Genomic DNA, 111,971 nt, shown 5'->3' on the forward strand with positions numbered 1-111,971 from the left:
AGAAGGTCACCGGCCTCCAGGCCTTCGGCGCCTGGCGGGCCATCCTCACCCGTCACGGCGAGCGCGCACCCGGGCCGACGCCGAAGCCGATGTTCGCGCCGCCGGCGGACTGGCAGCGCATCCCGAGCTGGTCCTGGCACCGCGCCGGTCTCGAGCCTCCGCAGGCGCGGACGGTCACCGCGGTCGCCGCGCGACGGGCCTCCATCGAGCGCGCGGCCGATGCCGCCCTCGACGGCGACACCCGCGACCGCGTCTTCACGAGCCTGCGCGGCGTGGGGCTGTGGACGAGTGCCGAGACGCGCATCCGTGCATACGGCGATCCGGATGCCGTGAGCGTCGGCGACTATCACGTCGCCCACGAGGTCGGCTACGCGCTCACCGGCCACCGCGTCGACGACGACGGCATGCTCGAACTCCTCGAGCCGTGGCGCGGGCAGCGCCAGCGCGTGATCCGTCTCATCGGGCTGAGCGGGGTCCACGAGCCGCGTCGCGGGCCGCGGCTGAGCCCCGAGGACCACCGGGGCCGCTGACGGCCATCCGGTGCCGACCCGTCCGGCCTGCGCCTAGGCTGGCGGCATGAGTGCGCGCGGATGGCCGAAGGGCCGGCTCGGCTGGATCGCCGGCACGGTGGCGCTGCTCGTGCTCGGCGTGGTCGTCGGTCTCGTCCTGGGCAGCGTCTGGCTCGGTCTTGCCCTCGCCGCGATCATCTCGATCGGGTGGCTGATGGCCTACGAGTCCTGGCGCGGCCGCACTCCCGACCTCGACGACCCGTGGGACGACGGCGCGAAGCTCTGACCGCCGCTCGCACGACGAGCAGGTGGCACTCGTTGTCGCCACGTCCGTTCCGAAGTGGCAGCTTGCGTCACCTTCTCGTCGTGTGGAGCGGGTCGCCGGCGGGTCAGGCCGGGGCGCCCTCGTCCTCTTCGGGCTCGAACGTCGAGACCTCGCCGGTGTGGCCGGCGGCGACGCCGTCGGGGTCGGGCGGGATCGTGCCGTCCTCGCCCAGCCCGCCGGGCTTCTCGGTCACCTCGGTGTCGTCGCTGTCGGTGGCATCGGCGGCATCGTGCGCGTGCGCGTCACTGGTCATGATCGCTCCTCTCCGCAGCCGACGTGGCCGCGTGCGGTCACGCTAACCCGGCGCACCTCGGGCGCCATGCCCCTTGACCGCCGGAGGGCCAGCGGGTACCGCGCGGAGGGGCGGAGCTCACATCTCCTCGTGAGTGTCGGGGTCGCCGTCCCACAGCCGCCCGCGCTCGAGCCCGCCGATCGCGGAGACCTCGGCGTCGGTCAGCGTGAAGCCGAACACGTCCGCATTCTCGATCTGGCGCGCCGGGTCGGCCGACTTGGGGATGGGCGTCGCGCCCAGCTGGGTGTGCCACCGGAGCACCGCCTGGGTGGGCGTGACTCCGTGGGCGGCGGCGACCTCGGCGACGACCTGCTCCGAGAGGAGCTCGCTGCGACGGGCGAGCGGGCTCCAGCTCTCGGTGCGGATGCCGTGCTCGGCATGGAACGCGCGCAGGGCCTCCTGCGGGAAGTACGGGTGGAGCTCGACCTGGTTGACGGCCGGCACGACACCGGTCTCGTCGATGAGCCGCGTCAGCATCTCCTCGGTGAAGTTCGAGACCCCCACCGATCCCACGCGACCCTCGTCGCGCAGCGCGATCATCGCGCGGAACGTGTCGACCCACTTCCCGACGCTCGGGTTCGGCCAGTGGATCAGATACAGGTCGATGCGGTCGAGGCCGAGCCGCTCCAGGGAGCCCTGCGCGCTGCGCACCGTCTCGTCGAAGCCGTGGTCGCGCCCGGGCACCTTCGTGGTGACCAGGAGCTCGTCGCGGATGCCGGAGCGGCGCACGGCCTCCCCCACCTCCGACTCGTTCTCGTAGTTGACCGCCGAGTCGAGGAGGCGGTAGCCGCTCTCGATGGCCGCCACCATCGCCTCGACCCCCTCCGCGCCGCGCAGGTTGTACGTGCCGAGGCCGAGCTCGGGGAAAGCGGTGCCGTCGTTCAGGGTGACCGTGGGAATCGTGACCATGCCCCCACGCTACGCCCGGCGCGGGACGCAGGCCCGCGCTTGACCCCGGCCGGCGCCTCCGCTAGCGTGGCGAGGCTGTGCCGACCGGCACGGCATCCCATCGGAGGACGACGTGAACGCTCATCTGCGTGAACTCCCGCAGCGGAACCTGGCCCAGCCCAGCTTCCGCTACGAGTCGTACCCTCCGGCGCGCGCCGTCTGACACCGTTACCGTCACACGCCCCGCACCGCACAGGTCCGGGGCGTTTTCCGTGTGTCCTCTCCGCACGGGGCATCCCCGGACCTCTCCACGAAGGAAAGGAACCATGGAGAAGCTCACGAACAGGCTGCTGTCGTGGGCGAGCCTCATCGACGAGAAGACCGTCGAGCAGGCCCGCACCTCGTCGCGCATGCCGTTCATCCATCCGCATCTGGCGCTCATGCCCGACGCGCACCTCGGCAAGGGGGCGACCGTGGGGTCGGTGATCCCGACCCTCGGCGCCATCATGCCGGCGGCCGTCGGCGTGGACATCGGCTGCGGCATGATCGCCGTCCGCACGCAGTTCACGAAGGCGCAGCTGCTCGCCCGCGACCTCACGGCGCTGCGGGAGCAGATCGAGCGCGCCATCCCGCTGTCGGCAGGGCGCGACAATCGCAAGATCGTCGCAACGGCCGAGCCGCGGATCGCCGAGCTGGAGGGGCTCGCCGAGAAGAACGAGTTCGATCCCGCCCGCTACGCCGGGCACTGGCGCAACCAGCTCGGTTCGCTCGGATCGGGCAACCACTTCATCGAGGTGTCCGTCGACGAGACGGACGCCGTGTGGATGTTCCTCCACTCCGGTTCGCGGGGTGTCGGCAACAAGATCGCCACGCACCACATCGCCGTCGCGCAGCGGCTCGCGAAGCAGTGGTGGATCGAGCTGCCCGAACCCGACCTCGCGTACCTCGTCGAGGGCACCGAGGAGTTCCGCCGGTACATCCGGGAGCTGCGGTGGGCCCAGCACTTCGCCCTCCTCAACCGGGAGGAGATGATGGACCGGGTCGCCCGCCAGCTGTCGGAGACGATGGGCGAGGACGTGCAGGAGCTCGAGCGGATCAACTGCCACCACAACTTCACCGAGAGCGAGAAGCACTTCGGCAAGCAGGTGTGGGTGTCCCGGAAGGGTGCGATCCAGGCCGACCTCGGCCGGCCCGGACTCATCCCGGGGTCGATGGGCACGGCGTCGTACGTCGTGTCGGGGCTCGGCAACCCGCTGTCGCTGAACTCGTCGCCGCACGGCGCCGGGCGGGAGTACTCGCGGTCGGCGGCGCGGCGGACGTTCACGCACGACCAGCTGCGGGAGGCGATGGCCGGCATCGAGTTCCGCGACACCGACGCGTTCATCGACGAGATCCCGGCGGCGTACAAGCCGATCGACCGGGTGATGGCCGATGCGGCCGACCTCGTGGAGGTGCGGCACACGCTCCGTCAGCTGGTGAACGTGAAGGGCGACTGAGGCTCCGGCCGGTCAGCCCAGCAGCCGCTCGATGACGGTGAGGACGCCCGCCTCGGCGTGGGACGGGGCCCGGTGACGGGCCACCGCCACCACGTCGGGGTGGGCGCCCTCCATCGCGTACGAGTGCTCGGCGGCCTGCAGCATCTGGACGTCGTTGAGGTAGTCGCCGAACGCCGCCGTCTGCGCCGGGGTCACCCCGAGTGCGGCCTGGAGCGCGCGCAGGGCCACGCCCTTGTCGACGCCCTGGTTCATGACGTCGACCCAGTGCATGCCCGACACGACCACCTGATGGGTGTCCCGGAGGTCTGCCAGGCGCGGGGCGCTGTGGGTCTCCCCGCCGCCGAAGTCGTACACGGCGATCTTGACGATGCGGTCGTCGACGGCGAGGAGGTCGCCGACCACCTCGAGCGCGCGATAGTACTTCGCGGCCTCCGCGACGAAGACGGGGTCGGTGTCCTCGATGTAGGCCGACCGCGTGCCGCAGAGCACGACGCCCAGCCGCATCCCTTCCGCGTCCAGCGCCCGCAGGCGCGCGACGACGGACGCCGTGAACTCCGGGTCGAGCCGGTCGGAGCTCACCTCGCCCTCGCCGCGGACGACGTGCGCGCCGTTCTCGGCGATGTAGTCGAGCTCCACCTCGGCGTCGGCGAACATCTCCCGCAGCGTCGCGTACTGCCGTCCGCTCGCAGGCGCGAACACGATGCCGCGGGCGTGCAGGCGGCGCAGGAGCGGCCACAGCCCCGCGGGGATCGTCCCGTCGGGGAGCAGGAGCGTCCCGTCCATGTCGACGGCGATGAGACGGATGTCCGGTGAGGTCACACCCCATCCTCCCCCCACCCGCGCCCACCCCGCCGCGTTCAACCCGCCGCGTTCACCCCGCCGCGCGAAGGTGGCGCATCCGGTCGGAATCCGCGCCGCAGACTGACCGGATGCGCCACATTCGCGCGCGCGCCGGGAAGGCTAGTCCACGGCGACGATCTCGTTCGGGGTGACGGGGAGGTCGGCGGCGGCGGTCACGGCGCCCGTGGCGGCGTCGAGGGCGACGATCCGCCGCTGCGCCGCGTCGGTGACGTACACCGTGCCGCCCGCGACGGCGATCGCGGGGTGCGCGTCCTGCCACTCGGCGGGGCTCTCCCACGCCTCGATCGCCTCGTGCGAGGCGGTGACCTCGCCGGAGGCGGGATCGACGACGTGCACCCGGCCGTCCGATCCGAGCAGCAGCGCGTCGCCGTCCTCACCGCGCACGACGCCCCGCCACGTGTACGAGACGCCGGCGGGGAGGTCGACGACGTCGAGGGTCAGCGCCTCGGTGTCCACCAGCGCGAGCCGGTGCAGCAGGTATCCCTCGGCGTCCGGGTCGTCCTTGTAGTCCATCACCACGAGCGGGCTGTCCTCGGAGACGTAGGCGTTGCCGATGCGGCCGAACGCGTCGGGCGACGTCAGCTTGGTGATGGTGCCGTCGCGGTAGACGAGGGCGCCGTCCTCGCAGCCGACGACGACGGCCTCTCCGGCCGCGGTGCCCTCGCCGTGGACGCCGGGGCAGTCCGCGCTGGCGGCGATCTCCGCGCCGTCGGCGCCGGTGACGCGGATGCCGCTGCGGGAGTCCGCATCGCCCACCGTGGTCAGCAGCGCGCCGTCCGACAGCACGACCGACACGCCGTGGTGCGCCTCGACGCCCTCGATGACCTCGGCCTCGGGGAGCTCGTCGCCGGCATCGGCGAGGGCAGCGGTCTCGAAGACGGTGGTGTCGCTCGTCGCGTCGTCGTACAGCACCGTCTTGCCGGCGTGACGGACGACGTGACCGGCAGCGCCCGCCGGGACCACGAGGTCGGTGAGCTTCGCCTCCCGCAGGTCGAGGAGCTCGAAGCCGCGCGACGTCGTCACGAACGCGTGACGGTCATCGCCCGCCAGGTTGAGGCGGACGAAGTCCTCGGACGGCTCATCGGCGATCACGCCGAGGGTCTCGCCGTCGAGCACGAGCACACCGCCCTCGTACGCGACGGCGACGCGGGGGCCGTCGACGGCGGCGGCGGGATCGGGCGCCGGGTCGGACGCGGGTCCCGATGGGGAGGGAGCGGCGCAGCCCGCGAGGGCGAGCGCGGCGATCGCGGCTCCTGCGGTCAGCAGCAGGGGTCGTTTCATGGTTTTCCTTTCTGGATGGCGGCCCGGGAGGGACGCCGGTGGTCGGTCGGCGGCCGGTCAGCGGCCGGTCAGCACGGTGAGGCCGTCGGGAAGCGCGAAGCGGGCGAGGACTGCGCCGCTGCCGTGATCGACGACGAGGGCTGCGCCCGCGGGGTCGACGACGTAGGTCTGCCGCTGCTCCGGGAACAGCGCCGGGACGTGCGCCGGCGCACCGGAGGCGGCGACGGTGGAGAGCAGACGCCCCGTCGTGCCGTGGTGGACGCGCACCTCGCCGCTGCGGGAGACCGCGACCACATGGTCCGCGTCGTCGCCGACTGCGGCCACGGCCGTCACCGCTGACGCGGCGCGCCACGCGTGCCACGCGCGCGCCCGGGTGTCGAGCACCCACACCGCGCCCCCGTCCGTGAGGGCGGCGACCGACGGTCTCCCCTCGCGGCCCGAGAACGCCCGCACACGATCGTCCGCCGCCGGGTAGTCCAGGCGCTCGGTCTGCGCCGGGCGCCCGTCGGCGGCGAGGACCACCCCGTCGGCGCAGGCGACCACGACCCCGACCGCCGTGGCGATCGATCCGGCGGCGTCGGCGCACCGGACCGCCTCACCGGCGACGCCTTCCTCGTCGACGTGGCGCAGCCGGGCGACGCGCCCGTCGGCGACCTCGGTCACCCACGCGCCGTAGGCGAGCGGGACGACCATGCCCGCGGCCCCCGCGGCCGCTGCGGCGTCGCGCCGGAAGAGCTCCTCGATCTCGCCGTCGGCGAGCGGGGCGACCTTGACGAGGACCGCCTCCCCGGGCCCGCCGCCGCCGTCGAAGCTGATGCCGACGCTGCGCTCGCCCGCGACGACCGTCGGGGTCCCCGGTCCCTCGACGTCGCCGACGACACGCGCCGGTCCGGAGTAGTAGTGGACGTGGTCGCCGTGGTTCCACGTCCACGCCCCGCTGTCGACGATCGTGACCGAGCCCTCGCGCAGGGCGAACAGATAGCGGCCGTCGCCAGCGACGGCGTCGGCGGGCGCGATGCGCGCGATCGTGGACGACCGGCCCGAGGCGAGGTCGAGGTGGCTGACCGCGCCGTCGGGGGCGAGCGTCGTCAGATGCAGCGCCGGCGCGGCCAGCTCGGTCACTCCGTCCGCCGGCACGGCATCCGATCCCGGGGCGGGCGCCGGCTCGGCTCCGCTCGGGGCGGGGGCGCATCCGGAGAGCATCAGCACGGCGGCGAGGGCGACGGGTGTCAGACGGCGGGGCACGGGACGACGCTATCAGAACTGAGAATCATTCTCATTAACACGTAGGGATAACCCGAGGTGATTCGTCCGGACACCACTGCGGCGCGCCCGCGACGCCGGTCCTACCGTGGAGACATGACCACCGCAGCACTCCCGCACCGGCGGCCGGGCGCCCTCACCCATCTGGGGGCGATCGCGCAGCTCGCGGCCCTCGGCATCGCCGGCGCCGTCGCATTCACGATCCTCCTGACATTCCTGAGCGTGGGCGTCGGGCTCCTCCCCGTGCTCGGCATCGGGCTCCTCTTCCTCGTCGCCTTCGTCTACGTGCTGTGGGCCACCGCATGGGTCGAGTACGAGCGCGTCGACGGCCTGTACGGCTACGGCCTGCCCGCCCTGCGCCTCCGCCCGAGCGCCGGCCCGGGCTTCGGCGGCTGGCTGCGCACCCTGTGGCGCCAGTTCACCGACGGAGCGATGTGGCGCGGAACCTCCAGCGCCGCCATCGGGACGGTCCTCGGCCTGTTCGTGCTGCCCCTCGTGGCCTGGCTCGTCTCCGGGGTCGGACTGCTGTTCGCCCCGCTGGGCGGCCGCGCGCGACTGCCCTGGACCGACCTGTCCGTCCACCCCGGCTGGGCCGTGCTCATCGGCGTGCTCAGCATCCTCGCGAGCCTCGCGCTGCTGTTCGGCATCGCCGTGCTGCATGCCACCCTCACCCGCGCCATCCTCGTCCCCTCCCGCGAGGCGGCGCTGGCCGAGCAGGCCCGCACGGCGGGGGCGCAGCGGGCGGGGGCGGTGCGCGCCAGCGAGGTCGAGCGCACCCGGCTGGAGCGCGATCTGCACGACGGCGTCCAGCCGCGGCTGGTCTCGGTCGGGATGACGCTCGGACTCGCGCAGCAGAAGATCGACACCGATCCGGCCGCCGCCAAGGCTCTGATCGACGAGGCGCACACCTCGACGAAGGCCGCGATCACCGAGCTGCGCCAGCTCGCGCGCGGCATCCACGCCTCGGTCCTCGACGACCGCGGCCTCGACGCCGCCCTCTCCGCCCTCGCCGGTCGCTCGCCCGTGCCCGTCGTGCTCGACGTGCGCCTGGACGGCCGCTGCAGCCGCACGGCCGAGGCGGCGCTCTACTTCTCGATCGCCGAGTCGATCACCAACGCCGCCAAGCACTCCCGCGCGAGCGAATGCCGCGTGATCGTGCGCCGTCGCACCGACGAGGCCACGGGCGCCGTGACCCTCTGGGCGCGCGTGGAGGACAACGGCGTCGGAGGCGCCCGCGTCATCCCCGGCGGGGGCCTCGACGGCATCGTCAACCGCATCGTCGCCGCCGGAGGCACATCGCGCCTCGACAGCCCGCAGGGCGGCCCGACCAGCCTGGAGGTGAGCGTCCCGTGCGCATCCTGATCTGCGAGGACTCGGCGCTGCTGCGCGAGGGACTGGTCCGCGTCCTCGAGGACGCCGGTCACGAGATCGTGGCCGCGCTGCCCGACGCCGGCGACCTCGCCGCCGTGGTCGCCGACACCGCCCCTGAGCTCTGCATCCTCGACGTCCGGCTTCCGCCGACCTTCACCGACGAGGGCATCCGCGCCGCGCTCGCCCTGCGCGCGGCGAACCCCGACCTCCCCGTGCTCGTGCTCAGCCAGTACGTCGAGGAGCGCTACGCGAGCGACCTCATCACCTCGCACGGGGCGGCGCTCGGCTACCTCTTGAAGGACCGCGTCGCCGACGTCCGCGACTTCCTCGAGTCGATCGAGCGGATCGGCGCCGGTGCGACGGTGCTCGACCCCGAGGTCGTCGCGCAGCTGCTGACGCGCCGCGCCCGCGACGACCGGATGGCGCGGCTGACCGATCGCGAGCGGACCGTGCTCGCCCTGATCGCCGAGGGCAAGAGCAATCAGGCGATCGCGCAGACCCTCTTCGTCAGCGAGGCGAGTGTCGAGAAGCACATCACCTCGCTCTTCCAGAAGCTCGACCTCGAACCCGACGAGCACGGCAACCGCCGCGTCCTCGCCGCCCTCGTCCACCTCGGTCACGGCGGCGACACCCCTCCCCGGAACGGAGCAGTCCGATGACCCTCGTCCCCGATGCCCCCCTGGCATCCGATGCCCCTGCCGCGTCCGGCAGCGCCGCGCCGGGCACCCCGCTGACCCCGCCGCCGACCTCCGGCGCCGCCGATCAGGGCGCTCCCCGCCCGCCCCGGCGCACCTCGTCGAAGGTCGTCGCGACCATCGCGATCTGCGCCGGCGCGGTGCTCATCGCGGGCACCGTGTTCACGGGAGTCCTCTCGGCGATGCGCTCCGCGACGATCCGCGACGGAGAGGCGACGGTGTCGGCGTCCGGGCTGCGCAGCCTCGACCTCGACACCAGCGCCGCCGACGTGACCGTCTCGTACGGCGCGGTCTCGGAGGCCACGCTTCGCGTGACCGGTGCGTCGGGCATCGACGACTGGACCTTCGAGCGCGAGGGCGACCGCCTCGTCGTCTCGTCCGATCGGAACGTCTGGGGACGCTGGGGGTGGTTCCGCGAGCCCGACACCGTCGAGCTGACCCTGCCGGCCTCCGCCGCGGGCGTCGACGCCGACATCGACGTCGACAGCGGATCGCTGCGCGCCGACGGCGACTTCGGCGCGCTCGACCTGCACCTCGACGCCGGGTCGCTCCGCGTCTCGGGGACGGCGGACGCGCTCACCTCCGAGGTGAGCGCAGGATCGGCCCGCTACGAGCTGTCCGGCGTCTCGGACGCCCGGCTCTCGGTGAGCGCCGGATCCGTGGAGGGCGAGCTCGACGGCCGTGCCCCCGACGCGCTCACGCTCGACGTCAGCGCCGGACGCCTGGACCTCACCGTCCCGGACGGCGAGTACGCCCTGACCAGCGACGTGTCGGCGGGGAGGTTCACCCACGACCTCCGCACCGATCCCGCGTCGCCGAACCGCGTCGACGTCACCGTCTCGGCCGGCGCCGTCACCCTCCGCACGGCCGACTGACGGCCCGGCCGCACGAACCGGTGGCACTCGTTGCCGCTTCCCGCCCCGGGAGGCGGCAACGACTGTCACCACCGGGCGCGGAGACCGCGGTCCGGGCTGACGAGGCGGGTCGGCGCGGCCGTTTTGTCCGCCGTACGGCCCTGTGGCGGAGCAGGTTCAGCGCTAGCGTTGTCCCCGTGACCACTCCGATCGACGCCACCGCCACTGCCGCCTGGGGAGAGCTCTCCGCAGCCCGCGACTCGTTCACCCCGGATCTGCGCGGTGCGTTCGCCGCCGACCCCGGCCGCGTCGAGCGGCTGACCTTCGACCTCGCCGACCTGCGCGTCGACCTGTCGAAGAACCTCGTCGACGACGACATCCTCGCCGCGCTGGTGCGCCTGGCCGAGCAGACCGGCGTCGCCGAGCGGTTCGCGGCGATGCTCGCCGGCGAGCACATCAACACGACCGAGGACCGCGCTGTGCTCCACACGGCACTGCGCCGGCCGGCCGGGACGACGCCCGCGCTCATCGTCGACGGTCAGGACATCGACCACGACGTGCAGGAGGTCCTGGCGGCGATGTCGGCATTCGCCGACCGCGTGCGCTCGGGCGAGTGGGTGGGCGTGACGGGCAAGACCGTCACGCACGTCGTCAACATCGGCATCGGCGGATCGGACCTGGGTCCGGTGATGATCTCCGAGGCGCTCGAGCCGTATGCCGACGCCGGCATCCAGGCGCGCTTCGTCTCGAACATCGACCCTTTCGACCTGGCGCACAAGACCGCGGACCTCGACCCCGAGACGACGCTGTTCATCGTCGCGTCGAAGACGTTCACGACCCTCGAGACCCTCACCAACGCGCGCCTCGCGCGGGACTGGCTCTGGGCGGGGCTCGAGGCGGCGGGCGCCGTCGACGGCTCGGAGGAGCAGCGGACGGATGCGGTCGCGCATCACTTCGTCGCGGTCTCCACCGCGCTCGACAAGGTGGCCGCGTTCGGGATCGACACCGCGAACGCCTTCGGGTTCTGGGACTGGGTCGGCGGGCGCTACTCCGTGGACTCCGCCATCGGCCTGTCGCTCGTGATCACCCTCGGCCCGCCGGCCTTCCGCGAGCTGCTCGCCGGCTTCCACGCCGTCGACGAGCACATGGCGTCCACGCCGCTGGAGCGGAACGTCCCCGTGCTGATGGGGCTGCTGAACGTCTGGTACACGAACTTCCTCGGGGCCCAGTCGCATGCCGTGCTCCCCTACGCCCAGCAGCTCAGCCGCTTCGCCGCGTACCTGCAGCAGCTCACCATGGAGTCCAACGGCAAGTCCGTGCGGTGGGACGGGTCGCCGGTCACCAGCGACACCGGGGAGATCTTCTGGGGCGAGCCGGGGACCAACGGCCAGCACGCGTTCTACCAGCTGATCCACCAGGGCACCCGGCTCATCCCCGCCGACTTCATCGCGTTCGTGAACCCCGCCTATCCGCTCAAGGACGGCGGCCGCGACGTGCACGGCCTCTTCCTCGCGAACTTCCTCGCGCAGACCAAGGCCCTCGCCTTCGGCAAGACCGCGGCCGAGGTCGAGGCCGAGGGCACGACCGGACCGCTCGTGGCGGCCCGCACCTTCGCGGGGAACCGCCCGACGACCTCGATCTTCGCGCCCGCCCTCACCCCGCGCGTGCTCGGCGAGCTCGTCGCCCTGTACGAGCACATCACGTTCACGCAGGGCGTCGTGTGGGGCATCAACTCCTTCGACCAGTGGGGAGTCGAGCTCGGCAAGCAGCTCGCTCTGCAGATCGCACCCGCGATCGAGGGCGACGAGGACGCGCTCGACGCGCAGGACGCGTCGACCCGGGCGCTGCTGGCCTACTACCGGGAGCACCGCACGTCCTGACCCGGCGGTGCCGGGCTTCCCGACGCGGGGTGCCGGCCGCGGCGCGTTCGCAACTCCGGAAATCCGGGCCCGCCGGGGCGAGAACGGGCGTCCGGCCCGGCCGAGCCGCGGCTTCTTCCGGAGTCGTGAACGCGCAGCCGTCCTGACCCGAGGGCGCGACGGCCCGGGAGGGCGGCCTAGGAGTCGGTGACGCGGGTGTGGATGCGCTCGCCGGCCGCGCTGAAGATGCTGATCACCTCGGCCGGGCCGTCGGCGGAGGCGCGGATGCTGTGCGGCAGCCGCGTGTCGAACTCGGCCGCCTCGCCGCGGGCGATCTCGTGCTCGGTGCTGTCGAGCACCAGGAGCACGCGCCCGCTCAGCACGTACAGCCACTCGTAGCCCTCGTGCACGCGCGGCGCGGGCACGACGGTCGTGGGCGCGTAGGTGATCTTGTAGGTCTTCACCGGGGCGTGCTCGAGCGTCAGCGGAGCGATCACCATGCCGTCGCGGCGCTCCACGGCCCGCCGCACCCGAGGATCGGCGGTCTCGGCGGGCAGCAGGTCGTCGATGCGGATGCCGAGGATCCGGGTGAGCGGGACGAGGAGCTCCAGCGAGGCCTGCCGCTTGCCGGACTCCAGTCGCGAGAGCGTGCTGGCGGACAGCCCGGCGCGCGCGGCGACGTCGTCGAGGGTCCAGCCGCGGGACTGCCGCGCGGCGCGGAGCCGCGGTCCCACTTGGTCGAGTTCGGTGCGCATGGTCCCATCTTGCCATTCCCGCAAGCGAGCTTGCACTCTCGCGGACGGCCGCGTCACGCTGGATCCATGGACATCAGGGAATGGGATGCCGTCGTCATCGGCGGCGCAGTGGCAGGGCTGAGCGCCGCGCAGATGCTGGGGCGGGCACGCCGGCGCACGCTCGTGATCGACGGCGGCGCGCCGCGCAACCGGTTCGCCGCGCACATGCACGGCGTACTCGGACACGACGGCGCGGAGCCGGCGGAGCTGCTCGCGCGCGGCCGCCGGGAGGCCGAGGCGTACGGCGTGGTCGTCGAGTCGGCGACGGTGACCGAGGTCACCGGCACCGCCGACGGTCTGCGGATCGTCCGGGCCGACGGCGGCGTCGAGCACGCGCGCGCCGTCGTCGTGGCGACCGGGATCCGCGACGCCCTTCCCGACATCGACGGCCTGGCGGCGCACTGGGGCACATCGGTGCTCCACTGCCCGTACTGCCACGGCTGGGAGGTCGGCGGCCGGCGGCTGGGCGTGATCGCGACGTCGCCGGCGAGCGTGCATCAGATCGACCTCGTGCGGCAGTGGAGCGAGGACGTGACCGCGTTCACCGCCCTCGCGGGGCCGCTCGCGCCCGAGGTGCGCGAGCGGTGGGACGCCCGCGGCATCCGGATCGTCGAGCGGCCGGTGCGGTCGGTGGGGTCCGGCGACGGCCGGCTCACCGGACTCGTCGACGACGCCGGGACGACGCACCCGGTGGACGCCGTCTTCGTCGCTCCCGCGCCGGAGGTCGCACTGGAGTTCCTCTCGGGCCTGCGCCTCGCCCGCGCCGACCAGCCGGGCGCTCCCCTGGCCGTCGATGCGACCGGCGCGACGAGTCACCCGCGCGTCTGGGCCGCCGGCAACGTCACCGCCCCGTTCGGCAACGTGCCGCTGTCGATGGGAGCGGGATCGATGGCCGGCGCCGCGGTGAACGCCGCGCTCGTCGCCGAGGACGCGGCCCACGCCGTCGCCGCGCGGCGCGACGCGCGCGCGGCCGCGCGCAACGCCCACTGGGAGGAGCGCTACGCCGAGGGCACGCGCTTCTGGTCGGGTCGGGTGAACGAGACCACGGCTGCGGTGGCGCGCACGCTCCCCCGCGGAACCGCCCTGGAGATCGGCTGCGGAGAAGGCGCCGACGCGATCTGGCTGGCGGAGCAGGGCTGGACGGTGACCGCGGTGGACGTCTCCCCGACGGCGATCTCCCGTGCGCGGGTCGCGGCGGCCGAGCGGGGCCTGACCGACACGCAGGTGCGTTTCGAGACGGCGGACGCCGCCGGCGGCCTGCCCCCAGGCCCCTTCGACCTCGTGGCGTCGAGCTTCCTGCACTCGTGGGAGCACGACTTCCCGCGCATCGACATCCTGCGCCGCGCCGCCGCCCGCGTCGCCCCGGGCGGGCGGCTGCTCGCCGTCTCGCACGCGGCGGTGCCGCCGTGGTCGGCCCACGACGATGCGGAGGACCATCCCGTCCTCCTCACCCCCGCTCAGGAGCTGGCACTGCTGGGGCTCGATCCGGCGGTCTGGACCGTCGAGCTCGCGGAAGTGCGCGCACGCGAGACCGCCGCGCCCGACGGCCGGCCGGCGCATCTCGACGACGGGGTGCTGCTCCTGCGCCGCGCATGACTCCTCGGCATCGGAGCGGGCGGCGCCACGACCCCGCGCAGGGACGGCGCGCACGCGCGAGGAGGCCGAGGCGCAGGATTCACACCTCGGTCGCGGCGGCCGCCGCAGCCGCCGCGCGGGTGAGCCACGCCGGCGGCTCGCCGTACCGCTGCGGCGGCACCAGGCGTCCGGCGGCGCAGTCGGCGACCAGTGTCGCGAGGCGGTCGGCGCGGGTCGTCTCGCGCTTGGCGGACTGCACCCAGGTCGTGGCGACGCGGCGGTACGACGGCGTCGCGGCGTCCCAGAACGCCTGCGCCGCCGGGTCGGCGGCCAGTGCCGACAGCTGCTCGGCCGACGGCTCGGGAGCCGTCTCGTACGAGTAGCCGCTGCCGGCGGGCCTGCGCTCGTAGGCGGCCAGCCCCGCCGGACGCATGAGCCCCTCGGCGATCAGGCGCTCGACGTGCGCGATGTTGACCGCGCTCCACACCGACCGGGGCTTGCGCGGCGTCCACCGCTGACGGCGGCGGCGGTCGTCGACGCGCTGCGAGACCGAGTCGATCCAGCCGTAGCAGAGGGCGACCGGCACCGCGTCGTCCCAGGTGATGCCGACGTCGGGATCGCCCTTGCGGTACAGCCCCATCCACAGCTCGGTGGCGGTCTCGTGGTGCTCGTCGAGCCAGGCGCGGAACTCCTCGGCATCCGCGAAATAGACCGCCGGCCGCTCGGGGGCCGCGTCGTCCGATCCGCTCATGCGCCGACAGTACCGCCGCGCACCGACACGCGGGGACCGCCGGCGCTCAGCGCAGTTCCACCCGGTTCCAGGCGCCGGGCTCGTCGAACTCGCCGTAGACCACGTCGACGCCGTCGGCGGAGACCGACGCGGCGGTCACGAGGAGCGAGAGCGTCGGATAGCCGTACGGGCGGTTGTCGCGCACGATGGCGCGCTCGTCGGTCGGATCGAGCTCGGCCGTGCGCTCGAGCGCGTCGAGCCACGGCGTCCACCACTGCGGCCCGTCCGCCGGCGGCGAGAAGACGTCGCGCCACGCGACGATGCGCGCCGTCGCCGGGTCGTCGACGTCGTCGTGCGCGATCATGTGGATGCCCGGTGCCAGCGGCTGCACCCGCAGCGCCTGGCCGTCCCACATGGTCACGCGCGCACCCTCGGCATCCACCTCGACGAGGTTGAAGCCGTGGACCCGCGGACGCTGCGCCGGCGAGGTGCCCGCGACCGCGTCGAGGACGACGTGGCCACGCGATCCCAGCTCGGCGGGATCGATGTCGCTCACCTCGGCGCGGTTCAGCACGACGGCGAGCCGCCCCGCATCCGGGTCTGCGGCGAGCCAGGCCCCGCCCGCGCGGCTGTCGCGCACCCCCACGACCCCCGGGTGCGCCTCGGGCCACCACGCACCGAGCGGGTCCCAGGCGCGCGCGGGGTCCTCGTCCCGCACCGCGAGCAGCCGCGTGGCGGCGGCGGGGTCGTCGGGGACGTGGACGATCACGGTGCACATGGGTCTGTCTTTCCTGAATCTGGCGTCAGCGGCGCGTGGGAGGATCGGTGCATGTTCGTTGTCGTGGGTGTCAGCGGCGGCATCGCCGCGTACAAGACGGTCCAGCTCGTGCGCGCTCTCGTCACCAACGGTCACGAGGTGCACGTTGTTCCCACCGACGACGCGCTGCGGTTCGTGGGGACCGCGACGTGGGAGGCGGTCAGCCGCCATCCTGTCACGACCTCCGTGCACGACGACGTCGCGGAGGTCCGGCACGTGTCGCTCGGCACGCGCGCCGACCTCGTCGTCGTCGCGCCGGCGACCGCCAACACCCTCGCGCGGATGGCGACCGGCATCGCCGACAACCTCCTGGGTGTCACGCTGCTGGCCACCACGGCGCCGGTGCTCGTGGCGCCCGCGATGCACACCGCCATGTGGGAGCACGCCGCCACGCGTCAGAACATCGACACACTCCGCGCGCGGGGCGTCCACGTCGTGGGACCGGCCGACGGCCCCCTGACCGGCGGGGACAGCGGCCCCGGGCGCATGTCCGAGCCCGACGAGATCCTGGCGGCGGCGCTCGCGCTGCTCCCGGCACCGGCGGGCGATCTGACCGGCCGGACCGTCGCCGTCTCCACCGGCGGCACGCGCGAGCCGATCGATCCGGTGCGCTTCCTCGGCAACCGCTCCTCGGGACGTCAGGGCGTCGAGGTGGCGCTCGCCGCCGCGGCCCGCGGAGCCCGCGTGCGCCTGGTCGCGGCTCACGTCGACGAGGGCGTGCTGTCCGAGGTCGCGCGGCACCCGCGCATCGAGATCGCCCGCGCCGGCACCGCGGACGAGCTCGGCACGGCCATGCAGGCCGCTGCCGCCGATGCCGACGTCGTGGTGATGGTCGCCGCTGTGGCCGACTACCGCGTGGCCGAGGTGTCGCACGAGAAGCTGCGCAAGGAGGACGGCGACGGCACCGCCACCCTCTCCCTCGTGCAGAACGCCGACATCCTGGCCGGGCTGGTGGCGGCCCGCCGCCCCGGACAGCGGATCGTCGGGTTCGCCGCCGAGACGGCGTCGAGCGAGGACGAGCTCGTCGAGCGCGGGATCCGCAAGCGCGAGCGGAAGGGCGTCGACCTGCTCGCCGTCAACCGCGTCGACTGGGACCGCGGCTTCGAGACGACCGACAACGCGCTGCTGATCGTCGCTGCCGACGGCGTGGCCGCGCACGCCGCCGGCAGCAAGCGCGCGGTCGCCGACGCCCTGTGGGACGCCGTGGTCGCGCTCGACTCCTGAGTCAGCCCTTCTTCTTCTGCAGGTCGAGCAGGGGCGCGCCGGCCGTCACCGGTCCGAGCGCGACCGGGTCGACCGTGTCGAACGCGTCGGCGTTGAGGACGATGACGGGCGTGATGAGCGGGTAGCCCGCCTTCTCGATGACGGCCCGGTCGAACACGACCAGGACGTCGCCGACGTCGACCCGGTCGCCGTTCTTCACCCTCACGTCGAAGCCGTCGCCCTTGAGGTTGACGGTGTCGATGCCGACGTGGATGAGGATCTCGGCGCCGTTGTCCAGCTGGAGGCCGAAGGCGTGGCCCGTGGGCTGGGCGGCGACGACCACGCCCGCGCCGGGCGCGGAGACGGTGTCGCCGCTCGGCTCGATCGCGACGCCCGGTCCCATCACACCGCCAGCGAAGACAGGATCGGGGACCTCGGAGATCGCGACGGCCGTGCCGTCGAGGGGCGACATCACCTGGGTGAGCGCGAGGTCCTCGGCGTCCGGGAGGGTGGCCGTCGCGGTGGCGCTGCCGGCGAGGGCCGCTCCCCCGGCGACGTCGGCGACCGAAGCCGCCGTCGGCGCGCCCGATCCCACGACCGACGAGCCCGCGGTCGCCGCGGTGTCGGCGACGTCCGCCGAGGCGGCCGGACCGTCCACGGCGGGCTCCTTGTCCTTGTAGCCGCCGACGACGATGAGGAACATCGACACCGCGAAGGCCGACAGCACGGCGATCGCGTACAGGCCGATCGGCTCGAAGGCCGGGATGGTCAGCAGCGACGTGAAGACGAACGCCTTCGTGGTGATGCCGTTCTCGAGGCCCAGCAGCATGCTGCCGATGCCGATGATGAGACCGCCGGTGAGGCAGCCGACCAGCATGCGCGGGTAGATGCGCTTGTAGCGCAGGTGGATGCCGTAGAGCGACGGCTCGGAGATGCCGCCGAGAAGACCCGCCGCCAGGGCGCCGGTGGCCGTCTGCTTCATCTGCTTGTCCTTCTCGCGCCATGCCAGCAGCAGCACGCCCGCGGTGGCGCCGAAGCACGCGAAGTTCCATGCGCCCATCGGGCCCTGGATGAAGTCGTAGCCGAGCGTCTGGATGTTCAGCAGCATGATCGCGTTGATCGGCCAGTGGAGGCCGAGCGGCACCATGAACGGGTACGCGAGCGGGATGATGATCGCGAAGATGAACGGCGAGAACGAGTTGATCGAGCTCAGCAGCTGCGCGAGCGCCGCACCGGCGTAGACGCCGATCGGTCCGAGCAGGAACGCGGTCAGCGGGATCATCACGAGCATCGCCAGGAACGGCACGAAGATGAGCTGCAGATTGTCCGGGATGAGGCGCTTCAGGCCCTTGTAGAGGGGCCCCAGCACCGCGGCCATGATCAGCGGCGGGAACACCTGCGAGCTGTAGTTGAAGATCGTCAGGGGGATGCCGAAGATCGGGATCGTGGTGATCTCGGAACCGAGGAACACGATCTGCTGGGCGCCCTCCTGGGTGGCCAGCGATGCGAAGCCGGGAAGCATGACAGAGGCCATGATCGAGAAGCCGACCCAGGGATCGGCGCCCACCTTGTTCGACGCGTTGTAGGCGACCATGAGCGGCAGGAAGACGAAGACGCACTGCCACATCAGGTTGACGAACTGCCAGGACGGCGGCAGCTCCGTGCGCGGGTCGGCCCAGTTGCCGATCACCTGCAGCGTCGACATCAGCGCCATGAACGTGATGATGAGCGATGCGCCGAGCAGGGCGCCGAGGGTCGGGCGGAACGAGTCGGAGAGGAACTCGAAGAGCGAGTCGAGCCACGCGACCTTGCCGCGCGGGCCGCGCGCGCGCTGGGCGGCCTTGACGTCCGCGTCGGAGGGCGCGTCGACGTCGGCCATCTCGGGCAGCGCCATGATGTCGTTGTAGACGGTCTGGACGGCGCCCCCGATCACGACCTGGAACCGGTCGCCCGCCTGCGGGACGGCGCCCATGACGCCGGAGATCGCCTCCATCCGGTCCTTGTCGACCTTGTCGCCGTCGCGCAGCTGGAACCTCAGCCGGGTGGCGCAGTGGGTGAGCCCGGCGACGTTCCCGGGGCCTCCGATGGCGTCGATGATGTCTGCTGCAGGACTGGATGCCATGTCGGCAACTCCTCTCGCGGGTTCGCGCCGGATCGTGTCCGCGCTCGTGCACATGGGACTCTATACCGGGCTTCCGGAGGGTCGATAGGACCCCCGCCGGAGCAAATCCGGGTGGTAGGCTCCCACGGTTCACCCAGGTTCAGCGGAGGTTTCGTCCAGGAACCGTGGGCAGACTCGGGGACTTGTGCCCGTCCCGAGGGCACGTCGCGACGCTCTGCTCCGCTGAGCGCGGCGCCGCGAGAAGCCACCTGAAAGACATCGTTACGCATGCGCCTGCTCTCCTCCCGCCGTTCCACTCTGTCCACCGCCGTCGCTCTCACGCTCGGCCTCGGCATCGCGGGAGGGATGTCCACCGCCGCCCACGCCGCGCCGGATGAGCCGGCCGCCCGCGTCGCGGTCGCCGCCTACGCCGACACCGACACGGCCGCCATCGCGCCGTTTGTCTCCGAGGAGGCCGCGACGCTCGCCACCGAGCCGCTCGACGCCATCGTCGACGACGCGGAGGCTGCACTCGACGACGCGGAGGACGCGATCGCCGCGGCCGAGGCCGCCGAGGACAAGGTCGCCGCGAAGGTCGAGAAGAAGAAGCTCGACGTCGCCGGCGCGACCACGATCGACACCTCGGTGCTCGAGGAGCACGTGGAGCAGCTGCAGACGATCGCCGTGACCCCGGTGCTGCTGCTGCCGGCCAGCACCGCCGACGCCGCGGGCGACACCGCGCAGGTGGAGAAGGCGACCGCGTCGCTGCTCCAGCGCCTCGAGAAGGCCGAGAAGAAGAAGGCGGCAGAGATCGCCGCCAAGAAGGCCGCCGCCAAGAAGGCCGCTGCCGAGGCGGCTGCGAAGAAGGCCGCCGAGGAGGCGGCCGCCGCCGAGGCCTCCGCGTCGAGCTCGGGCTCGGGTTCGGGTTCGGGTTCGGGTTCGGTCAGCGGCGGCTCGGCCGCCTCGTCCGGCGACAACTCCGTCGCGGGCGCCAAGGCGACCGCGCGTGCGCTCGTGGCCGACCGCGGCTGGAGCTCGGACCAGTTCAGCTGCCTCGAGAAGCTGTGGCAGAAGGAGTCGGGCTGGAACTACCGCGCGTACAACGCTTCCAGCGGTGCGTACGGCATCCCGCAGGCGCTCCCCGGCAGCAAGATGGCCAGCGCCGGGAGCGACTGGGAGAACAGCGCCGCGACGCAGATCCGCTGGGGCCTCGGCTACATCGACGGCCGCTACGGCACGCCCTGCGGCGCCTGGGACCACTCGCAGTCCGTCGGCTGGTACTGATCCCGCCGCGACGACCCGCTCATCCGGAGCCCGCTCCGCCAGACCTCCTCGACGTCAGGCGGAGCGGGCTCCGCTGTCGTCGAGGGAGTCCCGCACCACCCGGCGCAGCACCTTGCCGACCTGGTTGCGCGGGAGCGCGTCGACCGCGACGATCCGCTTGGGCACCTTGTAGGGCGTGAGGTGGGTGCGGGCGAAGTCGCGCAGCGCCCCCGCATCGAACACGGCGCCGTCGCGGACGACGACGGCCGCCGTGACGTCCTCGCCGCCGCCGGCGCGGCGCAGCCCCACCACCGCGGCCTCCGCCACGTCGGGGTGGAGCATCAGCGCCTGCTCTACCTCGCTCGGGCTCACGTTGAAGCCGCCGGTGATGATCAGCTCCTTCAGCCGGTCGACGATCGTGACGAAGCCGTCCTCCGACATCGTCACGATGTCGCCGGTGCGCAGCCACCCGTCCGGCAGCAGCACTGCGGCCGTCTCGTCGGGGCTGTTCCAGTAGCCCTGGAACACCTGGGGTCCGCGAAGGAGCAGCTCGCCCTCCTCGCCCGGTCCGCGCAGCGAGGACGGATCGCCCGGATCGACCACGCGCGCCTCGGTGCCCGGGAAGGGCACGCCCACCGTGCCCGGGCGGCGGGAGGGACCGGCGGGGTTGCCGAGCGCGACCGGCGACGTCTCGGTCATGCCGTATCCCTCGACGAGCAGGCCCCCGGTGGCCTCCTCCCAGCGGGTCACGGTGGAGACGGGGAGGCTCATGGCGCCGGAGATGGCGAAGCGGACCCCGCTGAGGTCGACCCGACCCTGCACGCTCGCGCGGGCCAGGGCATCGTAGATGGGCGGGACCGCCGGCAGGAAGGTCGGAGGCGACACCCGCGCGGCCGCGATCACGAGGTCGAGGTCGAACTTCGGGAACAGGACGAGCGTGGCCCCGATCGACATGGCGAAGGTGAGGCACAGCGTCAGCCCGTAGGCGTGGAACAGCGGGAGCACGGCGTAGACGACCTCGGCGCCGTCGTGCAGGCCCGGGAGCCACGCGCGCCCCTGCGCGGCGTTCGCCCGCAGATTGCGGTGCGACAGCATCGCCGCCTTGGGGACCCCGGTCGTCCCGCTCGTGAGCTGCAGGAGCGCGATGTCGTCGATGCCGGGCCGCGGCACGCGCCGGGACAGCCGTCGCGACGCCGCCACGCGCGTCCAGGGCACGATGCCCCGCGCGGTGGGACGCGACGTCAGCGCCGAGCGCGCCGTCCGCGCCCGGGCGATCGGCACGCGGAGGGCGAGCCGGGTGCGCAGCGGCATGCCCCGGGTGAGGTCGACGGAGACCACGTGGTCCGGCCGGATGTCGTCGGGAAGCCCCGCCACGGTGTCGGCCGCCTTGTCCCACACGACGGCGACCTTGGCGCCGTGCACCTCGAACTGGTGCCGCAGCTCCCGGGCGGTGTAGAGCGGGTTGTGCTCGACGACGATCGCGCCCAGGCGCAGGATCGCGTAGAAGGCCACGACGTGGTCGGGGCAGTTCGGGAGCACGAGCGCCACGCGGTCGCCCCGGGACACACCGAGGGCGCGCAGGCCCGCCGCCGCACGCTCGACCCGCTCGCCGAGCTCCGCGTAGGTGGTCGTCGCGCCGAAGAACTCGAGCGCGGTCTTCTTGCCGTAGCGGGCGACGGAGGCGGTGAGCAGGTCGACGAGCGTCTCGGTCACCGGACCGATGTCGTGGGGCACGCCGTCGGCGTACGCGGCCAGCCACGGACGATCCCCCTCGCCGCGGGGTGACGGGCCCGGTGCGCCGCCGGCTGCCGGGCGGGGTGCGGAGTCGCGCTCGGGGCGCGGGGCGGGCTCGGGCGCGGGTCGCTGCATGGGGCCCACGCTACTGCGCCCGTCCCCGACGAACCTGCGAGAGCGCCCGCCGCGCCCGTGGGCTGCGCGCGCGGCGGGCGGTGGTGCGAAGCGGTCAGGCCGCGTCTTCGGGGCGCACGCGGAACGCGGCGGCGAGGTTGTCGCGCAGCTGTGCCGCATCCTGACGCGTCACGTAGGCGGGACGGTCGCGCTCGAGCCGCCACGACTCCGACAGCGGTCCCGCCGAGACGGTGTCGAAGCCGAGCCGGTCGTACAGATCGGTGACGTAGGAGATGGCCTCGGGGAAGTCCGATGCCGTGCCGAGCGCGCGGCGGCCGGGCGTCCCCGCGGGAGTGCCGGCCGTCGTGATCTCCGCGGCCATGATGTGGTTGAACGCCTTCACGACCTTCGCGCCGGCGAGGTGCTCCTGCAGGAGACCCGACGTCGTGGCCTCGCCGCTGTCCAGCGCGGGGATGTGGCCGTCGCGCTCCCAGTAATAGTTGTTGGTGTCGAGCACGATCTTGCCCTCGAGCGGCTCGACCGGGACCTCCCGGTAGGCCGAGAGCGGAACGGTCACCACGACGACCTCGCCGGTGGCCGCCGCCTCGTCCGCCGTGGCGGCGCGGGCTGTGGGGCCGAGCTCGTCGATGAGACCGGCGAGGGTCTCGGGGCCGCGCGAGTTCGCGATCACCACCTCGTCGCCGAGCCGGGTGAAGGCCCGGGCGAGCTGCGAGCCGATGTGTCCTGCGCCGATGATTCCGATGGTGGTCATGCCCTCCCCAACCCGGCGGAGGCGGTGAGGATTCCCGCGCGGAGCCTCGCCCCGGCTGGGCGTTCGCCATGGATGAGAAAAGAATCACAAAAAGATAACGGCAAACGCTTGTGGCCGTTATCTCGTCGTTATAGAGTGCTCGCACGGTAGTTGTTTTGCTGTGGCAGCTACCGACATGTGATTGCAGGACACTCTTGGTGCAAGGGACAAGGGCCGGTCGGAAGCCTCTCCGACCGGCCCTTACTCTTGCCCGGTCCCGCCGCCCCGCAGCCGTCGTCGGGGTCCCGCGACGGGATCGATGACAGTCGTCGTCGGTTCCCGGCCGTCGAGGCGACGACGAGTGTCATCCATTCAGCTCGATCGGCGCGCAACGACGCCGGGGACGGATCAGACGCCGCCGCCTCCTCCGCCGCCACCGCCGCCGCCGGAGCTGCCACCGCCGCTCGAGCCGCCCGAGGTCGACGACGACGAGCTCGCGGCCGCCGAGAGCGAGCCGATCCCCGATGCGAAGGCCGACGCGTCGAAGGCACCGCTGCCCGCGTACCAGTAGGGGCCCGCAGCGCCCGTCGCCGCGTAGAGCACAGCCAGGTGCGCGGACCACTCCTTCTCCTGACCGAAGACGACGGCGTAGGGCAGCAGCCGCTCGTACAGCTGCAGTTTCTGCCGCGGATCGTCCACGTCGATCGCGACGCGCTCGGCGCCGGCCGGCGACTGGAGCATGCGGATGCGATCCGCCTCCGCCCACGCGATGAACTCCTTGAGGCCCTTCAGATGGTCCCGGACCTCCGCGCCGGCGGCCGTCAGCGGCGAGCGCGCGACCACGATGATCACGCCCGTGAACACGATGCCCGCGAGCACCATCAGCGTCACGGGGACCGCGGGATGGACTCCCGCCGACAGCGCGCCGAGTCCGAGGAAGAACACCGCCCCGCCCGCGATCACCGCCGCGACGACCGGCCAGGCCCGCGCGCCGACCGGCACCTCGCGGCGGAGCCGGCGGCGCTTCAGCTCGCGCTCGGCGTCCTTCAGGATCTTCTGCGCGACCTTCGACAGCCGCGTGTCCTGCCGTCCGAACTCGTACTGCTCGCCCGGGACCCCCGCGGGGAACAGCCCGCTGAGGAGCATCCGCCCGTCGGCGTCGGCGCGCGACGGGTCGACCAGCTCGGCGATTAGCTTGGGCCCGCCGAACCAGCGCTTCTCCCCCTCGAGGATCCGGATCGATCCGACGACGGCCTGCTCCAGCACCTCCGCGGGGATCGCCTTCGTCTGCTGTCCGAGCAGCACGGCGCTCTCGAGGGCATCGATCCCGGGCGGCGGGGTGTACTCGGCGATGATCGTCGGCCGCCCCGGCTCGTCGGCGAGGGCCCGCCGCCGTGACCGCACCGCGAGCCCGACGGCGCCCAGCAGGCCCACTCCCGCGATCCCCTGCAGCCACCCGAACGGCGACGCGAGGTAGGACGTGTCGAAGAGGGCGAAGGTGCCGTCGGCGAACCCCACCGCCAGGGTGAGGTTCTCTCCCGGGCCGAGGTCGTCGGCGCGGGCGGTGATCACCGAGCCCGCGCCCTCGGCATCGTGGACGATCGACGCGCACGGGTCGCCGCTGTCCTGCACGCCCTGGTAGCACGCGGCGTCGCCGGTGAGCGCGGCGGTGAGCTCGGCGTCCAGGTGCAGACGAGCCTCCACCTCCCCGAACGGCTGCGCCCAGTCGACGCCGTTGACGTCCCAGTAAAGCTCCAGGCCCGTGTCGGGGAAGTCCCAGACGACGTTCTCGAGCTCGTAGGTGAGGACGAAGGTCTGCACGCCGCGGAGGTACTCGTCGGCGCGCGACACGATGTGGAAGGCGCCGTCGTCGGACTCCGTCTCCATCGGGCGGGCAGCCCCGTTCTCGTCGGTCACCGAGATCGCGTGCGGACGCAGCGGCTGCCCGTTGTACGACTCGGGGATCGAGCGCCGGATGCCGCGGTTCTGATCGGCATCGGGGAAGCGCGCCACGAGCTCCTCGACCACGCGCAGCCTGCTCGTGCCGTCGTCGGCGCGGGTCAGGGTGTAGTCGGCCGTCATCCGGTCGAAGACGAAGTCGTCGACGTCGGCGGAGGCGGGCGCCGCAGCGGCGGCGGAGGCCGCCAGGACGAGCATGCACACCGCGAGAATCCGCCAGATCCGTCCCATGCCGTCCAGCCTAAGGGCGGGCTAAAGTGGACGCCATGACGGACCGACGCCTCGCCATCGCGGCATGGGAGAGTCTGTTCCGCGCGCAGCACGAGGTGCTCAGCGAGATCAGCGACGACTTCAGCGGCGACGACCTCACGCAGGCCGAGTACGACGTCATGCTCACCGTCGCGCGCGGGGAGCAGAACGCGGCCAGACTGCGCGACGTCACCGCCAACATGCTCATCAGCCAGCCGAGCGTGTCGCGGCTGGTGGACCGCATGGTCGCCCGCGGGCTCATCACGAAGTGCCCCGACCCGGACGACGGCCGCGGCGCGCTGGTGCGGGCGACCGAGGCCGGCCTGGCCGCCTTCCGCCGCATCGCGACCCGTCACGGCCAGTCGATCGCCGAGCGCATGTCGGTGCTCGACGACCACGAGCTCGCCCAGCTGCACAGCATCACCACGAAGCTGCGCGAACGGCGCTGACCGGGCTCGCCGGCCGGCCCGCATCCGTCGGGGTGCTCAGGGCGTCCGGCGTCGCAGCGTGAGGGCGGCCAGCACCAGGGCGCCGACGGTGAAGGCGCCGACGATCAGCAGGGGGCGCGCCACCTCGCCACCGTCGTCACCCGCGGCGACGGCGGCCACCGCGTCGATCGCATGACTGAGGGGCAGCCAGTCGCTGATCGCGTAGAGCACGTCGGGCATCTGGTCGCGGGGCATGAAGAGCCCGCCGAGGATGATCTGCGGGAACACGAGCACCGGCATGAACTGGACCGCCTGGAACTCGGTGCGGGCGAATGCGCTCGCGAGGAGCCCGAGAGCGGTTCCGAGCAGGGCGTCGACGACGGCGACGAGGCCGAGCAGCCAGATCGCACCCTCGACCTCCAGCCCGCACACCGCGACGGCGAAGGTCACCGTCACGACCGCCTGCAGCGTCGCCATGAGCCCGAAGGCGAGGGCGTAGCCGAGGATGAAGTCCGCCTTGCCGAGGGGCGTCGTCATCAGACGCTCGAGCGTTCCGCTGCGCCGCTCCCGCAGGGTCGTGATCGAGGTGATGAGGAACATCACGACGAACGGGAACAGCGCGAGGATGGGCCCGCCGACGCGGTCGAAGACCCCGTCGCTGTCGCTGAAGAGCCACGCGAAGAGGCCGACGAGCAGGCTCGGGGCGACCAGCATGAGGGCGATCGAGCGGGGGTCGTGACTGAGCTGGCGGAGCACCCTTCCGGCCGTCGCCCCCAGCCGCACGGCGTTCATGCCGCCTCCCCGCGCCGGATCAGAGCGAGGAAGGCCGCATCGGGATCCGCCTCGCCGGTGTCGGCGAGCAGGCCCGCCGGGGTGGTGTCGGCGATGATGCGGCCGGCGCGCATGAGCAGGAGGCGGTCGCACCGGAGCGCCTCGTCCATGACGTGGCTCGAGACGAGCAGCGTGGTCCCCGCGTCGGCGAGACCTCGAAGCAGCTGCCACAGGTCGGCCCGGAGCACCGGATCGAGCCCCACCGTGGGCTCGTCGAGCACGATCAGCTCGGGCGCCCCGAGCATCGCGACCGCCAGCGACACCCGGCTGGCCTGGCCGCCGCTGAGCGAGGAGACGAGCTGGTCGGCGCGGTCCCGCAGCCCGACCGCGTCGAGCACCCGGTCGACGTCCGACGCCGGGGCTCCGACGATCCGCCGGAACGACCGGAGGTTCTGACGGATGGTGAGGTCGGCGTAGACGGAGGCGGCCTGGGTGTCGTAGGCCACCCGCCGACGGAGTGCGGCGGTGCCGGCGGGAAGGTCGAGCACCGTGACGGTGCCGCCGGCCACCCGCTGCACGCCCACGATCGAGCGCATCAGGGTCGTCTTGCCGCACCCGGACGGGCCGAGCAGCCCGGTGATCGCACCGCGGGCGATGTCGACGTCGAGCCCCGAGAACACGTCGGTGCTGCCGCGTCGCACGCGCAGCCCGCGGATGCGCACGGCATCCGAGTTATTCATCATGCGATGAATTATGCGCGCCGGCGATCACCCGGTCAAGAGTCTCGTGGCCGGGACTGCTTAGGCGGGTTTGGTCGCCTTGCCGTCGAGCCACAGGGTGTCGGAGGCGTCGCTGTGCGCGCCGCCGGAGCCGACGTGCTTCGGGTCGATCTTCGGCCCCTTGGTGATGACGTGGACGAGAGCCATCGCGTGCCCGCGGCCGAGGCCGTAGTCCTCCGCGAGCCAGGCGATGATCTCCCCCGCCTTGGTGCCGGGGCCGAACCCCTTCTCACCTGCCAGCTCGATGAACCGTCGGGGCGTCACGCCCGTCTTGTCCTCGATGTTGTCGAGGTAGGCCTGGAACGACATGCGGATCCCTTCATTCGGTGAGGTAGCGCTGGATCGTGGGCCCGACCCAGCCGACGAGCTCGTCGGTGGACGCGGCCGCGATCCCCGGGAGCTTGAGGATGTAGCGCGCCACCAGCATGCCCGCCACCTGCGACGCCGCCAGGCTCGCGCGCAGCTCGGCGTCCGCGCCGCCGAGCTCGGCGGTGATGCGCCCGAGCAGCTCGCGCGACAGGAACGCCGCCAGCAGCGGCGTCGCCAGGCGGTTGCCGATCGCGTTGCGCAGCAGCAGGACCCCGCGCCGCCGCACCTCGGGCTGCTCGAAGCGGACCAGGATGTAGCGCACGATCGCCTCGCCCAGCCGCGCCCGGTCGCCGGCGAGGAGGGTGGGGATGTCGAGGTCCGGCCGGATCGGCGCGCCGACGATCTCGGTGAACAGGTCCGCCTTGGTGCCGAAGTAGTGGTGCACGAGCGCCGAGTCGACACCCGCCCGGGTGGCGATGGCCCGCATGGTGGCCCCGTCGTAGCCGTTCTCGGAGAACTCCTCCGTCGCGGCGGCGAGGATGCGGTTCCGAGCATCGGAGCCCCCACGGGGGCGACCGCGACGTCGCGGCGGCGGGACGGCGTGCTCGGCCATGGCGTCAGCCTAGGTCACCGGCGGCGGCGCCGCGGTTCACCATCGGTTGTGGACGTCCTCGGCGAAGCCCTCGATCCCCTCGAACGCCATCCCCTCGAACGATCCCTCCCACACCCCGAAGCACTGGTGGGTGCGCGCCGACAGGATGCCGAGATTCCGGGCGGAGTGCTTGTCGTGGAACGGCGTCAGCGTGGCGTCGAGGCCCCCGCCGCGCACGCGCCACGGCCGGAGCGGATGCGCGAGGTCGTAGTCCCAGCGCAGCTCCTCCGAGATCTTGTGGAGGATGCCGTCGACGAGCACGCCGTTCTCGGTCGATCCGGTCCCCGCGGTCCACCTCCCGCCCACCTGCAGGCCGACCACGCGGTCGCCGCTGACCCCGGCGCCGGCGCCCCAGTTCCACCGCACGTCGTACGGCCACCGTCCCCGGCCGTGGTCGAGCACCGCCCACGAGCCGGCGGGCACCGGGTGCTCGACGCCGTCGACGACGACGGTGCCCGAGGCCGGCAGCGCGACGTCCTTGACCGTGTACTGGAACCGCCGCCGGGACCACGGCACGACCACCGCGAGGCACTCGTGGCCGGGCGGGCGGACGACGGTGATGTCGAAGGAGGCGTCGGGGATCTCGGCGAACAGCCGCCACGACTCGGTCCCGGGCGTCACCGAGATCGCGAGGTCCCGGGCCCGGGCGATCGCGGCCCCGTCTCCGAGGGACGGCGGCAGGTCGACGTCGTGCGCCGGGATGACCGTGGCGGTCCTCCCCCGGCTGCGCCGGGTCGCCCGGTCGAACACCCACACCTCGTGGACGGCCGCGTAGTCCAGCGACGACACCGTGAGAGCGACGATGTGGGTGGGCGTGATGACGTTCCAGTACTCCCACCGCTTGGTGCGCCCCCAGCCCCGCCGTCCGTCGACCCCGGCGGTGTCGACGAGCGGACGCCGCGCGAAGCCGATGGCGTCGGCGTTGAGCCGGCCGTCCGCCGCAGTGAGGGAGACGGGCGCGACCAGCTCGCGCTCCATCAGGCACGCCCCAGACAGGGATGCCTGCGCAGCGCGGCGGTCTCGGTCATCGGGCGTCCTCGCTGACGTTCCGTTCGGGTGAGCCGATCATAGCCCTGGACGCAGCAGACCGCCCCGGTCGGCGGGCGACGGGGCGGTCTGGCGGGGTGTGCAGCGGAGCGCTACTGCTCGATGGGCTGCGGCTCCTCCGCACCCTCGTGGGCGCGGATGGTGGGCGCGGCGCCGTCGGCGACGACCTCCACCTTGCGGGGCTTGGCCTTCTCGCTCACGGGGATGGTGACGGTGAGCACGCCGTTGCTGTAGGTCGCGGCGATGCCTTCGTTGTCGATGCCCTGACCGAGGTTCAGCTGACGCAGGAAGCTGGCGGCCTCACGCTCGCGCGTGATCCACTTGACCCCCTCGCCGGCGGCGAGCGTGCGCTCGGCCCGGATCGTCAGCAGCTGACCGTCGACGTCGATGTCGACCGATCCCGGGTCGATGCCCGGCAGGTCGGCGGACAGGACGTAGTGGTCGCCGTCGCGGTACAGGTCCATCGGCATGCGGCGGGGCCCGCGGCGTGAGTCGAAGAGGCTCGACGCGAGGCGGTCGAGGTCACGGAACGGGTCATACGTGGCCATGGTTCTCTCCTTTTCTGTGCGTGTGATGTTGTGGTCTCAAACTTGAGTCACATCGGCTCAAGTGCCTCCAGATTAGCACTCGCCCCCCGAGAGTGCCAACGGTTCTCGCCCAGCGAACACCGCCTCCACCGCTCGCCGTCGAGGGGGCGCGGAAGGTGGCGCGAATGGGGGGTTTCGCGGCGCGGAGGGGCGCCTTTGCGCCACATCCGCGAGGCCGTCGGGCGTGTGGGGGCTCCTCCCCAGGGCGAGCGTGGGGCGCGAGGGGAAGTGGGGGTGGGGAGGGGGCGGGACGGGGGCGGAACTGGCGGGAGGGTGAGGGATGCCGCGACGACCTGCGCCGCTTCCCGACTCGCTGGGCGAGGTGTTCCGCACCCGCGCAGGCCTCGAACGGGGTGTCTCCCGCGCCCGCCTCGGGGCGAGCGATCTCCACGCGCCTTTTCACGGCGTGCGGGTTCGATCGGGCCCGGCGCCTGCGGACGACCCCGACGACCCCTTCGCTCGGGGGCGACGCGCACGAGAACGCGAATGGCGACGGGCCCGCGCCTACGCGCCGCTCCTCACGGCGTCCGCCTTCTTCACCGGTCGCACGGCGGCGATCCTCTACGGACTCCCCCTCGACCCCGGCGACGACCTGGACGTCGGTGTCATCGCGCCGGCGCGCGCACCGCGCGGGCGGGGCGTGCGCGGGGTGAAAGTCGAGGGGCACCTCGTGAGGGTCCGCGAGTGCGAGGGCCTGCCGCTCGGCAGCCCCGCGTCGACCTGGGCGATGCTCGGGCGCGAGCTCTCGGTGCGGGAGCTCGTCGTCCTCGGCGACGCGATCGTGCGCATCCCCCGCGGACGCTCCGGCGTCCCGCACCCCGACGCCCGTCTCGCCACGCGTGCTCAGCTCGGCTCCGCCCTGGACGCCGGGCCGCGCCGCGGCATCGCGCGGCTGCGCACCGCGCTCCCCCTCATCCGGGAAGGGAGCATGTCGCCGCTCGAGACGCTCTTCCGGCTCGACGCCGCCGACGCGGGGCTGCCGCCGGCCGAGCTCGACGTCGAGATGCGCGACGCGTCGGGACGCCTGCTGGGCATCTCGGAGTTCGTCTATCGCGAGCACCGCGTGGTGGTCGAGATCGAGGGCGACCATCACCGCACGAGCCGGACCCAGTGGAACCGCGACCTCGAGAAGTACGCCGCCTATGCCGCCGCCGGCTGGGAGGTGGTGCGCGTCACGTCGTCGCACCTCCGCCAGGGCCGGGCGGTCGAGCTGGTGCGCGCCGCGCTGGGGCGGCATCGGTGAAGAAGGTGGCGCGAACGAGCAGTTCCGCGGCGCGGAGGGGCGCTTTTGCGTCACCTTCGCGAGCGGAGCACGGGCGAGCGCGCAGCGTCAGCACTCGATGACGTTGACGGCGAGACCGCCTTCGCTCGTCTCCTTGTACTTGTGCGACATGTCGATGCCGGTCTGGCGCATGGTCTCGACCACCGCGTCGAGGGACACGTAGTGGCTGCCGTCGCCGCGGAGCGCCAGGCGCGCGGCGGTCACGGCCGTCGAGGCGGCGATCGCGTTCCGCTCGATGCACGGGATCTGCACGAGGCCGCCGACGGGATCGCAGGTGAGCCCGAGGTGGTGCTCCATCGCGATCTCGGCGGCGTTCTCGATCTGACGGTTCGTGCCGCCCATCACCGCGGTCAGCCCTCCGGCCGCCATCGCGCAGGCCGAGCCGACCTCGGCCTGGCAGCCGCCCTCCGCACCCGAGATCGAGGCGTTCGCCTTGAAGAGGGAGCCGAGCGCGGTCGCCGTCAGAAGGAAGCGGCGGATCCCGCGCCGGCGGTTCGCCTCCACGGTGAGGTCCTCGGGCACGTCGTGGTCGTCGATCGGCGCGCGATCCGGGGCGTGCATGCCGAGGAGGGCGGACCCGACGAGCTCGCCATACGGGGTCACCGCGTTGCCCGAGCCGAGCCCCGAGTCGGCCAGGAAGCGCCACCAGTACATGGCGACGGCCGGAAGGATCCCCGCCGCGCCGTTGGTGGGCGCCGTCACGACCCGGCCGCCCGAGGCGTTCTCCTCGTTGACGGCGAGCGCGAAGGTGCCCAGCCACTCGCCGGGAAGCTCACGACGGCCGTCGCTCTCGGCCTCCTCGAGCTGGGCGCGGATCAGACCGGCGCGCCGCTTGACCTTCAGCAGCCCCGGGAGCACGCCGTCGGCGTGGAGCCCCGCGTCGACGCACGCGGACATGGCATCCCAGATGCCGTCGAGGCCTGCGGCGACGTCTGCCTCGGACCGCAGCGCCTCCTCGTTCGCGCGCGCGACCTCGGCGATCGTCCACCCCCGCTCGTCGCACAGCGCCAGGAGCTGCTCGGCCGAGTCGTAGGAGAACGGGAAGGGCGCGGACGCCACCGGCGCATCCTCGCCGTCGCGCCGGATGAAGCCCCCGCCGATGGAGTAGTAGGTCTCCTCCGCCACCGGCGCGCCGGCGACGTCGAGGGCGCGCAGAGTGAGCGCGTTCGGATGACCGGGCAGCCGCGTGCGCGGAGCGAACTCGACATCCGCGCGCGAGAACGGCACGGGATGCGCACCGTCGAGGAGCAGCGACGCGCCGTCCTGCCACTGCGTCCACGCGCCGCGGACGTCCGCGGGATCGACGGTCTCCGGCTCCTGCCCTCGCAGCCCCGCCACGACGGCGTCGGGCGTGCCGTGGCCGAGCCCGGTCGCGCCGAGGGAGCCGAAGAGGACGCACTCGAGGCGCGCCACCTCCGCCAGCCGGGGCCGCAGCCGCGCGGCGAAGTCCCGGGCTGCGCGCAGCGGCCCGACCGTGTGGGAGCTCGAAGGTCCTACTCCGATGGAGAACAGTTCGAACGCCGAGACGTATGCGCTCACACCCCGAGCCTACGCGCGCTCATCGACGACCCCGACGCAGGCGCTACGCGCGGACGAAGGAGACGAGGCCGACCGTGTTCCCCTCGCTGTCGCGGATGAAGGCCTGCCATTCCTCGTGTCCGGCGGGACCGAGCGCGTCGTCCTCGTGCGTGAAGATCACGTGCGGCGCGGTGACGACGTCGGCGAGCCCGCCGAGACGGTCCAGCGCATCGTGGACGTTGTCGACGCGCAGGTAGAGGAGGGCGGACGGCGCGTTGCGATCGAGCAGCAGCCGCACGCCCTCGAGATCGAAGAAGAGGAGGCCGGGCGGGTCGAACCGCGCGGACGGCGTGGCATCGAGGAGGACGGTGTAGAAGTCCGCGGCACGATCGAGATCGTCGGCGTGCTGGGCGATCTGGACGAGGCGCATCCGGGATCCTTCGTTCGATGTGACGCCAGCGTAGCGCTCCACCCGCGGCCGGTGCAGCGCTCCACGGAGAAGCCGGCGCGGCGCTCTAGGCTGGAGTCACGGAGAGGAGCTCCATGACCGTTCCGGAGACCGAACCGCTCGGCGCGCTCGAGGACGACCGCGACGCCGCGTGGGCCGCGGCATCGGCCGCCGGTCGCGTCGACGACGCGTTCCGCGAGCGGTTCGACGCGCAGTTCCCGCGCCTGCACGACCTGTTCTCGCGGCTGTACGCCGACCGGCCCGACGGTCGCGACGCCCTCGCCCAGACGATCGCCCTCGCCGCCGGGTCGTGGAACGCGCGCCCGCTCGACCTGAAGGTGCGCGACGCGCAGCGCGGCGCCGACGGGGAGTGGTTCCAGTCGGAGCGGATGCTCGGCGGTGTCTGCTACGTCGATCGCTACGGCGGGAATCTGGCCGGCATCCGCGATCAGATCCCGTACTTCCGCGAGCTCGGCCTCACCTACCTGCACCTCATGCCGCTGTTCCTCGGGCCCGAGGGCGACAACGACGGCGGGTACGCGGTCTCGAGCTACCGGAAGGTCGACCCGAGCCTGGGCTCCATCTCCCAGCTGACCGAGCTGGCGGCCGAGCTGCGGCTGGCCGGCATCTCGCTCGTGCTGGACTTCATCTTCAACCACACGAGCAACGAGCACGAATGGGCGCGCAAGGCGGTCGCGGGCGAGCCCGGGTACGAGGACTTCTACCTGATCTTCCCCGATCGCACGATGCCCGACGCCTACGAGCAGACGACGCGGGAGATCTTCCCCGACGACCATCCGGGCTCCTTCGTGCAGCTCGACGACGGGCGCTGGATCTGGTCGACCTTCTACCACTTCCAGTGGGACCTCAACTACGCGAACCCGTGGGTGTTCCGCGCCATGGCGGGCGAGATGCTCTTCCTCGCGAACCTCGGCGTCGACGTGCTCCGGATGGATGCGGTCGCGTTCATCTGGAAGCGCCTGGGCACCGCGTGCGAGTCGCTCCCCGAGGCGCACCTGCTGCTGCAGGCCTTCAACGCGGTGCTGGCGATGGCCGCGCCCGGGCTCGTCTTCAAGTCGGAGGCGATCGTCCACCCCGACGAGGTCGTCAGCTACATCTCCCCCGAGGAGTGCCGCCTCTCGTACAACCCGCTGCAGATGGCGCTCACGTGGGAGGCGCTCGCCACCCGCGACGCGCGGCTCCTGCAGCAGGCCCTCGACCGGCGTCACGAGCTGCCGGCGGGCACCGCGTGGGTGAACTACGTGCGCTCGCACGACGACATCGGGTGGACCTTCGCCGACGAGGACGCCGCCGAGCTCGGCATCGACGGCTACGCCCACCGCCGGTTCCTGAACGACTTCTACGTCGGCCGCCACGAGGGCACGTTCGCGCGCGGCGTGCCGTTCCAGGAGAACCCGAAGACGGGTGACGCCCGCGTGGCCGGCACCACCGCGTCGCTCGCGGGGATCGAGGCGGGCGATCCCGGCGGCGAGGATCGCGTCGTGCTCGCGCACGCGCTCGCGCTGTCGACCGGCGGCATCCCGCTCCTCTACCTCGGCGACGAGGTCGCCCAGCTGAACGACCCGACCTATCTCGACGACCCCGTGCGCCGCGGCGACAGCCGGTGGGTGCACCGCGGCCAGCGCCCGCGGGACAGGTACGCCGAGCGCGACGACCCCGATACCGCCGCCGGGCGCGTCTTCCGGCGCCTCACGAAACTCGTGTCGGTGCGGCAGTCGACGCCCGAGTTCGCCGGCAACGCGCTCATCCCGTTCCACACGCCGCACCCCTCCGTGGTCGGCTACCAGCGCCCCCTCGGCGAGGCGGTCGACGGCGACCCGGAGGCCTCCCGCGTGCTGGTGCTCGGCAACGTCGGCGACGCCGAGGTCGCGATCGACCCGCTGACGCTCTCGGGCTTCGCGCGGACGGCGCGCGATCTCGTGCACGACGTCGACCTCGACCTCGACGAGGGCCTGGCCCTCCCCCCGCACGGCTTCGTGTGGCTGCGGGTCACCCCTCTCTGATCGGAGCACGCATGCGCACGACCCCTCGGATCCTCGTCGTGGCGACGATGTCGATCGCCGCCCTCGCCGCGTTCACCGCGTGCTCCGGCTCGGGACAGAGCCGCACCGACGCGTGCATCGTCGTCGCGCAGGGGCTGGAGGACGTGCAGGGCGAGATCGCCGAGGCCAACGCCGCACTGCAGACCGGCGATCTCGACGCGATGGGCGAGAGCCTGGACACCGCCGCCACCGCCCTCGGCGACCTCGCGCCCGAGGTCACCAACGCCGACGTCGCTCCGATCCTGTCGGCGCTGCGGACCTCGATCGAGGGTGTCCGCGACGCCGTGGCCGACGCCGGCGCGAACGGCGACGCCGCCGCCGTCACCGAGGCGCTCGACGCGTCGGCGGGCGACCTGCAGAACGCGGCGCTGCGGTTCAACGACACCTGCGGGGGCTGAGGCGGGGCCGAGGTCCGGCAGCGCCGCGACCGACTCGACGCAGATTCGGTCGGCGTGTCGATCGGGGGACGCCTCGATCGTCATCCTGGTGTCAGTTCGACACGAACCGGAAGGATACGTCCATGCGCTACTCGCTCCTGCTCCACTACCCCGAGATGACCGCCGAGCAGCTCGGTCCCGAGGCGCTCGCCGAGGGGATGCGGGCGTTCGACGCCTACATCACGGCGCTCGACGATGCGGGCGTCCTCGTCGGGGCCGAGGTGCTGCGGCCGGTCTCCGCCACGACCACCCTCACCCTCGCGGGCGGCGAGCTCGTCGTCCAGGACGGGCCGTTCGCCGACACGCACGAGAAGCTGGGCGGCGTCGTCGACATCGACGTGGCCGACCTGGATGCCGCGATCCACTGGGCGCAGCAGGCTCCACCCGCCGCCTACGGTCACGTCGAGATCCGCCCCGTGGCCACCTGGGTCGCCGACGGCGGCTGGACCTCCTACGACCATCACTGATGCCCCACACGGATCGCGCGATCGAGCGGGTCGTACGCAGGTCGTACGGCCGGCTCGTCGCACTCCTGTCGGCGAACACCCGCGACATCGCCCTCGCCGAGGACGCCCTCGCCGACGCGCTCGAGCGAGGACTCACGCGGTGGCCGGTCGACGGCGTCCCCGACAACCCCGAGGGGTGGCTCCTCGCGGTGGCGCGCAATCGCCTGCGCGACCTGCTCGGCGCCGCCGCTCGCCGAACCTCGGTCGCCTGGGAGGAAGGGGCGGATGCCGTGGACGAGCGCGACCTCGACGCGTGGATCACCCGCGCCGACAGCATCCCGGATCGCCGTCTCGAGCTGCTCTTCGTGTGCGCGCACCCCGCGATCGACGCCGGCATCCGGACACCCCTCATGCTGCAGGCCGTGTTCGGCTTCGACGCCGCCCGGATCGGCGCTGCCTTCGACGTCGGGGCCGACGCCATGGCGCAGCGCCTCGTGCGCGCGAAGCGTCGCATCCGCGACGCCGGCATCGCGTTCCGCATCCCCACGCGCGGCGAGATGCCCGGCCGGCTCCCCGCCGTGCTCGAGGCGATCTACGGCGCCTACACGCTCGACTGGCTCGACCAGGGCGACGCGTACCCCGACTCGATCGCCGACGAGGCCCGGTGGCTCGCGGTGCTGCTGGCGACGCTGCTGGACAGCGAAGGACGATCCGACGCGGAGGCGTGGGGGCTGGCCGCCCTCCTCACCCTCGCGCAGTCGCGCGCCCCTGCCCGCGTCGGCGCCGCCTGGCCGGGAATCGACCTGCAGGACACCACGCTGTGGGACGCCGGCCTGATCGCCGAAGGGGAAGCGCTCCTCCTGCGCGCCTCGTCGCTCGGTGCGCCTCTCGGGCGCTTCCAGCTCGAGGCGGCGATCCAGTCCGTGCACTGCGATCGGGCGCGCACGGGAGCGGTCGATCGGGAGGCGCTCGTCGCGCTGTACCGCGGGCTCGCTGCGGTCGCGCCGACCCGCGGGGCGCTCGACGCGCTCGAGGTGGTGCTCCGGGAGGGGTGAGCCGGGGCGCGGAGGTCGCCTACCGATGCGGGCACCGGCTGTCCGACATGCATCGATCCTCGCGCCCTGGCCGGGCGCCGGACGTGTCGTGAGTAGACAGCCGCGCCTGGACGCGCCACGCGCCCGCGTGCGCCCGTCTCAAGCAGCGTGATTCGAGCGCGGAACGATGACTTGCGCCGATCCTCCGGGCGACCGTGTTGTGCCGGGATGGTGCGCTCAGACCGGCGCGCCGCGACACACTCGGCGCGCATCTCGGTCACGCGCTGGTCTTGGCGCGCGGGCACTTCTCTGGTGGTGGGCTCTCCCCCTGTTGCGCCGAGCCGGCTGATGTCAGAATGCAGCCGTCTGCTCGATGGGGAGGTGGATATGAACACCCGCACGGTGTCTGCGCTTGTGGTCTGTGTTCTCGCTTTCGCACTCGTGGGTTGTGCGGAAGCCGATGAAGATGATGCGCCAGGGGAGGCACCGGAACCCGAAGCGGGCTGTACCGCGGCATACCCTGACCGGCTGGACCTCACCACGGACATCCCCGATGAAGAGCAGTACCACGACGACACGATCGTCTGTGGCAACTCGGACCTCTCCGCGGCCACCCTGCAGAACAAGTCGGGTGTCGTCTTCGCGTTCTACTCAGACGACACCCAAGCCACCGCGGACCTGAACTCGTCAGACCTCACGGGCGGGATCTTCCGAGATGAGGTGACGGCTCAGCAGCTGAATGCTGGGCCCTTCGCCGTACCCGGGGACGTCATGGTCCTCGCCAGCCCCAGCGCTCGCGGCGTCGCGAGCATCGAGTGGCATGTCGATCCCCTCCTGACGTCGGCCTGGCTCGTGCAGGAGACGATTGTCTCGCGCCTTCAAAACCTGACTCAGGTCGCCGCCGTCGACCTGTTCGCGTCGGGAAGCAAGGCTCGCAAGGCCGTGGCCACCTGCGCTTTCGCCGGCGGCTACACCGCGAAGGCCGTTCAGGACCTGACGGACGGGTCGGACCAGTTCTTCGGCACGTTCGCGGTGGCAGCCGCAGCGTCACCATGCATCACCGCGTGGGAGGCGGCGGAGCGAGAACTCGGCACGACGCGGTGGCCGACACTCTCGCGCGGCCTGCAGACGGTCGGCTTCGCCGCCGAGGAAATCACGTGGCTCTCAGGGAAGGTCTCGTGGGTGTCGAAGTGGATATCCGTCGTCCGAGGTGTCCTTCCTTGACCGGCGGGTCGAACTGATGGCGCTGCTCTTCCTGCACGGCGCCGGCGGGTACGCGGAGGACCGCGTGCTGGCCGACGCGATCGCGGCCGAACTCGGCCAACCGCTCACGTATCCGCGGTTCCCCGAGGATGACATGTCCTTCGACCATCAGGCATCCCTGGTGCGAACCGCGTTGGACGCCGTCAGCGCCGACGACGTCGTCGCCGCCCACTCGTTCGGAGCCTCGATCCTGCTGCGCGTCCTTGCCGAGCGGGAGCGGGAGACGCCCCGCCGCGTCGTTCTGCTCGCCATGCCGGACTGGAGCCCGCAGGGCTGGGACATCGCAGATTACGCCTTCACCGGGCCCTTACCCCGGAAGGACGTCTCGCTCCACCACTGTCGCGATGACGAGGTCGTGGAGTTCGCCCATCTCGCGCTCCACGCCGCACGCCTCCCCCGCGCCGCCGTGCACGCTTACGACTCCGGTGGACACCAGTTCGATGGCCTTGCGCACGCGATCGCCCGCGACCTGTCACGCACCTCGTGAGGGCGTGCTCGACTTCCGTTATCGAAACAACACCCCGGTGGCAAGGCTCTGCCCAACCGCTCGAGACATGGTGAGACTCGACATGTGGATCCCATTCAGAGAAGCTCGGCGACAACACAGCTCCTGGGTGACGGACCGCTCGACCAAGGGCTCAGGACGGCGCTCGACGACGCCGATGCCGTCGCCGGATTCGGCACCGATGTCGGCGCCACGCTCACGTGGGCGGTCGCCGTCGGCGCTGCCCGGAGTGCAGAGCAGCCGTTCAGTGCAGAGCAGCCATTCAGCGCAGAGCAGTCATTCGCGGACGAATGGTCCCTTCTGGCGGCCGTAGCCGCGAGGGATGTCGCTGCCGCCCGCATCCTCGAGCCGCATCTCGACGCCCTCACCATCTTGGGACAAGCCGGACGCGCCGGTTCGCCGGCCGACCTGCCGTCGATTGCTGCCGGTCCTGATTCGTCGTGGGGCGTGTTCGCCGCCGAGGGCGCAGGAATGCGTCTCGAAGCGCAGGCCAGTGGCAGCGGGTGGCGTCTGAACGGGACCAAGCCGTGGTGTTCGCTGGCGCAGCATCTGAGCCACGCGCTCGTGACGGCGTGGGCGGGTGAGGAGCGTCGTCTCTTCGCCGTCGCACTGCACGACGCTGGTGTCCGGCCTCGAACGGGGCCGTGGTTCGCCCGAGGGCTGAGCCAGGTGGTCAGCGCGCCGGTCGACTTCGCGTCGGTTCCGGCGGTTCCCGTCGGCGAACCAGGGTGGTATCTCCGCAGACCTGGTTTCGCGGCGGGCGGCATCGGGGTGGCCGCGTGCTGGTGGGGTGCGGCCCTGCCGCTTCGCGACGCCCTGCGGGAGCGAGCGCAGCGCGACGGCGCCGATCAGCTGTCGCGGCTGCACCTCGGACGGGTCGACACGGCTCTCTGGGCCGCGCGTCTGGCGCTGCGATCCGCCGCTCGCGAGTTCGACGGGCTCGACGCCGCATCCCCAGGCGCCGCATCCGACGCTCCGGCCTTCCCGGGCACGCTCGCGGGTCGCGTCCGGGCCGTCGTCGCCGACGCCGTCGAACTGACACTCGCCGAGGCTGGGCGCGCGCTCGGCCCGTTTCCCCTGGTCGCCGACGAGGCGCATGCGCGGCGGGTCGCGGACCTCGGACTCTATCTGCGTCAACATCACGGCGAGCGGGACGTAGCCCGGCTCGGCGCCGACATCAGCGAGGGGCGGGGTGCGTGGTGAGCTTCAGTCACCGTGACCCGGGAACGGCCGAGAGCGTGTGGGAGGAGGCGTTCGAAGCGCGGGCGCTGCCGACCCTCCGCGAAAACGCCGATCACCTGGTCGTGATCGCGGCGCACCCCGACGACGAGACCCTCGGCGCGGCGGGGCTGATGGCGACCACCGCTCGTCGCGGAGCGCGCGTGACAGTGCTCATCACGACCGACGGAGAGGGGTCGCATCCCGACTCGCCGTCGCACTCGCCCGCCGAGTTGGCCGCGCTGCGGCGCCGGGAGGCGGCCGCGGCCATCGCACAGCTGCACCCGTCGATCGAGCTCCACTTCCTCGGCATCCCGGACGGCGGCACTGATGATCACCGGGACGACATCGCGGCCGCGGTTCGCGCACTGCTGGCGGACACCGGCTCCCGCCTCGTCGTGTCGCCGTGGCACGGAGACGGTCACCGGGACCACCGCGTCGTCGGCGAGGTGGCTGCCGAGGTGTGCGGGGAGCTCGGGATCCCCTGGCGCGGGTACCCGATCTGGCTGTGGCATTGGGGCTCGCCCGAAGACATGCCGTGGGACGATCTCGAGATCGTTCGGCTCGACGCTGCGACCGCCGGCGCCAAGCGCGCCGCCATGGGGCATCACCGCAGCCAGATCGAAGCGCTCTCGCCGGCTCCGGGTGATGAGGTGATGCTCCATGACGGGATGCAGGCGCACTTCGATCGGGATTTCGAGATCTTCGTGCGACCCGCCGAGGAGCCCGAGACCCTTGGCGAGGGCTTCTTCGACGAGTTCTACGGGCGGAACGGAGACGACCCCTGGGGGTTCGAGTCGCGGTGGTACGAACAGAGGAAGCGCGCTGTCACCCTGGCGAGCCTGCCCCGCGCCCGATACGCCTCCGCGCTCGAGCTCGGCTGCTCCACGGGAGTGCTGACCGAGCTGCTGGCAGAACGCTGCGATGCCGTTCACGCCGTCGACATCGCAGCCGCGCCGCTCGCGATCGCGCAGGATCGTGTCGGCGGCAGGATGGGCGTGAGATTCGAGCGCCTCGCGCTGCCCGGCCAGTGGCCCGCCGGCACGTTCGACCTCATCGTGCTCTCCGAGGTCGGCTACTACTGGAGCGCCGCCGACCTGGCCGACGCGATAGAGCGGATTCACGGTGCGATGTCGCCTGACGGGCATCTGGTCGCCTGTCACTGGCGGCACCCGGTCGCCGAGTATCCGCAGACCGGCGACGACGTCCACGCGGCACTCCGCTCCTCGGATCGCCTCGTCCGTATCGCCCTGCACGAAGAGGAGGACTTCGTGCTCGAGGTCTTCGGGCTCGACCACGCGCGGTCGGTCGCAGCCGAGACGGGCCTGATCGCGTGAGCGCCAGGTCGTCCGACGAGATCGCCGCGGTCGCCGTCGTGATCCCCGTGCACAACGAGGCCGACCTCTTGCGCGACTGCCTCGCCGCGCTGAGCGCCGCGCTCGCGCACACCGGGCGGACGTACCCGCACGTCCGCATCTCCGCCGTCGTCGTGCTCGATGCGTGTACGGACGCATCCGAAGAGATCGCGCGATCGTTTGAGGTGCGGATCCATCGCATCGAGGCCCGGAACGTGGGGACCGCCCGGCGCGTCGGTGTGAACGACGCCCTCGCCGCGCTCGGCGACGTGCCGTCGAGCAGAATCTGGATCTGCACGACCGACGGAGACTCCACGGTCCCGGATCACTGGCTCAGCCATCAGCTCGAGCTCCACGCGGAGGGAGCGGACGTCGCGCTCGGTACCGTGCGTCCGGACTTCGCCGACCTCACGGCGGAGCACGCCGCGCACTGGGTGGAGACCCACCCTCGCGGGCGCCCGGCCGGCAACGTCCACGGCGCGAATCTCGGTCTCCGCGCCGATACCTACCTCGCGGCCGGGGGGTTCGCCGATCTCGATCAGCACGAGGACGTCGAGCTCGTTCGTGCCGCTCGCGCTCTGGGCGCACGGGTGACCGCGACGGACGACAACGAGGTGATCACGTCCGGTCGGTTCTGGGGCAGGACCCCGGGCGGATATGCCGCGTTCGTTCGCGCGACGCACGAGAGGATCGCGGGGCTGGCGCGGTCGTGATGGCCCGCAGCTCCCGCGGCGGAGCCTGGGTCAGAACCCGCCCAGGTAGCCCGAGTTGGTGTGCGATGTCTGGCTGGCGCGTGCGGCCGGGTCGACGCGCTGCGCGGCGACCTCGGACGACGTCATCGCACGCATCTGCTCGTAGGTGATCGGCTTGCCGAAGATCGCGTGACGGAGACGCGTCCAGAACGGCAGTCGCTTCTTCGCGGATCCGGAGGTCATGGCGTCATGATTCCACACCGGTCTCGCCGTCGATAGGTGCTGCGACCCGGAACCACGAAACCCCGCGGGATCCGCGGGGTTTCGATCACTGTCTCAACACAGTGTGCGCCCGAAGGGACTCGAACCCCTAACCTTCTGATCCGTAGTCAGATGCTCTATCCATTGAGCTACGGGCGCATGACTTCCGCTCTCGCGAAGGCCAGCGACCAGCTTACATGACAGCTCGGGATCGACCGAATCGAGGGCGCCACCTTGGCGCAGATTCGGAGGACGGCACCGGATTCGGAGCGAGGGGGCGAGAGGCTCCGAGCCCGACGCGGATCTCCGAATCTGCGAGTCGCGTGCAGGACCGGCGGTCCGCCCGCCACCAGCGCCGCTACTCGAGCTCGGCGGGATCGAACACATCCGCCGCGGACTCGAGGATCTCGGGCTCGATCCCCTGCGCGCGCAGCTCCTGCTGCTTCGCCAGACTCCGGCGGCGCGACGTGAGCTTGGGGAGGTCGACCAGGCGCAGCGCCTGCATGCGCGCGCCGCGCATGCGCTCGTAGTCGGGGTCGAGGTCGGGGCGGGCGGCCTCGATGCGCAAAGTCCGGTCGATGTTCTTCGCGACCTCGTTCCAGGCGACGTCGCGGGCGTCGAGGATGAGCTTGCGGAGCTCTTCGACATCCTCGGCGCGCGCCCGCAGCTCGCGGGCGACGTGCAGCGACTGCTTCTGGCGTCGGCGGAGATTGCGCACGTCGCGGCTGCGGTAGTCGTGGGTGCCGTCCGACTCGCTGTGGCGGCCGCGGGCGCGCTTGCGCTGCCGCTCGGTGCGCGCCGCGTCGGCCTCGGCCTCTTCGGCCAGCGTCAGGAGCGCCTCACGCGCCTCGGCCTCGTAGCGCGCCACGTCGAAGTCCTCGCCCTCGGCGAGGATGTGCACGAGCATGCGGTTCTTCAGGCTCAGTCGAGTGGCCGCCGAGGCGATGTACAACCCCTCGGCGACGACGTCACGGGTGCGAACCCGCTTGCGCTTCTCCGCCACGACACTCCTTGCATCGATCCTACGGAACCGCATCGGAGAGAATCGAGGGCGGGGACGGAAGTATTCGCCCCCGTGATCGATGTGAGCGCGAGGGAGCGGCGAGGATGCCGGAACTGGATGTCACGGGCGCCACGAGCGTCATCACCGGGGCCGCGGCGGGGATGGGGGCGGAGGTCGCGCGCGAGCTCGCACGCCGAGGGGCCCGGATCGCCCTCGTCGACCGCGACGCCGCCGGACTCGCGGCCGTCGCGCAGAGCCTCGAGGGCGACGGCCACACGACGCACGTCGTCGACCTCGCCGACGACGCCGCCGTCGAGGCCGCCGCGGCGGAGATCGCGGCACACCACCCGCACGTCCAGACGCTGATCACGTGCGCGGGATCGTCGATGCTCGGCAGCATCGACCAGCTCACGATGGCGGAGATGCGCTGGCTGATGGACGTGAACCTGTGGGGCACGGTGAGCATCACCCAGGCCCTGCTGCCGGCGCTGCGCCGCGCCCCCGCCGCGCACATCACCCACCTCGTCTCGATCTACGGCCTCGCCGCGCCGGCGGGACGCATCCCCTACGCCATGAGCAAGTTCGCCGTGCGCGGCTTCACCGAGGCGCTCCGTCACGAGCTCGAGGACGGCTCGGTCACCGTCGGCGCGGTCTACCCCGCGGGGGTGAAGACCGGCATCATCCTGCGCGGACGGTACGCGGCGGCCCTCGATCCGGCCATCGCCCAGCGGGCCGCCGAGGCGCAGGCGAAGATGTACCACACCGAGCCCGCCGACGCCGCGCGCCGGATCGTCGAGGCCACCGTGCGGCGCCGCCCGCGGACGATGATCGGCCGCGAGGCGCGCCTGGTCGACGTGCTCGCGCGCCTGGCTCCCACGCGCTACTGGGCGGCGATGCGGCGGCCGCTCCGCGACGCCGTGGACACCACGACACCGCTCTGACGGGCGCCGAGCGGGCCGCTCCCGATTCGTCAGCCACGCCTCGGCGCAGCATAGGAACCGCATAGCGCCGCCCTGCTCAATGGTTCTCCGGACACACACGTCAGGAGTTCCCATGAATCTGCTCGCCGTCATCGCCGTCGACCTCGCCGCCATCGTCCTGCTCGCCTTCGGCGTCTACTACCCCCGCCATCGCCGCCGTGACCTGGCCGTCGCCTTCGTCGGCGTGAACGTCGGAGTGCTCGCCGTGTCGATGGTGCTCGCCGACACGACGGTGGGCGCCGGCCTCGGCCTCGGCCTGTTCGGCGTGCTGTCGATCATCCGCCTGCGCTCCCGGGAGATCGAGCAGAGCGAGATGGCCTACTACCTCGCCGCGCTCGCCCTCGGACTGGTCGCGGGGCTGTCGGCGACGATCACCTGGACGACCGCCGGGATCATGCTGCTCGTCGTCGGCGCGCTGGCGATCGTCGACAGTCCGGCGCTCCTGCGCCGCTCGCGCGAGCAGACGCTCGTGCTCGACCGCGCGTACCCCGCGGAGGACGACGCTCGCCACGCCGTCGAGGACCTCCTCGGCGCGCGCGTGCACCGCCTCACGATCCGGAGCCTCGACTTCGTGTCGGACACCACGACCGTCGACGTCCGCTACGCGGTCCGCAGCGCCGGACCCGGCGCACGGTCGACAGGCTCCTCCGCGTCGCTGCCCGGCGCGCACGAGCGGGTCGCGGAGGTGACCCGGTGAGCGCGCGACACGACGTCCCGCGGCACGACGTCCTGAGGCGCGAGGCCCTGCGACACGACGCGCTGGCCCGGCTGCACGCGCTGCGCACGGTCGACCTCGCGCAGCTGAACGCCACGGCGGAGCTGCAGACCCGGGTCGATCGCAAGTACCTCCTCCCCGCCTCCGCCCTGCCGGCGGTGCTGGCCGCGCTGCCGCAGGGCAGCGAGGTGCTGGAGATCGGCGGCGAGCAGGCGCTGCGCTACGCATCGCAGTACTACGACACCCCCGACCTCGACAGCTACTTCGGCGCGGCACGCGGCCGGCGTCGCCGGTTCAAGGTGCGGGCGCGGACGTACGTGGACTCCGGCGGCTCGTTCCTGGAGGTCAAGACGCGCGGCGGGCGATCGGCGACGGTCAAGGAGCGCGTCCCGGTCGAGGGCGATGTGCTCGACGGCGACGCGGTCGCGTACGCGGTCGATCTGCTGAGCGATGCCGGGATCCCGGGCGCCGCCGACCTGGCCGCACGGCTGGAGCCGGTGCTGGTCACCCGCTACCGCCGCGCGACGCTGCTGCTGCCGGCGACCGCCGACGGCGACGCCTCGCGCGCGACGATCGACCTCGACCTCGCCTGGGTCGGCGCCGATGGCCGCACGCTCACCCTTCCCGCGTCGGTGATCGTCGAGACGAAGTCCGGCCAGCGCGCCGGCGCCCTCGACCGCACGCTGTGGCGCCACGGCCACCGGCCCGCCTCGCTGTCGAAGTACGGCACGGGGATGGCGGCGCTGCACCCCGCGCTCCCCTCGCACAAGTGGCGACGCTCCCTCACCCGGCACTTCGCCGCCGGCACCATCACTCCCCCGGTCGCCTCGCCGATCACGTCGGCCGCCTGATCCGCTCCCGAAAGGACGCTCCCATGAACACCTCCTCCGCCTCGCCGCGTGACCCCCGATCTCCCCGACCGCGGCGCCTCTGGCTGGTCGCCGCTCCCGCGCTGGCAGTCGCGCTGACCCTCGCCGGCTGCTCGGCGGCGACCACCGCGTCGACCACGTCCACGAGTGCGGCGACGGAGACCACCGACTCCGAGGCGTCGACCACCCAGACGTCCTCGTCGCTCACCGGCGCGACCGACGCCACCCAGACCGCGGCCGACGTGCTCGCGGCGAATCAGGAGACCCACGACAAGACGGACGACGACGAGTGGGATGCCGCAAACGCCACGACCATCGAGCTCTCGGGCTCGTCGGCGTCGGTGACCGGCGACGGCGCGGCCGTGGACGGCGCCACCGTGCTCATCTCGCAGCCGGGCACGTACGTGCTGTCGGGCGACTACAGCGGCCAGGTGATCGTGAGCAGCGATGCCGACGGTCAGGTGCGACTCGTCCTGGACGGCGTCGACATCGACACCGACGCGGGGGCGGCCATCGACGTGCAGGCGGCCGACGAGGCGGTCGTGATCCTCGCCGACGGCTCGGCGAACAGCCTCTCCGACGCCTCGTCGTACGCCGATGACGCCGAGGCCTCCGCGGCCCTCTCCAGCGCCGCGGACCTGACGATCACCGGCACGGGATCGCTCACCGTGACCGGCAACGGGAACGACGGCATCGCGTCGTCCGACGGCCTCGTGATCCAGTCTGGGACGATCTCGGTGACGGCCGCCGACGACGGCATCCGCGGCAAGGACTACCTGGTCATCCGCGGCGGCGCGCTCACCGTCGACGCCGGCGGCGACGGCCTGAAGTCAGACAACGAGGAGGCCGCCGAGCGCGGCTATGTGCTCGTCGCCGGCGGGACCGTCGACGTCACCAGCGGCGACGACGGGATCGACGCGTACACCGACGTCGTGACCACCGGCGGGACGGTCTCGATCGTCGCCGGGGGCGGCGCAGGCTCCGGGGCGGGCTCCGGCGCGACCGATGGGGGCGCGAAGGGCGTGTCCGCCGGGGTCATCGCCGTGTTCGAGGGCGGCGAGGTCACGGTCGATGCTGCCGACGACGCCGTGAACGCGAGCGCATACGTGCACCTGGCCGGGGCCACCGTCACCCTCGCCACCGGCGACGACGGCGTGCACGCCGACCTGCAGCTGGTGATCTCCGCCGGGCAGAACACGGTCACCGGGTCGGTCGAGGCGCTCGAGGGCGGCCAGATCACCGTCTCGGGCGGCGACACCGCCGTCACGGCGAGCGACGACGGCACCAACGTCACCGCCCCCGCCACCGGCACGGCGGAGATGACGATGCTGATCAGCGGCGGCACCCTGCTCGTCGACGCGGACGGCGACGGCCTGGACGTCAACCAGGGCGCGATCACCCAGACCGGCGGCACGGTCGTGGTGTCGGGCCCGACGAACAACGGCAACGGCGCGCTCGACGCCGACGGCGGGATGACGATCTCGGGCGGCGTGCTCCTGGCGGCAGGCTCGTCGGGCATGGCGGTGGCGCCGTCGGCCGACTCCGATCAGGCGACCGTCCAGTTCACCGTGTCGGGCTCGGTCGCCGCGGGAACGGTGCTCACCGTCGTCGACGAGTCAGGCGAGGCCGTGGCATCCTTCACGACCGACAAGCAGGTGCAGAGCGTCGTGTACTCGAGCGGCGACATCGTCAACGGCGAGAGCTACACGCTCGTCTCGGGCGGCTCCGTCGGCGCCGAGGTGCTCGGCGGCCTCGCGGAGCCGGGCTCAGCCGGATCGACCACGGTGGCCACAGGCGTCGCCGGCGAGCAGACCTCGTCGGAGATGGGCGGCATGGGAGGCGGCCCCGGCGGTGGGGGCGGTCAGCGCCCCTGACGCCTCCCCCAGACGTCAGCCGCCGAGCGCGGACGCGATCGCCTCGATGCGACGGGTCCGGGTCTCGGCGGCTTTCGCCGCCTCGACGCTCGTCACGTGCGCCTTGCGGGCGCTCGGCGACAGGGCGTCGAACGCCGCCCGGGCACCGGCGGCGGACAGCGCGGCCGCCAGGTCCTCCGGTACGTCGACCGTGCGCGGCGCGGTGTCCAGCTCGAGGTCGACCGTGATCGCATCACCACCGCCGATCCCCGAGGCGGCGCGCTTGTCGGAGCTGAACGGGATGAGATGGCGCCCGCCCATGACCGCCAGCGTGGACCGGTAGGTGTAGCCGTTCACGGTCACGACGACCGCGGCGCGCTTGCCGCCGCCGAGCCCCTCGACCACGTCGGCAGGCACCGGGATCCCCGTGTTGTTGCCCTGTTGGAACATGACCGTCTTGAAACGCATGACCCTGTGGTTACCACTGACCGCGGGGCGGAGCAACCCCCGTGACCCCGGTGATCACCCTCCGTACGTTGGGGGCAACTCGAGAAGGGAGCAGATCATGGGATTCCTGGATGACGCGAAAGAGGTCGCCGACACGGCCGGTCGCAAGATCAAGGACGCGTTCGAGGACACCACCGACCGCATCGGCGACAAGGCCGATGAGGCCAAGGCCGACGCCAACGTGCGGAAGGCCGAAGCCGAGAAGGAGTCGGTCGAGAACCGCAACGAGCTCAAGGAGCAGTTGCGCGGCGACCACAAGTAGAACCGCGACCACGCCGGCCCCTTTCCTCCCTGCCGGCGAACCGCGAAGGCCCCGGAGCGCTCCGGGGCCTTCGCGTCGCCTCGGCTCATCCGAGCCCCCGCACGTCAGATCCCATCCGATCCCCGGATGGTTCCGAACAACCACCGAAACCCGGCGAACGCCGGGAGCAGAAACGGAGAACCCCACCATGCGCAATTCACCGAATCGCCTCGTCGCGACCATCTTCGGCGCGGTCTACCTGCTGGTCGGCCTGCTCGGCTTCGCCGTCACGGGCGGCGTCGGCTTCATCTCGACCGACGGCGGCCTGCTGCTCGGCATCTTCGAGGTCAACCCGCTGCACAACATCGCGCACCTCCTGATCGGCGCCGCGCTGCTGTTCGCCGGACTCGCCAACGTCCGCGCAGCCAAGGCCACCAACACCGCCGTCGGTGCCGTCTACCTGCTGCTCGGTATCGTCGGGTTCTTCCTCGTCGGCACCGCGGCCAACATCCTGGCCCTGAACACGTTCGACCACTTCCTGCACCTCGCCAGCGCCCTCGTGCTGCTCGGCGTGGGTGTCGGAGCCGAGCGCGGCACCGACCGCCGCATCGCGTCGGTCTGACGCCGATGTCCGCCGCCGAGCTGACCCGCTCCTGGCCGCCGCTGGCGGCCTGGGGAGCCGGACTGGTGCAGGTCGCGCTCGGCGCGGGCATCGTGACGGGGACGGATGCCGCGCCGCGCGCGGCCGGCATCCTCCTCGTCGCCGTCGGCGCAGCCACCCTGGTGTGGGGTGTGCTGCGCCTCGCCGGCCGCAGCCTCGAACGGACCGGAGTGGCCCTCGCGCTGCTCGGCGTCCTCGCAGGCACGGCCGCACTCCTCGCCGATCCGGTGCGCACGAGTGTCGTGGCGGTCGCCGTCGCGATCGTGCTCGACGCGGTGATCGGCGTCACGATCGGACGCTCGCGGCGGTCCCGTACGAGGCGTGCTCCGTCGCCGCGCGGAGCCGTCGCGGGCGTTCTTCCCCTCACCGGGGCGGCACCCATGGTCGGGTTCCTCCTCGGCGCGGTCGCCGTGGCCGGTGTGGTCACGCCGGCGCTCGCGTCGACCGAGGCCGGGCGTCTGGCTCCCGACCACGGCAGCCACACCCTCCTGGTCGACCCGCACGGTCACTGACCTGCGGGGACGAACCGCAGGGCTACAGGGCTACAGGGCGCGGATGCGCCAGGATGCCGACGCCGCCTCACCCGGCTCGAGCACGAGCAGTCCGGTGTCGAACGGGTAGGCCGCCGCATTGAACGCGTCGGGCGCGCACGTCATCGGCTCGACCGCCAGCCCCGCACGGTGCGCCGGCGACGCCGGGCCCTCGGGCTGGTCGGCGGTGTGCACCTGCACCCACGCGCAGGCGGCATCCCACTCGATCGCGACGCCCGTCCCGGCCTGCACGTCGCGCACGATGACCGCCGTCCCGCCGCCGCCGTCCCGGACGAGCCCCGTGTACGCGTGGTCGATCTCGACGGCGCCGATCTCGCGCTCCGTCCGGAAGTCGAAGCGCTCCGCATCGGTCTCCACGCCGACGAGCTCGGTCGGCGAGAGCCGGTCCGGTGTCGTCTGGAGCACGCGATCGGCCGGCAGCGACAGCGTCCACTCGTCGAGCGGGTGCGGACCCGCCACGAGGTACGGATGCGGGCCCGTGCCGAAGGGCGCCGCCGTCGCGCTCTCGTTGCGGGCGGTCACCGTCTGCGACAGTCCCGCCGCCGAGAGCTCGTACCGGGTCTCGACGCGCACGCGCCACGGGTAGCCCAGCTGCGGCTCGATCGTCGCCGCGAGCGTGACGTGATCCACACCGCGGTCCACCGCGTCGAAGTCCAGCCACGCCACGAGCCCGTGAAGGGCCTGCCCGCGCTCCGGCTCGGTCAGCGCCGTCTGGTAGTCGACGCCCGCGAACGAGTAGCGGCCGTCGACGATGCGGTTGGGCCACGGCGCCAGGGTCGCCCCGCGGTAGGCCGGGCGCACCTCGTCGGCCTCGAAGGGGACGACGAGGTCGCGGCCGGCGTGCCGGAAGGCGCGCAGCGACGCGCCGACGCTCGCGATCACCGCCTCGTCGTCACCGGCCCGGAGGGTGTACTGCGTGCCGGAGAGAGGAGTGCGTGCCATGCGTGTCAGAGTCCCTGCGCGAGTCGGTAGTAGGCCTGGTTCCAGCGGAGCTCCCGCTGGAAGCCGCGGACCGTGGTGTCCTCGTCGATGACGACGAGCTCGGTGCGGGCGATCTCCGCGAAGTCGCGGAACACCTCGATGCCGACGGCCGTGGTCATGACTGTATGGTGCGCTGCGCCCGCCGTCAGCCAGCACGCCGCGCTCGTCGCGAAGTCCGGCGCCGGCTTCCAGATCGCCCGTCCCACGGGAAGCTGCGGGAGGTCGGGCGCCTCGATGTTCTCGACGACGTTGGCGACGAGCCGGAACCGGTCGCGCATGTCGCTCATCGCGACCACCAGGGCGGGCCCGGGGTCGGCGGTGAAGACGAGGCGCACCGGGTCGTCCTTGCCGCCGATGCCCAGCGGGTGGATCTCGAGCCGCGGCCTCGCGGTCGTGAGCGACGGGGCGACTTCGAGCATGTGCGCGCCGAGGATCTTCTCGTCTCCCGAGACGAGGTCGTAGGTGTAGTCCTCCATGAGGCTCGCGCCGCCGGGGAGTCCGGAGCCCATGACGTTGGCGATCCGCACGAGGATGGCGGTCTTCCAGTCGCCCTCCGCGCCGAACCCGTACCCCTCGGCCATGAGGCGCTGGACGGCGAGCCCCGGCAGCTGGCGCAGTGCACCGAGGTCCTCGAACGACGTCGTGAACGCGCCGAAGCCGCCCTCCTCCAGGAACGAGCGCAGTCCGACCTCGATCGCCGCGCCGTCCCGGAGGGACTGGTGACGCTCCGCGCCCGGCAGGAGCTCCGGCGCGACGTCGTACTCGTCGAGGTAGACCTGCACGAGCGCGTCGACGTCGGCGTCGGAGGCCGCGGCGACCGCGTCGGCCAGCTCGTTCACGCCCCACGTGTTGACCTGGACGCCGAAGCGCAGTTCGGCCTCGGTCTTGTCGCCCTCGGTGACGGCGACGTAGCGCATGTTGTCGCCGAAGCGGGCGAGCTTGAGGGTGCGGGCCGCCTGCCAGCCGGCGGCGGCGCGCTGCCAATCCTCGACCTGCTGCAGCACGGCCGGGTTCGACACGTGCCCGACCACGGTCTTGCGCGCCACGCCCAGGCGGGTCTGGATGTAGCCGAACTCCCGGTCGCCGTGGGCGGCCTGGTTGAGGTTCATGAAGTCGAAGTCGATGTCGGCCCAGGGCAGCTCGACGTTGGCCTGCGTGTGCAGGTGCAGGAGCGGCTTCTGCAGCGCGTCGAGACCCGAGATCCACATCTTGGCGGGGCTGAAGGTGTGCATCCACGCGATCACGCCGATGACGGAGTCGTCGGCGTTGGCGTCGAGAGCGAGCCGGCGGATCGAGTCGGAGTCCTTCAGGACCGGCTTCCACTCGACCTTCACGGGCAGTCCGGCGAGACCGGCGACGACCTGCTGGGACTGCTCGGCGACCTGCCGGAGGGTCTCCTCGCCGTAGAGGTTCTGGCTGCCGGTGACGAACCAGACGGTGTAGGCGTCGAGAGAGGTGGACAGGGCCATGGGCGTTCCTTTCGAGGATGCCGGAGGGGTGGGTTCGGATCGTGCTCGGGGTGTCAGAGGGCGTCGACGGCGGCCCGCTCGGCGGCAAGGCCGGCGGCGTAGCGATCGAGGAAGGCGGCGTAGCCGGCGACGTCTGCGGGGTCGGGGTCGGCGATCTGCAGGGCGGCGCCGGCGAAGACGCGCTCGTCGAGATAGGCGCCGAGCGGCGATGCGGGGGCCTCGCCGTCGGCGCCGGAGAGGCGGTAGGCGGCCAGCACGGCGATGCCCCAGGCGCCGCCCTCGGAGGCGGTGTCGCCGACGGCCACCGGGGCGGACAGCGCTCCGGCGAGGAAGCGCTGGGCGACGCCAGCCGTGCGGAACATCCCCCCGTGGGCGAACATCCGATCCAGTGCGACGCCCTCCTCCGCCAGCACGCGCATGCCGAGGCTGAGCGTCGCGAACACGCCGTACAGCTGGGAGCGCATGAAGTTGCCGAGCGTCAGGCTGCTGTCGGGGGTGCGGACGACCAGCGGGCGCCCCTCGGTCGTGCCGACGATGGGCTCGCCCGCGAGGTGGTTGTATGACAGCAGGCCGCCGGCATCCGCGTCTCCGGTCACGGCCTCGGCGAACAGCGCGCCGTAGACGTCGTCGACCGGCAGCGGCGAGCCCGACGCCTCGGCGAACCGCGCGAACAGGCCCACCCACGCCGCGAGCTCGCTGGCGCCGTTGTTGCAGTGGACCATCGCCACGGGGTCGCCGGCCGGCGTCGTCACGAGGTCGAGCTCGTGGTGCTGCTGCGCCAGCGGGCGCTCGAGCACCACCATCGCGAAGATGCTGGTGCCCGCCGACACGTTGCCGGTGCGGGGCGCGACCGAGCCGGTGGCGACCATGCCCGTCCCCGCATCCCCCTCGGGCGGGCAGAACGGGATGCCGGGACGCAGCGCACCGGTCGGGTCGAGCAGCTCGGCGCCTTCCGGCGTCAGCGCGCCGGCATCGGCGCCGGCGACCAGCACCTCGGGCAGGAGCGTCGTCAGCGGCGGCGTCGAGGCGAGCGCGTCGTAGCGGGCGACCAGGTCGGCGTCGTAGTCGTGCGTCGCGGCGTCGATCGGGAACATCCCCGATGCATCGCCGACGCCCAAAACGTGCCGTCCGGTGAGGCGCTGGTGCACGTAGCCGGCGAGCGTCGTGAGCGACCGCACGTGCGGCACGTGCGGCTCGGCGTCGAGCTCCGCCTGACGCAGGTGGGCGATCGACCAGCGGAGCGGGATGTTCGTGCCGAGCAGGTCGCTGAGCTCGGCCGCGGCCGGTCCGGTGCTGGTGTTGCGCCAGGTGCGGAAGGGGACGAGCAGCTCCCCCGCCTCGTCGAAGGCGAGGTAGCCGTGCATCATGGCCGAGACGCCGATCGCGCCGATCGTGTCGATCGCGACCAGTTCGCCTCCGGTGATCCGGCGAACGTCGGCGACCAGCGCCGCGTAGGCCGCGCGCACGCCGGTCCACACGTCGTCGAGCGCGTAGGTCCACCGCCGGTCGACGAACGCGTTCTCCCACTCGTGGCTGCCGACGGCGAGAACGCGCGCGGGATCGTCGGCGTCGACGAGGCAGGCCTTGATGCGGGTGGAGCCGAGCTCGATGCCCAGCGCGGTGCGGCCCGATGCGATGATCCGGGCGTCGTCCGCCGCGCCGGCGGTGTCCTGGCTGCCTGCGCCGTCCGGGCTGCCGGCGGTGTCGTGCGGGGTCACGGTGCCTCCGTTGGTCTCGTGCGCCGATCTCGACGTCGCGCTCATGTTACCGGTAACACGCCGCGCGCGCCAGGTCGTGATTCCCTTCCGCGAACCGACACGATTTCGCCGAGCCGACACGATGTCGCACGCGCGCAGCGTGTCGGCTCGGCAAGAGGGTGTCGGCTCGGCGCACGTCGGACGGCGAGGTCGCGGAGGCTCAGGCGGCGGGCGCCGCGGACGAGGAGCGGATGACCAGCTCGGCCGGACGCGCGGTCGCGGGCGTCTCGACGCCGAGGAGCTCGTCGATGCAGCGGCGGGCCTCGCCGGCGAGATCCAGACGGACGGTGGTGAGCGCGGGAAGGTAGAAGCCCGCGTCGGGATTGTCGTCGAAGCCGGTGACACTGACGTCGGCCGGCACGCGGACGCCGGCCTCGCGCAGCCCCGCGATCAGCCCGAGCGCCATCTGGTCGTTGGCGACGGCCACGGCGGTCGGCCCGCCGGGCGCGCGCACGGCGGCGGCGACCTCCCGGCCGAGGGCGGCGCCGGCCGCCGCCGACCAGTCGCCCTCCCACGTGGCCGCCGCGGTCAGCGCATGCCGGGCGAGCGCGCTCGCCACCCCCCGGGCGCGGACCGTCGCCTCGCTCCACGCCTCCGGCCCCGACAGCACGGCGATCCGGCGGTGCCCGAGCCCGACGAGATGATCGATGGCGAGGGCGGCGCCGGCGGCCTGCCGTTCGGCTCCCGCGCCGCCGTGGAGCGCCACCAGGGGCACGCCCGGCTCGGCCCGCTCCAGCTGCTCCAGCGAGGCCGTGTGCGGGGCGACGATCGCGATGCCGTCGACGCCCTGGACGAGCAGGTGCTCGACGGCGTCGGCCACCGCGTCCGCCTCCGCGCCGTCGGCGTAGGCGGTGGTGATCCACCGGCCCGCGGCGCGGGCGGCGGCCTCGAGCGCGGCGATCCCCGCCGCCGGGCCGAACAGCGCGGCATCGCTGGCGACGACGCCGATCATCCGGGTCGTCGCCGTGCCGAGGGCGCGGGCGGCGTTGTTCATCCGGTAGCCGAGCGCCGACGCGGAGGCCAGCACCCTCGCGCGCGTCTCGGGACGGATGTGGGGATGGTCGTTGAGCACCCGCGACACGGTCTGGGTCGAGACGCCGGCGTGCGCGGCGACCTCGCGCATGCCGACGCGCGGGACAGGGCTGCTCATCCGCTCAGGCTAGCGCCGCCGCCTCGCCGGCCCGGCGGAGGGTGCGCGAAGTGTCGCGCGCGGCGCGGTCGCCCCACGCCTCGTGCGCACGCGACCCCCGCGACAAAGGGCGAATGTGATCGCTCACGAGGGAGCGCCCACGTGCGCTACCCGCCGCATCCCGGATCGCGCTGTCCGTGCGCGGCGTTACCGAACTGTTATCGCTCACATCTTGCCGAGACACGGAATGTGAAGGCTAACATTCCGAGCACAGGCTCACCGCAGACCTGTGACACGACACCGACGTCGCACCGTCGGTCCCGAACGAGGAGGTTCCAGGGATGAAGAAGAACATGCTGGCCGGCGTCGCCCTGCTGGGCGCACTGGCCATGGCCGTCAGCGGCTGCGCCGGCAACACGGGCGAGACGCCCGGCGGCGACGGCGGCGACGACGTCATCAAGGTCGGCTTCGCGCAGACCGGATCGGAGTCGGGCTGGCGCTCGGCCAACACGGAGTCGATGAAGGCCGCGTTCTCGGCCGAGAACGGCTTCGACCTGATCTTCAACGCCGCCGACAACAAGCAGGAGGCGCAGATCGCCGCCGTCCGCAGCTTCATCAACCAGGGCGTCGACGCCATCGTCATCGCGCCCATCACGGTCGACGGCTGGGACGACGTGCTCACCGAGGCCAAGGATGCCGGCATCCCCGTGATCCTCGAGGACCGCACGGTCTCGGCCAGCGAGGACCTCTACGCCTCGTGGGTGGGCCTCGACTTCGAGCAGGAGGGCCGCACGGCCGGCGAGTGGGTCAAGGAGAACTTCGACGGCAAGGGTGCGAACCTCGTGATCCTCGAGGGCACGACCGGCTCCTCCGCGGCGCTGGACCGCGCCACCGGCTTCGGCGAGGCCATCGAGGGCACCGACATCAACGTGCTCGACTCGCAGACCGGTGACTTCACCCGCGACGGCGGCAAGAAGGTCATGGAGGGGTACCTGCAGAAGTACGGCAGCGACATCGACGTGCTCTTCGCCCACAACGACGACATGGGCCTGGGAGCGCTCGACGCGATCAAGGCGGCCGGCCTCACCCCCGGCACCGACATCCAGATCGTGACGATCGACGCGGTCAAGGACGGCATGACCGCGCTCGCCAACGGCGAGTTCAACTTCATCGTGGAGTGCAACCCGCTGCTCGGCGAGAAGGCGGCCGATCTGGTCAAGGCGGTCCTCGCGGGCGACACCGTCGAGAAGAAGACGATCGTCCCGGACCAGTCGTTCACGCAGGAGCAGGCGAAGGAAGTCCTGGACTCGCGTCCGTACTGATCCTCACCGCCCTCACCGCGGGGGCCGGAGCCGACCCGGCCCGGCCCCCGCACCACCCCGACCACACCGCCCCGGCAGCCGCCGCCCGCGGACAGGAGTGCAGAACATGACCGAGGCTCCCCGTGCCGTCGTCGAGATGCGCGACATCTCCGTCGTCTTCCCCGGGGTGAAGGCGCTCGACGGCGTCGACTTCACGCTCCGTGCCGGCGAGGTGCACACCCTCATGGGCGAGAACGGCGCCGGCAAGTCCACGCTGATCAAGGCCCTCACCGGCGTGTACGCGATCAGCGGCGGGACGATCGTCGTCGAAGGCCGCGAGCGGGTGTTCCGCTCGACCGCCGACGCCCAGGCCGCCGGCATCTCGACGGTCTACCAGGAGGTCAACCTCTGCACGAACCTCTCGGTCGGCGAGAACGTCATGCTCGGCCACGAGGTGCGCCGACTCGGTCGCATCGACTGGCGCGCCACCCACCGCGAAGCGGCCCGGCACCTCGCGGCGCTCGGGGTGGACATCGACACCCACTCGGCGCTCGGCAGCCACTCCATCGCGCTGCAGCAGCTGGTCGCGATCAGCCGCGCCATGGTCACCGACGCCCGGGTGCTCGTGCTCGACGAGCCCACCTCCAGCCTCGACCGCGGCGAGGTCGAGCAGCTGTTCGCCGTCGTCCGCGACCTGCGGGACCGCGGCGTCGCCATCCTCTTCGTCACGCACTTCCTCGATCAGGTGTACGAGATCTCCGACAGGCTCACGGTGCTGCGCAACGGCCGGCTCATCGGCGAGCACCTCGCCGCGGATCTTCCGCGCGGCGAGCTCATCTCCCAGATGATCGGACGCGAGCTCGACGAGCTCGAGGCCATCTCGCGGGCTGCCGAGCGGACGGTCGACCGCACCGCCGCGCCGGTGCTGCGCGCCACCGGCGTCGGCCGCAAGGGCGTGCTCGAACCGGTCGACGTCGAGGTCTACGACGGCGAGGTCGTGGGGATCGCGGGCCTCCTGGGCTCGGGGCGCACCGAGCTCGTCCGGCTGCTCTACGGCGCCGACCGCCCGGACACCGGCGAGACGGAGGTGCGCGGAGCACCGGCGCGGATCACCAACCCGCGCCACGCCATCGACCGTCGCATCGCGTTCTCGTCCGAGGACCGGCGCGCCGAGGGCGTCATCGGCGACCTCACCGTCGCCGAGAACATGGTCCTGGGCGTGCAGGCCCAGCGCGGGGCGCTGCGCAAGATCGGCAAGGCCGAGCAGGATGCCATCGTCGCCGAGTACATGACGGCCCTCGGGATCCGGCCCGCCGACCCGCATGCGCTGCTGCGCAACCTGTCGGGCGGCAACCAGCAGAAGGTGCTGCTGGCCCGCTGGCTGGCCACGGCCCCGCAGCTGCTGATCCTCGACGAGCCCACCCGCGGCATCGACGTCGGGGCCAAGGCCGACATCCAGCGCAAGGTCGCCGAGCTGTCCGCCCAGGGCCTGGCGGTGGTCTTCATCTCCTCGGAGCTCGAGGAGGTCGTGCGCATCTCGCAGCGCATCGCCGTGATGCGCGATCGTCGTAAGATCAGCGAACTCGACGCGATCGGCATCCACGTCGACGACCTGGTCGACGTCATCGCCCAGGAATCCCCCCTCCACACCGCCGAGACGACGCCGTCTCACCAGAAGCCCGAGACGACGCCGTCTCACAAGAAGCCGGAGAACGCGGCATGAAAGCCATCCTCACGCACCGCCTGTTCTGGCCGGTCGCCGCCCTGCTCGCCCTCATCGTCATCAACACGATCGCGCGGCCCTCGTTCCTCTCGATCACGGTGCAGAACGGCCAGCTGTACGGCCCGATGATCGACATCCTGCGCAACAGCGCGCCGCTCATGCTGGTGGCGCTCGGCATGACACTGGTCATCGCGACGCGCGGCATCGACCTTTCGGTGGGGGCGATCATGGCCGTCTCCGGGGCCGTCGCGCTCACGTTCATCTCGGGATCGAGCGATCCCGACGGGCTCCCCACGGTCGTGATCGCCGTCCTGCTCGGCGTCGGCGTCGCCCTGGTGCTGGGGGTGTGGAACGGCTTCCTCGTCGCCGTCGTCGGCATCCAGCCGATCATCGCGACCCTCGTCCTGATGCTCGCCGGCCGCGGTGTCGCGCTGCTGATCACCGGGGGCTTCATCACGACGATCAACAGCGAGCCCTACCGCTTCATGGCGCAGGGATACGTGCTGGGGCTGCCGTTCGCCTTCTACGTGTCGGTCATCGCCATCGTCATCGTCGCGCTGCTGGAGCGGCGCACCGCGCTGGGGGTGCTCACCGAGGCGGTGGGCATCAACCCCGAGGCCAGCCGCCTGGCCGGCGTCCGGTCGCGCGGCATCATCTGGGGCGCCTATGCGGCGAGCGGCCTGCTCGCGGGCCTTGCCGGCATCCTCTACAGCTCGAACATCATGGCCGCCGACGCCAACGCGGCGGGCCTGTACATCGAGCTCGACGCGATCCTCGCCGTCGTGCTCGGCGGCACCTCGCTCATGGGCGGCACCTTCTCGCTCGCCGGCACCGTGGTCGGCGTGTTCACCATCCAGACGCTGAAGTCGACCATCACCTTCCTGGGGGTGCCGCCGGCGGTCAGTCCGCTGTTCCTCGCCATCGTCGTGGTGATCGTCGTGCTCGTGCAGTCGCCGCGCACCCGCGGGCACCTGACCCGCGCCCTCCGAACGTTCCGTCCCGATGCGAAGGCGGTGGCCTCGTGAGCACCCTGACCGCCGAGCCGGCCGCGCCGGCGTCGCCCCTGGTGGCGACCGTCCGCCGCTTCCGGAGCCGCCACGCCGCGTGGATCCCGGTCTTCGCCGCCCTCGTGATCTTCGTCGCGATGCTCGTGGGCGCCCAGGCCTACTTCGGCAACTTCCTCACGCCGCGCGTGCTCTCGGCACTGCTCCTGGACAACGCCTACCTGCTGATCCTCGCGGTCGGCATGACGTTCGTGATCCTCACCGGCGGCATCGACCTCTCCGTCGGCGCGGTCATGGCCTTCACGGGGATGCTCGGCGCGAGCCTGCTCGGACAGGGGCTTCCCACGGCGATCGTCGTGCCGGTCATGGTGCTCCTCGGCGCCGGCATGGGCCTGGCCGTCGGCGTCATGGTGCAGTTCTTCGACGTGCAGCCCTTCATCGCGTCGCTGGCCGCGATGTTCGCCGCGCGCGGCCTCGCCTTCATGGTGAGCCTGTCGTCGATCAAGGTGGAAGACCCCGCCATCCTGTGGCTGCAGTCCACGCGCCTGCAGGGCGCCCCGGGGACGTTCTACCTCACGCCCACCGGCATCATCGCGCTCCTCGTGGTGCTCGCCGGCATCCTCGTGCTGCAGTACACGCGGTTCGGACGCACCGTCTACGCGATCGGCGGCAACGAGCAGTCCGCCCGTCTCATGGGGCTCCCCGTGGTGCGCACGAAGCTCCTGGTCTACGTGATCAGCGGGGTGTGCGCCGGCCTGGCGGGCGTCGTCTTCACCGCCTACACGGGCGCCGCGTATCCGCTGACCGGCGTGGGCACCGAGCTCGACACGATCGCGGCCGTCGTCATCGGCGGGACGCTCCTGTCGGGCGGCAGCGGGTTCGTGCTGGGGTCGATGATCGGCGTGTTCGTCTACGGCACCATCAAGACGGTCATCTCGTTCCTCGGTGCCGAGCAGTCGTGGACGCGCATCATCATCGGCGTGATCCTCCTCGTCTTCGTGGTCATGCAGCGACTCATCGTCACCCGGACCGGCGCGAACCGGCGCTGACACCGGGTCGGCGTGCGCGCTGCGCGAGGGTGCACCCGGGCATGATGGTCACCATGGATCCACGCGAGCACGAGGGCGGCCCCGCCCCCGTCGTCGAGATCTCCGGCGCGACGGTGCGCTTCGGGGCCGAGACGGTGCTCGACCGCGTGGACTTCCGCCTCTTCCCGGGCGAGGTGCACTCGCTCATGGGCGAGAACGGCGCCGGCAAGTCGACCCTGATCAAGGCGCTCACCGGGGTGCTGCGCCTCGATGCGGGCGAGATCCGGATCGGCGGCGAGCGCGCGTCCTTCCCGACGCCGGCGGCCGCCATCGCCGCGGGCATCGGCACGGTCTACCAGGAGATCGACCTCCTGCCGAACCTGACGGTCGCCGAGAACATCTGCCTCGGCCGGGAGCCGCGGCGCTTCGGCGTGGTCGACTGGCGCGCGATGTCGGCGCGTGCGGAGGCGGTGCTGTCCGACCTGGGCCTCGACGTCGATCCGCAGTCGATCCTGTCGACCCATTCGCTCGCGATCCAGCAACTGGTGGCGATCGCCCGGGCGATCTCGGTCGACGTGAAGGTGCTCGTGCTCGACGAGCCCACCTCGAGCCTCGATCTCGACGAGGTCGCCGAGCTGTTCCGCGTGATGCGCGAGCTCACTCAGCGCGGGGTAGCCATCCTGTTCGTCTCGCACTTCCTCGACCAGGTGTACGAGATCTGCGATCGCATCACGGTCCTGCGCGGCGGCCGGCTCATCGGCGAGTACGTGCCGACGGAGCTGCTGCGGGTCGGGCTCGTCGAGAAGATGCTCGGGCGCACGAGCGACGAGATGTCCGTGCGCGGTCGCGCGGAGACGCCGTCGGAGGTGTCCTCGCCGGTGCTGGAGGCGACCGACGTGACCGTGGGACCGGGGATCGTCGGCGCCGATCTCCGGCTCGCCGAGGGCGAGGTGGTGGGGCTCGCCGGGCTGCTCGGGTCGGGGCGGACCGAGCTGGCGCGCGCCCTGACGGGCGTGGACCGGGTGGATGCCGGCACGATCCGCGTGGGCGACGCCGCCGTCGACCTCACCTCCCCCCGGCGCGCGATCGCACTCGGCGTGGTCTACTCGTCGGAGAGCCGGCGCACCGAGGGCATCATCGAGGGCCTCAGCGTGCAGGACAACATCACCCTCGCCCTGCAGGCCGAGCGGGGCGTGCTGCACCGGCTGGGCAACACCCGGCGGCGGGAACTCGCCCAGAGCTGGATCGAGGCGCTCGACATCCGGCCCGCAGACCCCGACCGCCCGGCGGGCACCCTGTCGGGCGGCAATCAGCAGAAGGTCCTCCTCGCGCGCCTGCTCGCCCTCTCCCCCCGCGTGCTCGTGCTCGACGAGCCCACGCGCGGCATCGACGTGGGCGCGAAGGTCGAGATCCAGCGCCTCGTCGGCGAGCTCGCCGACAACGGTCTCTCGGTGGTGTTCATCTCGGCGGAGCTCGAGGAGGTGCTGCGGGTGTCGCACCGGATCGCGGTGCTGCGCGGCGGCCGCATCGTCGAGACGCTCCCGGCCGACGAGCTGACCGTGGACTCGCTCCTCGCCCTGGTCGCCCAGCCGGAGGAGACCCCGTGAGCGAGGACCGCGGCGCGAAGTCCGCGAACATCTTCGATGTGGCGCGCCTGGCGGGAGTGTCCCACCAGACGGTCTCGCGGGTGCTCAACGACCTCCCGAACGTGCGTCCCGCCACGCGCGCCCGCGTGGAGCAGGCGATCGCACAGCTGCGCTACAGCCCGTCGCCGGCGGCCCGCGCCCTCGTCACCCGCCGCACCCGCACCATCGGCCTCGTCACCCCCGGCACCGCCGACTTCGGGCCGACCTCGATCGCGATGCACTTCAACGTGGCGGCGCGCGCCGAGCGGTACTCGGTGGACGCGGTCACCTCCCCCGATCCCGATCCCGCCGCCGTGCGCACCGTGATCGAGGGGCTGCTGCGGCAGCGGGTCGACGCGATCGTGCTCGTCGTGAACCACATCGGCGTGCTCGAGGTGGTGCGCGGACTCGAGCTGAGCGTGCCGGTCGTGGCCGCCGCCGCGACCCAGCGCCGGCATCCGAACCTCGTCTCGATCGACCAGTACCGCGGCGCGCGGGCCGCCGTCCGCCACCTGGCCGAGCTCGGCCACCGGCGCATCCTGCACCTGGCGGGACCGCCGAGCAACCCCGACAGCCTGGAGCGTCTGCGCGGGTGGCGGGACGAGCTGACCGCCCAGGGCCTCGTCGCGATCGAGCCGCGCCACGGCGACTGGTCGGCCGCGAGCGGGTTCGAGATCGGCGCGAGCCTCGATCTCGGGGGCGCGGGCCGCGACCTGGGCGCCGGCGCGGGCGACGCCGGCGCGGGCGACGCCGCCGCCGGCGACGCCGCCGTGTTCGTGGCGAACGACCACATGGCCATCGGCCTGGTCTCGGCGCTGCGCAGCCGCGGCCTGCGCGTGCCCGACGACGTGAGCGTCGTGGGGTTCGACGACGTGCCGGAGGCCCCGTTCCTGCTGCCGCCGCTCACGACCGTGCGGCAGGACTTCCAGGCGCTCGGCGAGCTCATCATGCAGAAGGTGCTCCTCGCCGTCGAGGAGCCGCACGAGCTCACCGAGGACACGCCCATCGCCACGCATCTGATCGTGCGGGAGTCGACGCGGGCGGCCGGACCGCCTACGCCGTGACGGTCGCCGTGGCAAGCCCCGCCTCCCACCCCGCCCGGTCGTGACAGGCTGAGGGCATGCGCATCGCCGTCACCGGAGCATCCGGAAAACTGGGAACCGTCGTCGTCCGTGAACTGACCGCCGCGGGGCACGAGGTCATCGGCCTCGACGCCACCGGCACCCGGGGCCCGGGCTTCGTCCAGGTCGATCTCACCGACTACGGGCAGGTCGTCGACGCGCTCACCGCGGTCGGCGACCAGCACGACGGGTTCGACGCGCTCGTGCATCTGGCCGCGATCCCGGCCCCCGGCATCCGTCCCGATGTGGAGACGTTCCGCAACAACGTGCTCAGCACCTTCCACGTCTTCTGGGCGGCGCTGCGGCTCGGGATGACGAAGATCGTGTACGCCTCCAGCGAGACCGTGCAGGGCCTGCCGTTCGACGTGCCGCCGCCCTACATCCCGGTCGACGAGGACTACCCCGCCCGGCCCGAGTCGGTCTACTCGCTCGTCAAGCACCTCGAGGAGACGATGGCGACGGAACTCGTGCGCTGGCACCCGGAGGTCTCGATCACCGCGCTGCGCTTCTCCAACGTCATGGTCCCCGCCGACTACGCCGACTTCCCCGGCTTCGACGCCGACCCGCGGGGGCGCAAGTGGAATCTGTGGAGCTACATCGACGCCCGCGACGGCGCCCAGGCGGTGCTGCGGGCCCTCGAGGTCGCCCCGGCCGGGTTCGACCACTTCCTCATCGCGGCCGCCGACACGGTCATGAGCCGCCCGAACGAGGAGCTCGTCGCGGAGGTCTTCCCGGGGGTGGAGGTGCGCGGCCCGCTCGGGGTGAACGACTCGCTCTTCTCGACCGCGAAGGCGCAGCGCCTGCTCGGCTACCGTCCGGTGCACTCCTGGCGGGACGAGGTCGGCTGAGCAGCCAGGGGCGGGACAGCAGCGAGCGGCGCCGGGAATGATCCCGGCGCCGCTCGTGCGTCGTGCGGTCCTCGTCGGTCAGTCGCCGAGGATGCCGTCGACCAGGTCGTCCACGTCGGACGAGATGTCGCCCACCGCGTCGTCGACGTCCGCGCCGATGTCGCCGGTCACATCCCCCACCTCGGACGAGACGTCTCCGGCGATGTCGCCGACCTCGGCACCCACGTCTCCCACGCTCGTGTCGTTGCCGCTCGCGTTGCCGTTGCCGCTGCCGTTGCCCACCTCGGGGCTGACCTCGGTGCCGTTGCCGACCTCGTTGCCGTTGCCGACCTCGTTGCCGCTGCCGACGGGGGCGTCCACGCTCACGTCGTTGCCGCTGCCGACCGGGGCCTCCACGGTGTTGCCGGAGCCGATCGGGGTGTCGTTGCCGGAGCCGATCGCGCCGGAGCCGATGTCTCCGACGTTCACGAGACCGCCCTCGAGGATGTCGCCGCCCGTGAGCCCCAGATCGAGTGCGTCACGGATCGAGGTCTGCAGCGCATCGAGCGAACCCGTGGCCTCGGTCGTGGTCGAGGACTCGTCGTTGGTGACGTCGTCGGCCTGTGCCGGCAGGGCCGCGCCCGCGGCCAGCGCCACGGCGCCGAGTCCTGCCGCCGTGAAGATCCCCACTCGCTTCGTGTTCGTACGCATCGGTTGTTTCCTTCCGTTCGGTGCGATTTCCCGCACGTCCGGTCATCCGGAGGCACCGCCCGATCGGATGGGTCCCGTCCCGCCGGGTCGCGCCGCAGAGCGTCCGCCGCGCATCCCCGATCCGCGCCACGATGCCGATCGCCGCGGTTTCCTGGGAGCTTCCTGGCAACCGCCACGGGCCCCCATCCGCCGAGCCGACACGTTTCGCACGAGCCGACACGGTGTGAGCGCGCAAAAGCGCGTCGGCTCGGCGGAATCGTGTCGGCTCGGCGGAAGCGGGATGCGGGGCGTCAGGGGCGGAGGAGGACCTTCAGCGCCTCGCGGTCGTCCATCAGGCGGTAGCCCTCGGCCGCCTCGTCGAGCGGGAGCTCCACATCGAACACCGCGCCCGCATCCACCGATCCGTCGAGGATGCCGGGAAGGAGCCGGTCGATGTACGCGCGCACGGGGGCGACGCCGCCCGTGATGGTGACGTTGCGGACGAACTGCTCGCGGCCGATCGGGCCCGTCGAGTACTGGGGCACGCCCACCCGGGTGACGACCCCGCCGTCGCGGACGACCCCGAGCGCCTGCTCGTAGGCGGGGAGATGGCCGACCGCGTCGATCACCACGTGGGTGCCGTCGCCGCCGGTGAGCGCGCGGACGGCCTCGACGCCCTCCTCGCCCCGGGCCGCCACGACATCGGTCGCGCCGAATCGCCGGCCGAGGTCGGTGCGTGCCTCGTGTCGCCCCATCAGCACGATCCGCTCGGCACCCAGCTGCGCCGCCGACAGCACGGCGAGCAGTCCCACCGCGCCGTCGCCGATGACGGTCACCGACGCGCCGGGAGCGACGCCGCCGGTGACGGCGGCATGCCACCCGGTGCCGTAGACGTCGCTCAAGGTGAGGAGTCCCGGCATGCGCTCGTCGTCCTCGGCCACGTCGACGCGGGAGAGGGTGCCGTCGGCCAGCGGAGCGCGGCGGTACTGGGCCTGCGCGCCGCCGGTGCGCGGAGCGTTCGCGAGGCCGCCGATCCGGCACGAGGTCTGCAGCCCCGCGCGGCAGAAGTCGCACACGCCGCACGACCACACGAACGGCACGATCACGACGTCGCCCGGGCGCACGGTCGCGACCTCCGCGCCGACCTCCTCGACGACGCCGATCATCTCGTGACCCATCGAGCGGCCGTGCTCGCTCGGCTCCATCGAGTGGTACGGGTGCAGATCGCTGCCGCAGACGCAGGCCACGAGCGTGCGCAGCAGGGCATCCGTCGGCTCCTCGATCGCCGGATCGGGGACATCGATCACCCGGACGTCGCCGGGTCCGTACATGTACGTCGCACGCATGCTCCCAGTCTGCTCCCGTCCGGCCGCTGCCGGCGCCGCCGAGCCGACACGTTGTGCGCGAGCCGACACGCTGCGCACGCGCAAAAGCGTGTCGGCTCGGTAGGGACGTGTCGGCTCGGCGCAGGAGGGGGGAGGGAGAGAGGGAGGGGGGAGGGAGGGAGGAGGGAGGGGGTCAGGCGGCGGTGGCGGCGGCCATGAGCGCGGTGGCGGCGGCCATCGAGACGTACTGGACGCGGTCCAGCCGGAGGGTGGAGCGGACGGCGGCGACCGCCGAGACCGCGACGTATCCCGCGGCGACCACCGTCGTGAGCGCGACCACCATCCCGAGCCCGCCGCCGACCGCGCCGAGCCCACCGTGGCCGTGACCGCCGCCCGCGTCCGCGACGGACGACGGAGCAACCGTCCCCATCGTGATCATGAGCGCGGCCATGACCACCAGGCCGAGCGCCGTCATCACCGTCATCGCGCGGGAGGGATGCGGCATCCGCTCTCCCGCGGCCGGGCGCGGCCGCCGTGCGCCCCGCAGCGCCGCCAGGCCCATGGCCCCGACGACCAGCAGCAGCGCCCACAGCACCGGCGCGATCAGGCGCGCCCCGGTGCCGACGTCGGCCATCGCGACGAGCATGAGCGCGGCGGCGGCGAATTCGGGCACCCGCGCGCGGCCACGGTCGGCGGCGACGCAGCACGCGCCGACCGTGGCGGGCGCGAGGGCCCACAGGTGGAGGACCTCGCCCACGCGCTCAGTGGTGGCCGTGGTGGCCGTGCGCACCGTGATCGTGGGCACCGTGATCGTGGGCACCGTGATCGTGCGCACCGTGATCGTGCGCACCGTGATCGTGCGCACCGGCGACGGGACCGTACCCACCGGCGTGCGCGGCCGCCGTGCCCGCCGAGCAGTGGTCCGAGACCGGTGCCGGGATGTGCAGCGCGGGGTTGCGCTCGAAGAAGTTGTACGGCTTGAGCGTGAACTTCGCGTAGTCCATGGGCATGACCGGCCAGTCCTCGTTGCGAGGGAAGTGGGTCAGCCCGAAGGTGTGCCAGACGACGAGGTCCTCGCCCACCAGGGGCTCGTCGCCCGCGATGAACTCCGGGATGCCGCCTCCGCCAGGGTGCTGGTTGACGAAGTCGCCCGCGGCGTAGCGCTCGGCCGGGTCGTACTTGGTGACGAACAGGTTCTTCGTCGCGAACGCCGCCCGCGAGGCGATCGACGACGCGTCGTCGGCGAGGAGGATCGGATGCGCCTCCGGGAACAGGACGTACGAGGTCGGCTGACCGAGCGAGGTCGTCTTCTCGGTCGAGGCGATCTGCCAGACGCGGCCGACCGATCCGTCCGCGACGCGTCCCGAGACCGCCTCGCTCACGATCGGCGTCACCTTCTTGGTGAAGGCGTTGCCCGCCGGGTTGCCCTCGGAGATCGGCACCCGCACGGCGTCGATCTCGTTGACGACGTTCGCCTGCCCGTCGACGGTCATGTCCAGTCGCGCGGAGAAGAGGTGCTGGTGGTAGGGCGCACCCAGGCCCGGGGCGACCTGCGACGCGTAGGGGTAGTCCTCGCCGGGGTACGACGAGGTGAACAGGATGCCGGTGAGCTTGGCCTCGCACTCGATGGTGCCGTCGAGGTACAGGTACCAGAAGAACCCGTAGTCGTAGTTGCCGACGGTGGTGAAGAAGGAGATCACCAGGCGTCGCTGACGGCGCACCTCGTTGGATCCGGTGAAGAGGTCGGTGTGCTTCCACAGCGACCCGAAGTCCTCCTCGTGCATGCAGACGGCGTTGCGCACCGTGCGGGGCGAACCGAGCTCGTCGGAGAGGACGGCGTCGACGTAGGTGATGTCGCCGACGCAGTCGCAGCCGAGCTCGAGCTCGTTGGTGTAACGGCCGAACAGGTACTCGCCGGTGTCGAAGTAGTTCTGCCAGAACCGGTTGGGCGCGGGGTCGGCGTAGGGCACGACCATCTCGCTGATCGATCCGCGGTACATCACGGGTCGCCCCTGGAACTGCAGCTGGCGGAGGATCAGGCCCTCGCGGGTGTCGAAGCCGATGCGCAGGTCCCAGTCGCCCCAGGTCACGTGCTCGTCGTCGACCGTGAAGCTCGCACCCTCCGGCTGGGTGATCTCGATCGGCTTGAGCCCCTCCAGCGGCGGGCCCTGCAACGCCGGGTCGTCGAAGTTGCCGCTGGTCTGCGGGATCTCGAACCCGGGCGTATCGACGATGCGGATGACCTTCCGCGCGGCCACGTCGATGTAGGCGGTCAGCCCGTCGACGGGGTGCGCCCACGGGTGGTCCTTGGCGTGGAACTGCTGGAAGGCGAAGGTGCGGAGGATGCGCTTGCCATCCTCGTCGCCGTAGCCGTAGTGGCCGGCCGACAGCGGCACGAGCACCACGTCGTCGACGCTCAGTCCGCGGGCGGCGAGCGCCGCGACCCACTCCGGGTCGGCGCCCGCGATGAGACCGACCTCCTCGAACTCGGCGTCGAGGATCGGGAGCTGCCCGGCCGTGCCGTCGAGCACGTGCTCGCTCACGACGCTGCCGCTGCCGAGGGACACCACGAGGTCGCTCGAGCGGGTGGTCGTCATGTCGAGCAGCTGCACCCGGGCGCGCCGCTCGGGGGCCGGGCCGCCCTGCTCCCACGCGAGGATCTCGCCCTTGGCGGGCTCCTCCAGTCCGACGTACGCGAACCGCGTGCGGTCGGTCGTGGTCGGCAGGTCGAGGACGATGGCGCGCACCGCCTCGATCTCGGCGGCGGTCAGGGAGGCGAGCGGGTGCGCCGGTGCGGCGGGCGTCGCGGCGGCGAGGTCGGCGGTGAGGGTGTCGGTCATGAAGGGATCTCTCTGGTGCGGGTGGGGCGGGAAAGGGAGGGCGGGACGCCGTCAGCCGGCGATCGCGTCGGTGAGCTTCGCGTAGGCGGCCGGACGGCGCTTCTTGATCCAGGCGGCCTGGAGGTAGCCGAGCACGGGGAAGACCACGACGAGCGCGAGCAGGAACCAGCTGAGCCCGCCGAAGACGGGAGCGCCTTCGGCGTCGACGTCGCCGACCATGATCGGGAAGTAGGCCACGATGAGCGCCGCCGACAGGATCAGACCGAGGAAGCCGAGTCCGGGCGCGATGATCGTGTTCCAGGCGCGGGTGTCCTTGCGGGTCTTGAGGAAGTACGCGATCACCGCGACGGATGTCAGCGCCATGAGGATCGCGATCGCGAGCGTCGCGACGCCGGCGAACCAGGTGAAGACGGCCAGCACGGGGTCGAGCTGGAACCCGGCGAAGACCGCGATGAGCACCGCGGCGGTGGCCGTCTGCACGATCGAGGAGGTGTGCGGCGACAGGTGGCGCGCGTGCACCGACGCGAGGCCGTCCGGGAGGACCCCGGCGGAGGCCATCGAGTGCTGGTAGCGGGTGACGACGTTGTGGAACGAGAGGACGCAGGCGAACATCGACGTGATCAGCAGGACGTTGGTGATGATCTCGCCGGTGGCCCCGAGGTAGGTGGCCATCGTGCGGAGGATCAGGCTGCCCGGGTCGGCTGCGGCCTCGTCGACGACGCTGCCCGGACCCCAGGCCATCACCAGGCCCCAGGAGGCGACGGTGTAGAAGACGCCGATGCCGATGACGGCCATGTACGTGGCGCGCGGGATCGTGCGGTCGGGGTCGCGCGCCTCGTCGCGGAAGATCGCCGTCGCCTCGAAGCCGATGAAGGCCGCGATCGCGAACATGAGGCCGACGCCCGGCGAGCCGCTCACGACGTTCGCCGGCTCGAAGGGCGCCAGGCTCAGGCCCTCGGGACCTCCGCCGGAGAACACGACGACCGCGACGAGCACCGCCACGATGCCGACCTCGGCGATGAGGAGCACGCCCAGCACCTTGCTCGACAGGTCGATGTGGCGGTAGCCGAGGATGCCGACGAGCCCGATGATCAGCAGGGCGAACAGCCACCACGGCAGCGCGACGCCGGCGTAGGTCTCCACCGTGTAGCTGAGGATGAAGCCGATGTAGCCGTACACCGACACCTGGATGGTCGTGTACGTGAGCATCGCGACCCACGCGGCGGCGAGCCCGGTCGAGCGGCCGAGCCCGTAGCCGACGTAGGTGAAGAACGCGCCCGGACGCGGGATGTGGCGGGACATCGCGGCCAGCCCGACGGCGAACAGCAGCAGGATGACCGCGCTCACCGCGTACAGGGCGGGGAAGCCGACGCCGTTGCCGAGCAGGATGCCCAGCGGTGCGGCCCCGCCGATGACGGTGAGCGGGGAGGCGGCGGCGACCACCATGAAGACGATCGCGGTGGCGCCGAGGGAGCCGGTGAGCACCCGCTTGGCGGATGCCTCGACGCCCGGGGATTCGAGCTGGGTCATGGTGTTCCTCTTCTGACGGTGGTGCCGGTGGCGGCGGACGGGTCGACTGCGACCAGGGTCGCGGGCCGCGATTGCCTCACCGTCTCGGGGCCGTGAAAAACCGGCGCCGCCGAACGGGACGGCCGGCGTCGCCGTGTCTCATTCGGGCGACACGAGCCCGAAACACGGCGGTAGCCACGGGGCAACGGCGCCCGGATACCGTCGAGGCGATCCCCGGGAGGTCGCATGACAGCTCTGGAGCGCGCGATCGCGCGACCCGATCCGGTGCACGACTTCGCCGCACGCTCGCCGCTGCACGGCCTGGAGCGGCGGACGGTCGGCTTCGCCGACGTGCTCGCGCAGTCGGTGGCCGCCGTGGCCCCGACGGCGGCCGCGACGACGGTGATCCTGCTGGTCGCCGGCGCCGCCGGAGGCGCGACGGTGCTCGCCGTCGCCGTCGCGACCCTGCTCGCGCTCCTCGTGGCCTGGACCGTCAACCAGTTCGCCCGGCGGCTGGCCGCCAGCGGGTCGCTCTACACGTACGCGGCGCGCGGGCTCGGCCCGTCGGCGGGGCTCGCCACGGCCGCCGCGATCATCGTCGGCTACGCCTTCATCTCGGTGTTCGCCCTGCTCGGCGGCGCCCACTACCTCTCGCTCATGATGTCGCGCGTGTGGCCGTCCGCGCCGGCACCGCTGCTGTCGGCCCTCTCCCTCGCCGGCGAGGCGGCGGTGCTGGCGATCGTGCTCGTGCGCGGCATCCGCCTGTCCTCCCGCGTCGCCCTGGTGGTGGAGGCGGTGTCGGTGGCGCTCGTCGTGGCCCTGCTGATCGCCCTCCTCGTGCACATCGGGCCGCTGCAGCCCGAGGCGCTGTGGCCGTCCGCGCCCGGAGGGGTATCGGCATCGGCGGTCGCCGCGGGCGCGGTGCTCGCACTGACCGCGTTCGTGGGGTTCGAGAGCGCCGCCACCCTCGGCGTCGAGGCGCGCTCGCCCCTGCGGAACATCCCGCGGGCGATCGTGTGGACCGTGCTCGTCGCCGGCACGCTGTACCTGCTGGCCGCCTACACGCAGGTCGCCGGCTTCGCCGCCGCGGGCCGCGACCTCGTCGCCTCCGAGGCGCCCATCGACGAGCTCGCCGCGCTGTTCGGACTGCAGGGGTGGGCTGCGGCCGCCGACGTCGGCATCGCCGCCTCCTTCCTCGCCTGCGCGCTCGCCTCCACGACCGCGCTCACCCGCGTGCTGTTCGCGCTCGGCCGTGACGGCGTCGTGCCGCCGCTGTTCGGCCGCGCCCATGCCCGTCACCGCACCCCCATCGGCGCCGTCGCCGTCTCGGTGCCCGTGATCGCCGCGATCCCGCTCGCGCTGGTGGCCGGCGGCATCCGCCCCTGGGACGCGATGGAGTCCGTCATCGTCGTCTCGGCGGTGGGGTACATCGTCGCGTACGCGATCGTCTGCGTCGCCGCACCCCTGTTCCTCCGCAGGATCGGCGAGACCACCGCGTGGGCGGCCGCCGTCGCGATGGTCGCCGCCGCGGCGATCATCGCGTGCCTGGGGGTCTACCTCGTCGTGGAGGCCCAGGTGGGGAACTCGGGCGTGTGGATCTCGATCGCGCTGGCGGCCGCGGCGGCGGCGCTCATCGCGTGGCGGATGCGGCCGGGCGCGGCGCGGCTGGACGGCGTCGGCGGGTACGACGAGCCCGTCGCGGCGCAGGTCCTCGGCGGCGTGGCGCGGAAGGAGGGGTGATGGACGGCCCGGCGCCCGGTCCGGCGACGGGCCCCGCGGCGCCCTCGCTGACGGCCCGCCAGCCGCGCGCGGTGCACAGCGCCCTCACCGTCCTCGAGGCGGTCGCCGCTCTCGGCCCGGGCACCACGGCGCGGGAGATCTCCGAAGCGCTCGCGATGCCGCGCGCCACGGCGTACCGCCTGCTCAATCTCCTCGTGCAGGACGAGTTCCTCGTCCGCACCCCCGACCTGAGCGGCTTCGCCCTCGGCGCGAAGGTGGTCCATCTGGCGGTCGCGGCAGCCCCGGTGCACGTTCCGCGGGCGGCGCACGCCGTCCTGGCACGCGTGCGGGGACAGGTGCGCGGCGGCATCCACCTCGTCATGTACGTCGACGGGCGGGTCGTCGTCGCCGACGCCGACCCGGACTTCCCGCTGTCGGATCCGGTGCGCCTGGCGCGCGAGCCCGAGCGCTACGCCGTCGGGCGGCTGCTGCTGCGGGAGCGCGACGGCGGGGACACCGCCGACCGCGACGACCTCGCGCGCTTCGGCGTCGTGCGCCGGGAGGCGGCGACCACGGGGTGTCTGGCCGCGCCGATCCGCGGCGACGGCGGCGTGCTCGCGGGGGCGCTCGCCTTCGCCGGCCCGCCCCGTCGGGTGGCCGATCCCGCCGACACCGCCGCCATCCTCGTCTCCGCCGCCGCCGAGCTCGCCCCGCTCCTCACCTGACGCAGCCCCTTCTTCTTCCTTCCTCTGCCGAGCCGACAAGATTCGCGCGAACCCACACGCTTCTGACGCCCAATATCGTGTCGGTTCGGCCGCAGCGTGTCGGCTCGGCGAAGAGGGCGGTGGGAGGCGCGAGGGGGCGTCAGGGGCGGGCGCCGACGGCCGCCGGGCGGTCGGGGTGGTTCGCCCACTGGCTCCAGGATCCGACGTAGAGGGCCGGGGTGAATCCCGCGAGCGTGAGGGCCAGGGCGGCGTGGGATGCCGAGACGCCCGACCCGCAGTAGACGCCGACCGCCTCGTCCGCACGCGCCCCCGCGGAGACGAAGCGCGCGCGCAGCTCCTCGGGCGGGAGGAACCGGCCGTCGGCGGCGTTGCTGTCGACCGTCGGCGAGTTGATCGCACCGGGGATGTGCCCCGCGCGCGGATCGATGGGCTCGGTGTCGCCGCGGTACCGTTCCGGCGCCCGGACGTCGAGCAGGATGCCGGTGCCCGGAAGCGCCGCCGCCTCGTCGATGTCCAGCTGCGGCAGGAGCCCCGACGCGACGGTGACGGTGCCCGGCGCGCGGGGCGTACCGGGGCCCGGCTCGAGGGGCAGACCGGCATCCCGCCACGCCGCGAGGCCGCCGTCGAGCACCCGTGCCGGAATGCCGGCGTCGGTCAGCATCCACCACGCCCGCGCCGCGCCGTAGGTCAGCCAGTCGTCGTACACGACGACGGTGTCCCCCTCCGACACGCCCCAGCGGCGGACGGTCTCGGCGAACACATCGGGAGCAGGGAGCGGATGCCGCCCGTCGGTCGGCGCGCCGTGTGCCGCGAGGTCGTCGTCGAGACTCACGTACTGCGCCGAGGGCACGTGCCCCTGCTCGAACGCGGCGCGGCCGTCGGGCGCATCGAGCCGCCACCGCACGTCGAGCACGATCGGCGGCGCCTCCGCGTCCAGCAGTGCGGCGAGCTCGGCGGCGGTCACGAGAGGGTGGGGCATGTTCCGACGTTATCCTCCTCCAGTCCGCGAGCCGACACGATCCGCGCGAGCCGACACCTCCCGCGCGGTTCGCATCGTGTCGGCTCGCACACAGCGTGTCGGCTCGCGGGATGACCAGGAGCGGGGGCGGGAGGGGGTCAGGCGATCGCGGTGCGGCGGGTGAGGTCGGGGCGGCGGGGCGGGACGACGGCGTTGGCGACGGCGATCACCAGCGGCAGCGCGACGGCGAGCGCGGCGAGCAGCAACCACGGCACGTCCGCGATCGAGAGCTCCCGCCCGGTGTCGACCTGCGACTGCAGCAGGAAGCCGATCGGCGGGAGGATGCCGGCGGCGGCGCCGGCGAAGGTCCCGAATCCCACGATCACGAGTCCCTGCCAGAACCCGATCCGGCGGCGGAGGCCGTCGGTGCCACCGACGGCGGTGAGCGTCGCATCGTCGGGGCGCCGCTCGAAGCGCGCGAGCCCGAGGGCGACCGCGCTCGCTCCGACGACGAGCACGGCGACCGCCACCAGCAACGGTACGAGCCAGGACTCGGCGCCGATCGGCCCGGTCTCCACCCAGACCGACGCCGCGTAGTCATCGTTCTGCAGGTTCTCCCCGAGCGCCCGGAGCCGATCGGACTGCTCTGTCGTCGGCGCCCCGTCGAAGCCGCCGTACACCATGAGCGGCACCACCTCGATGCCGAGCTTCTCCCCTGTCGCCGGGGAGACCGCGACCTGCACCGCCTGATGCGGGGCGGCGACCACGAACGCGTCGAGACCCTTCGACCACACCGGCTCCTCGATGTCCTCGCCCGGCGCAGGCCGCAGCACATTGGTGGGCGCGCCGCCGAACTGCCATTGCCGCTCCGTCCACGCGGAGACCTCGATCCGGCCGTCGGTGACGAGGCCCGCATCGGTCACGAGCGCCGCGCCCGCGTCGTAGGCGGCGCGCTGCCGCTCCGTCAGGCGGATGCCGGTGACGGTCTCGATGTCGTCGACGGCGATGACCGAGATGTTGTTCTGCGGGTCCGCGAGCTCGGTCGAGTATCCCCATCCGTCGACGCTGGCGGGATCGATGAGGTTCCGATCGGGTCGCACGGTGGTCGCGCGGAGCAGGTCCTCGGGGATGTCCGCCTCGCTCTCGACCCAGAGGGGCTGCTGCCGTTCGGCGACGCCCGTGGCCGTCGCGCCCACCTCGCGGTAGACCGCGACGGTCTCGGCCGCGGCCGCCTCCGCCTGCTCGCGGGTGAGCAGGTCCGGGGTGCGCGAGTACAGCGAGCCGATGGCGGTGCCGACCGGGGCGGAGTACGTCCACGAGCGGGCCGTCTGCCCGGTGACCATCCCGCCCATGCCGACGGCGAACACCCCGGCGAACACGGTCGCTCCGATCGCCGCGAAGGCCGGCACCGTGCGCGCGCCGTTGGCGACGGCATCCCGCGAGGCGATCCGTGCGGCGATGCCCAGCTTCGACAGCGCGAGCGAGGCGAGCCAGAGCAGCCACCGCCCCGACAGGACGATCCCCAGCTGCGCGACGATCGGTCCGACGATGATGCCGACGGTCGGCAGCCAGCGCAGCGGCGAGTCGTACGGGATGGACGAGCTCGCCGTGACGGCCGCAGCGGCGAGGCCGGACAGGATCGTGAGGGCGACACCGCCGACGAGCATGACCGATCCCCAGATCGGACGCGACGCGGTGACCTTCTGCGGGCGACGGGCGCCGCGCAGCGCGCTCATCGCATCCGACTTCGCGACACCGCGGGCCGGCATGAGCGCCGCCGCGGTCCCGATGAGGACGGCGAAGACGAGGATGCCGACCAGCAGCAGGCACGGCACGTGGAAGCCCCAGAACTGCGTCGCGGAGCCGTTGTCCACGATCGCGAGGGTGAGCGCAGCCAGGCCGATGCCCAGGGCCACCCCGACCACACCTCCGACGAGGCCCAGCACCGTGCCCTGCAGGCGGACGGTGCGCCGGAGGTCGCGCGCGTCGGCGCCGACGCTCGCCGCGATCGCGAGGGCGCGCTGCTGCCGGCGCGCACTCACCGCGAACGCGGCGCCGGCGAGCATGACGACCATGTACCCGGCGGCCACCCCCGCCGCGCCGAGGCTGGCGGCGAGCGCGAGCCGGCTGTAGAAGTCCTGGGTGGCACGGTCGAGCATCCACTCGCCGTCGACCGAGAACGGCGGCGGATCGAGGACGACCGCGCGGGCGTAGGCGATCATGCCCGCTTCGTTCAGCTCCTGCACGTCCGCCCACGAGAGCGCGGTCTCGGGCAGGTACCAGCGCCGGTCGGCGAAGCGCTCCGCGTCGGCGAACACGACCGCGCTGTCGGCGTCGGGCAGGTCGGCGACCTCGATCGTGCCGGTGATCGTGTAGTCGCGGTCGTCGCTGCGCAACACACCGCCGACCGCGACGCCGGTCCGCTCCAGGGTGGCCGGTGTGACCATCACCTCGTCGTCCGTGACCGGGGCGCGGCCGTCGATCACGTCGAACCGCCCCGCGAACCGCGGATCCCACGCGGCGCCCGCCCAGGCCTGCACCGCCGCCACCCCGGCCGCGGTGTCGATCCGCACCTGACCCGAGCCGATCGGCACCGTCTCGGTGCCTGCGGGAAGGGCGTCGAGCGGATCGGTCGGGATCTCCCCTTCCGGCTGCTCGCCCCCGCCGCCGTCGGCATCGCGCGGGTAGCCGTTCCAGAACGGCTCGCCCGGCGCCTGCCAGAACCCGGCACCGGCCACCCCCGCGGGCTGCACCCAGGCCGCCATCCGGCCGAGCTCCACGTCGGCGCGCTCCTCGGGCGTGCCGATCATGCTGTCCACGAAGATGGCCGCCCCCGCCATCGCCGCGATGGGCAGCGCCACGAGGGTCATGATGAGCAGGCTCGACACCCACGTGCGACGCACCTGACGCCGAGCCAGGCGCACCGCCACCCGCCACCGCGCCCACCGCGACGACTCGAGTCCCGGCTGCCGGGCGTGCGGATCCGTCCCCACGGACTCCGCACGCTCCAGCGTGCCGGTCACCGCGCCCTCGCCAGCAGCGAGTCGGCGCCGTCGCGCTGCGACTGGTCGATGATCCGGCCGTCGCGGAGGAACACGATCCGGTCGGCCCACGCCGCATGCCGGGCCTCGTGGGTGACGAGGATGCCGGCCGCACCCTGATCGACCCGCGAGCGGATCATCTTCATCACCGCCTCGCCGGTGACCGAGTCCAGCGCGCCCGTCGGTTCGTCCGCGAGGATCAGCCGCCGCCCGCCCACGACGGCGCGGGCGATCGCGACGCGCTGCTGCTGACCTCCGGAGAGGTCGTCGGGGTACGCGTCGAACTTCGCGTCGAGGCCGACGGAGACGAGCGCATCCCGACCCGCACGGCGCGCTGCGCGGGCCCGGAAGCCGTCGAGCTCCAGCGGCAGCGTCACGTTCTCGAGGGCCGTGAGGGTCGGGATGAGATTGAAGTCCTGGAAGACGAATCCCAGGGAGCGCCGCCGCAGCTGCGCGAGTTCGCGGGTGGATGCCGTCGACAGGTACGTCCCCTCGACGACGACCTCGCCGGTCGTCGGCTTCTGCAGGCCGCCGGCGATGGAGAGCAGGGTCGACTTGCCCGAGCCCGAGGCCCCCATGATGGCCACCAGCTCGCCCTTGGCGACCGTCAGATCGACGCCCGACAGCGCCGAGACGCTGGTCGCGCCCGCGCCGTACTGCTGGGTGACGCCGATGAGCTGGAGGACCGCGGTCACGCGCGGGCCGCGCTCTCGGCGGCGGGGCGCAGCGCCGGCCGGCCGCGCTTGGGCCGCTCGGTGGACAGCTCGAGGGCCATCGCATGCTGGGGGTGCATCGCCAGGCGCTGCTCGGTGTGGTCGAGCCAGCGCACCTCCGCCTCGGCGGAGAAGATCATCGAGTCCACGACGAGCGACCAGGCGAGCTCCTCGGGACCGTCGGGGTTCGCTCCGGCGTACTTCGCGCGGTTGAGCTCCTGCAGCTGCGAGAGCGAGGCGAGGCGCTGGGTCTGGATGACCTCGGAGACGTCGACCCCGGGGAGCGTCGCGGCCACGGCGAGCTTGATCGCGAGCTCGTCGCGGGTGCCGTGGCTGCGTTCCACGGGGGACGACAGCCAGGCGCGGACCTCGGCGGATCCCGCCTCGGTGATCTGCCAGTACACGTGGCCCTGCTCGTCGACGTCGCCCTTGGCCACCAGGCCGTCGCGCTCCAGCCGGTCGAGTGTGTTGTAGATCTGGCCGACGTTGAGCGGCCAGGTCGAGCCGGTGCGCCGGTCGAACTCCGCCCGCAGCTGGTAGCCGTAGCAGGGGCCCTGATCCAGAATGGCCAGCAGGCTCTGTCGCACCGACATCCGCGTCTCCCTCGGTTGCACGACCGGGTGCATACCCGGTATGTGATTTCCGAGTATATACATGCCGGGTATCGTGCCCGCCAGCCGAGAGGCGCTTAGGCTGGAGGAATGGCCGAGGATCCGCGGCTGGACGCCGCTCGCTATCGCGTGGACAAGGCCGCCCGCGAGGCCGGATTCGCGGGCGACGAGGATGCCGATCCCGCGTCCGCCGCTCCGCGCGCCGATCCCGCGTCCGCCGCTCCGCGTGCCGATCCCGCTGCGCCGACCGCCCACGAGCGGGCGATGTACGTCGAGACGGCGATCCAGCAGGCCATCCGCCGCGGCGATTTCGACGACCTGCCCGGCTACGGCAAGCCGCTCGAGGGGCTGGGCGACCACCACGACCCGAACTGGTGGATCCGGCGCAAGATCCAGACCGAGCAGCTGACCGGCCTCGGACCGCCGGCGCTGCGGCTGCGGGTCGAGCACGCCGAGTTCGACGAGCGCGTGGACGCGCTCACCCGGGAGTCCGACGTGCGCGACTACGTCACCGACTTCAACCGCCGGGTGGTGGAAGCGCGCCGCCAGCTCCAGGGCGGGCCGCCGGTCGTGACGCCCACCCGCGACGTCGACGCCGAGGTCGACGCCTGGCGTGCGCGGCGTGCGGCGCGCACCCCTCCCCCCGCGCCGGACCCGCCGCGCCGTCGGCGCTGGTCGCTGCGCCGGAACCGGCAGGAGGACGCGTGACCGAGGCGGCCCGCACGGCGGGGTGAATCACCGGCGCGTGCGTCCCGGCCGCTTCCGAGACGGCACGGTTCAGGCGCGCAGGGCCTGCTCCACGTCGGCCAGCAGGTCGTCGGCGTCCTCGATGCCGACCGAGAGGCGCACCACCTCCACCGGGACGGCGGCCTCCGTGCCCCGCACGGAGGCGTGGGTCATCGCGTCGGGATAGTTCACGAGCGACTCCACCCCGCCGAGCGACTCGGCGAGCTGGAACAGCCGCGTGGACTCGGCGAAGCGTCGTGCGGCCTCGCCGGACTCCAGGGCCACTGAGACGATGCCGCCGAACGCGGACATCTGCCGCGCCGCGATCTCGTGCCCCGGGTGCGATGCCAGGCCCGGGTAGTACACCCGCGCGACGCGTTCATGCCCGTCGAGGAATGCGGCGATCGCGGCGGCGTTCTCGCTGTGCCGCTGCATGCGGACGGCGAGCGTCTTCACCCCGCGCGTCGTGAGCCACGCGTCGAGAGGGCCCGACACCGCGCCGACGGCGAACTGGAGGAAGCCGATCTTCTCGGCGAGGGCGTCGTCGTCGAGCACGAGCGCACCCCCGACGACATCGGAGTGCCCGCCGAGGTACTTCGTGGTCGAGTGCACGACGACGTCGGCGCCGAGGGCGAGCGGCTGCTGCAGGGCGGGTGTGGCGAAGGTGTTGTCGACGACGACCAGCGAGCCCGCGGCGTGACCGACCTCGACGAGCGCGGCGATGTCGGTGATGCGCAGCAGCGGGTTGGACGGTGTCTCGACCCACAGGATGCGCGGCGGACGCTCGGCGACCGCGGCGCGGACGGCATCCGGATCGCTCAGGTCGACGACGCGCAGTTTCACGCCCCACGGGCCGAGGATGCGGGAGATGAGACGGTGGGTGCCGCCGTAGACGTCGCTGCCGAGGAGCACCTCGTCGCCCGGCTGGAGCACTGCGCGCAGCAGCGCGTCCTCGGCGGCCAGGCCGGAGGCGAACGAGAAGGCGTGCGCGCCGCCCTCGATCGCGGCCAGTTGCACCTGGAGGGCGGTGCGGGTCGGATTGCCGCTGCGGCCGTACTCGTAGCCCTGCCGGAGCCCCCCGATGCCGTCCTGGGCATACGTCGTCGAGAAGTGGACGGGCGGGATCACCGCGCCGGTCGTCGGGTCGAACTCCTGACCGGCGTGGACGGCGAGGCTGGCGAAGCCGCGGGCGGCGTCTGAGGCGGTCATGCGAGGCTCCCGGGGAGGTCGGAGGTGGCGGGGGTGTCGACGGTCAGCGCGGGATCGAGGAGCTCGGCGTGGCCGTGGTCGCGCATCCACTCGTCGTCGAAAATCTTGCTGAGGTAGCCCCGGCCGTGATCGGGCAGCATCACGACGACCACGGCGTCCTCGGGGAGATCGCGCGCCACCCGCAGCGCCGCGGTGACGGCCATGCCCGACGAGCCGCCGACCAGCAGGCCCTCCTCGCGGGCGAGCCGGCGCGTCATCGCGAACGATTCGGAGTCGCCGACCCGCTCGTAGCGGTCGACGACGGCGGGGTCGAAGGTGGCCGGCCAGAAGTCCTCGCCCACGCCCTCGACGGCGTAGCCGTGGATCGGTCCGCCGGAGTAGATCGAGCCCTCCGGGTCGGCGCCGACGACGACGACCTCTCCGGCCGACGCGTCCTTCAGGAACCGCCCGGTGCCGCTGATCGTGCCGCCGGTGCCGATCCCCGCGACGAAGTGCGTGACCTGGCCGTCGGTGTCGCGCCAGATCTCGGGGCCGGTCGTCTCGTAGTGCCCGCGCGGACCGTTGAGGTTCGCGAACTGGTTCGGCTTGAACGCCCCGGGGATCTCGCGCGCCAGGCGGTCCGAGACGGAGTAGTAGGAGTCGGGGTGCTCCGGCGGCACGCTCGTCGGGGTCATCACCACCTCGGCGCCGTACGCCTTCAGCACGGCGACCTTCTCGCCGGCGAACTTGTCGGGCACGACGAACACCATGCGGTAGCCGCGCTGGAGCGCGACCAGCGCGAGTCCCACCCCGGTGTTGCCGCTGGTCGGCTCGACGATCGTGCCGCCCGGCTGGAGCAGCCCATCGCGCTCGGCCGCGTCGATGATGCGCGACGCGATGCGGTCTTTCGCCGAGCTGCCGGGATTGAAGTACTCGACCTTGGCGAGCACGGTGGCGCGGATGCCGTCCGTGACGCTGCCGAGACGGACGAGGGGCGTGTTGCCGACGAGGTCGGCGATGTGGGTGGCGTAGCGCATGAGGTGTCCTGGTGGTCGTGCCGTGCGCACAGAGGCACGGCGAATCTGTCGGTCGTCGGAGGGCGCGCGTGAGCGCTCAGCGACAACAGCGACAGGTCAGGTGCACGCGACCACCGTAACCCGCGCCCCCGGTGGGGGCAAGTCGGGCAGCGCGCCGCCACGTGTCGCTCTGTGACGGCTGCCGGGTGCGCCACCCCGGTCTGCGTCTAGGGTTCCGGCATGGCCACCGACCCGACCGCCTCCCGTCCCGCCGGCATCGACCCGCGCGGACCGCGGGTGACCGCCGCCATCACGAGCGTCCTCCTGCTCCTCGGCACCTTCCTGTCGCTCGTGGGCTCCGCGACCCGCACCGGCACGACCCTCGCCGACCGCGCGGCCGACCCGGGCTTCCTCGTGCTCGCCCTCGTCGCCGTGCTGTTCGCGTGGGGCGTGACGTCGCCGCGGACCGCGCCGTGGGCGGTGCTGTTCCGCACCGCGATCCGGCCGCGCCTGACCGCGCCGACCGAGCTCGAGGACCCGCGACCGCCGCGGTTCGCGCAGGGCGTCGGGCTCTTCGTCGTCGGCCTCGGCCTGATCCTGCACCTGGTCGGCGTGCCGTGGGCGCTGCCCGCGGCCGGCGCCGCCGCGTTCGTCGCCGCGTTCCTGAACGCCGTGTTCGCCTTCTGCCTCGGCTGCCAGATCTATCTCGGCCTGACGCGCGCGGGGCTCCTCCGTCCGCAGGGCGGACTCGTCGGAGCCTCGTGACCCACGACGCGACGCCGCCGGTCGTCGCGCCCGTTCCGGCGCGCTACGACTGGGAGGGCTTCGGCTTCGACACCCGGCAGGTCCACGCCGGGGAGCTCCCCGAGGAGAACTTCGGCGCCCGCGTCACCCCGATCTACCTGTCCGCCGCCTATCGCTTCGCCTCGTTCGACGAGGCCGAGGCGCGGTTCACCGGCGCCGACGCCGGTCAGCTCTACTCGCGCAACCTCAATCCCACCCACCTCGTGGCCGAGGGACGCATCGCCTCCCTCGAGGGCGGCATCGGCGCCATCGTCGTCGGCTCGGGGCAGGCCGCGATCACGGCGCTCCTCCTGGGCCTGGCGGGGGCGGGCGAGCATCTGCTGTCGACCGCCAGCATCTACAGCGGCACCCGCATCCTCTTCGACCGCACGTTCGCACGCCTGGGCGTCGAGGTCGATTACGTGCGCGAGCCGCGGGACGCCGAGGAGTGGGAGCGGCTCATCCGCCCCGAGACCAAGGCCGTCTTCGTAGAGACGATCCCCAACCCGAAGAACGACCTCGTCGATGTGGCCGCGGTCGCCGCGATCACCCGCCGGCACGGCATCCCGCTCGTCGTCGACAACACCGTGGCGACGCCTTACGTCATCCGTCCGCTGGAGCACGGCGCCGACGTCGTCGTGCACTCGTCGACCAAGTTCCTCACCGGTCACGGCGCGGCGCTGTCGGGCGCGATCGTCGACGGCGGCACCTTCGACTGGGCGGGCTCCCGACGCCCCTACCCCGGGATCACCGAGTCGCCCGGCCCGGGGAAGCCGTCGTTCGTCGACGCGTACGGCCGCCACGCGCTGGAGGCCTACCTCCGCTTCGGCATCGTCAACGACCTCGGTCCCGCGCTGTCGCCGGTGCACTCCTTCCTCCTGCAGCAGGGCATCGAGACACTCTCGCTGCGGATGGCCCGCCACCTCGAGAACGCCGCCGCCGTCGCATCCTGGCTCGACGCGCACCCGGCCGTCGAGAGCGTCGGCTTCGCCGGCCTTCCCGGCAGCGAGTACCACGCGATCGCGACGGAGCGCTTCGGCGGCCACGCCGGCTCGGTGTTCGCCTTCACCGTGCGCGGCGGCCGCGACGCGGCCCGGCGCTTCTTCGACGCGCTCCGCGTCTTCAGCCGCATGACCAACATCGGCGACGTGCGCTCCATGGCCCTCCACCCGGCCTCGACGACCCACGTGTCGTTCTCGGCCGAGGAGCGCGAGCGCCTCGGGATCGGCGACGGCCTCATCCGGCTGTCGATCGGCATCGAGACGGCCGCCGACCTCATCGCCGACCTCGACGCGGCCCTCGCCGCCGCCGTCCCCCGCAGCTAGGAGCACCCGATGGCCTCCGTCGTCGCACTCGTGGGCAACCCGCAGCCCGGATCCCGCACGCGCCGCATCGCCGAGTCGGTCGCCGCGGCCCTCGCGGAGCGCTCGGGAGCGGGGGTCGCGGACACCGTGGAGCTCGCCGACATCGCCGACGAGCTCTTCCGGCACCCGAGCGCCGTCGTCGACGCCGCGCGGGATCGGGTGCTCGCCGCCGACGTGGTCATCGTCGCCAGCCCCACCTACAAGGCCACCTACACGGGGCTGCTGAAGGCGTTCCTCGACCGTTTCGACGCGGGCGCCCTGCACGCGGTCGCCGCGGTGCCGCTCCTGACGATCGGCTCCCCCGCCCACGCCCTGGCCGTGGAGGTGTCGCTGCGGCCCCTGCTGGTCGAGCTCGGCGCATCGGTGCCCACCCGCGGGATCGCGTTCCCGGCGTCGCAGGTCGATCAGCGCGACGAGATCGTCGCGGCCTGGGCGGATGCCGAGTGGCCCCGCCTCCGCCCCTTCCTGTAGCCGCTCGTCCGGCCGGGGCGGCTGGGCCGTGGCGTTTCCTCCCCAGGTGGGGTGCCGGCGGGGGTTGTCCACAGGAAGCGGGCCTGACCGGGGCTTTGTGGGTGTCGGTGTCGGTGCCTCTGGGAAGGATGGGGGCATGACGAACACCGGATCACTCGCGGCGGACCTTCACGCCGTGGATGCGGTGGTCGATGAGCTCGTCGAGGTCCGGCGTGGGATGGCGGCGCTGCAGGCCCGCGAGGCCGCGGTGCTGGCGCGGGCCGTGGAAGTGGTGCGGGCGCAGGAGGACGTGCCGGGACCGTCGGGGGTGCGGGATGTGCCGCTGCGGTCGATGGCGGCGCAGCTCGGGGCCGCGCTGCGGGTGTCGGATCGGACGGTGCAGCGGCTGCTGTCGGACGCGGTGGTGTTGACGGAGCGGTTCCCCGCGGCGTGGGCCGCTCTCGATGCCGGGGACGTCTCGGGGGCGCATGTGCGGGTGATCGTCGAGGCGGGACTGCCGATCGGCGACGACGAGGCCCGCGCCGTGTTCGAGGAGGCCGCGGTCGAGGTGGCCCGGCGGGAGACGCCCGGACGGCTGCGGCCGGTGGTGCGGCTGCTCGCGGCGCGGTTGCATCCGGTGCCGTTCGCGGAGCGGCACGCGGTGGCCGCGCGGGGACGGGGCGTGTGGGTGCGCGACCTCGACGACGGCATGGCGGAGCTGATCGCGACGCTGCCGGCGCATCTGGCGCACGGGATCCGCGACCGCCTCGACCGATACGCCCGGCGCGTGATCGACGGGCGCCGTGGTGCAAGTGATGATGCGGCCGTCGAGGCGATGTTGCTGGATGAGCCCACGGTGCACGACATCCGCGGGATCGATGAGGTCCGTGCCGACGTGTTCGCGGATCTCCTGTTGACTGGGCACGCGACGCCCGAGGTGTCGAACGGGTCGATCGCGGAGGGGGAGGCGATCGTCGCGCACGTGCAGGTCACCGTGCCCGTCCTCACGGCCGTCGGCGCCGGTGACGCGCCGGCGGAGCTGACCGGCCGCGCCCCGATCGACACGACGACGGCGCTGAGGCTGGCGGGCACCGCTACCGGGTGGGACCGGGTCCTCACCCACCCCGTCACCGGAACCGTGCTGGCAGTGGACCGGTACCGGCCGTCCGATCAGTTGAAGCGGGCGCTGCGGGTGCGGGACGAGCACTGCCGATTCCCGGGCTGCCGGATCCCGGTGCGAAGGTGCGACATCGACCACACCACCGCCCGCGAACACGACGGACCGACCGAGCTCGGCAACCTCGCCCACCTCTGCCGACGGCACCACACCCTGAAACACCACTCCGCCTGGCGGGTGAGACAGACCCCCGACGGGATCCTGCACTGGACCAGCCCCACCGGCAGGCACTATCCCGACCGGCCGGAGCGCACTCTCACCTTCATCACGGACGACGCCCCCATCGGCATACCGGTCGATCGAGATGGCCCTTCGGGCGCGCTCTTCTGACCGTCCGGCGGCCGTCAGCGCGGGCGGGGCGCACCGCAGGCGGGAGGACGGGTCAGACGGCGGAGATCGCTTCGGCCGGGGTGGCGCCGGTCGCGATCGGGCGACCGGGCGAGCGGCTCCACTGACTCCAAGAGCCCGGATACACACGGACGCCGATGCCTGCGACGGCGAAGGCGAGCGCCGAATGCGCCGACGCGATGCCGTTGTTGCAGTACAGGACGACCGCCGTCTCCGCGGTGACCCCCCGCGCGGCGAGCGCCGCCCGGATCCGGGCCGGCTCGTGGAGTCGGCCGTCGGGGGCGATGTGCGTGACGGTGGGGATGTTGATCGCGCCCGGGATGTGCCCGGCGCCAGGATCGAGCCCGCCGACCTGTCCGCGGTAGTGCTGCGGGGCCCGCACGTCGACGAGCACGCCGGTGCGCGGTGCGAGCGCGGCGTCCTGGATGGTCGCGACAGCGGGTCCCGTCCCCGCCAGCACGACGTCGCCCGCGGGCGGCGCGTGATCGCCTCGCGCGAGCGGATACCCCGCGTGGAGCCAGCCGCGGAAGCCGCCGTCGAGCACCCGCACGTCGATGCCGTGCCCCCGCAGCAGCCACCACGCCCGCGCCGCAGCCACGCCGTCGTTGTCGTCGTAGACCACGACGCGGTCACCGCGCCACAGCCCCCACCGGCGCGCGGCGGCCTCGAGATCGGCCGGATCCGGCAGCGGGAAGCGGCCCTCCTCGGGACGTCCGGGACGGGCGAGCTCCCGCTCCAGGTCGACGTAGACCGCACCGGGAAGGTGACCGCCCACGTAGGCGGGCCGCCCCTCGGGCTCGTTCAGGCGCCATCGCACGTCGAGCAGGCGCGGCGGGGACGCGCCCTCCAGTTCGGCGGAGAGCCGATCGGCGTCGACGAGGCGGGACATGCCCTCATGGTCGCCGAGGAGCACGCCGCCCGTCGCGCGGCCCCGCAACACGGCGACACGCCCCGGCGCCCGCGCGTCACATTCGTTCACACGGGGTCACAGACGCACACACACCGCCCCCGACCCCTCGGATCGGGGTTAGCGTCGAAGGATGACCACCTCGCCCGCCGCCCGCATCGACGCGCCCGAGCACCAGTTCTCGTCCTCGCTGTCGGCCGACGAGTTCAAGGCGCTGTTCCGCGGCCACCCCGGGGGCGTCGCGGTGATCACCGCCGACGCGGGCGACGGCCCGGTCGCCCTGACGGCGACATCGGTGTCGTCGGTGAGCGCCGACCCGCCGCTCCTGATCTTCTCGATCTCGTCGCTGTCGTCCTCCTCCGACGTGCTCTCGCGGGCCGAGACGATCGTCGTGCACCTGCTCGACGCGCACGACCTGGAGCTCGCCCGCCTCGGCGCCACGAGCGGGGTCGACCGCTTCGCCGACACCGACCGCTGGTCGCGTCTGGTCACCGGCGAACCGGTGTACCACGACGTCCGCGCGTGGGTGCGCTGCGCCGTGATCGGGCGGATGGACGCCGGCGGCTCCACCGTCATCGCCGCGCACGCGCTGCAGTCGCAGGTCGTCCGCGATGTTGCACCGGGAGAGCCGGGCGACGCGCTGGTCTACCACAACCGCACCTGGCACCGACTCGGCGAGCACTCGCGCATCGACGCCTGAGTACGCCTGAGCACGCCCCCGACTCACAGCGTCCGCTGAACGTCGATCGATACGGTCGGACCATGGAAGCGTCGCCGCAGCACCTGTCCGTCACGACCGACGACGGGGTGGCGACCTTCTCCCCCCATGAGCTGCGTGCGATGCGCGACGAGTTCCAGCGCTTCCTCCTCGGCTACCAGTTCGGCCTCCGCGAGGTCGAGACCAAGATCGGCATCCTCCGTGACGAGTTCCTGCTGACCCATGAGTACAACCCCATCGAGCACGTCTCGAGCCGCGTGAAGAGCGCCGACAGCCTCATCGACAAGGTCGTGCGCAAAGGCGTGGAGCCGACGTTCGACGCCATCCGCGACCACATCACCGACATCGCCGGCGTCCGGGTGACCACCAGCTTCGCGAAGGACGCCTACCGGCTGTTCGACCTCCTGACCGCACAGGACGACATCACGCTGCGCGAGGTGAAGGACTACATCGCCCGCCCCAAGGAGAACGGCTACCAGAGCCTGCACGCGATCGTGGAGGTGCCCGTCTTCCTCTCCAGCGGGCGCATCGACGCCGTCGTCGAGGTGCAGTTCCGCACCATCGCGATGGACTTCTGGGCGAGCCTGGAGCACAAGATCTACTACAAGTACGACGGTGCGGTGCCCGACGGCCTCCTTGCGGAGCTGCGCGATGCGGCGCTCACCGCCGCGGAGCTCGACGCCCGCATGGAACGGCTGCACGGCGAGCTCCACGGCCCCCACCCCGGGCGATTCGTCGCCGCCTGACGCGCGACGCTCCGCCCGGGTCGACTCAGAGGCCCTTTCCGCCGGTCACCGGCAGCACGGCGCCCGAGACGAACGAGGCCTCGTCCGACGCCAGGAACACGTACGCGCCGGCCAGCTCGGCGGGCTGCCCGGCACGGCCGAGCGGCGTGTCCTGGCCGAACGTGGCGAGTCGCTCCGCGTCCCACCCGGTCGCCGGGATGAGCGGCGTCCAGATCGGGCCGGGCGCGACCGCGTTCACCCGGATGCCCTCGGGCCCGAGCTCCTCGGCGGCGGCCTTGACGAAGGCGACCTGCGCCGCCTTCGTCATGGCGTAGTCGATGATCCCCGGCGAGGGGTTGAACGCCTGGATCGACGAGGTGACGATGATCGAGGCGCCCGGCTGCAGCAGCGGCACCGCCGCGCGGGCGGAGTAGAGCATGCCGTAGAGGTTCGTCTGGAACACGCGATCGAACTCGGCCGTCTCCAGCGAGCCGATCCCGTCGCGGTCCTTCTGATAGGCCGCGTTCAGCACCACGACGTCGAGCCCGCCCAGCTCGCGCGCCGCGTCGACGACGATCGCGGTCGCGAAGGCCTCGTCGCGCACGTCACCCGCGAACGAGACGCCGCGGCGCCCCTCGGCGCGCACGAGCGCGACGGTCGCGTCGGCGTCCTCCTGCTCCTCGGGCAGATGCGCGATCGCGACCTCCGCGCCCTCCCGCGCGAACGCGAGCGCGACGGCGCGGCCGATGCCGGAGTCGCCGCCGGTGATGAGCGCGCGCTTGCCTTCGAGGCGTCCGCTGCCGCGGTAGCTGTCCTCGCCGTGGTCGGGGCGGGGCTCGGTGCGGCCGGTGAGTCCGGGCTGCTCCTGCTCCTGGTCGGGGAACCCTCCGTCGTGGTGGGCGGTGCGCGGATCGGTCATGTTCGTTCCTTTCCTCGGGTCTCCTCCGGCAGCGACGCCACCGGGACGACGATCACGTCCTGGACCTTCCAGTCCAGCTCCGCGATCTGCGATCGGGCGGCCTCCACGCGTGCGAGACGCACGCGGCGGCGGCGCGGCACGACGAAGGCCTCGACGTGGAACACCTGTCCCATGTCGCGCATCCGCACCGACGCCTGCGCCACCCACGGCAGGGTCTCCAGGCTCGCCACGATCCGGTCGGCCAGCGGATGCGGCGCGGCGTCGTCATGCGTGCGCGCCCGCTGGTCGATGAGGTCGAGCACCGCCGAGCGCGCGTTGCGCCAGCCGTCCCAGACGATGCCGGCGGAGATGAAGATGGCCGCGGCGCCATCGAGCCACCACCAGCCGATGCCGATGCCGAGCACGCCGACGATCGAGGCGACCGTCGTCGTCCAGTCGGCCTTGGCCATGTCGGCGTCGGCGTAGAGGACCTTGTTGTGCAGCACCGGGGCGAGCTTCGCCTTCGCGTGCCCGTAGAAGAAGGGGCCGATGACGATGACGCTCATCACGGCGACCATGAACCAGCCGAGCCAGATCGTCTGGCCGAACACGTTCACCGTGCCGATCGCCGGGTGCTCGCCGCGCAGCAGGCCGATCGCCGACTCGACCGCAAGGCTGCCGCCGATCGCCAGGAGCGCCACCCCGGCGACGAGGTGTCCGACGCCCATGGCGCGGTGGAGACCGTACGGGAACCCACGGGTCGGCCGGTGACGGATGAGGAGCAGCGCGACGAGGAACGACACCTGCGGGATCAGCGACAGCATGTCCTCGATCCACGCCGTCTTCATCGCCTGCGACCCGCCCACGACGAGGGCGATGAGCGCGATCGTCACGCAGGTGTAGGCGATCGTGAACCACTCCCACCGCACCGCGCTGCGCAGCGCCGCCTGCTGGGCGGGCGGCAGGTCGGTGCGTCCCATGGACGTCATCCGCCCGATCACGGGCCGACCTCCGCGTCGAGGTAGGCCTCGAGGGCCGACTGCAGGCCGTTCTCGCCGAGCGGCAGGAGCACGACGACCGGGCGGCCCGCCGCTCCGGGGATGCCGGTGTAGCCCCGGGTCACCGACACCCGGTCGCTCCACGGCGTGTCGTCGGTCATGCCGCCGATCGCGACGTCGAGGGCGCCTGACTCGAGCGCCGCGACGAGATCCTCCTCCGAGCCGACCGTCCAGCGCACCCGGGCGTCACGGCCGGCCGCGAAGCCGGCGATGAGGTCGGGCAGCGGTCCCGAGACGGGGTCCGCGCCCGACGGGTCGTCCAGGACGACGAGGCCGTCGCTCGGCGATGCCCCCACGCGCAGCACGCCCCCGTCGATGCGGTCGAGCGCCCCGTCGGGGTCGGCGGGGATCGATGCCCCGCACCCGGTGAGGACGGCCAGGGACAGCAGCATCGCCGCGGTCACGGCAGCGACTCGTCGCACGTCACGTCCTCTCGCATCGGCACCCGATCGGCGCGGAAAGCGCGCCCGTCACGATAGGCGCCGATCCGGGAAGGTCACGAGCCCCTTGACAGCCGGTCCGACCGCGTAAAGTACGAGCGTGGGCACTATCTACTACGGGGGATCGGCCACGCCGATCCACATCGAAGACCGTGCGCTCGCGCACCTCAAGGTCGTCGTCGCCACCAAGCTCCGGCGAGGCGAGAGCTTCACCCTGTCGTGGACGCATCCCGATGACGAGGAGCGCGGTCGCAGCACGATCTGGCTGCATCCGTCCATTCCGCTCCGGTTCGTCTTCGACGACCCCGAGAACCCGGAACTCAGCCGAGAGTGGCTCGAGGAGCTCGCGCAGTCGGCCAACTCGTCGGGCGGGATGACCCTCGTCGCCGAGCACATCGACAACGGCGGCGAAGAGGTGCCGGACACGGCCCCCCAGTCGGTCGAGGTGGCCGAGAAGGACTGAGTCAGTCCGTCTGCTCCGTCGCGCTCGACTCCGGCGGCTCGGGGACGACGTGCAGTCCGTTGGTCGAGTTGGCGGTGTAGTTCAGTGCCTCCAGCCACGCCCGGTTGAGGCTCGGCTGCCGGCTTCCGAAGTACTTGTAGATGAGCGATGCCGACGGGTGGAGCCACACCGACGTGCGTCCGTCGCCGACACTCGGGTCCTCACGCCACGTGAAGTGGAAGGCCTCGCCGCGGCGGAGCTTCTGCCCGACGACCACCTGCACGTGCGCCAGCACCCGGTCGTCGAAGTCGACCGTCACCGATCCCTCGTAGATGAACTTGCCCACTGGAGCCTCCGCTGTCGGGCGCGAGCGATCGCGCAGGAACGACGCTAATACAGGTGACCCGCTCCCGGAGACTCCGCGGCGCGTCGGACCGTCAGCGCAGCGCCTCCGTGCGGCGCAGGATCTCGGCGACCGCCGCGTCCGCACCGGGCAGCGCCGGCGCCAGCACGTCGGTGGCGTCGACCACCGCGACGCCGACATGACCGCTCAGCAGCAGGGAGCATTGGGACAGCTCGCCGTCGTGCACCGTGGGGAACTCGACGACATCGGTCTGATCCGCCCCGTGCAGCAGAGTCGCGTACGCGATCACGGCGTCGGCGATCGCGTCGGAGGTCAGCAGCCGGTGACCCTCGATCAGGATGTCTTTCATCTCGGTACCTCGGAGTGGTGTCGCGGCGGACGCGGCGCACAGGGCGCGGGAAACGTTGAGTGCTGTCGAGTCAACCCCGCGCTCACCGGTCCGGCAAAGGGGTTGACAGCTGCCGCCCGCCCCGATAGCCGATCGCGCCCCTGCTCGGCAACCCTGGCACGGCGTCTTCCGTGTGCCGTTGCACTGCGGCGACGACCTGTCAACCCGGTTGAGCCGCAGCGGCGGGCGGGCCACGGTGAGGGCATGACCTCACTCGCTGTCATCCTGCTCGTCATCGGCATCGCCCTGCTCCTCGTCGGCATCTTCGTCGAGGCGGCGAAGATCCTCCTGTGGATCGGGCTCGTCATCATCATCGTCGCCGTGATCGCCTGGCTCATGCGCGTCGTGCGCAGAAACGCCTGACCGCGCGTACGGCCGGAGCCGCTGACGCTGGCACGCGCCGGCGTCGGCGGCGAGGCCGTGGTGTTACCGCTCCGTTACGCCCGCCCGGACGATCTGTCAGGGCGACCGGTCAGCCGGGAGGGTTCGTCCGGCTCGGCCCCGTGATCATTGCGGGCTCCGGGTCGGACGTATTGAATGGCCGCACACACGCGCCACCCTGGCGCGGGGAGCGGAGCACGCGTGACGTCGGCACCCGAAACGACGATCGATCGGCCCGGACCAGCAGAGCACGGGCCCGGCGCGGTGGTGCTGGCGGGCGTCACGAAGCACTACGGCGACCAGCTCGCCGTCGACGATCTGTCGCTGACGATCGAGCCGGGTGAATTCCTGTCGCTGCTCGGCCCGTCCGGGTGCGGCAAGACGACGACCCTCCGGATGATCGCGGGCTTCGAGCACCCCGACCGCGGCGACATCCTCATCTCCGGCAGGAGCGTGCTCGGATCCCCGCCCTTCAAGCGGGATGTGAACACCGTCTTCCAGGCGTACGCGCTGTTCCCGCACATGTCCGTCGCCGAGAACGTGGCCTACGGGATGCAGCAGCGGCGCACGCCCAAGGCGGAGATCCGCGATCGCGTCTCGGCCGCCCTCGACATGGTCCAGATGCGGCGCTTCGCCGACCGCAGGCCCACCCAGCTCTCCGGCGGCCAGCAGCAGCGCATCGCGCTGGCGCGCGCCCTGGTCAACCGCCCCTCGGTCCTGCTCCTCGACGAGCCCCTCGGCGCCCTGGACCGGCAGCTGCGCGAGGAGATGCAGCTCGAGTTGAAGCTCCTCCAGTCCCGCCTCGGCATCACGTTCGTCTTCGTCACGCACGACCAGGGCGAGGCCCTGTCGATGAGCGACCGCATCGCCATCATGCGCGAGGGTCGCATCGAGCAGCTCGCCGACGCTGACACGGTGTACGCCCGCCCCGCCTCCGCCTACGTGGCGGCCTTCGTCGGCCAGCAGAACTTCTTCCACGGGCCGCTCACCGGCGGAGACGCCGTGTCGTCCCCGCACGTAGTCGTCCGATCCTCCGCGACGCCCCTGCCCGGTGGGGGCGCCGCGGCCGCAGCCGTCCGGCCGGAGAACGTGCGGATCGCGGCGGCGGATGCGGGCGGGCTCGCCGAGACGAACGCGGTGCGCGGGGAGCTCATCGGCATCTCGCACCTCGGCGAGACGATGCAGTACCTCGTACGGCTGGGCGAGGACCAGAGCCTCATCGTCCGCCGCCCCACGCCCGAGGCGCCGAGCCTGCGCGTGGGCGATCCGGTGGTGTGCACGTGGTCCCCGGGCGACGTGCTGCTCTTCCCCGCCGATCACGCCGCCGAGGAGGGCGGCTACATCGCCCCTCCGACCGTCTAGACCACCCGCAGGAAGCCGCACCGGCCGCACCCCAGACCCACCACCACCCGATCCCGACCTCAACCCGAGCTGGAGGCCCCGATGACCGAGTCCCGCACCCCGCTGCGCATCCTCGCCCCCGAGAGCGCGGTTCCGCGCATCGCCGCCGAACTGTCGCGGCGACGCTTCCTCTCGCTGGCCGCCCTCGCCGGCGGCACCGCCCTGCTGGCCGCCTGCGCGCCCGGCGGCAGCACCACGAGCCCCTCGTCGCAGGCCTCCGGCGGCGCTCTCGAGGACGCCCTGTCGGTGTACACGTGGGGGGATTACGACTCCCCCGACGTGGTCTCGGCCTTCACCGCCGACCTCGGCCCGAAGGTGACCCTGGACTCCTACAGCTCGAACGAGGAGCTGATCGCGAAGCTCATCGCCGCGAAGGGCACGTCGGGCTTCGACATCGTGGTCCCCACCGGCGTGTTCATCCCGCAGATGATCGAGAACGGCCTGCTGACCAAGTTCAACAAGGATCTGCTGCCGAACCTCACCAACATGGACCCGACCGCGCTCGGACGCGCATGGGACCCCGAGAACGAGTACTCGGTCTGCAAGGCGTGGGGAACCACCGGATTCGTCTACGACAAGACGATCATCACGCGCGAGCTGTCGACGTGGAGCGACTTCTTCGACGCCGCCCAGAACGAGGCCAGCGGCAAGACGAGCATGTCCGACGACCCCGCCGGGATCATCGGCGCCTACTTCTGGGCGAACGACCTCGACTGGAACACCCAGGACGCCGATCAGCTCGAGGCGTGCCGGAAGTTCCTCGTGGAGGAGATCGCCCCGCACATCGCCGCGTTCGACTCCTACCCCGGGACCAACGCCATCCCGCAGGGCACGCAGGTGCTCATGCAGGCGTGGAACGGCGACGCGCGCCTCGGCCTGCTGGAGTCCGCGGACCCCGACCGCTGGCAGTGGGTGCTCCCCGGACCGGTGACCGAGCTGTGGATGGACAACTGGGCCATCGCCGCCGGCGCCCCCCACCCCGAGGCCGCGCACGCCTTCATCGACTTCTCGATGACGCCCGAGAACCTCATGCTGAACCTCGACTACATCGGCTACAACGTCGGCGGCAAGGACATGCAGCAGGGCGCGACCGACGCGGGCATGGAGCTGACCGACCTCATCTTCTTCTCGGACGCCCAGCTGGCCGCCATGAAGGAGCAGGAACTCAACGACTCCCAGACGGTGCGCGTGGAGATCTGGAACGAGATGAAGGCCGCCGCGGGTGCGTAGGAGATCCCTCGGGGGCCTCCTCGCCGTCCCCGCGTGGGTGTGGCTGACCGTCTTCTTCGTCGCCCCGGTGGGGATGGTGATCTGGTTCAGCTTCGGGTACAAGCCGGGCATCTTCGGCACCCATGCCAACGACGTCCTCTCCTTCGACCGCTACCTCGAGGCGCTCTCCCCGACGTTCTTCGCGACGTTCGCGAACACGCTGTGGGTGGGGCTGCTCGGCACCGCCCTGTGCTTCCTCATCGGCGCGCCGGTGGCGTACTGGACGGCCTTCAAGGTGCGCCCGGAGCGACGCGGCATCCTCATCGCGCTCGTGCTGATCCCCTTCTGGACGAACTTCCTCATCCGCACGATCGGCTGGCAGGTGATCCTCGCCCCCGAGGGGTGGATGTCGCAGGCGCTGCAGTCGCTGGGGCTCCTCGACGGGCCGCTCGACCTCCTCTACACGCGCACCGCGGTGCTCATCGGCGTGGTCTACAACTACCTGCCGCTGATGATCCTGCCCCTGTTCGTGGCCTTCGACCGCGTCGGGCCCGCCGTGCGCGAGGCGTCCAAGGACCTCGGCGCCGGCAAGGTCGGCACCTTCTTCCGGGTGACGCTGCCGCTGTCGCGGCCGGGGGTCGTGGCCGGCGTGCTGCTCGTGTTCATCCCGCTCATGGGCGACTACATCACCGCGACCGTGCTCGGCGGCGCCAAGGGCAACATGGTGGGCCAGCTGGTGGCCAGCCAGTTCCAGACCGCGCAGAACTGGGCACTGGGCTCGGCCATGGCCGTGGTGCTGATGCTCGTCATCGCGCTGACCATCGCCGCGGCGGCCGCCGTGCTGTGGCTGGTCGCGCTCCCGTTCCGCTCCCGCAACCGGCTCGTGCTGGGAGCGGCCCCCGCGGCGACCCCCGCGCCCGCGCCGGCGCGCGCCGACGCCGAGACGCAGGTGACCTCGTGAGCGCGACCAAGACCGAGACGATCCTGCGTCAGCGCGACGGATCCATGCTGGGCAGCGGGCGGCGCGCGAACCGGTCGTGGACCGACATCGCGCTGAACGTGTGGGGCGTGCTCGTCCTGCTGTTCCTGTTCGCGCCGATCATCGTCATCGTCATCTACTCGTTCAACACCGGACGGCTGCTGGTCTCCTTCGACGGCTTCGGACTCGACGCGTTCCGGACGATCCTCGACAAGCCGGCCGTCCAGAACGCGGTGCGGGTCTCGCTGGTCACCGCACTCATCTCGGCGGTGATCGCGACGACGCTCGGCACGCTCGCCGGCATCGCGATGGCCCGTCACCCCGGCCGCTGGGTCTGGTGGTTCCTGGGACTGCTGCTGCTGGTGTCGGTGACGCCCGAGATCGTGGACGCCGTCGCCCTGCTCCCCTGGTTCGTCACCCTCGGGCAGGACTGGGGCATGCCGATCTTCGACGACGGCATCGTGCGCCTGTCGATCGGCAGCTCGCTGTTCGCCACCGCGGTCGTCTCCTACCTCGTGCGCGCCCGGCTGATCGGACAGGAGGCGAACCTGGAGGAGGCCTCGAGCGACCTCTACGCGCTGCCGCTGACGACGTTCCGCCGGGTGACGCTGGCCCTCGCGATGCCCGCGGTGCTCGCCGGATTCCTGCTGGCGTTCACCCTCAGCCTGGACAACACGATCGTCGCGGCGTTCGTGCAGGTGTCCGGAACCACGCCCTGGCCCGTGTACGTGCTCTCGGCGGTGCGCTCCGGCCTGCGCCCCGAGGTCGCCGCGGTCTCGACGATCATGCTGCTGCTGACCCTCATCGCCCTCGCGGTCGTCGCCCTCGTGCTGCGCCGCGCCGGCGACTCCGCCACCGACATCGCCCGCACGATGGGCGGCGGCTGACGGCCGCCGACGGATGAGCACCGAGTGAGGGGAACCGAGTGATGGGCACCGGCGCCCACGGGAAGAGGGAACGCGGATGACGGACGCAGAACTGGTCTTCGTCGGCGGGGCGGTCTTCACGGCCGACGCCGTCCGCTCGCGCGCGACGGGCGTCGCGGTGCGGGGCGGTCGCATCGTCGCCGTCGGCGGCGACGACGTCCGCGAGCTCATCGGCGCGCGCACCGAGGTCGTCGACCTGCGCGGGCGCATGCTCGTGCCCGGCTTCCAGGACGCGCACGTGCATCCCGTCTCGGGCGGGCTCGAGCTGCTGCGCTGCGACCTGGGCGGGGCGTCCACCGAGGAGGAGTACCTGCAGACGGTCGCCGCCTATGCCGCGTCGCATCCGCCCACCGGCGCGGAGGGCTCGGAGTGGGTGCTCGGCGGCGGCTGGGCGATGTCCGCCTTCCCCGGCGGCACGCCGACCGCGGCCGCCCTCGACCGCGTGCTCCCGGACCGCCCCGCCTTCCTCCCCAACCGCGACGGCCACGGCGCGTGGGTGAACTCCGAGGCGCTGCGACGTGCGGGGATCGACCGGGACACCCCCGACCCCGCCGACGGACGGATCGAGCGGGACGCCGACGGCCATCCGACGGGCACCCTCCACGAGGGCGCGATGTCGCTGGTCAACCGACTGGTGGCCGACCCGTCGCCCGCGTTCCTGCGCGAGGCCCTGCTGGCCGGGCAGCGCTACCTGCACTCCTTCGGCATCACCGCATGGCAGGACGCGATCATCGGCGACTACAGCGACCTGGTCGATCAGGGCGAGACCTATCGGCAGGCCGCGATCGACGGCACGCTCACCGGCCGCGTCGTCGGGGCGCTCTGGTGGGACCGCACCGCCGGACTCGAGCAGATCCCGTCCCTCGTCGAGCGACGCGAGCGCTTCAGTCACGGCCGCTTCCAGGCGACGAGCGTGAAGATCATGCAGGACGGCGTCGCCGAGAACTTCACCGCCGCCATGCTCGAGCCGTACCACGACGGCCACGGTCATCCGACCGACAACTCCGGCATCTCGTTCGTCGCACCGGAGATCCTGAACGAGGCCGTGCCGCAGCTGGACGCCCTCGGCTTCCAGGTGCACTTCCACGCGATCGGCGACCGCGCCGTGCGCGAATGCCTCGACGCGGTGGAGCACGCGATCGCCCGCAACGGGCGCGGCGACGGCCGCCACCACATCGCCCACCTGCAGGTCATCCACCCCGACGACATCCCGCGCTTCCGCCGGCTGGGCGTCGCGGCGAACATGCAGTCGCTGTGGGCCACGCTGGAGCCCCAGATGGTCGACCTGACGCTGCCGTTCCTCGGTGCACCGCGCGACGCCTGGCAGTACCCGTTCGGCGACCTCCTGCGCTCCGGCGCGGTGCTCGCCGCCGGAAGCGACTGGTCGGTGTCCACTCCCGACCCGATGGCGGCCATCCACACGGCGGTCAACCGCCAGGCGGCGCCTGGCCACGAGGAGGGCGACTACGAGCCGTTCCTCCCCGAGCAGGCCATCGACCTCGCCACGTCGCTCACCGCCTACACGGCGGGCTCGGCGTGGGTGAACCACCTCGACGACAGCACCGGGACCATCGAGGTCGGCAAGGCCGCCGATCTCGCCCTGCTCGACCGCGATCCCTTCGAGGGCCCCGCGGATCGGATCGGCGCGACCCGGGTGCTCCAGACCTTCGTCGGCGGCGTCCGCGTGCACGCCGCCGACGATGCCTGACGAAAGGACCCCCATGGGAACGACCGTCTTCGAACGGCAGGCGCCCCCGGCATCGGTCGTCGCGCACAGCCTCGAGCAGACGCGGAGTGGATCCTTCTGGATCGACGACCTGCCCGCCTCCCTGCGCCCCGACCGCGCGCCGCTGCGCGGCGTGGAGACGACCGACCTCGTGATCGTCGGAGCCGGCTACACGGGGCTGTGGACCGCCCTGCTCGCCGTGCTGCGCGACCCCGGGCGCCGGGTGGTCATCGTCGAGGCGGCCCGCACGGGCTGGGCGGCCTCGGGCCGCAACGGCGGATTCTGCGAGTCGAGCCTCACCCACGGACACGAGAACGGCGCGCGGCGCTGGCCCGACGAGATCGACACCCTGGAGCGCCTCGGCCGGCAGAACCTCGACGAGATCGAGCAGACCGTCGCCGAGCTCGGACTCGACGTGCAGTTCGAGCGCACCGGCCAGCTCGCCCCCGCGATCGAGCCCCATCAGCTGGCGTGGCTCGACGAATGGCGCGCGGAGGCGGCGGGCGACCCCGACGTCGAGTACCTCGACGAGGCGGCGGTGCGGGCCTCGGTGGCGTCGCCGACCTACCTGGCGGCCATCTGGGAGAAGCGCACGTGCGCCCTCGTCCACCCGGCGCGGCTGGCCGCCGAGCTCGCCCGCGCCGCCGAGGAGCGCGGCGTGCGCATCTTCGAGCGCTCGCGCGCCACGGGGATCGAGACGCCCCGCGGCGGCGGGGTCTCCGTGCTCACCGACGGAGGGCGGGTCGACGCCGATCACGCGGTGCTCGCCACGAACGTCTTCCCGTCGCTGCTGCGGCGCAACCGGCTCATGACGGTGCCGGTGTACGACTACGCGCTCATGACCGAGCCCCTCACGCCCGCGCAGCAGGAGGCGATCGGCTGGCGGGACCGTCAGGGGATCGGCGACATGGCGAACCAGTTCCACTACTACCGTCCGTCGCAGGGGCAGGACGGTCAGGGGGCCCGCATCCTCTTCGGCGGGTACGACGCGCTCTACCACTACGGCCGCCGCGTCGACCCGCGCTACGAGAACCGTCCCGACGTGTGGGCGAAGCTCGCGAGCCACTTCTTCACGACCTTCCCGCAGCTCGAGGGCCTGCGCTTCAGCCACCAGTGGGCCGGCGCCATCGACAGCTCGACGCAGTTCACCGCCTTCTACGGCACCGCCCGCGACGGCCGCGTCGCCTACGCGTCGGGCTTCACCGGCCTCGGCGTCGGCTCGACCCGGTTCGCCGGGCAGGTGATGCTCGACCTCCTCGACGGCACGGAGACCGAGCGGACGGCGCTGCAGATGGTGCGCCGCCGTCCGCTGCCGTTCCCGCCCGAGCCCGCCGCGGCGATCGGCATCCACGCGACGCGCTGGTCGATGGATCGCGCCGACCACCACGAGGGTCGCCGGAACCTGCTGCTGAAGACGCTCGACGCCCTCGGGCTAGGGTTTGACTCGTGACAGAACTGGATCCCGGAATCGTCCTGGCCGTCTCCGACGTCGAGGTGCCGCTGACACCCGCACCCCCCGCCCAGGTGGTCTCGGGGGCGCCCGCGACCGGATCGGTCGACCTCGACGAGGACATGGGGATGGGCGTGTGGGAGATGACCCCCGGCGCCCTCCGCGACGTCGAGATCGACGAGGTCTTCGTCGTCGTCGCCGGATCGGCGACCGTGGAGTTCGTCGACCCGCCGCTCCCGGCGATCGAGCTCGTCCCCGGCGCGATCGTGCGCCTCGAGTCCGGCATGCAGACGGTGTGGACCGTCCGCGAGACCCTGCGCAAGGTGTACCTGGCCTAGCCGCCGCGCTCGTCCTCGCCCTCGTCCCGGCCGTCACCCCGGCCGTCACCCGCCGGCGGCCGCGGCACCTCAGTGGACCGCGGAGCGGCGCACGAGGATGGCGAGATGGAGCGCCGTCTGCACCTCGCCGTCGTCGAGGTCGACGCCCAGCAGCTCCTGGATGAGCGCGATCCGCTGGTAGAACACCGAGCGCGAGAGGTGGGACGCCGTGGCCGCCGCCGTGCGGTTGCCGGGATGCGAGAGCATCGCCGCCAGCACGTCGAGCAGGTCGCCGCCGCGCGCCAGGTCGTACTCGATCAACGGGGCGAGCATGCGCTCGCCGTGGTCGAGCACGCGGTGGTCGTCGCGCAGCGCGGTCACGAGGCGGGCGAGGGGGCGGTCCTCGGCACGGCGCACGTGCGGACCGCGCGCGGGGCGGGCCACGGGGGTGCGCGCGAGGTCGATCGCCTCCTGGAGCGAGGCCAGGGCGCCCTCGACGCCTGTGGCGGGCGAGCCGATCGACAGCACGAGCCGGGTGGACAGCGGCGTGAGCGCGTCGGCGAGCCGCAGCGCCGCGGCCTCGTCGAGCACCGTGCGCGACGGCAGCGAGACGAGCAGCGTCACCCCCGCGCCGCTGATCCTGCCCCCCACCAGCACCCGCCCGCCGAGCGCCGCCACGGCCGCGGCGGCGGCGTCGGCCTCGATGTCGACGCCGGCGGCGACCATGCCGTGCAGGCGCGCCCCGTCCACCGGCAGCCCCGCCGCCTCGAGCCGGGCCAGGGCCCCGCCGTGGCTGGCGAAGCGCCCGGTGAGCAGGCCCTCCACGAGCTGGCGCTGCCCGATCCGCGCCCATTCGTCGACCTGGCCGTCGGTGAGCCGTCCGAGCGCGAGCGCGATCGCCCCCTGCTCCAGCACCGCGGACCGCCCGGCGGGGTGCACGGGTCCCGGGAGCGCGACGAGATAGCCCCACCGGATGCCGCGGGCCTCCACCGGGACGATGAGCCAGTCGCTGCGGGGATCGCGGTGCGCGAGCCGCGAGCGCACCTCCCACCGGGCGAGCACCTCCTCCTCCCGCGCGGGCGGTACCTCGGCGACCACGACGTCGTGCGCGAGCGACTCGAGGATCACCGGCGCACCGAGCGTCTGCGCGAGCTGATGGACGATGAAGTCGGCCGGGGAGCCCCGCAGGGCGAGCGCCGTGAAGCGGGCGCGCACGTCGTCGCGGGCCCGCAGGGCCGCCGTCTGCTCGGCGATGATGCGGCGGTGCACGGCCTCCGTCAGCGTCACGAACTTCACCTCGCGGCGGAGGACGACCAGCGCCAGCCCGAGCGCGCGGGCGGTCTCGACGACGACGGCGGGGGCGTAGCGGTAGTGGGTCCCGAGCTCCAGGAAGAGGGCGGACAGCCCCACCTCGACGAGGCCGCGGATGAACGCCGCGAGCTCGTCGGGCTCGTCGGGCCACGAGGAGCCCGTGGACAGCAGCAGCTCGCCGCCGTCGAGCAGGCGGGCGACCCCGGCGCTGTCGGAGACGTGCACCCACCGCACGCGTGCGTCGAGGCTCGCCCCTCCGACGAGGATGTCGGGCATCCCCGCCTCGACGGCCTCGAGCGTGAGCACCTCGCGCACCGCGGGCAGGCTCTCGTGCGCCATCGGACGATCCGTATGGATCGCTCCTTCTTCGCGACGTTCAGGCACCGTGACGACCCCTCTGCCTCTGCAACACTGGGACTCGCCACAGCCTAGACGACGCCGGTCGTTCTGTCCGGGAGGACCCCATGAGCCTGATCCGCCACCATGTCGCCGGAGCCGAGACCGGTACCGCCGACCGCACCGGCGAGGTCTACGACCCGGCGACCGGGCGCGTCCAGCACGAGGTCGCCCTGGCGTCGGAGGCGGAGACGCGCGCGGCGGTCGCCGCGGCCGCCGCCGCCTTGCCGGCGTGGCGCGCGACGAGCCTCATCAAGCGCGCCGACGTGTTCTTCCGGCTCCGTCACCTGCTGGTCGAGCGCGCCGACGAGCTCGCGGCGATCATCACGAGCGAGCACGGCAAGGTGCTCTCCGACGCCAAGGGCGAGATCAGCCGCGGCATCGAGAACGTCGAGTTCGCCGCGGGGCTCGTGCACCTGCTCAAGGGCGAGCGCTCCGAGCAGGTGTCGCGCGGCGTCGACGTGCACTCCGTCAAGCAGCCCGTCGGCGTCGTCGCCTGCATCACCCCCTTCAACTTCCCCGTCATGGTGCCGCTGTGGATGACGGCGTCGGCCATCGCGTGCGGCAACACGGTCGTGCTCAAGCCCAGCGAGAAGGACCCCTCGGCGTCGCTGTTCCTCGCGCGCCTCTACGAGGAGGCGGGCCTGCCGCCCGGGGTCCTCAACGTGGTGCAGGGCGACAAGGTCGCCGTCGACACCCTGCTGGACGCTCCCGAGGTGCGCGCGGTGAGCTTCGTCGGCTCCACGCCCATCGCGCGGTCGATCTACGCCCGGGCCGCCGCGAACGGCAAGCGCGTGCAGGCCCTCGGCGGCGCGAAGAACCACATGGTCGTCATGCCCGACGCCGATCTGGACGCCGCCGCCGACGCCGCCGTGTCGGCCGCCTACGGCTCGGCCGGCGAGCGGTGCATGGCCGTCTCGGTGCTCGTCGCGGTCGGCGACGACGTGGCCGACGCGCTGGTCGCGAAGGTGGCCGAGCGGGTGGCGACGCTGCGGATCGGCCCGGGCACCGACCCCGACAGCGAGATGGGCCCCCTGATCACCGGCGCCCACCGCGACGCCGTCGCCTCGTACGTGACGGGCGCGGCCGGCGAGGGGGCCACCGTGGTCGTCGACGGCACCGCGCAGCGGTTCGACGGCGACGGCTTCTTCCTCGGCGTCTCCCTCGTCGACCACGTGCGGCCGGGCATGCGGGTGTACGACGACGAGATCTTCGGCCCGGTGCTCTCGGTGGTGCGCGTCGCCGACTACGACGAGGCGGTCGACCTCGTCAACACCAGCCCGTTCGCGAACGGCACCGCGGTGTTCACGCGCGACGGCGGCACGGCGCGGCAGTTCGAGTTCGACATCGAGGTCGGCATGGTCGGCGTCAACGTGCCGATCCCCGTGCCCGTCGGGGCGTTCTCGTTCGGCGGGTGGCGCAACTCGCTGTTCGGCGACTCGCACATCTACGGGCCGGAGTCGATCCACTTCTACACGCGCAGCAAGGTCGTGACCACGCGGTGGCCCGACCCGAGCGAGAGCCAGATCAGCCTCGGCTTCCCGAGCAACCACTGAGGACGACCAGATGACCCCCCTCTCCGATCCGGACGCCGACGCCCGCACCCGCGCCGACGACCGCGCCCACGTCTTCCACTCGTGGAGCGCGCAGGCCCTCATCGACCCGCTCCCCGTCGCCGGCGGCGAGGGCGCCACCTTCTGGGACGCGCTCGGCACGAGCTATCTCGACTTCTCCTCGCAGCTGGTGAATCTCAACCTCGGCCATCAGCATCCCGACCTCGTCGCCGCCATCCAGCGGCAGGCGGGCCGTCTCGCGACCATCCAGCCCTCGATGGCCAACGACGTGCGCGGCGACCTGGCCCGCCGCATCGCGGAGGTCGCCCCCGATGGCATGGAGAAGGTCTTCTTCACCAACGGCGGCGCCGACGCCGTGGAGAACGCGGTCCGCATGGCGCGCCTGTACACCGGCAAGCGCAAGGTGCTCTCGATGTACCGGAGCTACCACGGCAACACGTCCACGGCGATCTCGCTGACGGGCGATCCCCGGCGGTGGCCCAACGAGCCGGCCGACGGCTCCGTGGCGAAGTTCTTCGGGCCCTACGCGTACCGCTCCCCCTTCCACTCCGACAGCCCCGAGCAGGAGACCGAGCGCGCCCTCGCCCACCTGGAGCAGACGATCGTGCTGGAGGGGGCGTCGACGATCGGCGCGATCATCATCGAGTCGATCGTCGGCACCAACGGCGTCCTCGTCCCGCCGCCGGGGTACCTCCCGGGCGTCCGGGAGCTGTGCGACAGGTACGGCATCGTCTACATCGCCGACGAGGTGATGGTGGGCTTCGGGCGCGTGGGCGAGTGGTTCGCCTTCCAGGCCTTCGACGTCGTGCCCGACCTCATCGCCTTCGCGAAGGGCGTCAACTCCGGCTACGTGCCGCTCGGCGGCGTGGTGATCTCCGACCGCATCGCGGCCCACTTCGACACGGTCCCCTTCCCCGGCGGGCTCACGTACTCCGGTCACCCGCTCGCGTGCGCGCCGGGGGTCGCCACGTTCGAGGTGTTCGCCCGCGACGGCATCCTGGAGCGCGTCCGGGACCTCGGCGAGCGCGTCGTCGGTCCGCGGCTGGCCGAGATGGCGGCCCGGCACCCGTCGGTCGGGGAGGTGCGCGGCCGCGGGCTCTTCTGGGCGATCGAGCTCGTCGCCGATCCCGAGACGCGCCGGCCGCTGGTGCCTTTCAACGCGAGCGGTGCGGATGCCGCGCCCATGACGGCGGTGGCCGCCGCCTGCAAGAAGGCGGGCCTGTGGCCCTTCACCCACTTCAACCGGGTGCACGTGGCCCCGCCGCTCGTGATCTCCGAGGACGACCTGGTGCGCGGGCTCGACATCATCGACCGCGCCCTCGAGGTCGCGGACGCCGCGATGGACGCGGCGGCGGTGCCGAGCACGGCATGACCGGCAACGGCGGCGTCTCGTTCTGGTGGCAGCAGATCGGCCTGCCCGCCGGGCGCCCGCCGCTGCCCGGCGACCGGGACGCCGACGTGGCGATCGTCGGCGCCGGCTACACGGGGCTGTGGGCGGCCTACTACCTCAAGACCCTCCAGCCCGACCTGCGGGTGACGGTGCTCGAGCAGCGCTTCGCCGGGTTCGGCGCCTCGGGCCGCAACGGGGGCTGGCTGACCAACAGCGTCACGGGCGGGCGCGCCCGCTACGGCCGGGCGGGCGGGGCGCGTCAGCAGCAGGCGATGAACGAGACCGTCGACGAGGTGATCCGCGTCGCCGGCGCCGAAGGGATCGACGCCGACGTCCGCAAGGGCGGCGAGCTGAACGTCGCCCGCACGCCGGCGCAGCTCGCGCGCCTGCGCACCGCGCACGCGGAGGAGGCGTCCTGGCCCCACACCGACGTCGAGCTGTGGGGGCCGCGTCGCACCGCCGCGCACGTGCGGGTGACGGGGGCGCTCGGCGGGCTGTGGCATCCGCACTGCGCCCGCATCCACCCGGCGAAGCTCGCCCGCGGTCTCGCGGACGCCGTCGAGCGCCTGGGCGTCACCATCCACGAGGACACGACGGTCCGCACCATCGAGCCGGGCCGTGCCGTGACCGACCGCGGCACCGTGCGGGCCGCCCATGTGCTGCGGGCGACCGAGGGCTTCACCCCGGGCCTGTCCGGTCAGCACCGCACCTGGCTGCCGATGAACTCGTCGATGGTGGTCACCGCACCCCTCCCGGCCGACTTCTGGGACGAGGTCGGCTGGGCCGACGCCGCGACGCTCGGCGACCTCGCGCACGTCTACATGTACGCCCAGCGCACCGCCGACGACCGCATCGCGTTCGGCGGTCGCGGCGTGCCCTACCGCTACGGCTCCCGCGTGGACGCCGACGGCCGCACGCAGCAGCGCACCGTGCGCGCGCTGACCGCGCTCCTGCGGGAGTTCTTCCCCGGGGCCGCCCGGGTGCCGGTCGAGCACGCCTGGTCGGGGGTGCTCGGCGTCCCGCGCGACTGGGCGGCCACCGTGGGGCTCGACCCGGCGACGGGCCTCGGCTGGGCCGGCGGGTACGTTGGGACGGGCGTCGCCACGACGAACCTCGCCGGCCGGACCCTCGCCGACCTGGTGCTGGGGCGGGACACCGACCTCGTGTCGCTGCCGTGGGTCGGCCACCGCTCGCGGCGGTGGGAGGTCGAGCCGCTGCGGTGGACCGCGGTGCAGGGCCTCTACGCGGCCTACCACCTGGCCGATCGGTGGGAGAGCCGCGGCGGCGAGCGCACGTCGCCGATCGCCCGCCTCGCCGACGTCGTCTCCGGGCGCGGGCACTGAGCAGGCTCCGTGCCCGCCCCGGTGCCACGCCACGAGATTCTCCCGGGCTGATTGCTGGAGACGCGCCCCTGCCCGTGGTAGGCAGGAACCCACGCGCCACAGAACGACCTGTCCGCGCCACGGGATCCGCAGAGGGGAAACATCGTCATGACCGAATCCACCCGAGGTGGCGCACGCGCGCGTGCCGCTCTCGTCGCCGGGCTGCTCGCCGCGCTCGTCGGAGCATCGACGGCAGCTCCCGTCCAGGCCGCGCCGGCCGACCCCGACGTGTTCTGCGACGTTCCCGGCCAGGAGCTCGCCATCGCGCCGATCTCGGGACTCTCCGACGGGCAGGCCGTGACCTGGCGCTCGACGGTCAAGGGCGTCACGCCCACCACCTTCACCGGGGAGTACATCGGCAAGCTCGACAACGGGCTCGGCTACGACGCCTCCGGGAACCCCCGCGACCTCCTGCTCGTCAAGCTCGAAGGCGATGTCGTGGACGGCACGGCCGGCTCGCCCGCGGCCGGTGTGTGGGCCGGCGCGTCGGGATCACCCGTGTACGACGCCGACGGTGCGCTGATCGGCGCCGTCGCGTACGGATTCAGTTCGCTCGCCGACAACGTCGCCGGCGTCACGCCCGCCGCCTACATGAAGTCGATCGGCGACCTCCCGCTGTCCCAGCCGCTCTCGCCGTCCGCGCTGCGCCAGGTCGCGTCGGCGGTGGGCGAGACGCCGAAGTCCCTCGGCGGCACGACGATGCGTCAGCTCCAGCCCGTCCGCGTGACCCTCGGGACCACCGCCGCCGCCCTCGACGCCCAGTCCCGTCGCCTCGCGCGCGACGTGCCCGGCTACCGCCCGGCCTCGATGGGCGGACTGGTGATCGACGGCGGCGTCGACGACGGCGCCGACTACCCGATCGTCGCGGGCGGCAACATCGCCGTCTCGTTCGGCTACGGCGCGGTCGGATCGGCCAGCGTGGGCACCGTCACCGCCGTCTGCGGCGACGACGTCTTCGCCTTCGGCCACCCCAACGAGTGGAACTCGTCGCTCAGCGCCAACATCCACGGCGCGTCCGCCGCGCGGATCGTCCCGGACCTCGGCAGCTCGTACAAGCTGGTCGGCGCGATCGGCAAGGTCAAGGGCAAGCTCGTCGAGGACCGCCTCGCGGGTGTCCGCGGCACGCTCGGCGCCGGGACCCCGACCATCCCGGTGACGACGACGACCGCTGCCGGGTCGCAGCGCGGGACGGCGGTCAGCCACATCTCCGAGAAGCTCCTGCTGGCGCCCGCCGCCGCCGCGCAGCTCAGCGCGGACGCACTCCGCCTGCTCGACAACGCGTGGGAGGGCTCGGCGCTCGTGACGTGGACGATCTCGTACGTGCGCGAGAGCGGCGCCACCGGCACCCTGCGCAACACCAACCGGTACTCGAGCACGGAGTCCTTCAGCGAGTTCGTCGGATGGGACCTCGCCGACGACATCGCCGCGCTGCAGACGAACCCCTTCGAGGACGTGCAGATCACGGGGGTCAAGATCGGCGCCCGGTTCACCGACGGATACCGCGCGGCGAAGCTGAGCGGCGTGCAGATGCTCACCGGCGGCACGTGGAAGAACATCTCCCGGAACAGCATGAGCACGGTCCCCGCCGGCAAGACCTACACGTTCCGCGCCGTGCTGACGCCGGTCCCCGGAGCCAAGCGGGTCACCGAGTACGCCACGTTCACCGCGGCGGTGCCGAGGAACGCCCGCCCGGTCGTGGTGAGCCTGAGCGTCCCCCGCGCCCCGTACGACTACGACGAGGAGGCCACCTCGTTCCCGGGTCTGGTGCGCGCGCTCGACGCCAACCACCGCGTCGACGTGATCACCCGCGAGCGGTCGTACACGACCACCTCGGGCAAGCGCTACCGCGGCACCGGGCAGACGATCGCGCAGACGGTCCTCGTGCCCGGCTCGTCGTTCGTGTTCACCCTGAAGCCCGCGAAGTAGCCCGGGTCACACCTCGCCACGCGCCAGCGCGCCGGGCTCCACCCCCAGGAGCCCGGCGACGGCGCGCGCGGCGAGCGTGAGCCGGTCGGGCCGGTCGTTCCACCGCACGAGCGAGTGCGCGCTCAGGCCGTCGATCATGGCGAGCAGATGCCAGGCGATCCCGGTGGCGTCGCCGGGGACGAGCGACCCGTCGTCCATCCCGCGGGAGATCTCCGCCGCGATCGCGGCCTGCCAGTCGTCCATCTCCGTGCGCACCCGCCGGGCGAGCACGTCGCTGCCCGCGCCCATGGCCCACGCCTGCACCCACACGAGGGTGATGTCGGCGCGCGAGCCGTCCAGGAGCGTCTCGAGCAGGAGGCCGAGACGGCGCGGCGCAGGCTGCTCGCGCCGGACGAGGGTGAGGACCTCGTGCAGCTCCGCCGCGACGAGGTCGCCGAAGGTGTCGGCGACGAGGTTGTCCATGCTCGGGGCGTAGTGGGCGACCAGGCCGGGAGCCACCCCGACGCGGGCGGCGACGGCACGCAGCGTCACGGCGGCGAGCCCCTGCTCCAGCGCGATCGCGCGCGCCGCGTCGGCGACCTCCGCACGGCGCTCGTCCGGACTCTTGCGCGTGCGCGGCGCGCGGGACGGCGCGGGGGCGGCCGGGCGGGACGAGGTGGTTGACGGGGTCGACATCGGCTGGATACGCTCCCTTTGTTGATCGCGTGATCAATACCCTAGACCGAACCACCGAGGAGACGCCATGCCCTGGCGCATGCCGGCCGAGACGGCGCCCCACGCGCGCACGTGGATGACCTTCCCCGCGGAGGGCGAGACGCTGGGCGCCTCGGACGCCGAGCGCGAGGCCGGCTACGCGGCGTGGACGGCGGTCGCCGCGGCCGTCGCGCGGTTCGAGCCGGTGACCATGGTGGTCGACCCGCGTGAGACCGCTCGCGCGCGCCGGATGCTCCCTGCCGAGATCGAGCTCCTCGAGGCTCCCGTCGACGAGTTCTGGATGCGCGACTCCGGCCCGACGTTCGTCGTCGACGACACGACCGGAGCGCTCGGCGCGGTCGACTGGATCTTCAACGGCTGGGGCGCACCCGCCTGGGCGCAGTGGCGGCTGTCGGCCGAGCACGGCCGCATCGTGGCTGCGGCCTCCGGCGCCGAGCTCGTCAGCTCCGTGCTCGTCAACGAGGGCGGCGGCCTCCACGTCGACGGCGAGGGGACGGTGCTGCTCACCGAGACGGTCCAGCTCGACCCGCGCCGGAACCCGTACGCCGACCGGGCGCGCGTGGAGGCGGAGATGGCCCGCACCCTCGGTGCCACCCACGCGATCTGGCTCCCCCGCGGGCTCACCCGCGACTACGACGACTTCGGCACGAACGGCCACGTCGACATCGTGGCCACGATCCCCTCTCCCGGCCGGATCCTCCTCCACGACCAGCGCGACGCCGCCCACCCCGATCACGCGGTGTCGGGCGAGCTTCGCGCGCTGCTGGCGGCGCAGACCGACGCCGCGGGGCGCCCCTTCGAGATCGTCGACCTCCCCGCCCCGCAGACCCTGCGCGACCACGAGGGCTTCGTGGACTGGAGCTACGTCAACCACCTCGTCGTCGACGGCGGAGTGATCGCCTGCGGGTTCGGCGAGGAGAAGGCGGACGCGGACGCCGCCGCGATCCTGGCCGAGGCCTACCCCGGACGCGAGGTCGTGACCGTCGACGCGCGGGAGATCTTCGCCCGCGGCGGCGGCATCCACTGCATCACCCAGCAGCAGCCCCGCACGACGCCCGCGGCGGAGGGCGCATGATCGACGTCGTCGAGGCCTCGATCGCGCAGCTGCGCGCCGCGCTGGAATCGGGCGGGACCACCGCGGTGGAGCTCGTGGACGCCTACCTCGCACGCATCGACGCCTACGACGGCCCCGCGACGCCCACCGCGCTGAACGCCGTCGTCGTGCGCAATCCCCGCGCGCGGGACGAGGCCGCGCGCAGCGACGAGCGGCGCGCCGGCGGAGAGGCCCGCGGGCCGCTCGAGGGGATCCCCTACACCGCCAAGGACAGCTACCTCGTCGCGGGGCTCACCGCCGCGGCCGGCTCGCCCGCCTTCGCTGACCTCGTCGCCCAGCACGACGCGTTCACGATCGAGCGACTCCGCGACGGCGGCGCGATCTGCCTGGGCCTCACGAACATGCCGCCGATGGCCAACGGCGGCATGCAGCGCGGGCTCTACGGACGCGCCGAGAGTCCCTACAACCCCGCGTACCTCACCGCACCGTTCGCCTCGGGCTCCTCCAACGGCTCGGGAACGGCGACGGCGGCGAGCTTCGCCGCGTTCGGGCTGGGCGAGGAGACCTGGTCCAGCGGCCGCGGGCCCGCATCCCACAACGCGCTGTGCGCCTACACGCCCTCGCGCGGGGTCATCTCGGTGCGGGGCAACTGGCCGCTCGTCCCCACCATGGACGTCGTCGTGCCGCACACCCGCACGATGGCCGACCTGCTCGACGTGCTCGAGGTGATCGTCGCCGACGATGCGCGCACCCGCGGCGACTTCTGGCGCGCGCAGCCGTGGGTGCCGCTTCCGGCGGCCTCTGCCGTGCGACCGTCCTCCTATCCCGCCCTCGCCGACGGCGCGACCGTCGCCGGCGCCCGCATCGGCGTCCCGCGGATGTACCTCGGCACGGACCCCGACGCCGGAGTCGGAGCCACCGGCATCGGCGGGCCGACGGGGCTGGCGATCGTGCCCCGGCCGAGCGTCATCGCCCTGTGGCGACAGGCGCGGCGCGACCTCGAGCGGGCCGGTGCGGAGGTCGTCGAGGTCGACTTCCCGGTGGTCTCCCGGTACGAGGGCGACCGGGCCGGGGAACCCACGATCCTCACGCGCGGCCTGGTGAGCCCGGCGTACCTGCGACGGGAGATCGTCGACCTGTCGGCGTGGGCGTGGGAGGACTTCCTCGCCGCCAACGGCGACCCGGCGCTGCACTCCCTGGCCGGCATCGACGGCGCCGAGATCTTCCCCGCCCCGCCGGGGGCGCTCCCCGACCGCTACACCGGCTTCGACGACGACATCGCCGAGTACCCCGCCTGGGTGCGCGCGCACCCCGGCGTCACCGTCGAGGACATGCCCGAGCTCGAGGACGGCCTGCGCGGACTCGAGGAGACCCGCCGCCGCGACCTCGAGGAGTGGATGGACGACCTCGGCCTCGACGCCGTCGTCTTCCCCGCCGTGGCCGACGTGGCGCCCGCCGACATGGACGTGAACCCGGCCTCGGCGGACATCGGGTGGCGCAACGGCACGTGGATCGCCAACGGCAACCTCGCCGTCCGCCACCTCGGCATCCCCACCGTCACCGTCCCGATGGGGCTGCTCGAGGACATCGGGATGCCCGTGGGCCTCACCTTCGCCGGCCGCGCCTACGACGACAGCGCGCTGCTGCGTCTGGCCGCCGCCTTCGAGGCGATCGCCCCCCGCCGTGCCGCGCCGCCCCTCACCCCGCCTCTTGCCCGCCCGAACCAGGAGCACTCATGACCACCGACGCCGTCCGCATGCACGAGGTCAGCGACGAGGCACGGACGATCGTCGACCTCGTGCTCGACTACTCCCGCCAGCGCCTGCTCGCCGACGACACCCCGCTCGACAAGCCGCTGTCGGCGGCGGAGCTGTCGCGCCTGGCGGGCCGCACGATCGACGAGCGCGGGATCGGCGCGCGCAAGGCGCTATCGGTCTTCGAGCATGTGCTCGCCCCGGCCTGCATCACCACCGACGATCCGCAGTACCTCTCCTTCATCCCGTCCGCGCCCTCGAAGGCCGCCGCCGCCTTCGACCTCGTCGTCTCGGCGAGCGCGCTCTACGGCGGATCGTGGCTCGAGGGCGCCGGAGCGGTGCACGCCGAGAACGAGGTGCTGCGCTGGCTCGCCGACGAGTTCGGACTGCCCCGCGGAGCGGGCGGCGTGTTCGTGCAGGGCGGCACGCTCGGCAACCTCTCGGCCCTGGTGGCCGCGCGGGCCCTCCGGCAGGCTCAGGCAGCGGAGGGGCCGCGTCCGGACCGCTGGCGGGTCGTCTGCAGCGCCGAGGCGCACTCGTCGATCGCCTCGGCGGCGCGGGTCATGGACATCGAGGTGGTCGCCGTCCCGCCCGGCGATGACGGCGTGCTGCGGGCCGCGGCGGTCCAGGCGGCCCTGGACGAGCACGGCGACAGTGTCTTCGCCGTCGTCGCGACGGCCGGCTCCACGAACTTCGGCATCGTCGACGACATCGCCGGGATCGCCGCCCTCAAGGATCGCTACGACTTCTGGCTGCACGTCGACGGCGCCTACGGGCTCGCGGCGATGCTCTCGCCCACCGCCCGGCCGCTGTTCGCCGGCGTCGAGCACGCCGACTCGCTCGTCGTCGATCCGCACAAGTGGCTGTTCGCCCCGTTCGACGCGTGCGCGCTGATCTACCGCGACCCCGAGCTCGGCCGACGCGCCCACACCCAGCACGCCGAGTACCTCGACACCCTCACCGAGAAGAGCGACTGGAGCCCATCGGACTACGCGGCCCACCTCACGCGGCGGCCGCGGGGACTGCCGCTGTGGTTCTCGCTGGCCACCTACGGCGCGGGCGTCTACCGCGAGGCGGTGACGGCATCCCTCTCCCTGGCGCAGCGCATCGCCGAGGAGATCGACCGGCGACCCGGGCTGACGCTCGTGCGCCGCCCGCAGCTGTCGGTCGTGGTGTTCGAGCGCGAGGGCTGGAGCAAGGCCGACTACGACGCGTGGTCGTCGCGGCTGCTCGACGACCAGCACGCCTTCGTGACCCCGAGCAGCCACCGCGGCCGCACGAACGCGCGGTTCGCCCTCGTGAACCCGCGCACCACCTTCGAGCACCTCACCGCCATCCTCGACACGATGGACTGAGCCGCCGCGGCGGCCGGTGCGGCGCGGTGGGGCCGGCGGGCGGGCGGTCCGGCGGGCACGCGAAGAGGGCCCCGACCGAAGCCCGTACGGTGGGACCCTCTCCGGCTGGACGCGGGAGACTGCGACGACCCGAACGCCGCGGTCTCGACCGCGTCCCACCCGTTGTTGCGTGCTTCACT

Annotated in this window: 106 protein-coding genes and 1 tRNA gene (1 of these 107 running past the window's edge); 60 read left to right on the forward strand and 47 right to left on the reverse strand. The window is 72.6% G+C overall.

What is annotated here, in order from left to right; all coding sequences use genetic code 11:
* Together ACPWUT_RS12355 and ACPWUT_RS12360 are read left to right on the forward strand one after the other, a co-directional pair.
* A protein-coding gene (locus tag ACPWUT_RS12355; protein ID WP_425838040.1) for a DNA-3-methyladenine glycosylase family protein crosses the window boundary here: on the forward strand, positions 1-530 show its 3' portion. It extends 505 nt beyond the left edge of the window; only the last 530 of its 1,035 coding nucleotides appear in the window; the start codon falls outside the window, past its left edge; it ends in the stop codon at positions 528-530.
* Between the two features lie 46 nt (positions 531-576).
* Positions 577-795, forward strand: a complete 219-nt coding sequence (locus ACPWUT_RS12360; RefSeq protein WP_284528168.1) for a hypothetical protein — start codon at positions 577-579, stop codon at positions 793-795.
* 103 nt (positions 796-898) lie between these two features.
* Here ACPWUT_RS12360 and ACPWUT_RS12365 read toward each other — a convergent pair whose 3' ends face one another.
* Entirely contained in the window at positions 899-1,087 is a 189-nt protein-coding gene (locus tag ACPWUT_RS12365; RefSeq protein WP_425838043.1) for a hypothetical protein, read from the reverse strand.
* Between the two features lie 117 nt (positions 1,088-1,204).
* On the reverse strand, positions 1,205-2,035 hold the full coding sequence (locus ACPWUT_RS12370; protein ID WP_425838046.1) for an aldo/keto reductase: 831 nt from the start codon (positions 2,033-2,035) through the stop codon (positions 1,205-1,207).
* 305 nt (positions 2,036-2,340) lie between these two features.
* On the opposite strand from ACPWUT_RS12370, the gene ACPWUT_RS12375 reads away from it, so the two are divergent.
* Positions 2,341-3,510 carry an RtcB family protein gene (locus ACPWUT_RS12375; protein WP_425838049.1) on the forward strand — a complete coding sequence of 390 codons (1,170 nt, stop codon included), beginning with the start codon at positions 2,341-2,343 and terminating at the stop codon, positions 3,508-3,510.
* Positions 3,511-3,522: 12 nt separating this feature from the next.
* Here the strand turns inward: ACPWUT_RS12375 and ACPWUT_RS12380 are convergent, their stop codons facing one another.
* The 3 genes from ACPWUT_RS12380 to ACPWUT_RS12390 form a co-directional block, all read right to left on the reverse strand.
* Positions 3,523-4,329 carry a Cof-type HAD-IIB family hydrolase gene (locus ACPWUT_RS12380; RefSeq protein WP_284528164.1) on the reverse strand — a complete coding sequence of 269 codons (807 nt, stop codon included), beginning with the start codon at positions 4,327-4,329 and terminating at the stop codon, positions 3,523-3,525.
* A gap of 141 nt (positions 4,330-4,470) precedes the next feature.
* Positions 4,471-5,652: a zinc metallochaperone AztD gene (aztD, locus tag ACPWUT_RS12385; protein WP_425838053.1), complete on the reverse strand. Its 1,182-nt coding sequence runs from the start codon at positions 5,650-5,652 to the stop codon at positions 4,471-4,473.
* 57 nt (positions 5,653-5,709) lie between these two features.
* On the reverse strand, positions 5,710-6,897 hold the full coding sequence (locus ACPWUT_RS12390; RefSeq protein WP_425838056.1) for a hypothetical protein: 1,188 nt from the start codon (positions 6,895-6,897) through the stop codon (positions 5,710-5,712).
* 114 nt (positions 6,898-7,011) lie between these two features.
* On the opposite strand from ACPWUT_RS12390, the gene ACPWUT_RS12395 reads away from it, so the two are divergent.
* The 4 genes from ACPWUT_RS12395 (at position 7,012) to pgi (ending at position 11,715) form a co-directional block, all read left to right on the forward strand.
* Complete coding sequence (locus ACPWUT_RS12395) at positions 7,012-8,277, forward strand: histidine kinase (protein WP_425838059.1); 1,266 nt, start codon at positions 7,012-7,014, stop codon at positions 8,275-8,277.
* Positions 8,265-8,945: a LuxR C-terminal-related transcriptional regulator gene (locus ACPWUT_RS12400; protein WP_284528160.1), complete on the forward strand. Its 681-nt coding sequence runs from the start codon at positions 8,265-8,267 to the stop codon at positions 8,943-8,945. The genes ACPWUT_RS12395 and ACPWUT_RS12400 overlap by 13 nt, the downstream gene beginning before the upstream one ends.
* Positions 8,942-9,856: a hypothetical protein gene (locus tag ACPWUT_RS12405; protein WP_425838062.1), complete on the forward strand. Its 915-nt coding sequence runs from the start codon at positions 8,942-8,944 to the stop codon at positions 9,854-9,856. Before ACPWUT_RS12400 ends, ACPWUT_RS12405 begins: the two co-directional genes overlap by 4 nt.
* A 176-nt stretch (positions 9,857-10,032) precedes the next feature.
* Positions 10,033-11,715: a glucose-6-phosphate isomerase gene (pgi, locus tag ACPWUT_RS12410; RefSeq protein WP_425838065.1), complete on the forward strand. Its 1,683-nt coding sequence runs from the start codon at positions 10,033-10,035 to the stop codon at positions 11,713-11,715.
* A 176-nt stretch (positions 11,716-11,891) separates the two neighbouring features.
* Here pgi and ACPWUT_RS12415 read toward each other — a convergent pair whose 3' ends face one another.
* Positions 11,892-12,449, reverse strand: coding sequence for a helix-turn-helix domain-containing protein (locus ACPWUT_RS12415; protein ID WP_425838068.1), 558 nt, complete (start codon positions 12,447-12,449; stop codon positions 11,892-11,894).
* A 66-nt stretch (positions 12,450-12,515) separates the two neighbouring features.
* Between ACPWUT_RS12415 and ACPWUT_RS12420 the strand changes: the two genes are divergently transcribed.
* Positions 12,516-14,084: a methyltransferase gene (locus ACPWUT_RS12420; protein ID WP_425838071.1), complete on the forward strand. Its 1,569-nt coding sequence runs from the start codon at positions 12,516-12,518 to the stop codon at positions 14,082-14,084.
* 79 nt (positions 14,085-14,163) lie between these two features.
* On the opposite strand, the gene ACPWUT_RS12425 is transcribed toward ACPWUT_RS12420, so the two are convergent.
* Positions 14,164-14,814 carry a YdeI/OmpD-associated family protein gene (locus ACPWUT_RS12425; protein WP_425838074.1) on the reverse strand — a complete coding sequence of 217 codons (651 nt, stop codon included), beginning with the start codon at positions 14,812-14,814 and terminating at the stop codon, positions 14,164-14,166.
* Positions 14,815-14,860: 46 nt separating this feature from the next.
* Entirely contained in the window at positions 14,861-15,571 is a 711-nt protein-coding gene (locus ACPWUT_RS12430; protein ID WP_284528154.1) for an NRDE family protein, read from the reverse strand.
* Positions 15,572-15,622: 51 nt separating this feature from the next.
* Between ACPWUT_RS12430 and coaBC the strand changes: the two genes are divergently transcribed.
* Positions 15,623-16,834: a bifunctional phosphopantothenoylcysteine decarboxylase/phosphopantothenate--cysteine ligase CoaBC gene (coaBC, locus tag ACPWUT_RS12435; RefSeq protein WP_284528153.1), complete on the forward strand. Its 1,212-nt coding sequence runs from the start codon at positions 15,623-15,625 to the stop codon at positions 16,832-16,834.
* A 1-nt stretch (position 16,835) separates the two neighbouring features.
* Here the strand turns inward: coaBC and ACPWUT_RS12440 are convergent, their stop codons facing one another.
* Entirely contained in the window at positions 16,836-18,935 is a 2,100-nt protein-coding gene (locus ACPWUT_RS12440; RefSeq protein ID WP_425838078.1) for a glucose PTS transporter subunit IIA, read from the reverse strand.
* Between the two features lie 267 nt (positions 18,936-19,202).
* On the opposite strand from ACPWUT_RS12440, the gene ACPWUT_RS12445 reads away from it, so the two are divergent.
* Positions 19,203-20,198 (forward strand): lytic transglycosylase domain-containing protein, encoded by a 996-nt coding sequence (locus tag ACPWUT_RS12445; RefSeq protein ID WP_425838081.1) that lies wholly within the window; start codon positions 19,203-19,205, stop codon positions 20,196-20,198.
* A 54-nt stretch (positions 20,199-20,252) separates the two neighbouring features.
* Here ACPWUT_RS12445 and ACPWUT_RS12450 read toward each other — a convergent pair whose 3' ends face one another.
* The 3 genes from ACPWUT_RS12450 to ACPWUT_RS12460 all read right to left on the reverse strand — a co-directional run bounded on the left by ACPWUT_RS12450 (position 20,253) and on the right by ACPWUT_RS12460 (position 24,966).
* The gene (locus ACPWUT_RS12450) at positions 20,253-22,046 is read right to left on the reverse strand and encodes a long-chain-fatty-acid--CoA ligase (RefSeq protein WP_425838084.1); all 1,794 of its coding nucleotides are present in this window, start codon (positions 22,044-22,046) and stop codon (positions 20,253-20,255) included.
* A gap of 94 nt (positions 22,047-22,140) precedes the next feature.
* Positions 22,141-22,797, reverse strand: coding sequence for an NADPH-dependent F420 reductase (locus ACPWUT_RS12455; RefSeq protein WP_425838087.1), 657 nt, complete (start codon positions 22,795-22,797; stop codon positions 22,141-22,143).
* Positions 22,798-23,184: 387 nt separating this feature from the next.
* Positions 23,185-24,966 carry a DUF2207 domain-containing protein gene (locus ACPWUT_RS12460; RefSeq protein ID WP_425838090.1) on the reverse strand — a complete coding sequence of 594 codons (1,782 nt, stop codon included), beginning with the start codon at positions 24,964-24,966 and terminating at the stop codon, positions 23,185-23,187.
* Between the two features lie 35 nt (positions 24,967-25,001).
* Here ACPWUT_RS12460 and ACPWUT_RS12465 point away from each other — a divergent pair, with 35 nt between their 5' ends.
* Positions 25,002-25,433: a MarR family winged helix-turn-helix transcriptional regulator gene (locus tag ACPWUT_RS12465; RefSeq protein WP_284528147.1), complete on the forward strand. Its 432-nt coding sequence runs from the start codon at positions 25,002-25,004 to the stop codon at positions 25,431-25,433.
* A 36-nt stretch (positions 25,434-25,469) separates the two neighbouring features.
* Here the strand turns inward: ACPWUT_RS12465 and ACPWUT_RS12470 are convergent, their stop codons facing one another.
* From ACPWUT_RS12470 to ACPWUT_RS12495, 6 genes are all read right to left on the reverse strand, one after another.
* A complete protein-coding gene (locus ACPWUT_RS12470; RefSeq protein ID WP_284528146.1) occupies positions 25,470-26,204 on the reverse strand; it encodes an ABC transporter permease in 735 nt (244 codons plus the stop codon).
* Positions 26,201-26,926: an ABC transporter ATP-binding protein gene (locus ACPWUT_RS12475; RefSeq protein WP_284528145.1), complete on the reverse strand. Its 726-nt coding sequence runs from the start codon at positions 26,924-26,926 to the stop codon at positions 26,201-26,203. Before ACPWUT_RS12475 ends, ACPWUT_RS12470 begins: the two co-directional genes overlap by 4 nt.
* Before the next feature lie 57 nt (positions 26,927-26,983).
* The gene (locus tag ACPWUT_RS12480) at positions 26,984-27,271 is read right to left on the reverse strand and encodes a DUF4287 domain-containing protein (protein WP_425838095.1); all 288 of its coding nucleotides are present in this window, start codon (positions 27,269-27,271) and stop codon (positions 26,984-26,986) included.
* Positions 27,272-27,281: 10 nt separating this feature from the next.
* The gene (locus ACPWUT_RS12485; RefSeq protein WP_284528143.1) at positions 27,282-27,884 is read right to left on the reverse strand and encodes a TetR family transcriptional regulator; all 603 of its coding nucleotides are present in this window, start codon (positions 27,882-27,884) and stop codon (positions 27,282-27,284) included.
* A 36-nt stretch (positions 27,885-27,920) separates the two neighbouring features.
* On the reverse strand, positions 27,921-28,901 hold the full coding sequence (locus ACPWUT_RS12490) for a DUF2804 domain-containing protein (protein WP_425838100.1): 981 nt from the start codon (positions 28,899-28,901) through the stop codon (positions 27,921-27,923).
* A 161-nt stretch (positions 28,902-29,062) separates the two neighbouring features.
* Complete coding sequence (locus tag ACPWUT_RS12495; protein ID WP_284528141.1) at positions 29,063-29,518, reverse strand: Hsp20/alpha crystallin family protein; 456 nt, start codon at positions 29,516-29,518, stop codon at positions 29,063-29,065.
* Positions 29,519-29,837: 319 nt separating this feature from the next.
* On the opposite strand from ACPWUT_RS12495, the gene ACPWUT_RS12500 reads away from it, so the two are divergent.
* Complete coding sequence (locus ACPWUT_RS12500; protein WP_425838103.1) at positions 29,838-30,800, forward strand: DUF559 domain-containing protein; 963 nt, start codon at positions 29,838-29,840, stop codon at positions 30,798-30,800.
* A gap of 87 nt (positions 30,801-30,887) precedes the next feature.
* Here the strand turns inward: ACPWUT_RS12500 and ACPWUT_RS12505 are convergent, their stop codons facing one another.
* Complete coding sequence (locus ACPWUT_RS12505) at positions 30,888-32,378, reverse strand: L-serine ammonia-lyase, iron-sulfur-dependent, subunit alpha (RefSeq protein ID WP_425838106.1); 1,491 nt, start codon at positions 32,376-32,378, stop codon at positions 30,888-30,890.
* A 43-nt stretch (positions 32,379-32,421) separates the two neighbouring features.
* On the reverse strand, positions 32,422-32,787 hold the full coding sequence (locus ACPWUT_RS12510; protein WP_284528138.1) for a VOC family protein: 366 nt from the start codon (positions 32,785-32,787) through the stop codon (positions 32,422-32,424).
* A gap of 113 nt (positions 32,788-32,900) precedes the next feature.
* Between ACPWUT_RS12510 and ACPWUT_RS12515 the strand changes: the two genes are divergently transcribed.
* The 9 genes from ACPWUT_RS12515 to ACPWUT_RS12555 all read left to right on the forward strand — a co-directional run bounded on the left by ACPWUT_RS12515 (position 32,901) and on the right by ACPWUT_RS12555 (position 41,839).
* Positions 32,901-34,829, forward strand: a complete 1,929-nt coding sequence (locus tag ACPWUT_RS12515; RefSeq protein WP_425838110.1) for an alpha-amylase family protein — start codon at positions 32,901-32,903, stop codon at positions 34,827-34,829.
* A gap of 11 nt (positions 34,830-34,840) precedes the next feature.
* Positions 34,841-35,266 (forward strand): hypothetical protein, encoded by a 426-nt coding sequence (locus tag ACPWUT_RS12520; RefSeq protein ID WP_425838113.1) that lies wholly within the window; start codon positions 34,841-34,843, stop codon positions 35,264-35,266.
* Between the two features lie 122 nt (positions 35,267-35,388).
* Positions 35,389-35,772: a YciI family protein gene (locus ACPWUT_RS12525; protein ID WP_425838116.1), complete on the forward strand. Its 384-nt coding sequence runs from the start codon at positions 35,389-35,391 to the stop codon at positions 35,770-35,772.
* The gene (locus ACPWUT_RS12530) at positions 35,772-36,806 is read left to right on the forward strand and encodes an RNA polymerase sigma factor (protein WP_425838119.1); all 1,035 of its coding nucleotides are present in this window, start codon (positions 35,772-35,774) and stop codon (positions 36,804-36,806) included. Before ACPWUT_RS12525 ends, ACPWUT_RS12530 begins: the two co-directional genes overlap by 1 nt.
* Positions 36,807-37,172: 366 nt before the next feature.
* On the forward strand, positions 37,173-38,009 hold the full coding sequence (locus tag ACPWUT_RS12535; protein ID WP_425838122.1) for a hypothetical protein: 837 nt from the start codon (positions 37,173-37,175) through the stop codon (positions 38,007-38,009).
* A gap of 16 nt (positions 38,010-38,025) precedes the next feature.
* Complete coding sequence (locus tag ACPWUT_RS12540; protein ID WP_425838125.1) at positions 38,026-38,535, forward strand: alpha/beta fold hydrolase; 510 nt, start codon at positions 38,026-38,028, stop codon at positions 38,533-38,535.
* 84 nt (positions 38,536-38,619) lie between these two features.
* The gene (locus ACPWUT_RS12545; protein WP_425838128.1) at positions 38,620-39,756 is read left to right on the forward strand and encodes an acyl-CoA dehydrogenase; all 1,137 of its coding nucleotides are present in this window, start codon (positions 38,620-38,622) and stop codon (positions 39,754-39,756) included.
* The gene (locus ACPWUT_RS12550; protein WP_425838131.1) at positions 39,750-41,108 is read left to right on the forward strand and encodes a PIG-L family deacetylase; all 1,359 of its coding nucleotides are present in this window, start codon (positions 39,750-39,752) and stop codon (positions 41,106-41,108) included. Before ACPWUT_RS12545 ends, ACPWUT_RS12550 begins: the two co-directional genes overlap by 7 nt.
* Positions 41,105-41,839 carry a glycosyltransferase gene (locus tag ACPWUT_RS12555; RefSeq protein WP_425838134.1) on the forward strand — a complete coding sequence of 245 codons (735 nt, stop codon included), beginning with the start codon at positions 41,105-41,107 and terminating at the stop codon, positions 41,837-41,839. The genes ACPWUT_RS12550 and ACPWUT_RS12555 overlap by 4 nt, the downstream gene beginning before the upstream one ends.
* Positions 41,840-41,869: 30 nt before the next feature.
* Here the strand turns inward: ACPWUT_RS12555 and ACPWUT_RS12560 are convergent, their stop codons facing one another.
* From ACPWUT_RS12560 to ACPWUT_RS12570, 3 genes are all read right to left on the reverse strand, one after another.
* Complete coding sequence (locus tag ACPWUT_RS12560) at positions 41,870-42,061, reverse strand: hypothetical protein (RefSeq protein WP_425838137.1); 192 nt, start codon at positions 42,059-42,061, stop codon at positions 41,870-41,872.
* 104 nt (positions 42,062-42,165) lie between these two features.
* Positions 42,166-42,238, reverse strand: a tRNA-Arg gene (locus ACPWUT_RS12565).
* A 199-nt stretch (positions 42,239-42,437) separates the two neighbouring features.
* On the reverse strand, positions 42,438-43,082 hold the full coding sequence (locus tag ACPWUT_RS12570; RefSeq protein WP_425838140.1) for an asparagine synthase: 645 nt from the start codon (positions 43,080-43,082) through the stop codon (positions 42,438-42,440).
* Positions 43,083-43,186: 104 nt separating this feature from the next.
* Between ACPWUT_RS12570 and ACPWUT_RS12575 the strand changes: the two genes are divergently transcribed.
* From ACPWUT_RS12575 to ACPWUT_RS12590, 4 genes are all read left to right on the forward strand, one after another.
* Complete coding sequence (locus ACPWUT_RS12575) at positions 43,187-44,023, forward strand: SDR family NAD(P)-dependent oxidoreductase (RefSeq protein ID WP_425838143.1); 837 nt, start codon at positions 43,187-43,189, stop codon at positions 44,021-44,023.
* A gap of 112 nt (positions 44,024-44,135) precedes the next feature.
* Entirely contained in the window at positions 44,136-44,759 is a 624-nt protein-coding gene (locus ACPWUT_RS12580) for a DUF4956 domain-containing protein (protein WP_425838146.1), read from the forward strand.
* The gene (locus ACPWUT_RS12585) at positions 44,756-45,628 is read left to right on the forward strand and encodes a polyphosphate polymerase domain-containing protein (protein ID WP_425838149.1); all 873 of its coding nucleotides are present in this window, start codon (positions 44,756-44,758) and stop codon (positions 45,626-45,628) included. Before ACPWUT_RS12580 ends, ACPWUT_RS12585 begins: the two co-directional genes overlap by 4 nt.
* A gap of 23 nt (positions 45,629-45,651) precedes the next feature.
* Positions 45,652-47,520, forward strand: a complete 1,869-nt coding sequence (locus ACPWUT_RS12590; RefSeq protein ID WP_425838152.1) for a carbohydrate-binding domain-containing protein — start codon at positions 45,652-45,654, stop codon at positions 47,518-47,520.
* A 15-nt stretch (positions 47,521-47,535) separates the two neighbouring features.
* Here the strand turns inward: ACPWUT_RS12590 and ACPWUT_RS12595 are convergent, their stop codons facing one another.
* Entirely contained in the window at positions 47,536-47,967 is a 432-nt protein-coding gene (locus ACPWUT_RS12595; RefSeq protein WP_425838155.1) for a YdeI/OmpD-associated family protein, read from the reverse strand.
* 97 nt (positions 47,968-48,064) lie between these two features.
* Between ACPWUT_RS12595 and ACPWUT_RS12600 the strand changes: the two genes are divergently transcribed.
* The 3 genes from ACPWUT_RS12600 to ACPWUT_RS12610 all read left to right on the forward strand — a co-directional run bounded on the left by ACPWUT_RS12600 (position 48,065) and on the right by ACPWUT_RS12610 (position 49,420).
* Positions 48,065-48,268: a hypothetical protein gene (locus tag ACPWUT_RS12600; RefSeq protein WP_284528294.1), complete on the forward strand. Its 204-nt coding sequence runs from the start codon at positions 48,065-48,067 to the stop codon at positions 48,266-48,268.
* Between the two features lie 187 nt (positions 48,269-48,455).
* Positions 48,456-48,869, forward strand: a complete 414-nt coding sequence (locus ACPWUT_RS12605) for a DUF4383 domain-containing protein (RefSeq protein ID WP_284528293.1) — start codon at positions 48,456-48,458, stop codon at positions 48,867-48,869.
* A gap of 5 nt (positions 48,870-48,874) precedes the next feature.
* The gene (locus ACPWUT_RS12610; RefSeq protein ID WP_284528292.1) at positions 48,875-49,420 is read left to right on the forward strand and encodes a hypothetical protein; all 546 of its coding nucleotides are present in this window, start codon (positions 48,875-48,877) and stop codon (positions 49,418-49,420) included.
* 30 nt (positions 49,421-49,450) lie between these two features.
* On the opposite strand, the gene ACPWUT_RS12615 is transcribed toward ACPWUT_RS12610, so the two are convergent.
* The 4 genes from ACPWUT_RS12615 to ACPWUT_RS12630 form a co-directional block, all read right to left on the reverse strand.
* Positions 49,451-50,401 carry an aldose 1-epimerase family protein gene (locus tag ACPWUT_RS12615; RefSeq protein ID WP_425838160.1) on the reverse strand — a complete coding sequence of 317 codons (951 nt, stop codon included), beginning with the start codon at positions 50,399-50,401 and terminating at the stop codon, positions 49,451-49,453.
* 5 nt (positions 50,402-50,406) lie between these two features.
* Entirely contained in the window at positions 50,407-51,909 is a 1,503-nt protein-coding gene (gene araA / locus ACPWUT_RS12620) for an L-arabinose isomerase (protein ID WP_425838163.1), read from the reverse strand.
* Positions 51,910-51,962: 53 nt separating this feature from the next.
* Positions 51,963-53,627: a xylulokinase gene (locus ACPWUT_RS12625; protein ID WP_425838166.1), complete on the reverse strand. Its 1,665-nt coding sequence runs from the start codon at positions 53,625-53,627 to the stop codon at positions 51,963-51,965.
* A 199-nt stretch (positions 53,628-53,826) separates the two neighbouring features.
* Entirely contained in the window at positions 53,827-54,816 is a 990-nt protein-coding gene (locus tag ACPWUT_RS12630) for a LacI family DNA-binding transcriptional regulator (protein WP_425838169.1), read from the reverse strand.
* Between the two features lie 320 nt (positions 54,817-55,136).
* Between ACPWUT_RS12630 and ACPWUT_RS12635 the strand changes: the two genes are divergently transcribed.
* From ACPWUT_RS12635 to ACPWUT_RS12665, 7 genes are all read left to right on the forward strand, one after another.
* Entirely contained in the window at positions 55,137-56,117 is a 981-nt protein-coding gene (locus ACPWUT_RS12635; protein ID WP_284528288.1) for an ABC transporter substrate-binding protein, read from the forward strand.
* A 106-nt stretch (positions 56,118-56,223) separates the two neighbouring features.
* Positions 56,224-57,819, forward strand: coding sequence for a sugar ABC transporter ATP-binding protein (locus ACPWUT_RS12640; protein WP_425838172.1), 1,596 nt, complete (start codon positions 56,224-56,226; stop codon positions 57,817-57,819).
* Positions 57,816-58,844, forward strand: a complete 1,029-nt coding sequence (locus ACPWUT_RS12645) for an ABC transporter permease (RefSeq protein WP_284528286.1) — start codon at positions 57,816-57,818, stop codon at positions 58,842-58,844. The genes ACPWUT_RS12640 and ACPWUT_RS12645 overlap by 4 nt, the downstream gene beginning before the upstream one ends.
* Entirely contained in the window at positions 58,841-59,872 is a 1,032-nt protein-coding gene (locus tag ACPWUT_RS12650) for an ABC transporter permease subunit (RefSeq protein ID WP_425838177.1), read from the forward strand. Before ACPWUT_RS12645 ends, ACPWUT_RS12650 begins: the two co-directional genes overlap by 4 nt.
* Before the next feature lie 53 nt (positions 59,873-59,925).
* Positions 59,926-61,458 carry a sugar ABC transporter ATP-binding protein gene (locus ACPWUT_RS12655; RefSeq protein ID WP_425838180.1) on the forward strand — a complete coding sequence of 511 codons (1,533 nt, stop codon included), beginning with the start codon at positions 59,926-59,928 and terminating at the stop codon, positions 61,456-61,458.
* A complete protein-coding gene (locus ACPWUT_RS12660) occupies positions 61,455-62,540 on the forward strand; it encodes a LacI family DNA-binding transcriptional regulator (RefSeq protein ID WP_425838183.1) in 1,086 nt (361 codons plus the stop codon). The genes ACPWUT_RS12655 and ACPWUT_RS12660 overlap by 4 nt, the downstream gene beginning before the upstream one ends.
* Positions 62,541-62,596: 56 nt before the next feature.
* On the forward strand, positions 62,597-63,445 hold the full coding sequence (locus ACPWUT_RS12665) for an NAD-dependent epimerase/dehydratase family protein (RefSeq protein ID WP_425838186.1): 849 nt from the start codon (positions 62,597-62,599) through the stop codon (positions 63,443-63,445).
* 78 nt (positions 63,446-63,523) lie between these two features.
* On the opposite strand, the gene ACPWUT_RS12670 is transcribed toward ACPWUT_RS12665, so the two are convergent.
* From ACPWUT_RS12670 to ACPWUT_RS12690, 5 genes are all read right to left on the reverse strand, one after another.
* Positions 63,524-64,135, reverse strand: a complete 612-nt coding sequence (locus tag ACPWUT_RS12670; RefSeq protein ID WP_284528281.1) for a hypothetical protein — start codon at positions 64,133-64,135, stop codon at positions 63,524-63,526.
* Between the two features lie 290 nt (positions 64,136-64,425).
* On the reverse strand, positions 64,426-65,460 hold the full coding sequence (locus tag ACPWUT_RS12675) for a zinc-binding dehydrogenase (protein WP_284528280.1): 1,035 nt from the start codon (positions 65,458-65,460) through the stop codon (positions 64,426-64,428).
* A 172-nt stretch (positions 65,461-65,632) separates the two neighbouring features.
* Positions 65,633-66,304 carry a hypothetical protein gene (locus ACPWUT_RS12680; protein ID WP_425838190.1) on the reverse strand — a complete coding sequence of 224 codons (672 nt, stop codon included), beginning with the start codon at positions 66,302-66,304 and terminating at the stop codon, positions 65,633-65,635.
* The gene (locus tag ACPWUT_RS12685) at positions 66,201-68,279 is read right to left on the reverse strand and encodes a primary-amine oxidase (RefSeq protein ID WP_425838193.1); all 2,079 of its coding nucleotides are present in this window, start codon (positions 68,277-68,279) and stop codon (positions 66,201-66,203) included. Before ACPWUT_RS12685 ends, ACPWUT_RS12680 begins: the two co-directional genes overlap by 104 nt.
* Positions 68,280-68,330: 51 nt before the next feature.
* Complete coding sequence (locus ACPWUT_RS12690) at positions 68,331-69,809, reverse strand: APC family permease (RefSeq protein WP_284528219.1); 1,479 nt, start codon at positions 69,807-69,809, stop codon at positions 68,331-68,333.
* Between the two features lie 225 nt (positions 69,810-70,034).
* Between ACPWUT_RS12690 and ACPWUT_RS12695 the strand changes: the two genes are divergently transcribed.
* On the forward strand, positions 70,035-71,528 hold the full coding sequence (locus ACPWUT_RS12695; RefSeq protein WP_425838197.1) for an APC family permease: 1,494 nt from the start codon (positions 70,035-70,037) through the stop codon (positions 71,526-71,528).
* Positions 71,528-72,232: a helix-turn-helix domain-containing protein gene (locus tag ACPWUT_RS12700; RefSeq protein ID WP_284528217.1), complete on the forward strand. Its 705-nt coding sequence runs from the start codon at positions 71,528-71,530 to the stop codon at positions 72,230-72,232. The genes ACPWUT_RS12695 and ACPWUT_RS12700 overlap by 1 nt, the downstream gene beginning before the upstream one ends.
* Positions 72,233-72,371: 139 nt before the next feature.
* Here the strand turns inward: ACPWUT_RS12700 and ACPWUT_RS12705 are convergent, their stop codons facing one another.
* From ACPWUT_RS12705 to ACPWUT_RS12720, 4 genes are all read right to left on the reverse strand, one after another.
* Positions 72,372-73,211 carry a sulfurtransferase gene (locus ACPWUT_RS12705; RefSeq protein WP_425838201.1) on the reverse strand — a complete coding sequence of 280 codons (840 nt, stop codon included), beginning with the start codon at positions 73,209-73,211 and terminating at the stop codon, positions 72,372-72,374.
* A gap of 137 nt (positions 73,212-73,348) precedes the next feature.
* Positions 73,349-76,213, reverse strand: a complete 2,865-nt coding sequence (locus ACPWUT_RS12710) for an FtsX-like permease family protein (protein WP_425838204.1) — start codon at positions 76,211-76,213, stop codon at positions 73,349-73,351.
* Positions 76,210-76,926 (reverse strand): ABC transporter ATP-binding protein, encoded by a 717-nt coding sequence (locus ACPWUT_RS12715; RefSeq protein ID WP_284528214.1) that lies wholly within the window; start codon positions 76,924-76,926, stop codon positions 76,210-76,212. Before ACPWUT_RS12715 ends, ACPWUT_RS12710 begins: the two co-directional genes overlap by 4 nt.
* Positions 76,923-77,537 (reverse strand): PadR family transcriptional regulator, encoded by a 615-nt coding sequence (locus ACPWUT_RS12720; protein ID WP_284528213.1) that lies wholly within the window; start codon positions 77,535-77,537, stop codon positions 76,923-76,925. The genes ACPWUT_RS12715 and ACPWUT_RS12720 overlap by 4 nt, the downstream gene beginning before the upstream one ends.
* A 108-nt stretch (positions 77,538-77,645) precedes the next feature.
* Here ACPWUT_RS12720 and ACPWUT_RS12725 point away from each other — a divergent pair, with 108 nt between their 5' ends.
* Positions 77,646-78,263 (forward strand): DUF1992 domain-containing protein, encoded by a 618-nt coding sequence (locus tag ACPWUT_RS12725; protein WP_425838208.1) that lies wholly within the window; start codon positions 77,646-77,648, stop codon positions 78,261-78,263.
* A gap of 69 nt (positions 78,264-78,332) precedes the next feature.
* On the opposite strand, the gene ACPWUT_RS12730 is transcribed toward ACPWUT_RS12725, so the two are convergent.
* A complete protein-coding gene (locus tag ACPWUT_RS12730; RefSeq protein WP_284528211.1) occupies positions 78,333-79,490 on the reverse strand; it encodes a cystathionine gamma-synthase in 1,158 nt (385 codons plus the stop codon).
* Positions 79,487-80,506, reverse strand: a complete 1,020-nt coding sequence (locus ACPWUT_RS12735) for a pyridoxal-phosphate dependent enzyme (RefSeq protein ID WP_425838211.1) — start codon at positions 80,504-80,506, stop codon at positions 79,487-79,489. Before ACPWUT_RS12735 ends, ACPWUT_RS12730 begins: the two co-directional genes overlap by 4 nt.
* Positions 80,507-80,725: 219 nt before the next feature.
* Here ACPWUT_RS12735 and ACPWUT_RS12740 point away from each other — a divergent pair, with 219 nt between their 5' ends.
* The 4 genes from ACPWUT_RS12740 to ACPWUT_RS12755 all read left to right on the forward strand — a co-directional run bounded on the left by ACPWUT_RS12740 (position 80,726) and on the right by ACPWUT_RS12755 (position 84,589).
* Positions 80,726-81,250, forward strand: coding sequence for a DUF4395 domain-containing protein (locus tag ACPWUT_RS12740; RefSeq protein WP_284528209.1), 525 nt, complete (start codon positions 80,726-80,728; stop codon positions 81,248-81,250).
* The gene (locus ACPWUT_RS12745; protein ID WP_425838214.1) at positions 81,247-82,593 is read left to right on the forward strand and encodes an O-acetylhomoserine aminocarboxypropyltransferase/cysteine synthase family protein; all 1,347 of its coding nucleotides are present in this window, start codon (positions 81,247-81,249) and stop codon (positions 82,591-82,593) included. Before ACPWUT_RS12740 ends, ACPWUT_RS12745 begins: the two co-directional genes overlap by 4 nt.
* A gap of 9 nt (positions 82,594-82,602) precedes the next feature.
* Complete coding sequence (locus tag ACPWUT_RS12750) at positions 82,603-83,103, forward strand: NADPH-dependent FMN reductase (protein WP_425838217.1); 501 nt, start codon at positions 82,603-82,605, stop codon at positions 83,101-83,103.
* Between the two features lie 136 nt (positions 83,104-83,239).
* A complete protein-coding gene (locus ACPWUT_RS12755) occupies positions 83,240-84,589 on the forward strand; it encodes a DUF222 domain-containing protein (RefSeq protein ID WP_425838220.1) in 1,350 nt (449 codons plus the stop codon).
* Between the two features lie 52 nt (positions 84,590-84,641).
* Here the strand turns inward: ACPWUT_RS12755 and ACPWUT_RS12760 are convergent, their stop codons facing one another.
* Positions 84,642-85,496 carry a sulfurtransferase gene (locus ACPWUT_RS12760; protein WP_425838223.1) on the reverse strand — a complete coding sequence of 285 codons (855 nt, stop codon included), beginning with the start codon at positions 85,494-85,496 and terminating at the stop codon, positions 84,642-84,644.
* A 151-nt stretch (positions 85,497-85,647) separates the two neighbouring features.
* Here ACPWUT_RS12760 and ACPWUT_RS12765 point away from each other — a divergent pair, with 151 nt between their 5' ends.
* Together ACPWUT_RS12765 and ACPWUT_RS12770 are read left to right on the forward strand one after the other, a co-directional pair.
* The gene (locus tag ACPWUT_RS12765; protein WP_284528204.1) at positions 85,648-86,214 is read left to right on the forward strand and encodes a flavin reductase family protein; all 567 of its coding nucleotides are present in this window, start codon (positions 85,648-85,650) and stop codon (positions 86,212-86,214) included.
* Positions 86,215-86,276: 62 nt separating this feature from the next.
* Positions 86,277-86,978, forward strand: coding sequence for a GTP pyrophosphokinase (locus ACPWUT_RS12770; RefSeq protein WP_284528203.1), 702 nt, complete (start codon positions 86,277-86,279; stop codon positions 86,976-86,978).
* A gap of 25 nt (positions 86,979-87,003) precedes the next feature.
* Here ACPWUT_RS12770 and ACPWUT_RS12775 read toward each other — a convergent pair whose 3' ends face one another.
* The 3 genes from ACPWUT_RS12775 to ACPWUT_RS12785 are packed head-to-tail and all read right to left on the reverse strand — an operon-like array spanning position 87,004 to position 89,335.
* Entirely contained in the window at positions 87,004-87,876 is an 873-nt protein-coding gene (locus ACPWUT_RS12775) for an SDR family oxidoreductase (RefSeq protein WP_425838228.1), read from the reverse strand.
* On the reverse strand, positions 87,873-88,844 hold the full coding sequence (locus tag ACPWUT_RS12780; protein ID WP_284528201.1) for a cation diffusion facilitator family transporter: 972 nt from the start codon (positions 88,842-88,844) through the stop codon (positions 87,873-87,875). The genes ACPWUT_RS12775 and ACPWUT_RS12780 overlap by 4 nt, the downstream gene beginning before the upstream one ends.
* Positions 88,845-88,852: 8 nt before the next feature.
* Positions 88,853-89,335, reverse strand: coding sequence for a hypothetical protein (locus tag ACPWUT_RS12785; protein ID WP_425838231.1), 483 nt, complete (start codon positions 89,333-89,335; stop codon positions 88,853-88,855).
* A 118-nt stretch (positions 89,336-89,453) separates the two neighbouring features.
* Between ACPWUT_RS12785 and ACPWUT_RS12790 the strand changes: the two genes are divergently transcribed.
* A complete protein-coding gene (locus ACPWUT_RS12790) occupies positions 89,454-89,816 on the forward strand; it encodes a hypothetical protein (protein WP_284528199.1) in 363 nt (120 codons plus the stop codon).
* Position 89,817: 1 nt separating this feature from the next.
* Here ACPWUT_RS12790 and ACPWUT_RS12795 read toward each other — a convergent pair whose 3' ends face one another.
* Together ACPWUT_RS12795 and ACPWUT_RS12800 are read right to left on the reverse strand one after the other, a co-directional pair.
* Positions 89,818-90,141, reverse strand: a complete 324-nt coding sequence (locus ACPWUT_RS12795; protein WP_284528198.1) for an ATP-dependent DNA ligase — start codon at positions 90,139-90,141, stop codon at positions 89,818-89,820.
* Positions 90,142-90,232: 91 nt separating this feature from the next.
* Entirely contained in the window at positions 90,233-90,508 is a 276-nt protein-coding gene (locus ACPWUT_RS12800) for a hypothetical protein (protein WP_284528197.1), read from the reverse strand.
* 243 nt (positions 90,509-90,751) lie between these two features.
* Here ACPWUT_RS12800 and ACPWUT_RS12805 point away from each other — a divergent pair, with 243 nt between their 5' ends.
* The 8 genes from ACPWUT_RS12805 to ACPWUT_RS12840 all read left to right on the forward strand — a co-directional run bounded on the left by ACPWUT_RS12805 (position 90,752) and on the right by ACPWUT_RS12840 (position 98,957).
* A complete protein-coding gene (locus ACPWUT_RS12805; protein WP_284528196.1) occupies positions 90,752-90,910 on the forward strand; it encodes a hypothetical protein in 159 nt (52 codons plus the stop codon).
* Positions 90,911-91,129: 219 nt separating this feature from the next.
* Positions 91,130-92,290, forward strand: coding sequence for an ABC transporter ATP-binding protein (locus ACPWUT_RS12810; protein WP_284528195.1), 1,161 nt, complete (start codon positions 91,130-91,132; stop codon positions 92,288-92,290).
* Between the two features lie 81 nt (positions 92,291-92,371).
* On the forward strand, positions 92,372-93,559 hold the full coding sequence (locus tag ACPWUT_RS12815) for a polyamine ABC transporter substrate-binding protein (protein ID WP_284528194.1): 1,188 nt from the start codon (positions 92,372-92,374) through the stop codon (positions 93,557-93,559).
* The gene (locus ACPWUT_RS12820) at positions 93,552-94,499 is read left to right on the forward strand and encodes an ABC transporter permease (RefSeq protein ID WP_425838238.1); all 948 of its coding nucleotides are present in this window, start codon (positions 93,552-93,554) and stop codon (positions 94,497-94,499) included. Before ACPWUT_RS12815 ends, ACPWUT_RS12820 begins: the two co-directional genes overlap by 8 nt.
* Before the next feature lie 44 nt (positions 94,500-94,543).
* Complete coding sequence (locus ACPWUT_RS12825; protein WP_284528221.1) at positions 94,544-95,404, forward strand: ABC transporter permease; 861 nt, start codon at positions 94,544-94,546, stop codon at positions 95,402-95,404.
* A 76-nt stretch (positions 95,405-95,480) separates the two neighbouring features.
* Positions 95,481-97,151, forward strand: coding sequence for an amidohydrolase (locus tag ACPWUT_RS12830; RefSeq protein ID WP_425838241.1), 1,671 nt, complete (start codon positions 95,481-95,483; stop codon positions 97,149-97,151).
* A 13-nt stretch (positions 97,152-97,164) separates the two neighbouring features.
* A complete protein-coding gene (locus ACPWUT_RS12835) occupies positions 97,165-98,619 on the forward strand; it encodes an NAD(P)/FAD-dependent oxidoreductase (protein ID WP_284528191.1) in 1,455 nt (484 codons plus the stop codon).
* Positions 98,616-98,957, forward strand: a complete 342-nt coding sequence (locus ACPWUT_RS12840; protein WP_284528190.1) for a cupin domain-containing protein — start codon at positions 98,616-98,618, stop codon at positions 98,955-98,957. Before ACPWUT_RS12835 ends, ACPWUT_RS12840 begins: the two co-directional genes overlap by 4 nt.
* Before the next feature lie 69 nt (positions 98,958-99,026).
* Here ACPWUT_RS12840 and ACPWUT_RS12845 read toward each other — a convergent pair whose 3' ends face one another.
* A complete protein-coding gene (locus ACPWUT_RS12845; protein WP_425838246.1) occupies positions 99,027-100,586 on the reverse strand; it encodes a PucR family transcriptional regulator in 1,560 nt (519 codons plus the stop codon).
* A 125-nt stretch (positions 100,587-100,711) separates the two neighbouring features.
* Here ACPWUT_RS12845 and ACPWUT_RS12850 point away from each other — a divergent pair, with 125 nt between their 5' ends.
* The 4 genes from ACPWUT_RS12850 to ACPWUT_RS12865 all read left to right on the forward strand — a co-directional run bounded on the left by ACPWUT_RS12850 (position 100,712) and on the right by ACPWUT_RS12865 (position 106,915).
* On the forward strand, positions 100,712-102,199 hold the full coding sequence (locus ACPWUT_RS12850) for a CoA-acylating methylmalonate-semialdehyde dehydrogenase (RefSeq protein ID WP_425838249.1): 1,488 nt from the start codon (positions 100,712-100,714) through the stop codon (positions 102,197-102,199).
* A gap of 10 nt (positions 102,200-102,209) precedes the next feature.
* Entirely contained in the window at positions 102,210-103,589 is a 1,380-nt protein-coding gene (locus ACPWUT_RS12855; RefSeq protein ID WP_284528187.1) for an aspartate aminotransferase family protein, read from the forward strand.
* A complete protein-coding gene (locus ACPWUT_RS12860; RefSeq protein ID WP_284528186.1) occupies positions 103,586-104,950 on the forward strand; it encodes an NAD(P)/FAD-dependent oxidoreductase in 1,365 nt (454 codons plus the stop codon). Before ACPWUT_RS12855 ends, ACPWUT_RS12860 begins: the two co-directional genes overlap by 4 nt.
* A 147-nt stretch (positions 104,951-105,097) precedes the next feature.
* Entirely contained in the window at positions 105,098-106,915 is a 1,818-nt protein-coding gene (locus ACPWUT_RS12865; RefSeq protein WP_284528185.1) for a hypothetical protein, read from the forward strand.
* Positions 106,916-106,921: 6 nt separating this feature from the next.
* On the opposite strand, the gene ACPWUT_RS12870 is transcribed toward ACPWUT_RS12865, so the two are convergent.
* Complete coding sequence (locus tag ACPWUT_RS12870; protein ID WP_284528184.1) at positions 106,922-107,590, reverse strand: TetR/AcrR family transcriptional regulator; 669 nt, start codon at positions 107,588-107,590, stop codon at positions 106,922-106,924.
* 67 nt (positions 107,591-107,657) lie between these two features.
* Here ACPWUT_RS12870 and ACPWUT_RS12875 point away from each other — a divergent pair, with 67 nt between their 5' ends.
* From ACPWUT_RS12875 to ACPWUT_RS12885, 3 genes are read left to right on the forward strand one after another with little or no spacing between them, the layout of a single operon-like run.
* Positions 107,658-108,704, forward strand: a complete 1,047-nt coding sequence (locus ACPWUT_RS12875; RefSeq protein ID WP_284528183.1) for an agmatine deiminase family protein — start codon at positions 107,658-107,660, stop codon at positions 108,702-108,704.
* A complete protein-coding gene (locus tag ACPWUT_RS12880; protein ID WP_425838255.1) occupies positions 108,701-110,422 on the forward strand; it encodes an amidase in 1,722 nt (573 codons plus the stop codon). The genes ACPWUT_RS12875 and ACPWUT_RS12880 overlap by 4 nt, the downstream gene beginning before the upstream one ends.
* Positions 110,419-111,792: a pyridoxal phosphate-dependent decarboxylase family protein gene (locus ACPWUT_RS12885; RefSeq protein WP_425838258.1), complete on the forward strand. Its 1,374-nt coding sequence runs from the start codon at positions 110,419-110,421 to the stop codon at positions 111,790-111,792. Before ACPWUT_RS12880 ends, ACPWUT_RS12885 begins: the two co-directional genes overlap by 4 nt.
* Positions 111,793-111,971 lie beyond the last annotated feature (179 nt).

Source organism: Microbacterium sp. PA5 (assembly GCF_049860775.1).
Taxonomy (GTDB): Bacteria; Actinomycetota; Actinomycetes; order Actinomycetales; family Microbacteriaceae; genus Microbacterium.

Excerpts from the sequence above, each read along its gene's own strand:
- ACPWUT_RS12360 (WP_284528168.1), top strand. The coding sequence starts at position 577 with ATGAGTGCGCGCGGATGGCCGAAGGGCCGGCTCGGCTGGATCGCCGGC.
- ACPWUT_RS12365 (WP_425838043.1), bottom strand. The coding sequence starts at position 1,087 with ATGACCAGTGACGCGCACGCGCACGATGCCGCCGATGCCACCGACAGC.
- ACPWUT_RS12370 (WP_425838046.1), bottom strand. The coding sequence starts at position 2,035 with ATGGTCACGATTCCCACGGTCACCCTGAACGACGGCACCGCTTTCCCC.
- ACPWUT_RS12375 (WP_425838049.1), top strand. The coding sequence starts at position 2,341 with ATGGAGAAGCTCACGAACAGGCTGCTGTCGTGGGCGAGCCTCATCGAC.
- aztD (WP_425838053.1), bottom strand. The coding sequence starts at position 5,652 with ATGAAACGACCCCTGCTGCTGACCGCAGGAGCCGCGATCGCCGCGCTC.
- ACPWUT_RS12395 (WP_425838059.1), top strand. The coding sequence starts at position 7,012 with ATGACCACCGCAGCACTCCCGCACCGGCGGCCGGGCGCCCTCACCCAT.
- ACPWUT_RS12405 (WP_425838062.1), top strand. The coding sequence starts at position 8,942 with ATGACCCTCGTCCCCGATGCCCCCCTGGCATCCGATGCCCCTGCCGCG.
- ACPWUT_RS12415 (WP_425838068.1), bottom strand. The coding sequence starts at position 12,449 with ATGCGCACCGAACTCGACCAAGTGGGACCGCGGCTCCGCGCCGCGCGG.
- ACPWUT_RS12420 (WP_425838071.1), top strand. The coding sequence starts at position 12,516 with ATGGACATCAGGGAATGGGATGCCGTCGTCATCGGCGGCGCAGTGGCA.
- ACPWUT_RS12425 (WP_425838074.1), bottom strand. The coding sequence starts at position 14,814 with ATGAGCGGATCGGACGACGCGGCCCCCGAGCGGCCGGCGGTCTATTTC.
- ACPWUT_RS12430 (WP_284528154.1), bottom strand. The coding sequence starts at position 15,571 with ATGTGCACCGTGATCGTCCACGTCCCCGACGACCCCGCCGCCGCCACG.
- coaBC (WP_284528153.1), top strand. The coding sequence starts at position 15,623 with ATGTTCGTTGTCGTGGGTGTCAGCGGCGGCATCGCCGCGTACAAGACG.
- ACPWUT_RS12440 (WP_425838078.1), bottom strand. The coding sequence starts at position 18,935 with ATGGCATCCAGTCCTGCAGCAGACATCATCGACGCCATCGGAGGCCCC.
- ACPWUT_RS12445 (WP_425838081.1), top strand. The coding sequence starts at position 19,203 with ATGCGCCTGCTCTCCTCCCGCCGTTCCACTCTGTCCACCGCCGTCGCT.
- ACPWUT_RS12450 (WP_425838084.1), bottom strand. The coding sequence starts at position 22,046 with ATGCAGCGACCCGCGCCCGAGCCCGCCCCGCGCCCCGAGCGCGACTCC.
- ACPWUT_RS12455 (WP_425838087.1), bottom strand. The coding sequence starts at position 22,797 with ATGACCACCATCGGAATCATCGGCGCAGGACACATCGGCTCGCAGCTC.
- ACPWUT_RS12460 (WP_425838090.1), bottom strand. The coding sequence starts at position 24,966 with ATGGGACGGATCTGGCGGATTCTCGCGGTGTGCATGCTCGTCCTGGCG.
- ACPWUT_RS12465 (WP_284528147.1), top strand. The coding sequence starts at position 25,002 with ATGACGGACCGACGCCTCGCCATCGCGGCATGGGAGAGTCTGTTCCGC.
- ACPWUT_RS12470 (WP_284528146.1), bottom strand. The coding sequence starts at position 26,204 with ATGAACGCCGTGCGGCTGGGGGCGACGGCCGGAAGGGTGCTCCGCCAG.
- ACPWUT_RS12475 (WP_284528145.1), bottom strand. The coding sequence starts at position 26,926 with ATGATGAATAACTCGGATGCCGTGCGCATCCGCGGGCTGCGCGTGCGA.
- ACPWUT_RS12480 (WP_425838095.1), bottom strand. The coding sequence starts at position 27,271 with ATGTCGTTCCAGGCCTACCTCGACAACATCGAGGACAAGACGGGCGTG.
- ACPWUT_RS12485 (WP_284528143.1), bottom strand. The coding sequence starts at position 27,884 with ATGGCCGAGCACGCCGTCCCGCCGCCGCGACGTCGCGGTCGCCCCCGT.
- ACPWUT_RS12490 (WP_425838100.1), bottom strand. The coding sequence starts at position 28,901 with ATGGAGCGCGAGCTGGTCGCGCCCGTCTCCCTCACTGCGGCGGACGGC.
- ACPWUT_RS12495 (WP_284528141.1), bottom strand. The coding sequence starts at position 29,518 with ATGGCCACGTATGACCCGTTCCGTGACCTCGACCGCCTCGCGTCGAGC.
- ACPWUT_RS12500 (WP_425838103.1), top strand. The coding sequence starts at position 29,838 with ATGCCGCGACGACCTGCGCCGCTTCCCGACTCGCTGGGCGAGGTGTTC.
- ACPWUT_RS12510 (WP_284528138.1), bottom strand. The coding sequence starts at position 32,787 with ATGCGCCTCGTCCAGATCGCCCAGCACGCCGACGATCTCGATCGTGCC.
- ACPWUT_RS12515 (WP_425838110.1), top strand. The coding sequence starts at position 32,901 with ATGACCGTTCCGGAGACCGAACCGCTCGGCGCGCTCGAGGACGACCGC.
- ACPWUT_RS12520 (WP_425838113.1), top strand. The coding sequence starts at position 34,841 with ATGCGCACGACCCCTCGGATCCTCGTCGTGGCGACGATGTCGATCGCC.
- ACPWUT_RS12525 (WP_425838116.1), top strand. The coding sequence starts at position 35,389 with ATGCGCTACTCGCTCCTGCTCCACTACCCCGAGATGACCGCCGAGCAG.
- ACPWUT_RS12530 (WP_425838119.1), top strand. The coding sequence starts at position 35,772 with ATGCCCCACACGGATCGCGCGATCGAGCGGGTCGTACGCAGGTCGTAC.
- ACPWUT_RS12535 (WP_425838122.1), top strand. The coding sequence starts at position 37,173 with ATGAACACCCGCACGGTGTCTGCGCTTGTGGTCTGTGTTCTCGCTTTC.
- ACPWUT_RS12540 (WP_425838125.1), top strand. The coding sequence starts at position 38,026 with ATGGCGCTGCTCTTCCTGCACGGCGCCGGCGGGTACGCGGAGGACCGC.
- ACPWUT_RS12560 (WP_425838137.1), bottom strand. The coding sequence starts at position 42,061 with ATGACCTCCGGATCCGCGAAGAAGCGACTGCCGTTCTGGACGCGTCTC.
- ACPWUT_RS12575 (WP_425838143.1), top strand. The coding sequence starts at position 43,187 with ATGCCGGAACTGGATGTCACGGGCGCCACGAGCGTCATCACCGGGGCC.
- ACPWUT_RS12580 (WP_425838146.1), top strand. The coding sequence starts at position 44,136 with ATGAATCTGCTCGCCGTCATCGCCGTCGACCTCGCCGCCATCGTCCTG.
- ACPWUT_RS12590 (WP_425838152.1), top strand. The coding sequence starts at position 45,652 with ATGAACACCTCCTCCGCCTCGCCGCGTGACCCCCGATCTCCCCGACCG.
- ACPWUT_RS12595 (WP_425838155.1), bottom strand. The coding sequence starts at position 47,967 with ATGCGTTTCAAGACGGTCATGTTCCAACAGGGCAACAACACGGGGATC.
- ACPWUT_RS12600 (WP_284528294.1), top strand. The coding sequence starts at position 48,065 with ATGGGATTCCTGGATGACGCGAAAGAGGTCGCCGACACGGCCGGTCGC.
- ACPWUT_RS12605 (WP_284528293.1), top strand. The coding sequence starts at position 48,456 with ATGCGCAATTCACCGAATCGCCTCGTCGCGACCATCTTCGGCGCGGTC.
- ACPWUT_RS12610 (WP_284528292.1), top strand. The coding sequence starts at position 48,875 with ATGTCCGCCGCCGAGCTGACCCGCTCCTGGCCGCCGCTGGCGGCCTGG.
- ACPWUT_RS12615 (WP_425838160.1), bottom strand. The coding sequence starts at position 50,401 with ATGGCACGCACTCCTCTCTCCGGCACGCAGTACACCCTCCGGGCCGGT.
- araA (WP_425838163.1), bottom strand. The coding sequence starts at position 51,909 with ATGGCCCTGTCCACCTCTCTCGACGCCTACACCGTCTGGTTCGTCACC.
- ACPWUT_RS12630 (WP_425838169.1), bottom strand. The coding sequence starts at position 54,816 with ATGAGCAGCCCTGTCCCGCGCGTCGGCATGCGCGAGGTCGCCGCGCAC.
- ACPWUT_RS12635 (WP_284528288.1), top strand. The coding sequence starts at position 55,137 with ATGAAGAAGAACATGCTGGCCGGCGTCGCCCTGCTGGGCGCACTGGCC.
- ACPWUT_RS12640 (WP_425838172.1), top strand. The coding sequence starts at position 56,224 with ATGACCGAGGCTCCCCGTGCCGTCGTCGAGATGCGCGACATCTCCGTC.
- ACPWUT_RS12645 (WP_284528286.1), top strand. The coding sequence starts at position 57,816 with ATGAAAGCCATCCTCACGCACCGCCTGTTCTGGCCGGTCGCCGCCCTG.
- ACPWUT_RS12655 (WP_425838180.1), top strand. The coding sequence starts at position 59,926 with ATGGATCCACGCGAGCACGAGGGCGGCCCCGCCCCCGTCGTCGAGATC.
- ACPWUT_RS12665 (WP_425838186.1), top strand. The coding sequence starts at position 62,597 with ATGCGCATCGCCGTCACCGGAGCATCCGGAAAACTGGGAACCGTCGTC.
- ACPWUT_RS12670 (WP_284528281.1), bottom strand. The coding sequence starts at position 64,135 with ATGCGTACGAACACGAAGCGAGTGGGGATCTTCACGGCGGCAGGACTC.
- ACPWUT_RS12675 (WP_284528280.1), bottom strand. The coding sequence starts at position 65,460 with ATGCGTGCGACGTACATGTACGGACCCGGCGACGTCCGGGTGATCGAT.
- ACPWUT_RS12685 (WP_425838193.1), bottom strand. The coding sequence starts at position 68,279 with ATGACCGACACCCTCACCGCCGACCTCGCCGCCGCGACGCCCGCCGCA.
- ACPWUT_RS12690 (WP_284528219.1), bottom strand. The coding sequence starts at position 69,809 with ATGACCCAGCTCGAATCCCCGGGCGTCGAGGCATCCGCCAAGCGGGTG.
- ACPWUT_RS12695 (WP_425838197.1), top strand. The coding sequence starts at position 70,035 with ATGACAGCTCTGGAGCGCGCGATCGCGCGACCCGATCCGGTGCACGAC.
- ACPWUT_RS12700 (WP_284528217.1), top strand. The coding sequence starts at position 71,528 with ATGGACGGCCCGGCGCCCGGTCCGGCGACGGGCCCCGCGGCGCCCTCG.
- ACPWUT_RS12705 (WP_425838201.1), bottom strand. The coding sequence starts at position 73,211 with ATGCCCCACCCTCTCGTGACCGCCGCCGAGCTCGCCGCACTGCTGGAC.
- ACPWUT_RS12720 (WP_284528213.1), bottom strand. The coding sequence starts at position 77,537 with ATGTCGGTGCGACAGAGCCTGCTGGCCATTCTGGATCAGGGCCCCTGC.
- ACPWUT_RS12725 (WP_425838208.1), top strand. The coding sequence starts at position 77,646 with ATGGCCGAGGATCCGCGGCTGGACGCCGCTCGCTATCGCGTGGACAAG.
- ACPWUT_RS12730 (WP_284528211.1), bottom strand. The coding sequence starts at position 79,490 with ATGACCGCCTCAGACGCCGCCCGCGGCTTCGCCAGCCTCGCCGTCCAC.
- ACPWUT_RS12735 (WP_425838211.1), bottom strand. The coding sequence starts at position 80,506 with ATGCGCTACGCCACCCACATCGCCGACCTCGTCGGCAACACGCCCCTC.
- ACPWUT_RS12740 (WP_284528209.1), top strand. The coding sequence starts at position 80,726 with ATGGCCACCGACCCGACCGCCTCCCGTCCCGCCGGCATCGACCCGCGC.
- ACPWUT_RS12750 (WP_425838217.1), top strand. The coding sequence starts at position 82,603 with ATGGCCTCCGTCGTCGCACTCGTGGGCAACCCGCAGCCCGGATCCCGC.
- ACPWUT_RS12755 (WP_425838220.1), top strand. The coding sequence starts at position 83,240 with ATGACGAACACCGGATCACTCGCGGCGGACCTTCACGCCGTGGATGCG.
- ACPWUT_RS12760 (WP_425838223.1), bottom strand. The coding sequence starts at position 85,496 with ATGTCCCGCCTCGTCGACGCCGATCGGCTCTCCGCCGAACTGGAGGGC.
- ACPWUT_RS12765 (WP_284528204.1), top strand. The coding sequence starts at position 85,648 with ATGACCACCTCGCCCGCCGCCCGCATCGACGCGCCCGAGCACCAGTTC.
- ACPWUT_RS12770 (WP_284528203.1), top strand. The coding sequence starts at position 86,277 with ATGGAAGCGTCGCCGCAGCACCTGTCCGTCACGACCGACGACGGGGTG.
- ACPWUT_RS12775 (WP_425838228.1), bottom strand. The coding sequence starts at position 87,876 with ATGACCGATCCGCGCACCGCCCACCACGACGGAGGGTTCCCCGACCAG.
- ACPWUT_RS12780 (WP_284528201.1), bottom strand. The coding sequence starts at position 88,844 with ATGACGTCCATGGGACGCACCGACCTGCCGCCCGCCCAGCAGGCGGCG.
- ACPWUT_RS12800 (WP_284528197.1), bottom strand. The coding sequence starts at position 90,508 with ATGAAAGACATCCTGATCGAGGGTCACCGGCTGCTGACCTCCGACGCG.
- ACPWUT_RS12805 (WP_284528196.1), top strand. The coding sequence starts at position 90,752 with ATGACCTCACTCGCTGTCATCCTGCTCGTCATCGGCATCGCCCTGCTC.
- ACPWUT_RS12815 (WP_284528194.1), top strand. The coding sequence starts at position 92,372 with ATGACCGAGTCCCGCACCCCGCTGCGCATCCTCGCCCCCGAGAGCGCG.
- ACPWUT_RS12825 (WP_284528221.1), top strand. The coding sequence starts at position 94,544 with ATGCTGGGCAGCGGGCGGCGCGCGAACCGGTCGTGGACCGACATCGCG.
- ACPWUT_RS12830 (WP_425838241.1), top strand. The coding sequence starts at position 95,481 with ATGACGGACGCAGAACTGGTCTTCGTCGGCGGGGCGGTCTTCACGGCC.
- ACPWUT_RS12835 (WP_284528191.1), top strand. The coding sequence starts at position 97,165 with ATGGGAACGACCGTCTTCGAACGGCAGGCGCCCCCGGCATCGGTCGTC.
- ACPWUT_RS12845 (WP_425838246.1), bottom strand. The coding sequence starts at position 100,586 with ATGGCGCACGAGAGCCTGCCCGCGGTGCGCGAGGTGCTCACGCTCGAG.
- ACPWUT_RS12850 (WP_425838249.1), top strand. The coding sequence starts at position 100,712 with ATGAGCCTGATCCGCCACCATGTCGCCGGAGCCGAGACCGGTACCGCC.
- ACPWUT_RS12855 (WP_284528187.1), top strand. The coding sequence starts at position 102,210 with ATGACCCCCCTCTCCGATCCGGACGCCGACGCCCGCACCCGCGCCGAC.
- ACPWUT_RS12860 (WP_284528186.1), top strand. The coding sequence starts at position 103,586 with ATGACCGGCAACGGCGGCGTCTCGTTCTGGTGGCAGCAGATCGGCCTG.
- ACPWUT_RS12865 (WP_284528185.1), top strand. The coding sequence starts at position 105,098 with ATGACCGAATCCACCCGAGGTGGCGCACGCGCGCGTGCCGCTCTCGTC.
- ACPWUT_RS12870 (WP_284528184.1), bottom strand. The coding sequence starts at position 107,590 with ATGTCGACCCCGTCAACCACCTCGTCCCGCCCGGCCGCCCCCGCGCCG.
- ACPWUT_RS12875 (WP_284528183.1), top strand. The coding sequence starts at position 107,658 with ATGCCCTGGCGCATGCCGGCCGAGACGGCGCCCCACGCGCGCACGTGG.
- ACPWUT_RS12880 (WP_425838255.1), top strand. The coding sequence starts at position 108,701 with ATGATCGACGTCGTCGAGGCCTCGATCGCGCAGCTGCGCGCCGCGCTG.
- ACPWUT_RS12885 (WP_425838258.1), top strand. The coding sequence starts at position 110,419 with ATGACCACCGACGCCGTCCGCATGCACGAGGTCAGCGACGAGGCACGG.